The 115343-nt window shown below is 56.8% G+C and carries 105 protein-coding genes and 3 pseudogenes (2 of these 108 running past the window's edge); 73 read left to right on the top strand and 35 right to left on the bottom strand.

The window, feature by feature from the left end; all coding sequences use genetic code 11:
• Both BLM14_RS29525 and hemP read right to left on the bottom strand, forming a co-directional pair.
• Positions 1-492 carry the 5' portion of a hemin-degrading factor gene (locus BLM14_RS29525; RefSeq protein ID WP_100003601.1) on the bottom strand. 567 nt of this gene lie to the left of the window's left edge, so only the first 492 of its 1059 coding nucleotides appear in the window; the start codon lies at positions 490-492; its stop codon lies beyond the left edge, outside the window.
• Between the two features lie 21 nt (positions 493-513).
• A complete protein-coding gene (gene hemP / locus BLM14_RS29520; RefSeq protein WP_100003600.1) occupies positions 514-723 on the bottom strand; it encodes a hemin uptake protein HemP in 210 nt (69 codons plus the stop codon).
• Between the two features lie 222 nt (positions 724-945).
• On the opposite strand from hemP, the gene BLM14_RS29515 reads away from it, so the two are divergent.
• Genes BLM14_RS29515 through BLM14_RS29505 form a run of 3 tightly spaced genes read left to right on the top strand, consistent with a single transcriptional unit; the run spans position 946 to position 4852 of the window.
• Entirely contained in the window at positions 946-3090 is a 2145-nt protein-coding gene (locus BLM14_RS29515) for a TonB-dependent hemoglobin/transferrin/lactoferrin family receptor (RefSeq protein WP_207795647.1), read from the top strand.
• 2 nt (positions 3091-3092) lie between these two features.
• Positions 3093-3647 carry a hypothetical protein gene (locus tag BLM14_RS29510; protein ID WP_335672098.1) on the top strand — a complete coding sequence of 185 codons (555 nt, stop codon included), beginning with the start codon at positions 3093-3095 and terminating at the stop codon, positions 3645-3647.
• A gap of 2 nt (positions 3648-3649) precedes the next feature.
• Entirely contained in the window at positions 3650-4852 is a 1203-nt protein-coding gene (locus BLM14_RS29505) for an energy transducer TonB family protein (RefSeq protein ID WP_100003598.1), read from the top strand.
• Between the two features lie 54 nt (positions 4853-4906).
• On the opposite strand, the gene BLM14_RS29500 is transcribed toward BLM14_RS29505, so the two are convergent.
• From BLM14_RS29500 to BLM14_RS29470, 7 genes and pseudogenes are all read right to left on the bottom strand, one after another.
• Positions 4907-5851, bottom strand: a complete 945-nt coding sequence (locus BLM14_RS29500; RefSeq protein WP_100003597.1) for a substrate-binding domain-containing protein — start codon at positions 5849-5851, stop codon at positions 4907-4909.
• 220 nt (positions 5852-6071) lie between these two features.
• A complete protein-coding gene (locus tag BLM14_RS29495) occupies positions 6072-7082 on the bottom strand; it encodes an ABC transporter permease (protein WP_100003596.1) in 1011 nt (336 codons plus the stop codon).
• 105 nt (positions 7083-7187) lie between these two features.
• Positions 7188-7454: pseudogene (locus BLM14_RS29490) on the bottom strand (ABC transporter permease); the annotation flags it as partial.
• Complete coding sequence (locus BLM14_RS29485) at positions 7451-9001, bottom strand: sugar ABC transporter ATP-binding protein (protein ID WP_100003595.1); 1551 nt, start codon at positions 8999-9001, stop codon at positions 7451-7453. The pseudogene BLM14_RS29490 and the gene BLM14_RS29485, both read right to left, overlap by 4 nt.
• The gene (locus BLM14_RS29480) at positions 9001-10173 is read right to left on the bottom strand and encodes a Gfo/Idh/MocA family protein (RefSeq protein ID WP_100003594.1); all 1173 of its coding nucleotides are present in this window, start codon (positions 10171-10173) and stop codon (positions 9001-9003) included. Before BLM14_RS29480 ends, BLM14_RS29485 begins: the two co-directional genes overlap by 1 nt.
• A gap of 12 nt (positions 10174-10185) precedes the next feature.
• Positions 10186-11241, bottom strand: coding sequence for a sugar phosphate isomerase/epimerase family protein (locus BLM14_RS29475; protein WP_100003593.1), 1056 nt, complete (start codon positions 11239-11241; stop codon positions 10186-10188).
• Positions 11242-11269: 28 nt separating this feature from the next.
• Positions 11270-12286, bottom strand: coding sequence for a LacI family DNA-binding transcriptional regulator (locus BLM14_RS29470; RefSeq protein WP_100003592.1), 1017 nt, complete (start codon positions 12284-12286; stop codon positions 11270-11272).
• A gap of 243 nt (positions 12287-12529) precedes the next feature.
• On the opposite strand from BLM14_RS29470, the gene trhA reads away from it, so the two are divergent.
• Positions 12530-13186, top strand: a complete 657-nt coding sequence (gene trhA, locus BLM14_RS29465; RefSeq protein ID WP_100003676.1) for a PAQR family membrane homeostasis protein TrhA — start codon at positions 12530-12532, stop codon at positions 13184-13186.
• Between the two features lie 3 nt (positions 13187-13189).
• Here the strand turns inward: trhA and BLM14_RS29460 are convergent, their stop codons facing one another.
• Complete coding sequence (locus BLM14_RS29460; protein ID WP_100003591.1) at positions 13190-16306, bottom strand: efflux RND transporter permease subunit; 3117 nt, start codon at positions 16304-16306, stop codon at positions 13190-13192.
• The gene (locus BLM14_RS29455; protein ID WP_157929637.1) at positions 16303-17553 is read right to left on the bottom strand and encodes an efflux RND transporter periplasmic adaptor subunit; all 1251 of its coding nucleotides are present in this window, start codon (positions 17551-17553) and stop codon (positions 16303-16305) included. Before BLM14_RS29455 ends, BLM14_RS29460 begins: the two co-directional genes overlap by 4 nt.
• A gap of 237 nt (positions 17554-17790) precedes the next feature.
• On the opposite strand from BLM14_RS29455, the gene BLM14_RS29450 reads away from it, so the two are divergent.
• Positions 17791-18825 (top strand): ABC transporter ATP-binding protein, encoded by a 1035-nt coding sequence (locus BLM14_RS29450; RefSeq protein ID WP_100003589.1) that lies wholly within the window; start codon positions 17791-17793, stop codon positions 18823-18825.
• On the opposite strand, the gene BLM14_RS29445 is transcribed toward BLM14_RS29450, so the two are convergent.
• Entirely contained in the window at positions 18826-20493 is a 1668-nt protein-coding gene (locus BLM14_RS29445; RefSeq protein WP_237143737.1) for an ABC transporter permease, read from the bottom strand.
• Between the two features lie 90 nt (positions 20494-20583).
• Positions 20584-21558, bottom strand: coding sequence for an ABC transporter substrate-binding protein (locus BLM14_RS29440; RefSeq protein WP_100003588.1), 975 nt, complete (start codon positions 21556-21558; stop codon positions 20584-20586).
• Positions 21559-21801: 243 nt separating this feature from the next.
• Between BLM14_RS29440 and BLM14_RS29435 the strand changes: the two genes are divergently transcribed.
• The 6 genes from BLM14_RS29435 to BLM14_RS29410 all read left to right on the top strand — a co-directional run bounded on the left by BLM14_RS29435 (position 21802) and on the right by BLM14_RS29410 (position 27665).
• Complete coding sequence (locus BLM14_RS29435) at positions 21802-22911, top strand: ABC transporter ATP-binding protein (RefSeq protein ID WP_237143736.1); 1110 nt, start codon at positions 21802-21804, stop codon at positions 22909-22911.
• Between the two features lie 72 nt (positions 22912-22983).
• Positions 22984-24120, top strand: a complete 1137-nt coding sequence (locus BLM14_RS29430; RefSeq protein WP_100003586.1) for an ABC transporter substrate-binding protein — start codon at positions 22984-22986, stop codon at positions 24118-24120.
• Between the two features lie 66 nt (positions 24121-24186).
• Positions 24187-25008, top strand: a complete 822-nt coding sequence (locus BLM14_RS29425; RefSeq protein WP_100003585.1) for an ABC transporter permease — start codon at positions 24187-24189, stop codon at positions 25006-25008.
• Entirely contained in the window at positions 25005-25817 is an 813-nt protein-coding gene (locus BLM14_RS29420; protein WP_100003584.1) for an ABC transporter permease, read from the top strand. Before BLM14_RS29425 ends, BLM14_RS29420 begins: the two co-directional genes overlap by 4 nt.
• A gap of 4 nt (positions 25818-25821) precedes the next feature.
• Complete coding sequence (locus tag BLM14_RS29415; protein ID WP_100003583.1) at positions 25822-26868, top strand: LacI family DNA-binding transcriptional regulator; 1047 nt, start codon at positions 25822-25824, stop codon at positions 26866-26868.
• A 23-nt stretch (positions 26869-26891) separates the two neighbouring features.
• Positions 26892-27665, top strand: a complete 774-nt coding sequence (locus BLM14_RS29410; RefSeq protein WP_100003582.1) for a phosphodiesterase — start codon at positions 26892-26894, stop codon at positions 27663-27665.
• A 44-nt stretch (positions 27666-27709) separates the two neighbouring features.
• On the opposite strand, the gene BLM14_RS29405 is transcribed toward BLM14_RS29410, so the two are convergent.
• Positions 27710-28162, bottom strand: a complete 453-nt coding sequence (locus tag BLM14_RS29405; protein WP_100003581.1) for a helix-turn-helix transcriptional regulator — start codon at positions 28160-28162, stop codon at positions 27710-27712.
• A 453-nt stretch (positions 28163-28615) separates the two neighbouring features.
• Between BLM14_RS29405 and BLM14_RS29400 the strand changes: the two genes are divergently transcribed.
• The 6 genes from BLM14_RS29400 to BLM14_RS29370 all read left to right on the top strand — a co-directional run bounded on the left by BLM14_RS29400 (position 28616) and on the right by BLM14_RS29370 (position 35505).
• Complete coding sequence (locus BLM14_RS29400; protein WP_100003674.1) at positions 28616-29317, top strand: L,D-transpeptidase; 702 nt, start codon at positions 28616-28618, stop codon at positions 29315-29317.
• A gap of 130 nt (positions 29318-29447) precedes the next feature.
• Positions 29448-30668 (top strand): RHE_PE00001 family protein, encoded by a 1221-nt coding sequence (locus BLM14_RS29395; RefSeq protein WP_335672097.1) that lies wholly within the window; start codon positions 29448-29450, stop codon positions 30666-30668.
• Positions 30669-30975: 307 nt separating this feature from the next.
• Positions 30976-31860 carry a tonB-system energizer ExbB gene (exbB, locus tag BLM14_RS29390; protein WP_100003580.1) on the top strand — a complete coding sequence of 295 codons (885 nt, stop codon included), beginning with the start codon at positions 30976-30978 and terminating at the stop codon, positions 31858-31860.
• 10 nt (positions 31861-31870) lie between these two features.
• Positions 31871-32326 carry a TonB system transport protein ExbD gene (gene exbD, locus BLM14_RS29385; protein WP_100003579.1) on the top strand — a complete coding sequence of 152 codons (456 nt, stop codon included), beginning with the start codon at positions 31871-31873 and terminating at the stop codon, positions 32324-32326.
• Positions 32327-32361: 35 nt separating this feature from the next.
• Positions 32362-33228, top strand: coding sequence for a TonB family protein (locus BLM14_RS29380; RefSeq protein ID WP_100003578.1), 867 nt, complete (start codon positions 32362-32364; stop codon positions 33226-33228).
• Between the two features lie 432 nt (positions 33229-33660).
• Positions 33661-35505, top strand: coding sequence for a putative bifunctional diguanylate cyclase/phosphodiesterase (locus tag BLM14_RS29370; protein ID WP_100003576.1), 1845 nt, complete (start codon positions 33661-33663; stop codon positions 35503-35505).
• 15 nt (positions 35506-35520) lie between these two features.
• Here the strand turns inward: BLM14_RS29370 and BLM14_RS29365 are convergent, their stop codons facing one another.
• A complete protein-coding gene (locus tag BLM14_RS29365; RefSeq protein WP_237143735.1) occupies positions 35521-36279 on the bottom strand; it encodes a GntR family transcriptional regulator in 759 nt (252 codons plus the stop codon).
• Between the two features lie 155 nt (positions 36280-36434).
• On the opposite strand from BLM14_RS29365, the gene BLM14_RS29360 reads away from it, so the two are divergent.
• The 8 genes from BLM14_RS29360 to BLM14_RS29325 all read left to right on the top strand — a co-directional run bounded on the left by BLM14_RS29360 (position 36435) and on the right by BLM14_RS29325 (position 45751).
• On the top strand, positions 36435-37562 hold the full coding sequence (locus tag BLM14_RS29360; protein ID WP_100003574.1) for a sugar ABC transporter substrate-binding protein: 1128 nt from the start codon (positions 36435-36437) through the stop codon (positions 37560-37562).
• Between the two features lie 75 nt (positions 37563-37637).
• Positions 37638-39179 carry a sugar ABC transporter ATP-binding protein gene (locus BLM14_RS29355; RefSeq protein WP_100003672.1) on the top strand — a complete coding sequence of 514 codons (1542 nt, stop codon included), beginning with the start codon at positions 37638-37640 and terminating at the stop codon, positions 39177-39179.
• A gap of 50 nt (positions 39180-39229) precedes the next feature.
• A complete protein-coding gene (locus BLM14_RS29350) occupies positions 39230-41242 on the top strand; it encodes an ABC transporter permease (protein WP_237143751.1) in 2013 nt (670 codons plus the stop codon).
• A gap of 14 nt (positions 41243-41256) precedes the next feature.
• Positions 41257-42063, top strand: a complete 807-nt coding sequence (locus BLM14_RS29345) for an SDR family oxidoreductase (protein ID WP_100003671.1) — start codon at positions 41257-41259, stop codon at positions 42061-42063.
• Positions 42064-42073: 10 nt separating this feature from the next.
• A complete protein-coding gene (locus BLM14_RS29340) occupies positions 42074-43021 on the top strand; it encodes a 3-hydroxyacyl-CoA dehydrogenase (RefSeq protein WP_100003572.1) in 948 nt (315 codons plus the stop codon).
• The gene (gene kce / locus BLM14_RS29335) at positions 43018-43980 is read left to right on the top strand and encodes a 3,5-dioxohexanoate:acetyl-CoA acetone transferase (protein ID WP_100003571.1); all 963 of its coding nucleotides are present in this window, start codon (positions 43018-43020) and stop codon (positions 43978-43980) included. The genes BLM14_RS29340 and kce overlap by 4 nt, the downstream gene beginning before the upstream one ends.
• Positions 43981-43992: 12 nt before the next feature.
• A complete protein-coding gene (locus BLM14_RS29330; RefSeq protein WP_100003670.1) occupies positions 43993-44862 on the top strand; it encodes an SMP-30/gluconolactonase/LRE family protein in 870 nt (289 codons plus the stop codon).
• A gap of 10 nt (positions 44863-44872) precedes the next feature.
• Positions 44873-45751, top strand: coding sequence for an SMP-30/gluconolactonase/LRE family protein (locus tag BLM14_RS29325; RefSeq protein WP_100003570.1), 879 nt, complete (start codon positions 44873-44875; stop codon positions 45749-45751).
• Positions 45752-45813: 62 nt separating this feature from the next.
• Here BLM14_RS29325 and BLM14_RS29320 read toward each other — a convergent pair.
• A pseudogene (locus tag BLM14_RS29320) lies at positions 45814-46451 on the bottom strand (aminotransferase class I/II-fold pyridoxal phosphate-dependent enzyme); the annotation flags it as partial.
• Here BLM14_RS29320 and BLM14_RS29315 point away from each other — a divergent pair.
• The 27 genes from BLM14_RS29315 (at position 46426) to BLM14_RS29185 (ending at position 74012) form a co-directional block, all read left to right on the top strand.
• Positions 46426-47514, top strand: coding sequence for an ABC transporter ATP-binding protein (locus tag BLM14_RS29315; RefSeq protein WP_100003669.1), 1089 nt, complete (start codon positions 46426-46428; stop codon positions 47512-47514). The pseudogene BLM14_RS29320 and the gene BLM14_RS29315 overlap by 26 nt on opposite strands.
• Before the next feature lie 63 nt (positions 47515-47577).
• Positions 47578-48678, top strand: a complete 1101-nt coding sequence (locus BLM14_RS29310; RefSeq protein ID WP_237143750.1) for an ABC transporter substrate-binding protein — start codon at positions 47578-47580, stop codon at positions 48676-48678.
• A gap of 75 nt (positions 48679-48753) precedes the next feature.
• On the top strand, positions 48754-49686 hold the full coding sequence (locus BLM14_RS29305) for an ABC transporter permease (RefSeq protein ID WP_100003668.1): 933 nt from the start codon (positions 48754-48756) through the stop codon (positions 49684-49686).
• Entirely contained in the window at positions 49683-50483 is an 801-nt protein-coding gene (locus BLM14_RS29300) for an ABC transporter permease (protein WP_100003568.1), read from the top strand. Before BLM14_RS29305 ends, BLM14_RS29300 begins: the two co-directional genes overlap by 4 nt.
• Before the next feature lie 44 nt (positions 50484-50527).
• Positions 50528-51850, top strand: a complete 1323-nt coding sequence (gene hisD / locus BLM14_RS29295) for a histidinol dehydrogenase (RefSeq protein ID WP_100003567.1) — start codon at positions 50528-50530, stop codon at positions 51848-51850.
• Positions 51851-51863: 13 nt separating this feature from the next.
• A complete protein-coding gene (locus BLM14_RS29290; RefSeq protein ID WP_100003566.1) occupies positions 51864-52886 on the top strand; it encodes a zinc-dependent alcohol dehydrogenase in 1023 nt (340 codons plus the stop codon).
• A gap of 31 nt (positions 52887-52917) precedes the next feature.
• Positions 52918-53649, top strand: coding sequence for a histidine utilization repressor (hutC, locus tag BLM14_RS29285; protein WP_100003667.1), 732 nt, complete (start codon positions 52918-52920; stop codon positions 53647-53649).
• Positions 53650-53740: 91 nt separating this feature from the next.
• On the top strand, positions 53741-55033 hold the full coding sequence (locus tag BLM14_RS29280) for a hypothetical protein (RefSeq protein WP_100003666.1): 1293 nt from the start codon (positions 53741-53743) through the stop codon (positions 55031-55033).
• Positions 55034-55212: 179 nt separating this feature from the next.
• Positions 55213-56769, top strand: a complete 1557-nt coding sequence (locus BLM14_RS29275; RefSeq protein WP_133123911.1) for an HlyD family secretion protein — start codon at positions 55213-55215, stop codon at positions 56767-56769.
• A gap of 189 nt (positions 56770-56958) precedes the next feature.
• On the top strand, positions 56959-58014 hold the full coding sequence (locus BLM14_RS29270) for a hypothetical protein (protein ID WP_100003564.1): 1056 nt from the start codon (positions 56959-56961) through the stop codon (positions 58012-58014).
• A 9-nt stretch (positions 58015-58023) separates the two neighbouring features.
• Entirely contained in the window at positions 58024-59991 is a 1968-nt protein-coding gene (locus BLM14_RS29265) for a glycosyltransferase family 2 protein (protein WP_100003563.1), read from the top strand.
• A 277-nt stretch (positions 59992-60268) separates the two neighbouring features.
• Complete coding sequence (locus tag BLM14_RS29260; RefSeq protein ID WP_100003562.1) at positions 60269-61594, top strand: ABC transporter substrate-binding protein; 1326 nt, start codon at positions 60269-60271, stop codon at positions 61592-61594.
• 87 nt (positions 61595-61681) lie between these two features.
• Positions 61682-62638: a carbohydrate ABC transporter permease gene (locus BLM14_RS29255; protein WP_100003665.1), complete on the top strand. Its 957-nt coding sequence runs from the start codon at positions 61682-61684 to the stop codon at positions 62636-62638.
• Complete coding sequence (locus BLM14_RS29250; protein WP_100003561.1) at positions 62635-63588, top strand: carbohydrate ABC transporter permease; 954 nt, start codon at positions 62635-62637, stop codon at positions 63586-63588. Before BLM14_RS29255 ends, BLM14_RS29250 begins: the two co-directional genes overlap by 4 nt.
• Entirely contained in the window at positions 63585-63791 is a 207-nt protein-coding gene (locus tag BLM14_RS29245) for a hypothetical protein (protein WP_100003560.1), read from the top strand. Before BLM14_RS29250 ends, BLM14_RS29245 begins: the two co-directional genes overlap by 4 nt.
• Positions 63792-63794: 3 nt before the next feature.
• Positions 63795-64892 (top strand): ABC transporter ATP-binding protein, encoded by a 1098-nt coding sequence (locus BLM14_RS29240; RefSeq protein WP_100003559.1) that lies wholly within the window; start codon positions 63795-63797, stop codon positions 64890-64892.
• Positions 64885-65892: an ABC transporter ATP-binding protein gene (locus tag BLM14_RS29235; protein WP_100003558.1), complete on the top strand. Its 1008-nt coding sequence runs from the start codon at positions 64885-64887 to the stop codon at positions 65890-65892. Before BLM14_RS29240 ends, BLM14_RS29235 begins: the two co-directional genes overlap by 8 nt.
• Before the next feature lie 66 nt (positions 65893-65958).
• Positions 65959-67638, top strand: coding sequence for a dihydroxyacetone kinase subunit DhaK (locus BLM14_RS29230; RefSeq protein WP_100003557.1), 1680 nt, complete (start codon positions 65959-65961; stop codon positions 67636-67638).
• Positions 67601-68242 (top strand): dihydroxyacetone kinase subunit DhaL, encoded by a 642-nt coding sequence (gene dhaL, locus BLM14_RS29225; RefSeq protein WP_100003556.1) that lies wholly within the window; start codon positions 67601-67603, stop codon positions 68240-68242. Before BLM14_RS29230 ends, dhaL begins: the two co-directional genes overlap by 38 nt.
• Positions 68239-68640, top strand: a complete 402-nt coding sequence (gene dhaM / locus BLM14_RS29220) for a dihydroxyacetone kinase phosphoryl donor subunit DhaM (protein ID WP_100003555.1) — start codon at positions 68239-68241, stop codon at positions 68638-68640. Before dhaL ends, dhaM begins: the two co-directional genes overlap by 4 nt.
• Positions 68637-68981: an HPr family phosphocarrier protein gene (locus BLM14_RS29215; RefSeq protein WP_100003554.1), complete on the top strand. Its 345-nt coding sequence runs from the start codon at positions 68637-68639 to the stop codon at positions 68979-68981. Before dhaM ends, BLM14_RS29215 begins: the two co-directional genes overlap by 4 nt.
• A complete protein-coding gene (locus BLM14_RS29210) occupies positions 68965-70581 on the top strand; it encodes a putative PEP-binding protein (RefSeq protein ID WP_100003553.1) in 1617 nt (538 codons plus the stop codon). The genes BLM14_RS29215 and BLM14_RS29210 overlap by 17 nt, the downstream gene beginning before the upstream one ends.
• Position 70582: 1 nt before the next feature.
• Complete coding sequence (locus tag BLM14_RS29205) at positions 70583-70993, top strand: hypothetical protein (RefSeq protein WP_100003552.1); 411 nt, start codon at positions 70583-70585, stop codon at positions 70991-70993.
• A 151-nt stretch (positions 70994-71144) separates the two neighbouring features.
• Positions 71145-72152 (top strand): dihydroxyacetone kinase subunit DhaK, encoded by a 1008-nt coding sequence (dhaK, locus tag BLM14_RS29200; protein WP_100003551.1) that lies wholly within the window; start codon positions 71145-71147, stop codon positions 72150-72152.
• 224 nt (positions 72153-72376) lie between these two features.
• Positions 72377-73069 (top strand): RNA polymerase sigma factor, encoded by a 693-nt coding sequence (locus tag BLM14_RS29195; protein WP_237143732.1) that lies wholly within the window; start codon positions 72377-72379, stop codon positions 73067-73069.
• Between the two features lie 92 nt (positions 73070-73161).
• The gene (locus BLM14_RS29190; protein ID WP_100003663.1) at positions 73162-73686 is read left to right on the top strand and encodes a DUF4142 domain-containing protein; all 525 of its coding nucleotides are present in this window, start codon (positions 73162-73164) and stop codon (positions 73684-73686) included.
• A gap of 8 nt (positions 73687-73694) precedes the next feature.
• On the top strand, positions 73695-74012 hold the full coding sequence (locus BLM14_RS29185) for a cupredoxin domain-containing protein (RefSeq protein ID WP_100003550.1): 318 nt from the start codon (positions 73695-73697) through the stop codon (positions 74010-74012).
• A 79-nt stretch (positions 74013-74091) separates the two neighbouring features.
• Here the strand turns inward: BLM14_RS29185 and BLM14_RS29180 are convergent, their stop codons facing one another.
• From BLM14_RS29180 to BLM14_RS29160, 5 genes are all read right to left on the bottom strand, one after another.
• The gene (locus tag BLM14_RS29180; RefSeq protein ID WP_100003549.1) at positions 74092-74946 is read right to left on the bottom strand and encodes a sugar phosphate isomerase/epimerase family protein; all 855 of its coding nucleotides are present in this window, start codon (positions 74944-74946) and stop codon (positions 74092-74094) included.
• A gap of 4 nt (positions 74947-74950) precedes the next feature.
• A complete protein-coding gene (locus tag BLM14_RS29175) occupies positions 74951-75946 on the bottom strand; it encodes an ABC transporter permease (RefSeq protein WP_100003548.1) in 996 nt (331 codons plus the stop codon).
• Positions 75943-76944 carry an ABC transporter permease gene (locus tag BLM14_RS29170; protein WP_100003547.1) on the bottom strand — a complete coding sequence of 334 codons (1002 nt, stop codon included), beginning with the start codon at positions 76942-76944 and terminating at the stop codon, positions 75943-75945. Before BLM14_RS29170 ends, BLM14_RS29175 begins: the two co-directional genes overlap by 4 nt.
• Positions 76937-78448 carry a sugar ABC transporter ATP-binding protein gene (locus BLM14_RS29165; protein WP_100003662.1) on the bottom strand — a complete coding sequence of 504 codons (1512 nt, stop codon included), beginning with the start codon at positions 78446-78448 and terminating at the stop codon, positions 76937-76939. Before BLM14_RS29165 ends, BLM14_RS29170 begins: the two co-directional genes overlap by 8 nt.
• Positions 78449-78530: 82 nt before the next feature.
• Positions 78531-79517, bottom strand: a complete 987-nt coding sequence (locus BLM14_RS29160) for an autoinducer 2 ABC transporter substrate-binding protein (protein ID WP_100003546.1) — start codon at positions 79515-79517, stop codon at positions 78531-78533.
• A 229-nt stretch (positions 79518-79746) separates the two neighbouring features.
• Here BLM14_RS29160 and BLM14_RS29155 point away from each other — a divergent pair, with 229 nt between their 5' ends.
• Positions 79747-80805: a LacI family DNA-binding transcriptional regulator gene (locus tag BLM14_RS29155; protein WP_100003545.1), complete on the top strand. Its 1059-nt coding sequence runs from the start codon at positions 79747-79749 to the stop codon at positions 80803-80805.
• A gap of 175 nt (positions 80806-80980) precedes the next feature.
• Here the strand turns inward: BLM14_RS29155 and BLM14_RS29150 are convergent, their stop codons facing one another.
• On the bottom strand, positions 80981-83077 hold the full coding sequence (locus BLM14_RS29150) for a catalase (protein WP_100003544.1): 2097 nt from the start codon (positions 83075-83077) through the stop codon (positions 80981-80983).
• A gap of 236 nt (positions 83078-83313) precedes the next feature.
• Positions 83314-83739: an Lrp/AsnC family transcriptional regulator gene (locus BLM14_RS29145; RefSeq protein WP_100003661.1), complete on the bottom strand. Its 426-nt coding sequence runs from the start codon at positions 83737-83739 to the stop codon at positions 83314-83316.
• Positions 83740-83860: 121 nt separating this feature from the next.
• Here BLM14_RS29145 and BLM14_RS29140 point away from each other — a divergent pair, with 121 nt between their 5' ends.
• Together BLM14_RS29140 and ctlX are read left to right on the top strand one after the other, a co-directional pair.
• A complete protein-coding gene (locus tag BLM14_RS29140) occupies positions 83861-84907 on the top strand; it encodes an ornithine cyclodeaminase (protein ID WP_100003543.1) in 1047 nt (348 codons plus the stop codon).
• A gap of 4 nt (positions 84908-84911) precedes the next feature.
• A complete protein-coding gene (ctlX, locus tag BLM14_RS29135) occupies positions 84912-85847 on the top strand; it encodes a citrulline utilization hydrolase CtlX (protein WP_100003542.1) in 936 nt (311 codons plus the stop codon).
• A gap of 184 nt (positions 85848-86031) precedes the next feature.
• Here ctlX and BLM14_RS29130 read toward each other — a convergent pair whose 3' ends face one another.
• Complete coding sequence (locus tag BLM14_RS29130; RefSeq protein ID WP_237143731.1) at positions 86032-86382, bottom strand: CAP-Gly domain protein; 351 nt, start codon at positions 86380-86382, stop codon at positions 86032-86034.
• Positions 86383-86750: 368 nt separating this feature from the next.
• Between BLM14_RS29130 and BLM14_RS29125 the strand changes: the two genes are divergently transcribed.
• On the top strand, positions 86751-86960 hold the full coding sequence (locus BLM14_RS29125) for a cold-shock protein (protein ID WP_100003660.1): 210 nt from the start codon (positions 86751-86753) through the stop codon (positions 86958-86960).
• 266 nt (positions 86961-87226) lie between these two features.
• Here BLM14_RS29125 and BLM14_RS29120 read toward each other — a convergent pair whose 3' ends face one another.
• Positions 87227-87382, bottom strand: a complete 156-nt coding sequence (locus tag BLM14_RS29120) for a DUF3563 family protein (protein ID WP_100003540.1) — start codon at positions 87380-87382, stop codon at positions 87227-87229.
• Positions 87383-87671: 289 nt separating this feature from the next.
• On the opposite strand from BLM14_RS29120, the gene msrB reads away from it, so the two are divergent.
• On the top strand, positions 87672-88121 hold the full coding sequence (msrB, locus tag BLM14_RS29115; protein WP_100003539.1) for a peptide-methionine (R)-S-oxide reductase MsrB: 450 nt from the start codon (positions 87672-87674) through the stop codon (positions 88119-88121).
• Positions 88118-88636, top strand: coding sequence for a peptide-methionine (S)-S-oxide reductase MsrA (gene msrA / locus BLM14_RS29110; RefSeq protein ID WP_100003538.1), 519 nt, complete (start codon positions 88118-88120; stop codon positions 88634-88636). Before msrB ends, msrA begins: the two co-directional genes overlap by 4 nt.
• A gap of 123 nt (positions 88637-88759) precedes the next feature.
• On the opposite strand, the gene BLM14_RS29105 is transcribed toward msrA, so the two are convergent.
• Positions 88760-90748 carry a bifunctional 2',3'-cyclic-nucleotide 2'-phosphodiesterase/3'-nucleotidase gene (locus BLM14_RS29105; protein ID WP_100003537.1) on the bottom strand — a complete coding sequence of 663 codons (1989 nt, stop codon included), beginning with the start codon at positions 90746-90748 and terminating at the stop codon, positions 88760-88762.
• 491 nt (positions 90749-91239) lie between these two features.
• Between BLM14_RS29105 and BLM14_RS29100 the strand changes: the two genes are divergently transcribed.
• Positions 91240-93528 (top strand): NADP-dependent malic enzyme, encoded by a 2289-nt coding sequence (locus BLM14_RS29100; protein WP_100003536.1) that lies wholly within the window; start codon positions 91240-91242, stop codon positions 93526-93528.
• Positions 93529-93571: 43 nt separating this feature from the next.
• Here the strand turns inward: BLM14_RS29100 and BLM14_RS29095 are convergent, their stop codons facing one another.
• Positions 93572-94009: a hypothetical protein gene (locus BLM14_RS29095; protein ID WP_100003535.1), complete on the bottom strand. Its 438-nt coding sequence runs from the start codon at positions 94007-94009 to the stop codon at positions 93572-93574.
• Positions 94010-94320: 311 nt separating this feature from the next.
• On the opposite strand from BLM14_RS29095, the gene BLM14_RS29090 reads away from it, so the two are divergent.
• From BLM14_RS29090 to BLM14_RS29075, 4 genes and pseudogenes are all read left to right on the top strand, one after another.
• Entirely contained in the window at positions 94321-95052 is a 732-nt protein-coding gene (locus tag BLM14_RS29090; RefSeq protein WP_100003534.1) for an intradiol ring-cleavage dioxygenase, read from the top strand.
• 167 nt (positions 95053-95219) lie between these two features.
• A complete protein-coding gene (locus tag BLM14_RS29085; protein WP_157929636.1) occupies positions 95220-95861 on the top strand; it encodes an AAA family ATPase in 642 nt (213 codons plus the stop codon).
• Positions 95862-95950: 89 nt separating this feature from the next.
• Positions 95951-97582: pseudogene (locus tag BLM14_RS29080) on the top strand (UbiD family decarboxylase).
• 99 nt (positions 97583-97681) lie between these two features.
• Positions 97682-98368: a GntR family transcriptional regulator gene (locus BLM14_RS29075; RefSeq protein ID WP_100003532.1), complete on the top strand. Its 687-nt coding sequence runs from the start codon at positions 97682-97684 to the stop codon at positions 98366-98368.
• A gap of 15 nt (positions 98369-98383) precedes the next feature.
• Here BLM14_RS29075 and BLM14_RS29070 read toward each other — a convergent pair whose 3' ends face one another.
• Entirely contained in the window at positions 98384-98770 is a 387-nt protein-coding gene (locus BLM14_RS29070; RefSeq protein ID WP_100003531.1) for a TIGR02444 family protein, read from the bottom strand.
• Positions 98771-99042: 272 nt separating this feature from the next.
• Here BLM14_RS29070 and bioB point away from each other — a divergent pair, with 272 nt between their 5' ends.
• From bioB to BLM14_RS29045, 5 genes are read left to right on the top strand one after another with little or no spacing between them, the layout of a single operon-like run.
• Complete coding sequence (bioB, locus tag BLM14_RS29065) at positions 99043-100041, top strand: biotin synthase BioB (RefSeq protein WP_100003530.1); 999 nt, start codon at positions 99043-99045, stop codon at positions 100039-100041.
• Positions 100038-101183 carry an 8-amino-7-oxononanoate synthase gene (locus tag BLM14_RS29060; RefSeq protein ID WP_100003529.1) on the top strand — a complete coding sequence of 382 codons (1146 nt, stop codon included), beginning with the start codon at positions 100038-100040 and terminating at the stop codon, positions 101181-101183. The genes bioB and BLM14_RS29060 overlap by 4 nt, the downstream gene beginning before the upstream one ends.
• Positions 101180-101818 carry a dethiobiotin synthase gene (bioD, locus tag BLM14_RS29055; protein WP_100003528.1) on the top strand — a complete coding sequence of 213 codons (639 nt, stop codon included), beginning with the start codon at positions 101180-101182 and terminating at the stop codon, positions 101816-101818. Before BLM14_RS29060 ends, bioD begins: the two co-directional genes overlap by 4 nt.
• The gene (locus tag BLM14_RS29050) at positions 101815-103080 is read left to right on the top strand and encodes an adenosylmethionine--8-amino-7-oxononanoate transaminase (protein WP_100003527.1); all 1266 of its coding nucleotides are present in this window, start codon (positions 101815-101817) and stop codon (positions 103078-103080) included. Before bioD ends, BLM14_RS29050 begins: the two co-directional genes overlap by 4 nt.
• Positions 103077-104066, top strand: coding sequence for a beta-ketoacyl-ACP synthase III (locus BLM14_RS29045; protein WP_100003526.1), 990 nt, complete (start codon positions 103077-103079; stop codon positions 104064-104066). Before BLM14_RS29050 ends, BLM14_RS29045 begins: the two co-directional genes overlap by 4 nt.
• A gap of 29 nt (positions 104067-104095) precedes the next feature.
• Here the strand turns inward: BLM14_RS29045 and BLM14_RS29040 are convergent, their stop codons facing one another.
• Positions 104096-104848 carry a DeoR/GlpR family DNA-binding transcription regulator gene (locus BLM14_RS29040; RefSeq protein ID WP_100003525.1) on the bottom strand — a complete coding sequence of 251 codons (753 nt, stop codon included), beginning with the start codon at positions 104846-104848 and terminating at the stop codon, positions 104096-104098.
• A gap of 90 nt (positions 104849-104938) precedes the next feature.
• Here BLM14_RS29040 and BLM14_RS29035 point away from each other — a divergent pair, with 90 nt between their 5' ends.
• The 3 genes from BLM14_RS29035 (at position 104939) to BLM14_RS29025 (ending at position 107187) form a co-directional block, all read left to right on the top strand.
• Positions 104939-105304: a DUF4406 domain-containing protein gene (locus tag BLM14_RS29035; RefSeq protein WP_100003524.1), complete on the top strand. Its 366-nt coding sequence runs from the start codon at positions 104939-104941 to the stop codon at positions 105302-105304.
• Between the two features lie 123 nt (positions 105305-105427).
• A complete protein-coding gene (locus BLM14_RS29030; protein WP_100003523.1) occupies positions 105428-106096 on the top strand; it encodes a GntR family transcriptional regulator in 669 nt (222 codons plus the stop codon).
• A gap of 149 nt (positions 106097-106245) precedes the next feature.
• On the top strand, positions 106246-107187 hold the full coding sequence (locus tag BLM14_RS29025) for a DUF930 domain-containing protein (RefSeq protein WP_100003522.1): 942 nt from the start codon (positions 106246-106248) through the stop codon (positions 107185-107187).
• Between the two features lie 68 nt (positions 107188-107255).
• Here the strand turns inward: BLM14_RS29025 and BLM14_RS29020 are convergent, their stop codons facing one another.
• Positions 107256-108374, bottom strand: coding sequence for a Fic family protein (locus tag BLM14_RS29020; RefSeq protein WP_100003521.1), 1119 nt, complete (start codon positions 108372-108374; stop codon positions 107256-107258).
• A gap of 175 nt (positions 108375-108549) precedes the next feature.
• On the opposite strand from BLM14_RS29020, the gene BLM14_RS29015 reads away from it, so the two are divergent.
• Both BLM14_RS29015 and BLM14_RS29010 read left to right on the top strand, forming a co-directional pair.
• Positions 108550-109113, top strand: a complete 564-nt coding sequence (locus tag BLM14_RS29015; RefSeq protein ID WP_100003520.1) for a methylated-DNA--[protein]-cysteine S-methyltransferase — start codon at positions 108550-108552, stop codon at positions 109111-109113.
• Positions 109114-109262: 149 nt separating this feature from the next.
• On the top strand, positions 109263-110786 hold the full coding sequence (locus BLM14_RS29010) for an FAD-dependent oxidoreductase (RefSeq protein WP_100003519.1): 1524 nt from the start codon (positions 109263-109265) through the stop codon (positions 110784-110786).
• On the opposite strand, the gene BLM14_RS29005 is transcribed toward BLM14_RS29010, so the two are convergent.
• The 5 genes in view from BLM14_RS29005 to BLM14_RS28985 are tightly spaced (at most 5 nt apart) and all read right to left on the bottom strand, a layout consistent with a single transcriptional unit that may run on beyond the window.
• On the bottom strand, positions 110776-112365 hold the full coding sequence (locus BLM14_RS29005; RefSeq protein ID WP_100003518.1) for a GMC family oxidoreductase: 1590 nt from the start codon (positions 112363-112365) through the stop codon (positions 110776-110778). The two genes, BLM14_RS29010 and BLM14_RS29005, sit on opposite strands and share 11 nt — an antisense overlap.
• 4 nt (positions 112366-112369) lie before the next feature.
• Entirely contained in the window at positions 112370-113353 is a 984-nt protein-coding gene (locus tag BLM14_RS29000; protein WP_100003517.1) for a branched-chain amino acid ABC transporter permease, read from the bottom strand.
• Position 113354: 1 nt separating this feature from the next.
• Positions 113355-114242, bottom strand: a complete 888-nt coding sequence (locus tag BLM14_RS28995; protein WP_100003516.1) for a branched-chain amino acid ABC transporter permease — start codon at positions 114240-114242, stop codon at positions 113355-113357.
• Positions 114243-114247: 5 nt separating this feature from the next.
• Positions 114248-114958 (bottom strand): ABC transporter ATP-binding protein, encoded by a 711-nt coding sequence (locus tag BLM14_RS28990; protein ID WP_100003515.1) that lies wholly within the window; start codon positions 114956-114958, stop codon positions 114248-114250.
• Positions 114951-115343 carry the 3' end of an ABC transporter ATP-binding protein gene (locus BLM14_RS28985; RefSeq protein ID WP_237143745.1) on the bottom strand. The gene runs 429 nt beyond the window's last position, so the window shows 393 of its 822 coding nt (coding positions 430-822); its start codon lies beyond the right edge, outside the window — the gene reads right to left on this strand; the stop codon is at positions 114951-114953. The genes BLM14_RS28990 and BLM14_RS28985 overlap by 8 nt, the downstream gene beginning before the upstream one ends.

Raw genomic sequence — 115343 nt, 5'->3', positions numbered from 1 at the left:
CTGGTCGTCCAGGCGCAGCGTAGCGACGAGCGTCTCATAGGCTGCCAGATCGGATGCCGGGCGCAGGTGGATCTTGTGGATCGCTTCGCCAGCGGCGTCGAAAAACTGCAGGCTGCGGCGGACGTCCTCGCCATCGTGTTTTTCGACTGCGAAGCCGTGAGCCCAGGAATTCGGGAAGATGCGCATATCGATCTGCTCGCCGAGCAGCATCGAGGCATGCTTGCCGACGACAGGCTTGTCATAGACGCCGATCTTCTCGTGCACGGCGCTTTCATTGCGCGTCAACACCAGAACTTCGCCAAGCGATTCGATCTCGGTCAGGAACGTTTCGATGCGCGGGCTGATGCGAATGACGTTGATCCCGCAATAGGCGGCTGCCAGATCGGCCTCGGATATTCCAAATTGCTGTGCGAGGTCGCGCTCGCGCATTTTCGGATTGTCCGCCCTCGCCTGCCGGATCGCTTCGGGTGTTGGTTTTACAGTCTCAGTCATGTCTCAAGCCCACTTATTTCGTTATTTGTTCAGGATCAGTTTGCCCTGACGGGTGATTTTTAGCCGGTAAAGCGATCCGGCATGTTCGATGCCGACCTCGTTCGAGCCATCGAACAGAATGTCGCTGCCGAAAACGCGAATGTCCTGCTGCACCGGTTTGGCAAGACCGGTGCGAATTGGTGTCACATTCGGAAGACGAACCTGCAGATCGATGACTTGACGCCGGGACATGGCAATTGGCCTTTTCGGTTGATTTTGTCCGAAACAATGCCGCCCGCATTATTCCGGTGAATTAAACTTGACTCGTATTATCATATTTATTACTCAACTTAAAGAAGAGTCAATGAGTCAAGTTTACCATTGCCTTCGAAACAAGACAAAAACTGCAAGCAAGCATTGGAGCATCCCATGAAGCTCTCCCGGCCAGCCAGCGACTAACTGAACCTGGAGAGAATGAGAATTATGGGGCTGGTGGCACGCAATATCACTGCTTTGCTTGGCGGAGCGGCAATGACGATGATGATTGGAACGCATGTTGCTGGGGCGCAGCAGGCGGAACAGAAAACGGAAACAAGTGAGCCGGTTCAAGGTGAGGCGGCGAAGAAGGGCCGCGTGACCCTGTTGCAGCGCCTGGTCGTGGGTGCAGGTGTCGACAAGATTGCTATCGACACGCCGCAGGCGGTGACAGTGATCGATCAGGAACAGATCGACCAGGATCAGCCACAAACGATCGGCGACACGCTGCGCGACGTCCCCGGCGTGACCGCCATCGGCAGTGACCGCGTGTTCGGCGAGGCATTCAACATTCGCGGTATCGGTGCGGCGGCAGCGGCTGATGAATCCAAGATCATCATCAATGTCGACGGTACGCCAAAATTCTACGAGCAATACCGCATGGGATCCTTCTTCAGCGATCCCGAGCTCTACAAGCAGGTCGAAGTGCTACGCGGACCGGCGTCCTCGACGCTTTATGGTTCCGGCGCGCTCGGCGGCGTTATTAATTTGACGACGAAGGATGCCGCGGACTTTCTCGCTGATGGCCAGAACAATGCAGTTCGCGTCAAGAGCGCCTATGATTCCAATGGCACCGGCCTTCTCGGCTCGACCATTTACGCGACGCGGATCAACGAGAATTTCGAGTTCCTCGGCATGGGGAATTACCGCCAGTCCAACGATTTTACGGACGGCAATGGCGATGATATTTCCGGCTCTGAATTCGAATCCTGGTCCGGCCTCGCCAAGGGCACCTATCGATTTGGCGACGGAAATGAGCAGACGATCCGGCTTTCGTATCAGCGTTGGCAGGGCGATACGGACGATCAGGAATACTCGCAGACCGATAGCGGTTTCGGTACGGTCGACCGCAAGGTCACCGACCAGACAGTGGTGTTCGCCTATGAAAATCCGGCGAGCGACAATCCGTGGCTTGATCTGAAGTTCAACCTTTCCTACTCCGACACATCCAACAAGCAGTCCAATGCGTCCGGTCTGCCGGGAGTCCCGAGCCCGCTGTTCGACGATTCAGACTATGCCTACAAGACGTTGCAGGCGCGGCTTGAGAACACGTTCGAATACAAGGGCGATAATTTCGAAAACTTCCTGACGCTCGGCACGCAGATCAGCCATCAGGATCGTGAGGCGGAATCAATTGCTGGCCTTTCGCCCGGAGCGATCCTTTTCCATCCCGAAGGCACGGAAACAAAATACGGCCTCTATGCCCAGAACGAATTTATCTGGCGTGAAAAGCTGACATTGATCCCAGGCATTCGCTTCGATTACCGCGAAACGTCGCCTGCCGATGGTATCCGAGGTGCGGACGATGAGTCCGATGACGCCATATCGCCCAAGCTCGCGGCGCTCTACAAGTTCAACGATACGTTCTCGGTGTTTGGATCGGTCGCACACACGGAGCGTTTCCCGACCATCGACGAACTGTACTCGACCTCTGTACCGGGCCGGACCTATCCGGGCGGGCGGATTGCCAGCATCGATCTGGAAAAGGAAACGTCGAATAACTACGAGGTCGGTTTTGCCGTTTCGGGTTATGACCTTGCCCGCGCCGGCGACACGCTGCAGCTGAAGACAACCGGTTTCTATAACCAGCTGCGCAATCTGATCACGACCAATCCGGACAATCGCAACCGGCTGCCAGTCACCTATTACGTCAACATAAATGAAGCCAAGATCTACGGTATCGAGGTCGAAGGTTCCTATGATGCCGAGGTGTTCTTCGCCCGTGCCGCCTATAGCTACATCAAGGGCGAGGACGAGGAGACCGGCGAACCCCTGACGAGTATTCCGGCGCAGAATCTCGCGCTGACGCTTGGCGGACGCGTGGTTGACTACGGCGTCGAGTATGGCTGGCGTGGCAGGTTTGCCGCTTCTGCGGACACCGGTTTCACCGGCGAGCCAACGCCGGGTTATGGCGTGCACGACATCTTCGCCTCATGGAAGCCGACTGACGAAAAATATGCCGGCTTCGAGGCACGTTTCGCGGTCGAGAACCTCTTCGACAAATTCTATCGCAACAACCTAGCCGGTACGGACGCGAAGGGACGCACCTTCAAGCTCACGCTGGCGAAACAATTCGGGTGGTAATCATGAAATTTGCAGCAAGCCTTGGCCATAGCATGACACCCACGCACGATCCCGAAAAACGCTCGCTTTTTTCGAACCGGATCATGCGTAGTGTCAGAAGGCTACAGCGTCCTTTGGGGGTCCTTACGGACGCGCGGCGCTGTAGTACAGCCATATTCCTGCTTGCCGCAACAGGGGCGACGTCGGGGCAAGAGTCCTCCCCGGCGGCGCCAACCCTGACACTTGAACTTAACGCCCTGCAGGCCTCCGACAAGGGCTGCAGGCTGACGTTCATCGTCACCAACAATCTCAAAGCGCCGCTCGACAAGGCGGCGTTCGAGATTGCGTTATTCAATCAGGCCCAGGTGGTCGACCGGATCACGGTTCTGGATTTCAAGGACCTGCCTCAGGGCAAGACCAAGGTCCGGCGCTTCGATCTTGGTGATACGGATTGTTCCAAGATCGCCCGTGTCCTGGTTAACGATGCGACCGAATGTTCCGGCGCGGGTGTCGATCCAAAGGCCTGTATCCGCCAACTTAATCCAACAACGAAATCCGGCGTGCAATTCGGGAGTTAGAAATGGCCTATGCGCTGGCGTTCCGACCCGAAGTATCACCTGCTCGCAAACGCAAGGATCCACCAGCGCTTTTTGTAATCGAGAACGATGCCTTTCTCGGTGTGGCAGAAGACGAAACTGCAGTCGCCGAACTTCCCGATACAAGGGAATGTGAACTTTCCTCCGATGCTGTTGAACATGGAAGTCTTGCGGCCAAGCCGCAGATGTCTACATCGAAGTGGTACCGGAAGCTTGCCATCTCCTGCGGGTTTCATGCGGCATTTGCCCTGCTTCTTATCGGCTTCGTTGCCGATGAAGTGCTGATCGCCGGTAGTGAGGACACGATGGCGGCTCTGCTCGGCGATGGATCGGTGGACGCGAATGCCTCCGGCGCTCCCGAACCGGCAAATCCCGAGGCAATGAACGTTTCATTGGTGACCATGGCGATGCCGAAGCCGGTAAAGGAGGTCGAAACGGCAAGGCCCGTCGAAGTCGCTGAACCGGTAGAGAGAGTAACTCCTGTCGAGAGCATACCTGTAGCCGTTGATCCGGCTCCGGCGGAAGTGCTGAAAGTTGCCCCAAGCGAGGCGCCTGAAATTCTTGCCGTTACGCCGCTGCAGCCGACGCAGGATGAAAACGTGGTTCAGCAACCTTCCAGGGAAATGATCCAGCCGGTCGAGGATGAACCCGTAGTAAAGGCGGTAGAAAAGCCCGTGGTGCAGAAGCCAGCGATCGAGACACATGCGCCCGAAAAGCGCACTGTTGAAAAGCCGCAAGAGCCTGCCAAGAAAGCAGCGCCAGCGGCAAAGGCCACGAAAGCGCCGGCGAAGGCAGCATCGGGCGGTGACGGCAAAAATGAGCGGACCGCGCGCAGCGGTATTGCCGATGGAAAGAACGATGGCCAGAAGAATGCCGATGGAAATGCCAAGGGCAAAGCTTTGGCGCAGGGCAACGCTGCCGTTTCCAATTATCCCGGCACTGTGACATCAAAGCTGCGTCGGGCACTGCGGCGGCAGGGACGGCTGCGCGGTGAGGTGCTCGTCTCGTTTGTCGTTGCCAGCAATGGCAGCGTAACCGGCGTCGGCATTGGCCGCAGCTCTGGCAATGCCGCTGTCGACAAGGCGGGCATGGACACGGTGCGCCGTGCGGCACCCTTCCCGCCAATACCAGCTGACGCAGGCCGCTCCACCTGGGCTTTCAACATACCGCTGGCGTTCGGCGGTTAAAAGAAAGGCCCTTGCGGGCCTTTCCAGTTTTCAGTTGGCTAACTGACCTCAAGATTAGAAGGGTGAGTCAGGGAAATAGAACTCCTTGGCATTTTCCTTGGTGACGAGGGTTGCGTCGAGGATATACTTGCCGCGCACCGGTACCTGGTCGTAGAAATTGGCGGCGGTGAGTTCCATTGCAGTCGCGACCATTGAAGGCGGATAGAGGACGTTGATCGGTGTCATTGCATCGCCATCGGCAACGCGCTTGATCATGTCCTTCATGCCGGCGCCGCCGATAACCATCTTGATGTCGGTACGCTTGGCCTGGCTGATGGCTTCGAGCACGCCGACAGCCATGTCGTCGTCCTGGCACCATACGGCGTCGATCTTCGGAAACTTGGTCAGGTAGTCCTGCATGATCTTGAAGGCATCATCGCGGGACCAGTTACCGAACTGCTTGTCGAGGACCTTGATGCCGCTGCCGGCGATCGCATCGTCAAAACCCTTCTGGCGCTCTTCATCGATGACGATCGGCAGACCGCGGATGACCACGACGTCACCAGTTTTCAGCGTATTCTTGAGATACTCGCCCGCGACACGGCCGAGTTCCGGATTATTGCCGGCAACGTAGAGATCCTGAATGGTCGGATCGGACAACGCCCGGTCAACCACGGTAACGAAGACGCCCTTTTCCTTGACCGCGCGGATCGGATCGGTCAGCTCGTCGGAATTGTGCGGCAGGGTTACCAGTGCATCGATGCCCTGGGTCGTCAGATCTTCCAGCGCATTGGCCTGCGACGCGCCGTCCGGCGATGTCTTGATGGTGATCTTCAAGCCCGGATGATTGGCTTCGAGAATCTTGGCTGCGCGTTCGGCGTGATAGACGACGCCGCCGGTCCAGCCGTGGTCAGCCGCTGGAATGGAAACAGCGATGTTGACCTTCTTGTCCTGGGCGTTGGCGAGGGTCATCGACGAAGCGAGAACCGCCCCGACAAGACCGATCAAAAGTTTACGCATTTGTCTTCTCCCAATTTTTAGTTCGGGCCTTGATTGCGGCTCGGTGGGTGGCCCCGTTCCCCCGTCCCGTTTAGGCTATGCTGATATTCAGACCATGGCGGCCTGCAAATGGCGGTGTTCTCCGCTTCCGGTGCTCATGGACTAGAATGTCCACTGCGCTCCGGTTCTCGAAAACCACCATTTTCGTCTCGCCCTGACCTGAATCTCAACACACCCTTATTCACTTTTTCTTCTGCAGCGTACGCTGCACCAGCATAGCGATGATGATGATCGTGCCCTGGACGGCACCGATCAGATATTCGCTGACGATGTTGGAGAGCACCATGATGTTGCCGACGATCTCCAGCATGAAGGCACCGCAGATCGTGCCCCAGATACGGCCGACGCCACCGCGCAGCGCGGTGCCGCCAATGACCACGGCCGTGATCGCCTGCAACTCCCACAGCATGCCGGTGGTGGTGGTGGCTGCACCAAGACGCGGAACATAGACCACAACGGCAATCGCCACGCAGATGCCCTGAAGGATATAGGTCATGGCCCGCACGCGGTTGACGTGGATGCCGGAATAGCGCGCGACATCCTCGTTCGAACCGACGGCGATCACATGCCGTCCGAATGAGGTTTTATAGAGAATGAACGCACCGAGCAGGCCGACTGCGATGATGAGCCAGACCGGAAATGGCAGGCCAAGGAAAACGCCCGTATAGACCGGGCGGAACATGTTACGCATCGCGATTGATTTCATGGCGATCGACCCGCCATCGGCCAGCCAGACGGTGACCGAGCGGAAGATCGCCATGGTGCCGAGCGTGACGATGAAGGGCTCTATCTTGCCGATCGTGATGACGGCGCCGTTCAATAACCCCGCCAGAGCCCCGACGCCGATGGCGACAACGACGCCGGCTGCCAGCATGGCCGTATCACCGTCAATGGCTGCCGAATTCAGGAACAGGATCATGATACCCGCGACGAGCGCAGCCATCGATCCGACGGAGAGGTCGAGCCCGCCGGCGGAGATGACGAAGGTCGCACCCACTGCGATGATGGCGATGAAGGAAGAGCGGGTCAGGACGTTGAGGAGATTGTCGATGGACAGGAAATTCGGGTTGACCAGCGCGCCAAGCAGGAACAGCGCGGCAAGCGCGAGAAATGGCGCAACCGCCGTCTTGTCGAGATCCGCGAACTTGCGGCCAATACCGCGTGTGTCGGTTATTGTCTTGGTGTCGCTCATGCGTTCCCCGCACTGTAAAGCTCTGCTTCGTTGATTTTCACGCCGGTGGCGTAGACGACAATTTCATCTTCGGTCATCGCATCGCCGGTGACCTCGCCGACGATGCGCGACGAGCGCAGCCATCGATCCGACGGAGAGGTCGAGCCCGCCGGCGGAGATGACGAAGGTCGCACCCACTGCGATGATGGCGATGAAGGAAGAGCGGGTCAGGACGTTGAGGAGATTGTCGATGGACAGGAAATTCGGGTTGACCAGCGCGCCAAGCAGGAACAGCGCGGCAAGCGCGAGAAATGGCGCAACCGCCGTCTTGTCGAGATCCGCGAACTTGCGGCCAATACCGCGTGTGTCGGTTATTGTCTTGGTGTCGCTCATGCGTTCCCCGCACTGTAAAGCTCTGCTTCGTTGATTTTCACGCCGGTGGCGTAGACGACAATTTCATCTTCGGTCATCGCATCGCCGGTGACCTCGCCGACGATGCGCGACGAGCGCATGACGAGGATGCGATGGCAAATGCCGATGAGTTCCTGCATTTCCGACGAGATGACGATTACTGATTTGCCTGCCTTGGCGAGGTCGGCGATGAATTTGTAGATTTGTTCCTTGGTGCCGATGTCGATACCACGCGTCGGCTCGTCTATGATGACGATGCTCGGCTCCAGCAGCATCATCTTCGCCAGGAGAAGTTTCTGCTGGTTGCCGCCGGAAAGCTGCCCGGCCAGTAGATCGCGGCGGCGGGCGCGGATGTCGAAATCGACGATGGCCTTGTCGAGGCTTTTGTCCTCACGCTTCCGCTCGATCAACGGACCCTTGGTGAATTTCTCCAGCGTCGCCAGTGTCAGGTTGGTGCGCAGATCCTGCGCGAGCAGAAGGCCCTTGCCCTTGCGATCCTCGCTCAAGTAAACGATGCCCGCTGCCATGCTGTCGCGAACGGTATGGAACTTTACCGGCTTGCCGTTCAGCGTGACCTCACCATGGCCCGTGCGCAGCCCGACCAATCCTTCGAACAGTTCAGTGCGACCGGCGCCGATCAACCCGGCAAATCCGAGGATTTCGCCTTTGCGCAGGGTGAATGAGGCGTCGCGAGCATAGCCTGGCACGTCGAAATTCTTGACGTCGAGCACGTTTTGGCGGCTCGCCGTGTCCTCGCGCTCTGGATAGAGCTGCGACATATCCCGGCCAACCATCAGCCTTGCCATGTCGACGGGCTGCAACTCGGAGGCGTTGCGTGTTGCGATCAATTTGCCGTCGCGCAAGACCGTGATGCGATCGGCTATTGCTCCCACTTCCGGCAGGCGGTGCGAGATGTAGAGAACGGCCACGCCCTTGTCGCGCAGGTCGCGGATGACTTTCAACAACGCTTCGGTTTCGAACGGCGTCAACGAAGCCGTCGGCTCGTCGAAAATCACTACGCGGTGTGGCACCTGCAGGGCACGCGCGATCTGGACGAGCTGGCGACGGGCGATGGAGAGCCGCGAAATCTGGGTCGTCGGGTCGATGTCGGCGCCGAGACTACGCACGGCTTCGGCAGACTGGCGATTCATCTCGCGATCATTGACCATGAGGCCGCGTTTCAACTCGCGGCCCATGAAGATGTTCTGCGCAACAGTGAGGTCCGGCGCGAGCAGGATCTCCTGATGCACCAGAACCAGCCCGCGATGTTCGGCGTCGACGGGTCCAGCGAAGTGTACCGGCTCGCCGTCGATTGCCACGGTGCCGCGGGTTGGCTGGAGATGCCCGCTCATCAGCTTCATCAGCGTCGATTTGCCGGCACCATTCTCGCCGATGATCGCGTGGACCTCGCCAGGCATGACCGACAGGCTGATATCGGTCAGCACCTCGACCGGCCCGAACGCCTTGGCGATGCCCCGTGCTTCAAGGACGGGGACTGCAGCGTCGTTTGTGGTTTGGCTTGTCTCCATCACAGCTTCGTCCAGACGCCGCCCGCCTTCGAGGATTTCACGGCGGCTTCGATGAATTCCACCCCAGCAAGCCCATCCTCGACGGTTGGAAAGATCACATCCTTGGGCGCCTTCTTGCCGGTTCGGGCCGCGATGATCGCCTGTGCCGCTTCGGTGTAGATGTTGGCGAAGCCTTCGAGATAGCCTTCCGGATGACCGCCGGGAACGCGGGTAACGCGTGCAGCTTCCGGCGATGCGCCAGCCCCACCGCGCGTCAGCAATTGCTTGGGCTTGCCGAACGGCGTGTACCAGAGATAGTTGGGATCAGCCTGCGTCCACTCGATACCGCCCTTGGTACCGTAGATCCGCAGCTTCAGACCATTCTCATTGCCCGGCGCGACCTGGCTCGCCCATATCATGCCCTTGGCGCCGCCATCGAAGCGCATGAGTATCTGCACATCGTCGTCAAGCACGCGGCCTTCGCCAAAGCTGGTCAGTTCAGCGCAAAGCTGCTTGAGCTTGAGACCGGAGACGAAGCAGGCGAGATTATAGGCATGCGTGCCGATGTCACCAATGGCGCCGCCCGCGCCCGAGCGCTTCGGATCGACACGCCACTCGGCCTGCTTGGAGCCTGTAGCTTCGGTTTTTTCGGTCATCCAATCCTGCGGATATTCCGCCTGGACCAGCCGCAGTGTGCCGAGCAGGCCCTTTTCCACCATGGCCTTTGCCTGACGGATCATTGGATAGCCGGTGTAGTTATGCGTGACGACAAAGAGCTTGCCGGTCTTCTTGACCAGCGAGACGAGTTCCTTGGCTTCCTTGACGGTCGTCGTCAGCGGCTTGTCGCAGATGACGTGAATGCCTGCCCTGAGGAATGCCTTGGCGGCGGGTCCGTGCATGTGGTTCGGTGTCACGATGGAAACCGCTTCGATACCGTCCGGACGCTTGGCCTCGGCCTTGGCCATTTCCTCGAACGACGTATAGGCGCGGTCGTCGGCAATGCCGATTTCTAGTGCCGAAGCCTTGGCGCGCGCCGGATCGGAGGAAAGTGCGCCCGCCACGAGCTCATACTGATCATCGATGCGCAGGGCGATGCGATGCACCGCGCCGATGAATGCGCCCTGCCCGCCGCCGACCATGCCGATACGAATGCGCCGGGTTGCAGGTTTTTCCTTTGATGCTCCAATAGCCATCGTTCTGTCCTCTTAACTCAATCCCAGAATACGGCGATTGGCCGCGTCGTCGGTGCCGGCTCCGGCAAAATCATCGAAGGCCCGTTCGGTAACCCTGATCAGATGGGCGTTGATGAAGTCGGCGCCTTCGCGGGCACCATCCTCAGGATGCTTCAGGGCACATTCCCATTCCAGCACAGCCCAGCCATCGAAATCGTGGGCGGTCAGTTTGGAAAAGACGGCACCAAAATCCACCTGCCCGTCGCCGAGCGAGCGGAAACGGCCGGCGCGGTTGACCCAGGACTGGAAACCGCCATAGACGCCCTGCCGGCCTGTCGGATTGAACTCGGCATCCTTGACGTGGAAGGCTTTGATCCGCTCGTGATAGATGTCGATGTAATCGAGATAATCGAGCTGCTGCAGCACAAAGTGGGACGGATCGTAGAGAAGGTTGGCGCGCGGATGATTTTTCACCCGTTCGAGGAACATCTCGTAGGTGATGCCGTCATGCAGGTCTTCGCCGGGATGGATTTCATAGGCGGCATCGACACCCTGCTCGTCGAGATAATTGAGGATCGGCGTCCAGCGCTTGGCTAGTTCGTCGAAGGCTGCTTCGACCAGTCCTGCCGGACGCTGCGGGAACGGATAGAGGAACGGCCAGGCGAGCGCACCGGAGAAGGTCGGCATGACCTTGAGGCCGAGATGCTTCGAAGCGCGCGCCGCACGCTTGAGCTGGTCCACTGCCCATTCCTGCCGGGCTTTAGGATTGCCATGCACTTCCGGCGCGGCAAAGCCGTCCATCAATTCATCGTAGACCGGATGCACCGCAACGAGCTGGCCCTGAAGGTGGGTTGATAGTTCGGTGATGGTCAGGCCATGCGAAGCAGCGACCCCGGCAAGCTCGTCGCAATAGTCCTTTGAGTCGGAGGCTTTCTTCAAATCGATGAGACGGCCATCCCAGGCCGGGATCTGGATACCCTTATAGCCCAGCGATGCTGCCCATTTGCAGATAGCGTCGAAGGAATTGAACGGTGCCGCGTCGCCCGCAAACTGTGCGAGAAAAATGGCTGGCCCCTTGATCGTCTTCATAAGTTCTCCTCCTTCAATCTGCCTTGCGTCAGGGCATGTTGTCCCTGAGAAAAATATCTATGCGGATGTGTTCCTGTCCGGGGACGATCGGGCGTCCTTCGCGCAGTGCTGTCAAAATACGCGCAGTGCTGCGCGCCATATGCCCGGCGTCCTGGTTGATGAGCGCGTCGACCGTGCCTCGCACGAGGTGGCGCCGGGTCGAGGGGGTCAGTTCATGCGCGACGAAAATTACATCGGATACCCGGCCTGTTGCCTCCAGTGCGGCGATGACACCCGCCTGTCCGCCACCGGCATTGTAAATAGCCACGAGGTCCGGGTGATCCTGCAGGAGCGAGCGGCTGACCGCCTCAACCCGAGCATTCTCGTCGCGGGCCTCGCGCACGGGCAGCACTTCGAGATTGGGGTATTCGCGTGAAAGAATCTGCTCGAAGCCGAACTGGCGCTCGATGTGGTCACGCAACGCGAGCGAGCCCGCGATCATGCCGACCTTGCCCTTGCGCGGGCCTACGAAGCGGCCAATCAGCGAGGCGGCAGTGCGGCCGGCGGCAAAATTGTCGATGCCGACATAATGGGCCCGGCGCGAATTCGGCACGTCCGAGACAAGAGTGAGAACGACAACGCCTGCATCGGCCAATGCATTGATTGCTTCGGTAACGGCGGGATGATCGAGCGCAACCACGGCGACGCCGTCAATCCCCGACGGCAGTTTTTCCAGCGCGGCGGCAAGTGCAATGCCGTCGAACGTATCAACGTGCTGGATCGACAGGCGCACCCGCTCCTGCAGGTGACGTTCGCGAGTGGCGCGGAACTCGGCGGCAAGCGCCTGCATGAATTCATTTTCACCGGTCGGCAAAATGATACGGAAGTCATAATCGCGACCGCGCGCCAGACGAGACGCATGCGGATCGGGCAGAAAGCCGAGCTGTTTGATGGCCGCGTTGACACGCTCGATGGTGCGCGCATGCACACCAATCCTCCCGTTCACGACACGATCAACCGTTGCGAGACTGACACCGGCTTCTCGGGCGACGTCTTCGAGCGTCATCTTAACCACGAGAAAATTCCTCCGACCAAAGTATTAGTTCAGAGAAATGAGGTGTGCAACTCTTTTTGAGTGGTTTTGATGGGAATTTCTGTTTTGACCGAGAGAGCATTGCGGCAGAATCCTCTTCTGATACGGCAGCTTCGAAACCCGCATGCTGGACAATCGTCATTCAAAGGACAATTGTATTGGGAGAAATCGGGCAGCCGTTCGCGGAGTGAACCAATCTGGTCAAAGGCCATCAAAATGCGCAAACGAAGCACATCTGCAATATCTGCCGTAACTTACCGGAACTATTCCCTTGCCGAATTGCGGGCCGATAGCGCCATCCATATCACTGGCGTCATCCTGGCAATCGTTGGATCGATCGCGCTTCTGTCCGTCATGGTCGATCATACAGCGGTAGGCGCATATGTGGCGACGACGATCTATCTGACAACGCTCGTGCTCTCGATAACGATTTCCGCGGTCTACAATGTGTGGCCCATCTCGCCAGTGAAACGGCTGCTGCGGCGCTTCGATCACTCGGCGATCTATCTACTGATCGCCGGGACGTATACGCCGTTCATGGCCAAGAGCGGAACGTGGTGGCTTCTGGCAACCGTGTGGGCAATCGCGGCGGCTGGGGTTCTGCTGAAACTCCTGAAACCGAATCGGTTCGACAGATTGTCGATCGGCCTGTACCTGGCGCTCGGCTGGAGCGGTGTAGCGGCTTATCAGGAACTCGCCGGCGCGCTTTCCGCTTCGATCCTTTGGCTCATCTTGGCCGGCGGGCTGGTCTATTCCTTCGGCGTGATCTTCCACATCGTGGAGCGGATGCCTTTTCACAATGCGATATGGCATGGGTTGGTGTTGATCGCGGCGAGCATCCACTTCGCGGCAGTCTGTTCCACGGTGGTTTAGTACTCACTCAGCAGCAACGGTATCAGGTGCATGCTTGCCAACAAGCCTGTTCCCCAATGTGTTCAGTGCTCGCGACAGGTCTTCCATGTAGAGAAAGATGACCGGCGTGATGAACAGCGTCAGGATCTGCGAGACGACAAGCCCGCCGACAACAGCCACACCGAGCGGCTGGCGGAGCTCTGAGCTGGCGCCTGCACCGATGGCGATGGGAATGGTACCCATCAGCGCGGCGAATGTTGTCATCATGATCGGCCGGAAACGCACGAGGCAGGCCTCGCGTATGGCATCGAACGAAGTCTCACCGGCTCTTTGACGGGCAAGCGCAAAATCGATCATCATGATGGCATTCTTCTTGACGATACCGATCAGCATCAGGATGCCGATGATCGCGATGACGCTGAGGTCGTAGCCGAACACTTCCAGCGTGGCGAGCGCACCCGCGGCGGCGGCTGGCAGCCCGGTGAGGATGGTGAGCGGGTGGACAAAACTTTCGTAGAGAATTCCCAGGACGATATAGATCGTCAGGATTGCAGCACCGACGAGCAGGCCCTGATTGGCAAGCGATTGCTCGAACACCTTGGCCGTACCGGTGAAGGTGGAGGTAATGGTGCCAGGAACATTGAGTTGCGTTTTCAGCGCGTCGAGTTCCTGTACGGCCTGGCTGAGCGCCACCCCTTGCGGCAGATTGAAAGAGATCGTGACGGCGGGCAGCTGACCCAGTTGACTGACCGCAAGCAGGCCCGTCTTGCGTTCGACGTGGGCGAAGGCGGAAAGCGGTATCAGCTTGTTGGTTGTCGTTGACCTGATCTGCATCTGATCGAGCTTGTCGGTGGTCCATGGAATCGCCGGGTCGAGTTCGAGTATGACCTGGTAGCTGTCACCCGTCGAAAATATCGTCGATGCCTGATTGGTGCCGAACGCATAGTACAGCGTGTTGCGAAGCTGATCAGAATTGATGCCGAGGAGTTGCGCCTTGTCCTGATCGATGACGAGATTGGCCTGCAGCGCATTGTTCTGCAGGTTGCTCGAAACATCGATGAAGGTATTCCGCTCCTGCTGCATCGCCAGCATGATTTTCTGCGACCAGGGATAGAGATCAGCCGCGCTGACGCTTTGGAGAACATATTGGTATTGCGCATTGGACGAGACACCGCCAATCCGCAGATTTTGTACGGCAACCGGATAGCTGTTGATGCCGGGTACTTTAGCCAGCGTCCGGCGAAGATCGCTGAGTACACTCTCGAGCGGCGCACGTTCCGCTTTCGGTTTCAACTCGACAAAGAATCGTCCCTGATTGAGACTGGAGGAATTGAAGCCGCCACCAACATTGGAAACGATGTGCGCCACATAGGGCCGGCTGGATATCGCATCGGCCACCTGTTTCTGCAGCGCCACCATGGCTTCGAACGAAATATCCTGCCGCGCTTCGGTTGAAATCGACAATTGGCCGATGTCTTCCGTCGGAAGGAACCCCTTATTGATCGTGTAGAAGAGATAGACCGTCGCAACCACCGTCAGCAAAAATACGGCGAGGATCACTGGCCGGGCACGCAGGCAAAGATCGAGGACGCGTGCATAACCGGACTGTACGATGTCGAAAACGCGTTCCGTGAATGGCTTCTTCGCGTCGCCCTTGCCATGCTTTTCCCCGCGAAGGTGGCTGCACAACATGGGCGTCAACGTCAGCGATACCAGTGCCGAGGCAACGATAGCAACGGTAACGACGACCGCGAATTCATTGAAGATACGCCCAACGACGCCGCCCATGAGCAGAATGGGTATGAAAACGGCAACGAGAGACGTGGTGATCGATATGATGGTAAAACCGATCTCCGCGCTGCCCTTCAATGCTGCTTCGCGCGGGGACATGCCATCTTCGATGTGCCGCGTGATGTTCTCGAGCATGACGATTGCGTCGTCGACGACCAATCCCACCGAGAGTGTGAGGCCAAGGAGGGAAATGTTGTCGATCGAAAAGCCGAGCACGTACATTGCCCCCAGCGTGGCGATCAGCGATAGCGGCACCGCGATGATCGGGATCATGGTGGCGGACAGCCGGCGCAGGAACACGAAGATAACCATGATCACCAGGGCGATGGTGAGAATGAGCGTAAACTGCACATCGGAAACCGCCTGCCGGATCGAGGCAGAACGATCGTTCAGGGTGTGGATACTGGCTGTTGGGCCGAGATCTTGCTGGAACTGTGGAAGTATAGCCTTGACGCGATCCACGACGTCGACCGTATTGGCGCCAGGCTGGCGAAATACTGCCAGTACCAGAGATGGCTTGCCATCATATCTGCTCTCCGTTTGAGTGGTGGCGACTGAATCCACGACCCGCGCCACGTCGCCAAGGCGAACAAGCTTGCCGTTAGGAGACGCGACGATGATTTGGCGAAATGTATCGGCATTTTGGGCTTGGGTATCGGCCTCGATCGCCATCTGTTGTGTCGGGCTAGATATCGTGCCGACGGGTGCAATCGAATTGTTGGCGGCTACGGCGTTCGTCAATTCGTCCAGACCTATCCCGCGAGCCGTTACGGCATTGGGATCGACCTCAACGCGCACCGCATATTCCTTGGCGCCGAGGACCTGGACTTCACCCACGCCCGTGATCGTTGAGAAAGCCGGAGACATCACGTTTTCGGCGTAGTCATCAAGCTTTGACAGCTGCATCGTGTCGCTTTGCAAAGCGACAAGAACCACCGGCGCATCGGCCGGATTGGTTTTCCGGTAGCTCGGCGGAGTGGTCATGTTGGAGGGCAGTCGCCGCAAGGTGCTGGCGATGGCTGCTTCGACATCAGCGGCAGCCTGATCGATATTGCGGTTGAGATCGAATTCGAGGGTGATCTGCGTTGAACCGAGCGTGCTGGTCGCGCTGATCGTGGAAATGGCCTGGATTGTCGAAAACTGTTTGATGAGCGGCGTTGCGACCGCGTTGGCCATTGTATCCGGGGCAGCTCCCGGAAGTTTGGCCGAGACCGTTATAATCGGAAAATCGACTTCCGGCAGCGCGGCAACCGGCAGAAACTTGTAGGCAAAAAGGCCGGAGGCGGCGAGCGCAATTGAAAGCAGTATCGTCGCAATGGGCCGCCGGATGAAAATGGATGAAATGTTCATTTGGAGGCCTCGACTGAGGCAGCACCAACGTTCTCGGCAACCGGAGGGGTGTCAGATGTCTGCGCCTCGGTCGTCTGCACCGTCGCTCCATCCTGCAGATGGAGCTGACCATCAACGACGACCTGATCTCCAGGCTTGATGCCGGACGCTATGACAGCGATATCACCAACGGTCGTGGCAAGTGTGACCGGCTGCATTGCGACGGTCTTGTCTGCATGGACGAGGAAGACGAAGGATCCGTCGTTACCCTGCTGGACAGCGATCAACGGCACAGTTGTTGCGTCTTTGTGAACGCTCATATCAACTATTGCGGTCACATATTGACCGGGCCAAAGTGCGCCGTCAGTATTGGCCACATCGGCCTTCAGCACGATGGTGCCGGAAGCGGTGTCGACGCTGGAATCGATAAAATTCAACGTGCCGGTTGCAATCGTATCGCTGCTGCCGGGAAGTTTGATCTGAACGGCGGTGGGATGCTCAGCCACAACTTTCCTCAGGGCTGGCAGGTCGCTTTCGGCCACTGTGAACGAGACGCGAAGGGGCACCGTCCTGGTGATCGTCAAGAGGCCGCTTCCTGTGTCGGCCGTGCGAACCAGATTGCCTATTGACGTGCTGACGACACCAACGCGTCCGTCGATCGGCGCGCTGATCGTCATATAGGACAGCTGTACCTGGTCGGCTTCAATCTGTGCCTTGTCCATGGCGATGGAAGATTCCAGTACCTTTACGGCGGCCTCGGACTGGTAAACCTGCTGGTTCGTGTCGACATGCCGCTTCTCAAGATCCTGCGCACCGGCCAGATCCAGGTTGGCAGCGACCAGACTGGCCTGGTCCTTGGTGAGCTGAGCCTGGTCCCTGTCGATCATGGCCCGGATGGCCCGATCGTCGAGACGGAAGAGCACATCGCCGGCTTTCACCATCTGACCATCAGTGACGTTATCGGCAACGACAACACCATCAATCTGCGGTCGAATGGCAACTGTATCGACAGGTTCAATCGTCCCGACCACAGTCTTGGTGATCGGGACGTCCTCCGACTTCGCCTCGGCGACGGCAACAAGCGGCACAGCGGAAGCTTTCCGTCGTTTTCCTGCCGCTGCCATGGTGCTGTTACCAGCCGAGAGGAATGCTGACGGCACAGCAGCCGTATCGGGCGCCGAGGCACGCAGGGACAATTCGGGATAAGCAAGGAAATAGCCGACGCCGACGATGACAGGGACTGCAATCACAAGGCCGATGCGCTTCATGCCATTTTCTCTTCGTTGTGGAACGCCGAAGACCCCAGCACTAATCCCTCTGCGGGCCATTACAAATTATACTTTTGTAATGATTTGAGCTGCATGCCCGCACGTCCTGTGCCACCTATAGGCACCAACTGGGTTTTTCGCTGGATATCCGCAGAGGATCAACTGCTCGTCACACAATTGTTACAGCTTCGCCCCATAGGCGGTGCCATAACGCATGAAGAATTGAAAAGGTGCGGCATGACTGAAATTCTCATCCAGAACGTGACAAAACGCTTTGGTGGAACAACCGCACTCAACGATATTTCGATCGATTTCCCCTCCGGATCGTTCACCTCACTGCTTGGACCGTCGGGCTGCGGAAAGACGACGTTGTTACGGTTGCTCGCCGGATTCGAGGCCCCGGATGAAGGTCGCATATTGTTCGCAGACGAACTGATCGCGGATGCCCGGCAGCAAAAATTGCCGGAAGACCGCGGCGTCGGTGTGGTATTCCAGTCCTATGCGTTGTGGCCGCATATGGATGTGGCCGAAAATGTCGCGTACCCGCTGAAGACACGCAAAGTTGCCCGCAATGAGATCGTCGGCCGCGTCGATGCCGTGCTTGAGAGTGTGGGTCTTACCGGCTACGCCAAGAGGCGGATCGAGGAACTGTCCGGCGGTCAACGCCAGCGCGTTGCCCTTGCGCGCTGCCTGGTGGCGGATGCCAAGATCATTCTCTTCGACGAGCCGCTTGCCAATCTCGACATGCACCTGCGGGCCTCCATGGTCGAGGCATTCCGTGACATTCATCGCCGCACGCGCGCGACGATCGTTTATGTCACGCACGATCAGTCGGAGGCCCTGGCTCTCTCGGACCGCATCGCTGTAATGAATGCGGGAAATATTCTGCAGATCGCCTCCCCTGCCGAGGTCTACCATTCGCCATCCGACCAGAAAGTTGCCGGGTTCATCGGACGCGGGGCGGTTGTGTCCGGAACGGTTATGCAGCGGAATGGATCATCGACCCTTCTTGACATTGTCGGTCATCGGGTGAAAGCGCGCGGAGAAGCAGGTGGCGCTGACCAAGTGCAAGTTCTGTTAAGGCCGGAAGCGATTAGCCTAGCCGAGGAGGGACTTGTGGCCGTTGTGAAGGAAAGCACCTATCGGGGGCCTGTGCACGAAACGCAGTTGCAACTTGTGAATGGGGAACGCCTGACTCTCGATTGCCCCACTGCGGTCGCGATTGGCGAAAAGGTGCATGTTGCCGTCACTGACGCCTGGATTATTCCGTAGCTACCGCCAGGGCAAAACGCCTGCTGGCAGCTTTTTTCCAAGCCGGTCCAGAACGAAAAGAAGCAGGACCACTACAATGATTGTAGTGACGGCTATGGCTGCTGCCTGGGTGCCGAGGCCAGCTTCCTCCAGGCTGAACAGCACAACGCCCAGCGTCTCGTTGCCACTTGACCATAGCAGCGCCGAGACGGTCAGCTCATTGAATGCGCTCATGAAGACAAGCAGTGCGCCTGCAACAGCCGCCGGTGCTGCCAGGGGCGCAGTGATCGTCAGCATCCGGCGCATGGGGCGAGCGCCGGAGACAGCCGCCGCTTCATCGAGGTCACGGGAGATTTGTCCAACGGCGGTGGTAACCGGTTTCATCGCCAGCGCGAAGAAGCGCATGAGATAGGCAGCAAGGATAATCCAGGCCGTGGCGTAGAGGCCGCCGATCAGCGGCATTGGCCGCAGGAAGAGAAGAATGCAGGCGATGGCCAGGACAATGCCCGGCAATGCGTAAGGCAGTTCGATGACGCCATGCAGAATACGTTGCGACAGGCGCGAGAAACGCTCGATACCAATCGACAAAGGAATGGCGCCGAGGGCGAGGATCAGCGCTGCACTGCCAGCGAGCACAGCAGAATTACGGAATGCACGGCTCGTCGAGGCTTGGCGGAACAGGACTTCCTCGAAGTTGGAGAAGGTTACTGTTGACCAGGTAAGCGGCACGCCGAAGGACGGAATAAGCGCTGTCGTTACTAATGCCAGAGCCGGCAGGATCAGCATGAACAGGATCGCCAGCCAGCCAAGCAGTGCGAGCGGCAGCCGCCAGCGTCCGAGTGTAAAGCGCGCAGGCGTGCCTGCGGTGAAACGATGGTTTGCCCGACGCAATGCCAATGCCTGCAGTGTAACGCCAAGCAGTGCAAGCATGGCAATGAGCACGGAGAGCGCCGCGACCTGCGGCAGGACGCTGGGGCCGAAACTGGCGATACGCTGATAGATCAGGGTGGTCAGCGTCAGATAATTGACCGGCATGCCGAGAAGCGCAGGAATGCCGAAATTGCCCACGCCGGAAACAAATGCCAAGGCCGTGGCCGCCACCAGATAAGGCCGGACCATTGGCAGGACGATTGTCAGAAGCACGCGCAGTGGTGTCGAACCGGACGAGCGCGCGGCTTCGACCAAGTCCCGTGGTATGCGCGTCAGACCCGCGCGCAGGGTGATAAACACAATCGGCGCATGTTGGATCGCATAGAGCAGGATGATGCCATTGCGGCCGAGCAGTGGATTGGCTGTGCCCGGCGGTGGGGCGAGGCCAATGGCGCCGAGCAGCGTGCTCGATGGACCGAATAGATGCAGCCAGGAGAGCGCCATGACCTGCGGCGCAATCATCAGCGGCAGCAGAAGCAGAAAGCCCAGGGTCCGGCGCCCCGGCAGATCGGTCATTGCAATGCCAACGGCAAAAGGAGCCCCGATCAACAGCGCCAGCAGGGCGCCGAAAAGGGACGTGTCCAGTGTGTTCAAGGTGGCGCGCAACACTGGAGGGCTGGCGAGACGGTTTGCGAGGGCCGAAAGGTCGATTTCACCGCCGGGGGCAACAGCGGTCAGCAGCAGGCGCAAGACGGGGAGCAGGCTTAGCAGAAAAACAATGCCGAGGATGATGAGACTGGAAAGACGGGCATCGCGCAATAATTTCCGCCGGATTTTTGACAGCAGGCCCGCATCGATGGATGCGGGCCTTGCGTTATTGCTTATGGATTGGATGACAGCCAAGAGTTCTTACTGCCCCATCACTTCGCTGAATTTTTCCTTGTTGGCTGTGTCGTTGGCCAGTGCCGCAGCTGCGTCGTAGTTCAGGACCTTGATGGTCGAACGATCCGGGTAGCCTGCCGGCAGCCCGGCATCGGCGCGGGCCGGTATATAGCCCTGCTTGACAGCGACTTTCTGACCCTCCTCCGAAAGAAGGAAATTGACGAATGCCTTGGCCGCTTCAGGGTTCTTTGCCGTCGACAGAATGGCAACGGGTTCAGTGACGGCAGAGACGCCCTCCTTCGGGAAGACGAATTCGACCGGCGCGCCCTTGACCTTTTCGCGGATCGGCATGTAGTCGACGATCATGCCAAAGAGCTTGTCGCCGCCGCTGACTGCCTTGAGCACGTCGCCATTGCCACCGGCGGCCTGGGCACCATTCTTCGCGAGTTCAGCGTAATAATCCCAGCCTTGTGACAGATTGCCGGTCAGCGTCACGGTATGGATCATCGCTGCGCCGGAACTGAGCGGGCTTGGCATGCTGACAAGGTTCTTGGCTTCCGGCTTCGTCAGATCGCTCCAGCTTGCCGGAATGAACGGAGCCTTGGTGTTATAGACAATACCCGTGGTGATCAGCTTGGTGGAGAAATAGGTTCCGTCCTTGTCGATCAAAGCCGCGTCGATGCCTTTGGTGTCGGCGTCCTTGAACGGAAGCAGGCGCCCTTCCTTCTTGAGCCCTTCCATGGTGACAACATCCGAGATCAACAGGACGTCTGGCTGAGGATTGCCTGCTTCGATCTCGGCGCGCAGCTTCGCCATGATCTTTGGTGTGCCATCGCGTACCCACTCGACCTTGATGCCTGGATTTTTAGCCATGAAAGCATCGGCGGTTTGCTGTGCGTCAGTATTGGGTTGGCTCGTATAAAGCACGAGAGTGCCTTCGGCAGCAAAAGCCGGATGAAGACCGGCGGCTAGGAGGATGGTAGCAGCGAGAAGTTGGCGCATGATGACCTCTTTTTGTCGAATGAAACGAACCTCGCATCTGTTTGCACAGGTTTCCAAGGGTTGGCCAAGCTCTATACAAGCCGGATAACGGTTCGATGACACTGATACAAAAGTATTGTCCTCCTTGTTTGTACGGCCAAAGCAGGGCCGTTTTCTGTTTCAATTTTTTTAACTTGTCATGCCGCTGTTATAAACAGACAGTACAAAGAAAAAATTGCGCAGCTGTGCAATCGGGGATGAAAGATGAATATGCGAGCTTTTCTCAAGGTGGAGAAGATGAGCGTCGGCTACGGTTCGACGACGATCCTGGACAAGCTTGACCTTGGTATTGAAAAGGGAGAATTCGTCGCTCTTCTCGGCTCGTCAGGTTGTGGCAAGACGACACTGCTGCGCACGATTGCCGGATTTGCCAAACCTTTTTCAGGTTCCATTCGGGTTGCCGACCGTGATGTGACGCAAATGCCGCCTGACAAGCGTGGCATGTCCCTTGTGTTCCAGTCCTATGCGCTCTGGCCGCACATGACCGTGGCCCAGAATATCGGTTACGGCCTGAAATTGCAGAAGCGCTCCCGTGGAGACATTGACGCGCGCGTAGCCGAGATGCTGAACCTGCTCGGCCTTTCTGGCCTCGGCAACCGCAAGCCGGGTCAGCTCTCCGGTGGTCAAAGACAGCGCGTAGCGCTTGGCCGCGCGCTGGCAATCGATCCGGAAATTCTCCTGCTCGACGAGCCGCTGTCCAACCTCGACGCACGCATCAGGCTGACCGTGCGCCATGAAATCCGTTCACTGCAAAAGCGTCTTGGTATCACGGCGATCCATGTCACCCATGACCGCGAGGAAGCCATGGTGATGGCTGACCGTATCGTCATCATGAATGCGGGGCGGATCGAGCAGCAAGGGTCGCCTGAAGAGGTTTATAACAAGCCCGCCTCCCCTTTCGTTGCCGCCTTCATGGGGGCAGAGAATCTCCTATCCATGCAAGCGCAGGTCCAGGGCGAACAGGTCGAGTTGCAGGAAGGCGCTTTCAACCCTTCCACGGTGACAACCCGTGCCGGACGGAGATTGGCGACCGGGCCAGTTGAGCTGCGGTTCCGTGCGGAAGCAGCACGCCTTACAGGGAACGGCGATGGCACTGCTCTCGAACCGGGAGCGCTCGAATTGCGGGGGCAGGTGGCGAGCGTCAGCTATCCGGGCGGTCATTGGCGTCATGCTGTGCGTCTCGGGACCGATGAGATACTGGTCGACGCCAATACCCCCTTTGATCAGGGAGAGGCCGTGAAAGTGCGCATACCGGCACAGTCGCTGTTCATCTTCAACACGCTGGAGGGCCCGGCGGACGAACATAAGCATTGAGAAATTGGCAGCCACGACCCGGCTGCCATCAAAAGACTGCCACTTATCCATGTTTGCTCAAGGGAGTTCACAATGAAAACGCTTCTACAGGCTTCTCTCATCTTCGGACTGGCGGCAACGCCCGCCACCGCGGCCGATCTCACGGTTTTGACAGCTGGCGACCAGAACATGGTCGACTACATCAACGATTACCTTGCTCCAATCTTCGAGAAGGAAAATCCGGGCACGAAAGTGCGCGTGGTTGGCACGGGCCCTGGTGACGCCGGTTCGCAGAAGATTGTCGAGCGTTTCGATGCGCAGGCGAAAGCCAATGTGGACAAATGGGACGCCGATGTAGCGGTTGTCCATGAGAAATTCGCTGGGCCGATGGTCAAGGACGGCTATCTTGAGTCTTACCGTTCCAAGATCCCTTCCGGCGAGATGGTCACCAGCGAAAAAGCCAAGATGGCGCTGGGTGCCAATGTCGATGGCTATGTCATGCCAATGTTCTCGAGCCAGACCGCTATTGCCTATAATCCAGCGCTCATCCCCAATCCGCCGAAGAGCTATGAAGAACTCGTTGTCTGGGCCAAGCAGAATCCGAAGCAGTTCGGCTATAACGGTATCAAGGGTGGCGCGTCCGGCGTCAGCTTCGTCATGGGCTGGATTTACGCCTTTGGCGACGGCGATGCCAACAAGCTGATGAACGGCCCGTTCGAGGAAGCCGAGACAACGAAGTGGGACAAGGCATTTGCAGGCCTGAAGGACTTTACCACCAATGCGACCCTCACCCCTGGCAATGCCGGGACGCTCGATATGCTGAGCCGCGGCGAGATTGCCATGGGTCCGGTCTGGGTTGACATGTTCTATTCCTGGCAGGCGGACGGCAAGCTGCCACCTGAAATGAAGCTGTTCCTGCCAGCACCAGGCATGCCAGGCCAGCCAATGCACTACGTTATCCCGGCCAAGAGCCCGAACACCGAACTGGCAGAGAAGTTCGTTGCCCTCGCGACGAGCCCGAAGATACAGGCGGACGGCATCGTCAAGCGCTTCAACTGGTATCCGGGTATTGATGCAAAGTTTGTGCAGCCTGAACTCGACAAGGCAAGCTGGGACAAGCTCTTCGTCGATATCTCGCCGAACGATCTGGCCACCAAGGCCAAGCCTTTCCCGATCGCACCCTATAACTCGGCCATTCTCGAAGCTTATGAGAAGAATGTAGCCAACTAATCTTCTAATGATGGCCAGGGACCGCCGGCTGATGGCGGTCCCCTCCCTGCCCCGGATAGTCCTCAAATGCAGAAACGCCTCCTCGCCATTTTTCTCGTACTGCCGGCACTCATCATGATTGTGCTGTTTTTCATCGTGCCGCTTTTTGCCTCAGTTATCGGCGCGTTCGAAGTTGGCGAGACGCTAGGCCTTGGTAATTTCACCAAATCATTCGAGCTATATTCGAGCGACATGATTTTCACGCTGGTAATCGTCGCTGTTTCGACGGTACTCATCGGGTGCTTTTCGATTGCGATTGGCGGCTATTTGACCCTTGGCGAGAACCCGCGCGCTGTCGCGCTCCTGCGTTGGCTCTATCGCTGGCCCATGTTTATTCCGTTCATTGTGGTCGGCCAGGTCTTGCGAACGTTTCTCGCCAAGAACGGTCTGATGAACAATATCCTCGTAAGTCTCGGTATATTGACGCCACTGCAGACGGTCGGCTTCCTCGACTGGCGCGGTATTGTCATCGCATTCGTCTGGAAGCAGACACCGTTCGTCGCTCTCCTCGTTGCCGGTGCGATGGCATCGCTTGATCGCAGCACCATCGAAGCTGCGCGCAATCTCGGCGCTTCGCGCTTGCGGATACTTATCGAGATCGTGCTGCCACAGATTACCAGTACGCTGCTGGTGGGTTTGATTCTCTCATTCGTCACAATGATGTCTGTTCTTTCGGTCCCGCTGATGATCAACGCACAATCGCCGACCATGCTGACAGCCGATATCGCGTTCCGTATCAATGCTCACGGCGACTATGGCGTAGCCAATGCCTTGGGACTGATCTCTCTGCTTCTGACGGCAGGTGTTGCTCTGATATATCTGCGTCAGTCGGTGAAGGAGCGTTCATGATGGCGCGCGTCGATTTCTGGTGGCTGCCGCGCGCCCTTAGCCTCGGATTGTTGGCGTTCATCATTTTCGGTCCGCTGACCAATCTCGTCCTGTGGACTGTGGCGGAGAAATGGTATTTCCCGCATATGCTGCCGTTGGAATATGGCTTCAGCTTCTGGCAACGGGTTTTCTCGCAACGTGGTAATGCCATGGAATCTTTGCTGACAAGCATTGTTATCGCCGCGCTTACCGTCATTGCCTCGCTGGCGCTGGCGATCCCGGCTGGATATGCATTATCGCGATTAAAGCTGCCTTTCCGCGGGCTGATCCTCCTGGCGTTTCTGATCCCGCAAGCTTTTCCCAACCTTCCGGTTTATGTGAACATAGCCCGGTTCTTCTATCAGATTGGCCTTAATGGGACGATCGCGGGAGTGGTGATGGTGCACGTCACCCACGGGCTGGTTTATGCGGTGTGGATTGCGACGGCGGCGTTTTCGGCCGTCGACATCGATCTTGAGGAAGCGGCGCGCTCGATTGGTGCAGGGCCATTCCGTGCCTTTCGCGATGTGACGCTGCCCCTCGCCGCACCCGGTCTGATGGCGAGCGCAATTTTCGTGTTCCTCGAATCTCTAGATGAATTCACCGGCAGTTATTTTGTCGGTGCGCCGGACGTGAACACACTGCCACTGCTGCTCTATACGGCGGGTTCGGGCGGCAATTATCAGATCGCTTCTATCACCGCTCTGCTGTTGCTCGTTCCCTCGATAGGCTTCATGCTGGTTGTGGAGCGATTCTTGCGCGCTGACGTGCTTTCCAAGGTTGGGCATTAGACAGATGGGATCCAAGGGTAAGAAATCGTCGAAAGACGACAAGCAATATGTCAGCGCGTTGCAGGTGGCAAAACATGCCGGCGTGTCGCGTTCGGCCGTCTCACGGGCCTTTACACCGGGGGCCAGTGTCTCGGCCAAGAAGCGTGAGAAGATCATGGAAGCGGCGGAAACGCTTGGCTATCAGGTCAATGATCTGGCGCGTGGTCTGCTCGCGCGAAAGAGCCGCCTCGTCGGGCTTGTGGTTACGAATCCCGAGCTTGGTTACCGGTCGCATCTCGTTGCAGCGCTGACCAAGGCACTGATCCATCGCGGCAGTGTCCCGATCGTCATCAATACCGGGCGCACTGAAGAGGAGTTGGTCGCAGCACAGAAAACGCTATTCGGCTACCGCGCCGAGGCGACGATCATTCTGTCGGGATCACCGCCGTCTTCCTTTGTCGATCTTGCACGCCGCAATGGCCAGCCGTTGATTGTTCTGGGCCGTTCGGAAACGGGTGCGGACGACGTCAATATCGACAATGAAGGTGCAGGTCGTGAGGCCGCACGGTTTTTTCTCGCTGACGGGCCCAGGAGACTTGGTTTTGCAGGAGCACTCTCACGCACCCCGACGACGGTCGAGCGGGAGTATGGCTTCCTGCACGAAGCCAAATTGCACGGAGCTGCTGTCACGATAGGGAATGGTAGCAACTCAAACTATGCCGGCGGTCAGGAGGCCGCACAACAGCTGTTTTCGGGCAAGGACAGGCCGGATGCAGTGTTTTGCGTGAATGACTTGGTGGCATTTGGCCTCATTGACTATGTTCGGCGGCATACCGACCTTTCGGTCCCCGAAGATCTTTCCGTCATCGGGTTTGACGATATCCCTGAAGCGGCGTGGGATTCCTATAATTTGACGACATTCCGGCAGGATGCATCCGTCATGGCTGCGCATGCAGTGGCGCTCCTTGATCGTCGCGAGGCTGAACCGGACCATCCGCCGGTACACGAACGCTTGAGCACGCGTCTTGTCCAGCGCGGCAGCACGCGGGTGGCCGCAGCGTTGCGTTCCTAACCAATCCAATTCGAGACTGATCCATGAAAATCATTCAGGTGACCGATCTGCATCTTGTGACGCCGGGCGAGACATTATGCGGTCTCGACCCCTTGGCGCGACTTCAGGCCTGTATCGCCGACATCAATCAGAATCATCCCGATGCGGAGCTGGTGATATTCTCCGGTGATCTAAGTGAGACTGGCTCGGAGGTCACTTATAGGGCTTTAGCGGAGGAGTTGACCCATCTGGTTCCGCCTTTCCGCTTGATGCTCGGCAACCATGATAACCGCCTTGCCTTCCGCCATGTGTTCGAAACGGCCAACAGGGAGGATGGCTTTATTCACAGTGTGGAGGACCTCGCAGAAGGCCGGTTGATCATGCTCGATACGCTTCTCCCCGGACGTCCGGAAGGCCGTCTCGACGAAGCACGCTTGCGCTGGCTGCAGAAACGTCTTGAAGAGGCAAAGGACCGTGCTGTGTTTCTCTTCTCGCATCACCCGCCGTTTCCTATCCATATGCCGCTTCTGGACCGGATGGGTATTATCGAGGCGGATGCGCTTTACGTACTCTTGAAGCAACATGGGAATGTCCGGCATATCTTCGCCGGCCATGCCCACCGGCCAATTGCAGGCAGCTGGCGGGGTATACCGGTCAGTGTCCTGCGCGGAACCAACCATCAATCCGCGCTCGATTTCTCGCCTGACAAAATCGCGGTCACCCACGAGCCTCCTGCCTATGCGGTTATCTTTATCGACCGCGATAGCGTGATTGTGCACTTCCATGACTTTCTCGATCGTTCGGCTGCCTATCGCTAAAGGATGCGTTGGGCGCAGCGCCGGTTCGACAACAGCTTGGCAGATCATGTTTCGCCCAGGCATGCGCGAATGTCTTCCGATGGCGTTTGCGAATAGGTCGTGCGATAGAGCTTGCTGAAACGCCCAGGATTGGAAAAGTGCAGTTTTGCCGCCAGATGTCTCACGGAGGTCGCTTGTCCAGTGAGGATCAAGGCGCGCGCTTCAGCGATACGAAAACTTGCGATCACCTGAATCGGAGTGGCTTGACGATACTTCCGGAACACACGCTGCAGCGCACGAATATTGACGCCAGTGTCGGCTGCGATGTCGGTTATGTTGATTGGGTTGTAGATGTTGTGGCGAATATACGCCTCGGCGAGAAGCAGTTGCGCCTGAGCTGCGCGCGTCGGTTTGCTGGCGCTGGCGCGCTCCGGCAATGGGCGGATATCGTCGTTGTGGATAATGTCTCGATCAATATCGGAGTGGGGTTTGAAGTCACGAGCAATTTCATCTGACATTGTGAAAAGTCCTGATCAAAGGCTGTGTTGGTCCAAAACCAAACGAAGGGAATACAATCATACGTAGCAAAAACTAAAATATAAAACGCAAGATTGCATTATTGATAATACCGATTGGCATTTTTGGAAATTCAACCTTAGGCGAATTTCACATTTTATTGTGGGCTATCGACGCCAATTGCGTTGGTTGACAGCTGTCAACGTCCTTGGAGTGTTTCTTGCCGCTGACGTCGCAGACTTAAACGGGGGCGGTGGGGCAGGGCGCAGATGCGAGCGGTCACTGGGATCAGTTGACAGCTGTCAACGGGATAAGCCGCCCCAGTTGGTTAAAATCCGTCTCGTCGGATTCATGCTTTGTAAACCACAATTCCATACAGTTTGAACAATTGCCATTTTTGTAAGCGAGTACCTAAATTGTTCAAGCGTAAACAGGCAGTCTCCCAGCAATTGCAGATGCCAATGATTTCCCGCCGTCATCTCTTGTTTGGCGCTGGATCAATGGCGGTCCTCGGCGCCTCCGGCTGCACGCAAACCACTTTTGAATTGCCGGAGATGAATATCGACGCCATGCCGACCAGCGGCATTCGTCCGCAAATCAGCATCGACAAATCCGTGACCGTTCCGGATGTGATGTACGCTGCGGTGCAGGAAGGGCCCTATTCGCTGCCCGCGATTCCGTATCAAAAAATTCCGGCGCAATTCCGACGGCAAATCGTCGTTGACCCGACAGGCGAACAGCCTGGGACTATTGTCGTGCGCCTGCAGGAACGCTTCCTTTATCTGGTGCAGCCCGGCGGGGATGCCATTCGTTATGGTGTCGGGATTGGTAAGGCCGGCTTCCTTTGGAGCGGTCGTGCCAATATCCAGTACAAGAAGGAATGGCCGCGCTGGACGCCGCCACGCGAAATGATCCAACGCAAGCCCGAACTAGCCAAATATGCAAACGGCCAGGAGCCAGGGCCGCAGAATCCGCTGGGTGCACGCGCCCTATATATTTTCAAGGATGGCGTTGATACCGGTTACCGCATCCACGGCTCGCCCGAATGGTGGTCAATCGGTCAATCCATGTCGTCTGGCTGCGTTCGTTTGATCAATCAGGATATCATCGATCTCTATAGCCGTATTTCCGGAAAAGCGACGGTAGTGGTTGGCTAACAGTCTCAAAGCAGCTAAGAATAGCGACATAGCCCCAAAACTGATTCACCTGCTATCTACCTAGGCCAGATCGACTGCCCAGCTAGTGAAGTGAAATCCGTTATATCTTCCGTTTAACCAATCGTTTACCATGATATCAATGGTTTATGATTCTGGTGATTTATCCCTAAAAGATATGCTTCAGCCTGTGGTTGCGGCCGAGGATGCCTTGGCTCGACTTGATGATCGGGTGGGCCGCAAAGGCGATTTCGGCGACGTGGTTAACCACAGGTCGCGCGAGGGGCTGTTGCGCGAGAACGAGGGATGGATCGCCCGGTCGCATTTCATGGAGGCGTGCAATGCATTGTGGCTCGCTGGCGAACTTGTCCATGTCGAAGACCTGGTGCTCCATGACGCTCGTATGGATATTCGCGCGCCGACGCACGAACTGACCAGGGCCCACACTATCCTGCGCATCCGCCGCCAGATTGCGACCAACCAGTCATCCTGGGCGCTTAGCCCGAAGGGCATTGCCAGTCTTCGCGGCCGCGGCGGAATGGATGCCGTGATCATGACGGTCGAGCGTGCACCAGAAACCAAGTCCCATTCGGGCTTTGACAATGAGGAAAAATCGCAAGCCGAGAATGATTTCGAAGATGAGTTGGCGCGGCTCGATGCTCTGCTCGATCGATCCACTCGACTGCTGGAGCAACCGGCCGTGCGTGCCTCGGCGGTTAGCGAGACCAAAAAGGGAAGGGGAGGGGAGCACTCTGCCTCGGCCGAGGCGACTCCGGACGGCGACCCGCTGGTATATGACCCTGACTGGGATGAGGATGCGCGGCTGGAGCGATGGTTCGCGGTTCATGATCGGACCCGCGATTTGCCGCCGCTTCTTGCAGCGGCAGTGATCTGGGACGCATGGGAAGATATAGAGCCGCTGCAACACCAGCATTGGCTGGGTCCGATGCTGGTTTCGGCGATGCTCCGGGAACGCGGCAAGACGAAATCACACCTTGCGGCTTTCAATGCCGGGTTGCGAACGATTTCGCGTGATCGTCGCCGCGCACGCGATCGAACGACGCGGCTCATCGCTTTTCTGGAGGCGGTTCAAGTATCGAGCGCGGCTAACCTGAAGGAGGTCGAGCGGTTGAGTCTGGCGCGGATGCAAATGGAACGCAAATTGAAGGATCGGCGCTCCACATCCAGCTTGCCGGGCATGATCGAACTCATCCTGTCGCGGCCCATGGTGTCGACCGCGTTGATTTCCAAAGAACTGAAGGTGACGCAGCGCGGAGCACTCAATCTTGTCGCTGATCTTGGCGTTCGCGAGATGACGGGCAGAGGACGTTACCGCGCCTGGGGGATCGTCTGAGTCCGCTTAGACTCGTGAAAATCCCGCCTCGTATGTCAGAGTTTCCCTTTTGGGTCGTGACGGATCCTTTCGTCCGTCGGATGGGAAAGCCCGCCTGAAAAAATAGTTGATTGTTTTTGTCATAAATACTAAGCCGCTCTCAAGCGAAGACAACGCCGGGCGTGCGGAGCCTGTCCCAATCCAGGGAACCCAGGTCTTCCGCGGCGAAGTATTGAAGGATTGCGGAGCGATGCAAGCACGGCCAGCAAGGCGTTCAAGCGCCAATAATGTTACGGCGGGCCTAAGGGCAGGAACATTTGGGTGTGTAATGCTTGTCTGCGGCTTGTCCTGTTCGACAGCCTTCGCTCAGGAGATAACACCTGCCACGCAGGCGACAGCTACGCAGCCAGCGGCGCCGCAGTCCGAAATAACAACGTCTCCAGCAGCGCAACCGCCAGTATCTGCCGAGCCTGCACAACCCGGTCCGAAGGCAGCTGGAACCCTTCCACACAATCTCTCGCCCTGGGGCATGTTCATGGCGGCGGATTGGGTGGTCAAGGCGGTGATGATCGGCCTCGCCTTCGCGTCGCTCGTCACCTGGACAGTCTGGTTGGCCAAGACGCTTGAACTTGCCGGGGCGAGGCTTCGCGCCTACCGGGCACTGAACGCCATCGGCAATGCACGCACCCTACTCGACGCCGAACGGTCGCTGGAAGGTCGGGGCGGACCTGGGGCCTTGCTCGTCAACGCCGCTCGCGAAGAGGTGCGCATGTCACTCGATGCGCAGGGACACGCCAGCGCCGATGGTCTGAAGGAGCGCGTCGCATCGCGTTTGTCGCGCATCGAGGCCCAGGCGGGCCGCCGCATGAGCCGCGGCACTGGCGTGCTGGCAACCATTGGCTCAACCGCACCCTTCGTCGGCCTGTTCGGAACAGTGTGGGGCATCATGAATGCTTTCATCGGCATTTCGGAATCGCAAACGACCAATCTGGCGATCGTCGCCCCGGGCATAGCCGAGGCTTTGCTGGCAACGGCGATCGGTCTTGTCGCTGCCATTCCGGCCGTCGTCATCTACAACGTCTTCGCCCGTTCGATCACCGGTTATCGCCAGCTGCTTGCCGATGCCTCCGCCGGCGTTGAGCGGTTGGTCAGTCGTGACGTGGATTTTGCACTCGTGCCAAAGGTGCAGCAGTCCCGCGCTGCGGCAGAGTAGGGGCCCGGTCATGGCTGGTGGCATCAGGCACAACTCATCGGACGACGATCTGCAGGAAAACCACGAAATCAATGTAACGCCATTCATCGACGTCATGCTGGTTCTCCTAATCATCTTCATGGTGGCGGCGCCGCTTGCCACTGTCGACATCAATGTCGATCTGCCTGCCTCTACGGCCACACCGGCCACACGTCCAGACAAGCCGCTTTACCTGACGCTCAAGGAAGACAAGTCGATCGCCATCGGCAACGACACGGTGAACCGGGAAACGCTGGGGCTGTTCCTCGATCAGCACACGCAAGGCGACAAGGAAACCCGCGTTTTCCTGCGCGCGGACAGGGCGGTGGATTACGGGGCCTTGATGGACCTGATGAACAGTTTGCGTGATAGCGGCTATCTCAAGATCGCGCTGGTCGGTCTTGAGAGCGTACCAACGCAGGCACCTGCGGGCGGAAACGCGCAGTAATGCACGCAGGGCCAACCGCAACCCGGAGAGGATTGTTGCGCCCTGATTGGCGCGAGATTGGTTTGTGGTCGGCTGCCGGATTTGTCGTGATCGGCATTCATGCCGGTGCTGCCTGGTTTATTCAGAACAATCAGCCTGTCGAACCAGCCAGTGATATTGCCACAGCGGTCATCATTGACATGGAGCCGCTGCCAGCGCCAATCGTTGCCCAGCCCGTCAGGGAAGAAGTGCCGATCGAACCGGAGCCGATGAAGCCTGAGCCCGTCCAGCAGGAAGCGGCTGCACCCGCGCCCGTGGAGGAGGTGCAACCGGAACCGGAGCAACAGATCCAGCCCATCGAAGAAGTCACGCCAGATCAGCCTGAGCCGGACATTGCCGAAGAGGTTACGCCGGAACCGGAAGAAGCAGAACCGCTCGACGAGCAGGCGGAAGAACTGGTGGAATTGCCGAAGGTGGAAGTACCATTGCCAGTGGTGCGGCCGGTACCGGAGAAACCCGATGTTCCGAAGAAGCGCGTCGACAAGGTCGTGCGCAAGCCGGTGACGAAGCCGGCGCCCGCAACCGTTAAGGACGAGACGCCGCGAGAGGCAAAGCAACAGCCTATTGCCGCTCGTGCAGTATCGGTTGCTGCAACCCAGAAATGGAATGCAAGATTGAACGCGCATCTTGCACGCTATAAGCGCACGGTGCGGATCAGAGGTTCAGGCAAGATTCCGTTGAGTGTCCGGATATCGATAGCACGCGACGGTGCTGTGGCCTCCGCGACAATTGCAATGTCTTCTGGAAATCCCGAGTACGACAAGGCAGCCATATCCATGGTGCAACGAGCGTCACCGCTACCTGCGCCGCCTGAGGGCATGAACAAGAATGAACTGGTCAGGGTCTTGCCATTCAACTTTTAAAGCTGTGGGTGATCGAGCCACGATAATCGACATATCAGCGAGACGTCTTTGCGAGGGACGAGATGTGAAACTGCACAGCTTTGGATCGGCCTTGGGATTCAGCAAGGTGAATTGCGTCCGGGGGAGGGACTCAGCGCCGGCAAAGCCCACCAGCAGCAGTGGCATCAGAAGACCAAGGGCTACCCGCTTGAGGCAAGCCAATTTCGGTGGGCCATTTCAGTGCTGGCACGATTGATCGATCTCAAGCAATTGCATGCGGACGATGCACCGGCATGCGGCGAAATTCACCGGTTGTAAATCACGAAGAACGTACCCTTGCAACAAGATGCACCTATTTATGTTACTCTGGTGGCGAAATTCCTTAGCGAAAATTTTCGACTGCATTCAAATCTTTCAACGCAAGCGGGTGCTTCTTAGTATCGGAAAGCAAATATGAAGCCTGGTGTCAGTGATCTCCTGCTCCATATTCAGAACGAAATATTGGAAGCTGTTGCCTATAGCGACAAGCTGGACGAGATAGCGAATGTGCTGTGCCGCCGGGTGGAAAACCTGGTTCCAGGGATAATCTGTTCGATACTTACCGTAGACGCCGACGGGCGGCTTCGACCACTCGCCAGCCCCAGCTTGCCGGAAAGCTATTCGACGGCGCTTAATGGCTTGGAAATTGGACCATCCACAGGATCATGCGGGACGGCAGCCTATCGTGGCGAAGCCGTTATTGTCAGGGATATTGAATCTGACCCGCTGTGGGTGGATTTCAAGGCACTTGCGCTCCCTATCGGTCTTCGGGCTTGTTGGTCTACACCGATCAAATCCCGGGACGACCGCGTGGTTGGGACATTCGCTTTCTACTACAAATCCATCAGAGGGCCGGACGAGCTTGAAAAGCGCATTGTACAAACCTGCGTCCATCTTTGTGCAATTGCGATGGAACATGAAGAGGTACAGGCCCGCGACTACAGGCTGGCCTATTTCGATGCCTTGACCGGTATATCCAATCGCAGCCGCTTTGATGAAATGCTGCGCGAGCGCATTACCTCGAAAGTCCCATTTGGCCTTCTGCTGGTCGACATCGATCATCTAAAGGCAGTGAACGATACGATGGGGCATCTTGCCGGAGATCGCTTGATCAAAGGCGTGGCCAATCTCATCACATCGGGTGAACCGCACGAAATTGCATACAGGTTGGGAGGCGATGAGTTTGCGGTCATCGTTGACGCCTGTGGTACCACGGATGATCTGGCCGCTGCCGCATTCGGTATCCTGGGCCGAACGGACATGCTCATCGCTTCAGGAATTGAAAGCCTGGTTCCGAGCGTCACCATTGGCGGTGCATTATTTGGCGCTGATGGGATGGAAGCAGATACGTTACGGCAGAACGCGGACTTTGCTTTGTACCATGCGAAGGAAAACGATCGAGGCGGCTACGTCCACTTCCGGCCGGAATTGAGGACCTCCATAATCGAGCGCATCAATGCCGTGCGCAACGTCGATTCCGCCCTTACTGATGGTCGCATCGCTGCCTATTATCAGCCGATTGCGCGCCTGGACTCGGCGGAAATTGTCGGGTTGGAAGCGCTGGTTCGCATGACAGACGCAGAAGGCAGCGTCACTACGGCCGGCGAGTTTGCAACAGCATTCACCGATGCAAAGATCGCTTCCCGCGTCACGGAAACAATGCTGAAACAGGTGGCCGAAGACATACGCCGATGGCTTGATCTCGGGATACCAGTGCAGCATGTCGGAATTAATGTAACGACGGGCGACTTCCGCCACGGGAACTTGCAGGACAAGATCGAAGAATGCTTCGCCAAGGCGAATGTCCCTCTGAAACACATTCTCCTCGAGGTAAGCGAGTCGGTCTTCATGGGTGGTAGCGACCAGTTTGTGGCAAAAGCCGTAAGGGTTCTGCGTGACAAGGGATTGCTTGTTGCCCTCGACGACTTCGGCACTGGATTTGCGTCCCTCACCCATTTGATGAGCTTTCCCGTGGATATCATCAAGATCGATCAATCCTTTGTTGCGAGCCTAGCCCCGGCGAGCGCAAGTTCCATCATCGTCGCGGCAATAATGGATATCGCCACACGGCTCGACATGCGTGTGGTTGCTGAAGGAATCGAAACCGCAGAGCAGGTCAGGCAGCTTTGCGAGCTCGGCTGTCACCTGGGTCAAGGATATCATTTTGGCAAACCCGCCTCCGCACTCGAAACGACGCTGCTGCTCCAGGAACATGCGCGCGATCCCAATACGTCGCCCTACCACCCATTCTTAATGTAGTGATCTGCAGCTCCGCTAGGACACCAGCTCCACAAGTACATCGTAGGCGGCATCGATATCCGACTGTATGGCTATTCTGACGGCGTCGCCATCATGAGCACATAGAGCAGCAAACATCGCCCGATGATGTTCGTTGGCTTTGGTATAATTGCCGGAATCGTGCAGCATGTTGAAGTAAGGACTGACCTGCAGCCAGAGATTCTCGATGATGTTGAGAATGCTCTCCGAGCCGGCCGCCCGGTAGATGGAAAAGTGGAAAGCGTAGTTGGCTCGCAGATAGGATTTGATATCCCCTGATGCGTTCGCGTCTTCGAGCGACTCCAGCAATGAGCGAAGCGTTTCGATTTCGTCGTGCTGTATACGTTCGGCAGCCCATTTCCCCGCCAGCGATTCAATCTCGATCCGTACGTTTCTAAGATCAGTCAGTTTGGCGCGGCTCAACCGCGGAATGCCGATTGAACGTCCTGAGACGACTGTCAGCGCATTGGCAGCCGTCAGGCGCCGCAACGCTTCCCGCACCGGCATGGCGCTGACACCGAAGGCGTCGGCAAGGCTTTGCACGGGCACCATCTCACCGGGAACGATGCCGCCCTCCAGAATAAGACTGGTGATTTGGCGATAGACGCGGTCCTGCAATGTCTCCTTGGAAAGCGGGAGAATTTCAACACCTGGTCTTTTGTAACCGGCTTCAGCCATTTGCCATACCTTTTCACCCAGCAGGCGATGTCTTTCCCGCTCATTGATGGGAATGCCGCCTTCCCATCGGCTCGTCAAGTTATCTCTTAGCGTCCGAAACGCGCACTCGACTCATGCGATCTTATTTAATCATTGATCTTTGATCAAATGATGATACGGTCCGCATATCGAAACGGCAAGAAGCAAGAGGAAGCTTCTTGGGCGGCGTTTCGCACAAGGGGAGGAGTTTGAAGATGAATATCGGATCGAGTATCCGGCGCCTTGCCATATGCGCTGGCATTGCAGCGAGCACAGCCTTGGCCGGTCATGCGGACGCGGCAGAAAAACACAAGATTTTCCTGAGCATGAGTTTTATCGGCAATGATTGGCAAGCCGAGGCCGCCAACATGGTGAAAGCCATGGCCGCGCATAAGAGCCTTGCCGACAAGGTCGATTTGCAGGTGCAGGTTGCCGGTCCCAATGCGCAGCGCCAGATTCAGCAGATCAATGCCATGGTGCAGGCTGGCGCGGAAGCGATCGTCGTGTTTCCGATTTCGCCGACTGCCCTGAACCAGGTCGTCAAGAGCGCCTGTGACAAGGGCGTCAAGGTTTTCGCCTATGACGGCGAGATTACCGAGGCCTGCGCCTATAATATTGCCATCGATCAGGAAGAAGCCGGCCGCGTGACCGCCGAATGGCTGGTCAAGAAGCTGAACGGCAAGGGCAATATCATTGCAATCACCGGCGTTCCAGGCACCTCCGTCGATAACCTTCGCACCAAGGCTGCAAAGGAAGTCTTCGCCAAATATCCCGACATCAAGATCGTCGGCGAGGCGGTCGGCATGTGGAGTCAGGCGGTCGCCCGCACCGAGCTTTCGAAGATTCTGGCAACGCGCAACTGGGACGAAATCAACGGATTGTGGATGCAGGTAGGCTGTTTTACCGCCAATTCGATGCAGCTTGAAGCCGGAAAGAAGCCGGAACAGCTTCTCCCGTGCGCGGGTGAAGGCTCGAATGGCGGCCGCGTGCAGATGCTTCCCGCCGGAACCGAGGTTGAGGGTGCGACTTCGCCCTATGCTCCGTTGGGCGCGCCACGCATATCCTATGCTTCGCCTCCCTATTCAGGCGCGCTGGCTCTGAAGCTCGCCGTCGACGCGATCGAGGGCAAGGATGTGCCGAAGAAGACGGTGCTGCCGCTGCCTCTGGTGACGAATGAAACGATCAAGCTCTGCCAGGAAGGTACCTGGCAGGAGATGAAGGAAGGCTGCAATGCATTCAAGCCGGCGATCGTCTCCAATCCTGGCTGGTTTGCTTCGATCTTCTCGGAAAAGACACCCGAAATCGGTCTCAATGCTGCACTGGTAGGCCAACCCGAAAACTAGGGATAAACTTGCGTGGGGCGGTCCGTCGCTCCACGCAAGCTGGGCCAATTCGATGAATCAGGCAGGGCCGGTGGGATGAAGTCAGCATTTGAACAGTCCGCCATCGAGGTTGCAGACATTCGCAAGGCGTTTGGTGCAACAGTAGCGGTGGACGGTGTTTCTTTCAGTATCGAGCCGGGAAGCACCCATGCGCTCCTCGGAGAAAACGGTGCAGGCAAATCGACCATAGTCAAGCTTTTGTCCGGGCTTCTTCGACCCGACGAGGGACAGATTTCCGTCCTCGGCCAGAAGGCAACGCTCAGCACGCCGCGCGATGCCCATGCGCTCGGCATCCAGACCGCGTTCCAGGAAATGACGCTCGTTCGCGATCTGACCGTGCTTGACAATATGTTGATGCCTTATGCGCCGATGGGTGTCACCGGGCTGATACGGCGCTCTTCGGCTCGCCGCGCGATCGCCCAGCATTTGCAGGAGCTTGACTTCCAGGTCGATCTCGACGCCGAAGTGGGCACGCTAGACCTTGCCATCCAGCAGAAGATTGAAATCGCGCGCGCTATTTATCGCAAACCGCGGATCCTCTTGCTCGATGAACCGACCTCGACGCTTGCTGGCAGCGACGTCGAATGGCTTGGCCGGATCATTGCCAGGCTGAAGGCAGCAGGCACGACCATCGTTTTCATCACCCACCGCATGCGCGAGGTGCGAGCCTTCTGCGACACGCTGACAATCCTGCGCAACGGCCACCACATAACAAGCTGTGCGGTCGATGAGATCACCGACGCGCAGGTCATCGAGAGTATCGTAGGGCGGTCAATTGCTCAGACTTTCCCGGCGCGGCCGAAGAGCGATTCTGGCTTTGGCGCACCGGTGCTTGGAGTGCGTGATCTGCGGGCGGGCCACAAGCTGCGCGATGCTAGCTTCGACTTGCGGAAAGGCGAAATCCTCGGTGTTGCCGGCCTCCAGGGTATGGGGCAGCTCGACCTCTTCCTGGCGTGTTTCGGCATGACCGAAGTGGCGCAAGGCGACATCCTTGTCGATGGCCGCAAGGTCAGGTTTGGCTCGCCCGCCGACGCATTGAAGCCGAATATCGCGATTGGTCTTGTTCCGGAAGATCGCAAGACGGAAGGCCTGTTTCTCAAGCTCAATGGTACGCTCAACGCGTCCTTGCCGGTGATCGACCGATTCTCGCGATTTGGACTGATCCGGAATGACCTCGAACAAAAGGCGGTTCGCGCTGCCTTTGGCACTGTCGAGGTTGATGAGCGTGCTTTGTGGACAAGGGCAGGGGCTTTTTCAGGTGGCAACCAGCAAAAAATTGCAATAGCCAAATGGCTGGTCGCACAGAGCCGTATCCTGTTGCTCTTCGATCCGACGCGCGGCATCGACGTCGGCACCAAGCACGAGCTCTATGTGATGATGCGCAATTTCACCGATGCGGGTGGCGCGATCCTGCTGCATTCGACTGAGATTCCCGAACTCGTCCATTTATGCGACCGGGTTCTCGTTCTCTATGACGGGCGGATCGCAGCCTCGCTTTCGCGCGATCAGCTTACCGAAGCCTCGATCATGCGGCCGGCCCTTGGCCATGAAAGCACAACAAAAGAGGCCGCTGAATGACAACGACGACCCTGACGGCTGCCCATCTTAACAAGATCTCCCCCTTCAGCATGTCCCCCGAAAGACGCAGCGTGCTCATTGCCATCGCCGTGTTCCTGGGCTTGCTCGGCATAGTCGATATCGTCAGCACCGGCCCGCTCAGCTATTTCGATATCTCGTTTCTGTCCAGCGGCGGCGCAACATCGGCGATCGCAGCAATCGGCCAGACAATTGTTGTGCTGTCCGGCGGGTTCGACTTGTCGGCAGGAGCGGTCATCTCCCTGGTCAATGTCGTACTGGCGCAAAGCATGGACCCAATGGCGGCGCAAACCAGCGTATTCTATTGGACCTGCGTGGGGATTGGCGTCGGTATGCTGACCGGCGCGTTCAACGGTGTCTTCATCGCGTTTTTTCGGCTGCAGCCAATCGTGGTCACGCTATCCACCATGTTCATTTTACAGGGCCTGACGCTGCTGGTGATGGACAAGCCCGGCGGGTTCGTCGCGCCCGATCTTGGAACATTCTATCTCGGCGACGCCGTTCCCGGCTGGCTGCCAATGCCGCTGGTGGTGATCGGAGTTGTCCTTCTTGCCTGGCTCTGGCTGAAGAACACCCGCTTCGGAACGGCGATCTACGCAGTTGGCAGCGATCCGGATGCGGCTGCCGCTATCGGCATTCGCGTCAAGCTCACCAAATTTTTCGTCTACGTCATTGCGGGCGGCTGCTACGGCCTTGCCGGAGTGTTCATCAGTGCGCAAACGGGCAGCGCGGATCCGCTGGTTGGTAACCCCTTGCTCCTTTCGATGTTTGCAGCGGTTGTCGTCGGCGGCACACGTCTTGGAGGCGGGCGTGGCGGCCCCTTGGGCACGGTATTCGGCGCCTATATCCTGATGATGGTCGTGAACATTTTGCTCGTTCTCAATGTATCTGCCTATTATTCGACCATTGCCGAAGGAACGATCCTGATCCTCGCCGTATTGGCGGGATCGATTTCATACAGCTCGACGCTTGCCAAGCAACTGCGCAGTGCGCGCGCGCAGTTAGGGGCCTGGCGGAACGGTTTGCTGCCATCGCAGCTTGATCGGACCGACAGACGCTTGAAGGCTGCCAATACTGTCCAAACGAAACCGGTCGCGGCATCGTTCCTGTCGCGTCATCGCGAAACAATCCGCTATGCACTCCCGGCGTATATTTGCCTTCTTGCCGTCATCATTGTCACCCAGTTCTGGCTCGGCCGGGCAATCCTAAACCCGACCTACTGGAACTCGCTGGCTGTTCTATCCACTTTTCTCGCCATTCTGGCGCTCGGACAGGGGACGGTGATCCTTACCGGCGGACTGGACCTGTCTGTTCCGTGGACCATCGGGATTGCGGGTATTCTGCTTGCGGGCATCGTCAATGGTTCCGACGCGGCTTTGACCTATGCCCTGCCTGCCGTTCTTCTCATTGCCTGCCTGATCGGTTTCATCAACGGGATCGGAATTGTCGTTCTCGGCATTTCGCCGATCGTGATGACGCTGGCGATGAACGGAATCCTGCAAGGATTTGCGCTGGTCTATTCACAGGGGACACCTGCAGGATTTTCGTCTCCGATGCTCCGCTGGTTCATGACAGGAAAGATATTCGCCGTTACCCCGGTCGTTCCCTTCATGATCCTGTTCGTCATCACCTCCGTGCTCCTCCTTGGACGGACAGCGTTCGGGCGTAGGGTCTATGGCATTGGGAACGGACTGCGAGCCGCACAACTTTCGGGCATCGCAGTGGGGCGTACGCTGATCCTGGTCTATGTTCTTTCCGGCTTCTGCGCCGGGCTTGTCGGGGTTCTGCTCACCGGTTTCTCCGGCCAGGCGAGCCTCGGCATGGGCGACGATTACCTGCTGCCGTCGATTGCTGTCGTTGTTGTCGGTGGCGCGCTGATCACAGGTGGGCGTGGGCACTATCTTGGCATGCTGGGTGGCGTCCTGCTGCTCACCGCCCTGCAAATGTTCCTGGCGGGAACGACGCTACCCTATGCCACCCGGGCCATCCTGTTTGGTCTCGTGGTGCTTGGTGCGGTTATGGCGCTTCGTGAGAAGCGATCTTGATGAAAGGATGAATGATGAACAGGATTGCTCCAGCATCCGCAGACGAGTTCTTGGGCGGGTTGCGCGATCAAAGGGTGCTGGTTACCGCTGGTGCTTCCGGTATCGGCTATGCGATAGCCGCAACGCTCTCACGCCTCGGCGCCCGCGTCGCGATCTGCGATATATCGGAGGCGCTGCTTGAAGACGCGCGGAAGACTATCGCGCCCGCCCATGCAACGCTTGCAGATGTGTCGTGCGAAGATGATGTCGATCGCATGTTTACCGAAGTATCATCATCGCTGGGCGGTCTTGATGCCCTCATCAACAATGCGGGAATTGCCGGTCCGACCGGCGGCGTGGATGAAATCACGACGGAAGACTGGCGCCGCTGCATCGATATCTGTTTGACCGGGCAGTTTCTTTGTGCACGGCGGGCAGTCCCGATGTTGAAGGCGTCGGGCGGCGGTTCGATCGTCAACATGTCGTCCGCCGCCGGGAAACATGGCTACGCATTCCGCACGCCATACTCCGCGGCCAAGTTCGGCGTGATAGGATTTACGCAGAGCCTTGCCAAGGAGCTCGGCCCGCATGCAATCCGCGTCAACGCGATCCTGCCAGGTATCGTCGAAGGGCCGCGCATCGAAAACGTCATCAGCAACCGGGCCAAGCAATTGGGTATTTCGCATGAGGAAATGACGACCCGCTATCTCGAGAATGTTTCGTTGCGGCGGATGGTGAGCCCCTACGATGTCGCCACCATGGTGGCCTTCCTGCTTTCCAATGCCGGCATCAACATTTCGGGTCAGTCGCTCGGCGTCGATGGTAATGTCGAGACCCTGTGAGGAAACAGCAATGCAAAAGACGGCGATCATCGGCAGCGGTTTTATCGGCAGGGCGTGGGCCATCAGCTTTGCCCGTGCCGGTTATGAGGTGAGCCTGTGGGACCAGGCGCCGGATGCTGTTGCCAAGGCACAAGGCTACATCGCCGATGTGCTTGCCGATCTTGAGCGAAACGATCTCCTGAACGGCCATTCGCCGGACGAAGTGCTGGCTCGGATCGTTGCCGAAACGGATCTGGCAAAGGCGCTCGACGGCGCGATCCATATTCAGGAGAACACGCCAGAAAATATCGAGACCAAGATCAAGGTTTTTTCGCAGCTTGATGAGGCAGCCGATCCTTCTGCCGTCATCGCCAGTTCTACTTCGGCACTGCTTCCTTCGAGGTTCACCGAGCATCTGAAATACCGGCATCGCTGTCTCGTCGTCCATCCGATCAATCCTCCCTACCTCATCCCGGCTGCCGAAGTTGTTCCGGCACCCTGGACTTCGGCGGAGGTGGTCGAACAAACGCGCTCGTTCCTCGTGGCGGCAGGCCATGCCCCGCTGGTCATGAAACGCGAGCTTGACGGTTTCATCATGAACCGCATGCAGGGGGCGCTGCTGGAAGAGGCTTTCCGCCTTGTCGCTGATGGTTATGCAACAGTGGAGGATGTCGACATCGGCATCCGTGACGGACTGGCCTTGCGCTGGTCGTTCATGGGGCCGTTCGAGACGATCGATCTCAATGCCCCGGGCGGGGTGCGCGACTATGTGGAGCGCTACCAAGTGATCTATGAGCGCCTGTTTCCGCAGATGCAGCGGCGGGTCGATTGGGCCGGCGAGGTGCTTCGGACTGTCGAAGCAGGCCGCCGGGAGAAGTTGCCGAAGGAAAAGCTGGCCGAGCGGCAGGTGTGGCGTGATCGCCGTCTCATGGCGCTTGCAGCCCACAAGAAGAAATCAACGCAGGAGTTCGGACAATGAGCGAGACGACACGAGTGACAGGTGGATCCAAGACGAAGGGCAAGGTCATCATCACCTGCGCCATTACCGGTGCGATCCATACGCCGACCATGTCGCCGTACCTGCCGATCACGCCGGACGAGATTGCGCGGGAAGCGCTTGCCGCCGCCGAGGCAGGCGCCGCGATCCTGCACCTTCATGCGCGCGATCCCGAAACGGGCAAGCCCGATCAGACGCCAGAGGCTTTCGCCAGGTTCCTGCCGCGGATCAAGCAGAATACCAATGCCGCCATCAACATCACGACAGGTGGCAGTCCCTATATGAAGGTCGAGGAGCGGGTGAAGCCTGCGGCGACGTTCAAGCCGGAGGTTGCTTCGCTCAATATGGGTTCGATCAACTTCGGGCTCTATCACCTTGTCGACAAGTACAAGGAATTCAAATTCGACTGGGAAAAGCCGCATCTGGAGGCCACGCGCGATCTCGTATTCCGCAACAGCTTCAAGGATATCGAGTATATTCTGGCGACCTGCTACGACAATGGCACGCGTTTCGAGTTCGAATGTTACGATATCGCCCATCTCTATAATCTGGCACATTTCGCCGAACGTGGTCTGGTGAAGCCGCCATTCTTCGTGCAGTCGGTTTTCGGCTTGCTCGGTGCAATTGGCACGCATCCTGAAGATGTGGCGCATATGAAACGCACGGCGGATCGCCTCTTCGGTGACAATTACCGCTGGTCCGTTCTGGGTGCCGGCTCAAGCCAGCTGCGCATCGCGGCGCAGGCGGCGGCGCTTGGCGGCAATATCCGCGTCGGCCTTGAGGACAGTCTGTGGGCGGGCAAGGGCAAATTGGCAAAGTCTAATGCCGAGCAGGTTCTGCTGGCACGCAAGATCATCGAAGGTCTCGGCATGGAAGTGGCGACCCCAGACGATGCGCGCGAGATCCTGTCACTTAAGGGCGGCGATAAGGTCGCGTTCTAGGAGGACGATATGCTGCGTATTGAAGTGTTCAGCACAGATCGCAACCAACTCGGCGAAGGCCCGCTCTGGGATGTCGATGAGCAGCGGCTCTATTGGATCGACTCCTATGCTCCTGCGGTCTATTCCTGCGATATCAAGGGTGGCGATCGTAAAAGCTGGAACCTGCCAGAACCGGTTGGCTCGCTGGCATTGCGCGAAAAAGGCGGGGCGATTGTTGCACTGAGGAATGGCTTTCACTCGCTTGATTTCGCTACGGGTGCGGTCGAGCTTTTGCACGAGACTCATCCGGGAGAACTGCGGCCCCGCTTGAATGACGGAAAAGTCGACCGGCAGGGGCGGTTTGTCGCCGGATCGATGGATTTCGAGGAAAGCGATCCGGTTGGCACGCTCTATCGTCTCGATCCTGATCTCTCACTGCATGTACTTGATACGGGCATCATCTGCTCGAATGGCCCTTGCTTCAGTCCGGATGGATCAACGCTCTATTTCGCCGACAGCCACAGGAAAGCGATCTATGCCTACAGCTACGACACCGCTTCCGGCGCGGTCGGATCGCGGCGTGTGTTTACAAGTTTCAATAATCTGCGTGGTTACCCCGACGGCGCGACAGTCGATGCGGAAGGCTATGTCTGGAGCGTCGAGGTCTATTCCGGTCGCCTGATACGCTTCGATCCGAATGGCGTGGTCGATCGCATTGTTGGATTGCCCGTGCAATCGACCACGAGCATTACCTTCGGCGGTCCCGATCTCGACATTGCGTTCGTCACGTCGATGGCACGGCCGTTCAACAATGAATATCACCGCGAGCACGAGGCGGGCTGCATGTTTGCGATTTACGGACTTGGCGTACGCGGGCTGCCGGAACCGCGTTTCAGGGGATGAGGGAGAGAACATGAAAATAGATGTCATCGTCGATGTAAAAACCACGCTTGGCGAAGGTCCGTTGTGGGACGTTGAACAGGAGCGGCTCTACTGGATCGACAGTTTCGATGGCCGAGTGTTTCGCGCAACTGCCGATGGGCGGGAACTGCGTGCATGGGACGTCCCGATGAAGATCGGCTCCATGGCGTTGCGCAAGGATGGCAATGGGGCGATCGTCGCCCTGGCGCGGGGCTTTCATCTCCTCGATTTCAAGACAGGTGATGTGGAGCTCATTCATGATCCCGAACCGGACAAGCCAGAAAATCGTATCAATGACGGCAAGGTCGACAAGCAGGGACGGTTTGTTGCGGGTTCCATGGACACGATGGAGAGCGGCCCGAACGGCGCACTCTATCGGGTCGACGCAGATTTAAACGTGCACAAGCTCGATGACGGCATCATCGTCTCCAACGGCCCATGCTGGAGTCCCGATGGCAGCACCTTTTATTTCGCCGACTCATGGTCCGGCGAGATCTGGGCCTATGACTACGATCAGGTAACGGGAAACGTATGCAATCGCCGGACCTTCACGAAACTCGACACCTCAACTGGCGGTGCCGCCGATGGTTCTACGGTCGATGCGGAAGGCTGCCTGTGGAACGCGCAGGTCTATGACGGGAAAGTGGTCCGATATCAGCCAGACGGAACGGTGGATCGCATCATCGATATGCCTGTTAAAAAGGTGACAAGTGTCATGTTCGGCGGCCCCAATCTCGACATCCTCTACGTGACTTCCATGGCCAAGCCGCCCTTGCCGCGTTTCCCAGGAGACGGTGTGCTGCGCGGCAGTCTGTTTGCGATCACCGGGCTTGGCATCAAGGGTGTTCCAGAACCGCGGTTTGCGGGGTGAAAATGATACTATGAGCCTGTTGCCGATTTGCCTGCATCGTACAAACGTGAATTGACGCACTCTCAACCGGGAGCAACTAGCGACGACACAGCGTCCATGAATTGGTCATTCTCGTCAGGTGCGCCGACACTAACGCGTACGAATGTCTCGAATCCTGTCTGTTTCCATGGTTTCACAATGACACCCCGTCTTAACAGGCGTTCTGCGAAATCGACGGCATTCCCAGTGCAATCGAAAAATAGGAAGTTGCCTTTCGATGGTGCTACCCGCCAGCCGCGACCGAAAAGAAAGGCTTCCACGCGCTGGCGTTCGCTAACTGCCAGCGTAACCACGCGCTGCAAGTGCAGTCTGTCCGCCAGCGCTGCAACGGCTGATGCCTGCGCAATGGCGTTGACGTTGAAAGGAGTGCGCACACGATCAAGAAAGGAACGAAGCTCTGGGTCGCTAACGATGCCATATCCGATGCGCAGGCCTGCAAGGCCGTACGCTTTTGACATAGTGCGCAACACGACCCACGGGCGGTCTGAATTTTTAAGGAGGTCGATCGCGGAGATATAGTCGTCGCCAGCGGCATATTCGGCATAGGCTTCGTCAACGACGATGAGAGTATCATTGTCGGTCGCCGCAAGCACGCGTGTGAGTTCTGCCGGGGGAGCCAACAGCCAACGGGATTTATCGGATTGGAGAAAATCACCATCCGCGCAGGGGGCGACTATCGGGCGGTAGACGACGCTTCCTTCGATCTGGAAGAGGGGAAATTCCTGACTATCCTCGGACCTTCCGGCTCGGGCAAGACAACATTGCTGCGTATGATTGCCGGCTTTCAGGCCCCGACGAGCGGTGAAATCGCCATCAACAGTATTCCTGTCGGCCAAGTGCCGCCGAATAAACGTTCGATCGGGATGGTCTTCCAGAAACTCGCCTTGTTTCCCCACATGACGGCCGCGCAGAATGTTGCGTTCCCGCTGAAAATGCGCCGCTTTGATGCCCGCACCATTCCTGGCAGGGTGGCTAAATATCTCGAACTTGTGAAACTCGGCAGCTTCGCCAGCCGCCGCATCCACGAACTGTCGGGTGGGCAGCAGCAGCGTGTAGCAATCGCCCGCGCCCTTGTTTTCGAGCCGGATCTGCTGCTTCTTGATGAACCGTTAGCGGCCCTTGATCGCAAGTTGCGTGAAGAGATGCAGCTTGAATTCCGCCGCATCCAGCGCGAGCTCGGCGTGACGACGATCAATGTCACGCATGATCAGCGCGAGGCTTTGGTCGTATCGGATGAGATCATCGTCATGGACAAGGGTCGTATCCAGCAGAATGCCAAACCATCGGCCACATACAGGCAGCCGAGCAATTCTTTCGTGGCGGGTTTCATTGGCGTGACGAATTTTCTGTCCGGGTCGGTTACCGGCGTTGCGGAGTCTGAAGTCGCCTTTGTTGCAGGCACTCAGCCGCTAGTTGGTCGCTGGATCGCCACCGATGTGCAGCCCCAGGCCGGCCAGACCGTGAAGGGTGCAGTTCGTGCGGAGCAAATTCGCGTAGCGGCGACGCGCGATCGCCTCGATGCGCTCCAGACGGTTGTCTCCGGTACCGTCATGGACGTTATTTTTGAGGGCGAGCGTGTTGTCTATGAGATTAGGCTTCCGTCCCTTCAGGACGCCATTATCCGCGTCTTCGACCACGATCCTGCGCAACATGCCGAGTTTGAGGCCGGTGTTGGCGTGTTCCTTGGCTGGAATGCGCGGGACGTTCTTATTTTCGCAGAATAATCCGGAAAACCGGGAATCCAGAGGAGAATGAAAATGAAAGATCTGAAAAATCCAATATTGGAAATGACGCGTCGCCGATTTTTGAGCGCAACAGCTTCGATCGGGTCAGGGGCTGCCCTTTCAGCTGCGGGCATGTCTACGGTCGGTTTGCAGGGCGCATTCGCAGCCGAACCAGAAAAACCGAAGGAAATTATCGTCCGGGCCTGGGGCGGAAGCTGGGTCGATAGTCTCAAGGCGGGCGTCTCCGACAGTTTCACCAAGCTGACCGGCATTGCCGTGCGTCATGATTTGACAGAGGACAACGAGATTCAGCCTAAGGTCTGGGCGGCGGTTGCGCAGAAGCGGGTGCCGCCCATCCACGTTAACTGGGACACCACTACCAATGCCACCAAATCGGCGCTTCGCGGCGTAACCGAGGATCTCTCAGATCTGTCCAACCTTGCGACGGTGACGGAGCTTGCGAAGCCAGTCGGTCTCGACGGCTATCCGATCGTCAATACGTATGGCTACGTCTACGTGCTGGCCTATCGTCCGAGTGCATTCCCCGATGGCCCACCCACATCATGGAAGGCTTTGCTCGACCCGAAGTTCAAGGGCCGTATTGCGCTCTACAATGACGGGATCGGTTTCCATTTCCCGGCGCAGGTCGCTGGCGGCGGCAAGATCGAGGATATTCCGGGCAACATGCAGCCGGCCTGGGACTTCATCACCAAGGTCAAGGATCAGCGTCCGCTGCTGGGTGAAGATCCGGATTTCACCAACTGGTTCCAGAACGGTGAGATTGATCTTGCCTGCACGATCTCGACCAACGCGCGTGAGGCCAAGAAGAATGGCGTAGACATCAAATGGGTCGTACCGGAAGAGGGTGCAAAATTTGAGACGGACGGCCTCTGGATCCCCAAGGGTCTGCCGGAAAATGAACTCTACTGGGCAAAGCAGTACATCAATCACGCCCTTACCAAGGATGCTCAGCAAGTATGGCTGGACGGGCTGGGTCTTCCGGGCGTCGTATCAGGATTGACGCCGCCCGCCGACCTGGTCGGCGATCCCTCCTATCCGACAACGCCGGAAGACTTCAAGCATCTCATTCGGGTCTCGAACAAGATCCAGGTCGAGAACGAGAGTGCATGGTTCGGCAAGTTCAAGGCAATTATGCAGAGCTGAGTTTTATCCAGCATCTCTCCGGTGCCTGGTCAAGGCATCGGAGAGATGGCAGCCTCTGAAATCGGAACGGATGTAATGCGCGCATATCCTTTGACATGGCGACTGCTCGATGTCCTGGAAGCAGGAGTAGCGAAGGTTTTCCCGCGGCGGCTGGCGGGCGCAACGCCCTATCTGATGCTGGCTCCGGCAGTCCTTCTGGTCGGACTTCTGGTGCTTGGACTGTTCCAGATCGCAGATGGAAGCCTGAGAACGCTCGACACGACCACCTTTCTCATGTCCGAAAGTTATTCGCTCGATAATTTCCGACGGGCGCTTTCCGAACCTTTGTTCAGGAATGTAGCCTTGAAGAGCTTCGCGGGATCACTGATCGTAACTGCGATTACGCTTATCCTTGCTCTGCCTTATGGTTATGTGATGGTGCGAACCAAGTCCGCAGCATTGCGAAAAACACTGCTGATCGCGCTCTTTCTTCCTTTCTTCATCGGGCAGGTCGTACGCGCCTATGGCTGGCTGATCATCCTTGGCAATCAGGGCTTGGTCAACGAAGCGCTCAGCTTCCTGGGCATCGGACCATTCCGGCTCATCTACAATTATCCCGCTGTGCTTTTCGGTCTCATCCAATACATGCTGCCTTTCGCAGTCCTGATGCTCGCTCCGGCTTTAACTGCGATACCGGAGGAGACTGAGGCGGCGGCGGAATCGCTCGGTGCCAACTGGATCCAGACATTTATCCATGTGGTTCTTCCCATGGCACGTCCGGGCTTTGTCGGTGCGGGACTAGTCGTGATGACGCTGTCACTGACCGATTTCGCGATCCCCGCCATCCTTGGCGGCGGTTCGCAGGATTTCATTGCCAATGCGATCTATGACCAGTTTTTCCGCACGTCCGACCAGGGTCTCGGGGCGACGCTTGCGCTGCTTCTCGTTGCGGCGGGGTCGACCCTCGTCGCCATAGTCTTCGCACTGGTCGGGACCGGCACGCTCGGAATGGGAAGGGCAAAGCAATGACCACGGCGCGCGGCAAAACTGTTTTCCTCTGGACACTCGTCATTATTTCGATTGTGACCCTGTCGGCACCAACGCTTGTCGTGCTTGGGGCATCCTTCACCGCAGGGAACATGATCACCTTCCCACCCCAAGGATTGTCGCTGAAGTGGTACGCTTCCATTGCGCAAGCAACTGATCTTAGAGAAGCATTTCTGCGCTCGCTCTACGTCTCCGTCGTCTGCACTCTCATCGCGATACCGTTCGGCACACTGGCAGGAATAGCTCTGGCCAAATATGCTGTACGTTTCGAGAAGGCGCTGCAGATCTATTTGCTTTTGCCCTTCACAATTCCGCTGATCGGTTCCGGAATCGGCTTGATGCTGATTTTCGGCAACGCCGGTGTTCTTGGGCAGTTGTGGCCGGTGGGCATTGCGTGCTGTGTCATCAATCTACCCTTCATGATATGGGCCGTTACGGCGAGCGCCAGCAGCCTTGATCCCGATCTGGAGCTGGCGGCGGCCAATTGCGGCGCGCCCCCGCTGCAGACATTCCTGATGGTGACCCTTCCGGCGGTTACACCCGGGGTGATCACTGGTTCGCTTTTGATGTTCATTTTGGCGCTGAACGAGTTTCTGGTGAGCCTGCTTCTCGTCGATGCACGCATCGTGACGCTGCCGGTGCAGATCTACAATTCGATACGCTCCATCATCACCCCTGATCTCGCAGCCATCTCAGTCGTGTTCATTGGCTGCGCCGCTCTCGCAATCATGATCCTCGACCGCCTCGTCGGTCTGGATGTTTTTCTCAAGTCCAAGTGAGCGGAACCACGCGGTCGGCTCCAATGCAAACGAACAGGTATGCCATGTCTGACATCTGCAGTTACTACGAACTCTCTTCGCTCGATGCGACAGCCCGCGCCAATCTCCTGAAGCGGTCCGAAGCCGATCTTTCGAGCTTTACTGAAAAGGTCCGCCCGATCATTCAGGCTGTGCGCGAGGAGGGCGACGCAGCACTTGTTCGCTTTGCCCGCGACCTCGACAAGGCCGATGTTACGGCGGCTAACCTCAAAGTGAGCGAGCAAGAATTCGATGAGGCTTTCGGCAAGGTGGAGGCGGAAGTCATCGAGGCGATCAAGTTTGGTATCGGTAATATTCGCAGTTTCCACGAGGAACAGAAGCCCGAGCCGATGTGGCTCAAGGAAGTTCGCCCCGGGGCCTATGCCGGTGACCGGTGGACGCCGATTTCATCCGTCGCACTCTACGTTCCGCGCGGCAAGGGAGCGTTTCCCTCGGTAACAATGATGACGTCCGTTCCGGCGGTGGTTGCCGGCGTGCCGCACATATCCATTGTCACGCCGCCGACCCCGGATGGTTCGGTAGATGCTGCAACCCTGGTTGCCGCGCGTCTTGCAGGCGTGGACACGGTTTACAAATGTGGTGGAGCCCAGGCTGTCGCAGCGGTCGCCTACGGCACCGAAACGGTGCGTCCCGCCATCAAGATCGTCGGGCCCGGTAGTCCATGGGTCGTAGCGGCGAAAAGGCTTCTCGCTGATGTAATCGATACTGGACTGCCGGCTGGTCCGTCTGAAGCAATCATCCTTGCTGATGAGACGATTGATGGTCGTCTTGCCGCTCTGGATCTTCTAATCGAGGCGGAACACGGACCTGACTCATCCGCCTATCTCGTCACGCATAGCCGGGAGGTCGCAGAAGCAGCTCGCGCGGCACTACCGGATCATTGGTCAAGGATGACCGAACAGCGCGTCAACTTCTCGCGAACGGTGCTGACTGGAACGCGCGGCGGCATTGTGCTGACGCCATCGCTTGAAGAAAGCTACCGCTTCGTCAACGACTATGCCCCGGAGCATCTTGAGATTCTTTCGACGGAGCCGTTCCGCCATCTTGGATCGATCACAGAAGCGGCTGAAATCCTGATGGGCCAACACACGCCTGTGACTCTTGGCAATTTCGTCCTGGGACCTAACGCCGTGCTTCCAACGAGTCGCTGGGCACGAACCTACGGCCCGCTCTCCGTGACGGATTTCGTCAAGCGCTCGTCCATAGGCTACGTCACTTCCACTGCCTATCCGGAACTGGCCAAATATGCACGGCGGCTCGCCAAATATGAAGGCTTTAGCTCGCACGAAAACGCTGTTTCGGAAGTTCGAGATCCGCTCATCCGATGAAGGGGACACGACAATGAAAGCGGTAAGGCTCTATGCGGCCGGCGATCTCAGGTTCGAGGAAGTTGACGCACCAGGAAGTCCGAAGCCGGGGTGGGTGCGCATCAAGACAACGGCTGCTGGAATTTGCGGATCCGATCTCCATAACTACCGGACCGGGCAATGGATTTCCCGGACTCCCTCGACGGCCGGCCATGAACTAACGGGCGTGGTGTTAGAGGTCGGGGAGGGTGCTCAAGGCTTCGCAAATGGCGACCATGTCGTTGCCGACTCCCGTTTCTGGTGTGGCGAGTGTTTCTCTTGCCGCGCGGGACGTCAGCACCTCTGCGCTGCGCTGGGTTTTGTGGGCGAGATATGTGACGGAGGCTTTGCCGAAGAGATCGTTCTTCCAGCTCGGCTTGTACACAAGGTTGACTCAACAATCGATCCATCGATCGCGGCCATGTCCGAGCCCTTTGCGGTGGCGATGCACGCCGTCCGACGATTGTCGCCGCAGCCGGGCTCTGCCGTCCTTGTCGCGGGCTGCGGCCCCATCGGTGGACTGGTTGCTATGGTATTGTCACGCGGTCATGACGGGCCGGTGCTTGTCACTGACCGAAACGCAGACCGTGCCGAGCTTGTCGCGCGCGTCACCGGAGCCACGGTCGTCAACCTAGATGAGGACTCCATTGAATTTGCAGCCGGCGGTGCACCTCTTTTGGCCGCCGTGGACGCGACTGGCAATACTGCTGTTCTCGCGCAGTTGCTTGATCTTGTTGGTGGTGGCGGAGCGATCGCTCTGGTCGGCATATTCCACAGCAACATGGACATCGATCCCAACCTGTTCGTGGAGCGCGAAATAAGCCTCGTCGGCTGTCATGCCTTTTCGGATGAATTGCCTGCCGCCATTGGGCTGCTGGCTGAGTATGCCGACGATTTCCGACAACTTATCGATAGCGAGATTGGTCTGCGTGATGTTCCGGCGGCATATGATCGGCTGATCACCGGTCGGGCCAAAGGACTGAAGACGATTATTCGAATGGGTGGATCGCCTCAATGACACAGAACTCTCTGAAAATGCGCTCACGAAAATGATCAACTTACCCGATAATGCCAGCCCCCTTTATGAGAAAGTGAAGAACTATGTTCTGCAGAACATAGGCAGCGGTCTATGGGGCCAGGATCAGCGACTCCCTTCTGAGAACGAGCTCGTGTCGGCGCTTGGTGTTTCCCGCATGACCATCCATCGTGCCTTGAGGGAATTGACCTCTGTTGGTGTGCTTGTTCGCATACAGGGTGTAGGTACGTTCGTTGCCGCTTCGCAGGCGAAGTCCGAACTGCTCGAGATCAACAATATCGCCGCCGAAATAGAAGCCCGGGGTCACAGCCACCATTCGAAGGTCCTCCTTCTGGAAACGCTCATGACGACACCAGCACTGACGACTGCTTTCGAATTCAAGAAACGCAGGCTGGTCTATCATTCGATTGTTGTTCATTTCGAGAATGACGAACCGGTCCAACTGGAGGAGCGCTTCGTTAATCCCGATCTTGCACCGGACTACGACCAGCAGGATTTCAATAGCCAAACCACCTTCGAGTACCTCCAGCAGCAAACACCAGTTACCGAAATCGAGCATGTCATTTCTGCGATTGCGGCAGATGAGGCAATTGCCGAACACCTGCGACTAAATCCCAGCGAACCTTGTCTTCTACTCCACCGCAGAACTTGGACAGGCGATGCCGTGGTAACGGTAAACCGGTTTACCTACGCCGGAGCCCGCTATTCGTTGGGAAGCCGATATTGGCCAAGTCGCAAAAAATAGTTTGTCGGTCACACCGATAAGCATCTGACTCCAACTGAACAAATTGGAAAATGTGCCGATTTGGATCGGCTCGACGGGGATCGGTTTTGCAATGAACGAGACAACCAGCCGGACGGCTGAAATCAGGAATATAGCCAGAAAAGATCAACACCGTGCAGAACGTATGCTGGCGGACTTGCTGCTCGATCTGTTTGCCATGCGGGCGTCGGACGTTCAGATAAACCACGATCAGTATAGCCTCAATTCGTTGAATGGCTTTTTCACCTGCGACGATGAGGCCTTTTTCTTCAAGTTTCATCAGGAGGAGGGCGAGGAGGAAATGACCGGCGAGTATTATCGCGCGGACATTCTTGCCAATGCTGGCCTACCCGTCGATCAGCCCGTATACATGTCAGTTCTGCCCGGAGAACAGATTCTGATTTACCGCAGGCGGAGCGATCCACGATTCTCCGACGTGCTTCGCAAACTTGATCTCATGGACGACCCCGCCGAGCGAGCAAGAGCTATAGAAGCGGAAACGGACCTGTGCGCGAAGCTGCTTGATGTGTATCGCGAGACGCTGCATCCGATCAGCGTGGAGGAGGTCGCGGCCGAACCGATTCACCGGCTTTTTTACGAACGGCTTATCGATCCTGCCACGCGCTTGTTTCCCGGCGGACGGTTTGCTGATTTCTATGCAGGCAAGACATTCGGCTTCCCGGGGGTGGAACTGGAATGGGAGGAGTTCTCCCAGCTGAAATTTGTCATTGATGGCCGCCGTTACGCTTCAAGTGTCGGCGAGCTTTTCGATGCAGCTCATGCCCGGTTAAGTCCGAAGCGTCTCGCCGACAATGGCGGAGTTGTCGCCCATGGCGACGCTCATAACGCCAATGTCTGGTATACCGCAGAACAAGGTGGAAAAGCAGAGCTCTCCTTTTTCGATCCGGCGTTCGCGGGCTCCAATGTTCCCGCCCTCCTGGCTGAAGTAAAGGCGACTTTTCACAATATTTTCGCTCATCCCTTGTGGCTCTATGATCCGGCTATCGCGAGTCAAATGTTCAAGGCATCGGCGCGGCGGGATGCGAGAGAACTGCATGTCGAAACAGACTGGGAGCTAACGCCTGTGCGTAAAGCATTGCTTGACGTCAAGGCGACTCATCTGTGGCGTCCGCTTCTTGGTGAGTTGAAACGGCGTGCGTTGCTGCCGGATGATTGGCGGACGGTTATCCGGTTGGCACTTTTCCTCTGTCCGACGCTCGTGATGAACCTGCGAGCCGGGGTCCGAACCCACACGCCTGTCTCCTCATTGATTGCGTTCTCCGTGGCGGTGATGGCTGGCAGCCCGCCGCAAAGTGGCAGCGATGACATTACCCGGTTTCTGGATAGGATCGATCCCGAAAGGTGATGTTCAGGCGTTCGGCCAAGTCTGGCGTATAAATAGGCAGATTATTTAATCACAATTACGTATTGCGCAGAATCAGCTTATTTGGGATCGTTTCTACTATAGAGGGGGAAATAAAAAACAATACGGGAGGGGAAAAAGGAAGGAAACATAGTTTTTAATCTCTTGACGGAGTGGCAACTATGATTTCGCAGCCCCGATATACCCCAATTGCAGGCAGACCAGCTTCTGTAACAATAGCGTCTTATGGCGTTCTCGGTGTATTGGCGACGGTTTTTACGTCGTCGGTCCTACCTCCCATATTCACTTCCAGTTCGGTCAGAGCGGTTGTGAACGCCCCTGTGTCGTCATTAACGTCGCCAATCAATGGGACGGTGACAAGTATGGCTGGCAAGAAAGAAGATTTCTACGAAGGCCCCATTGTAACGGTCCAGAACGAGCGTGTCGATCGTACTACATTCATCGGGCTTCAGGTTGAGTCAACATCACTTCAGAACGAGTTGCTACTAAAGCAGGCCAATCTTGAAGATTATCTCAACAGAATCAAAGATCTCGAAACTGAATTGTCGACGCAGCAAAACGCACTGATTGCGCGTTCGAGCAATGAGTTGCGCGATGCCGAGGTGCGGTTAAACCTCGCTACATATTCGGCAGCGAATGAAAAAACCGATTCGGAGCGCAAGCTGCGCCTGGTGTCCAAAGGCGTCTTGCCCGGCACAAAAGATGAGCTTCTGAACAAGATCAGGCTGGAAGATGCCAAGGTCGAGGCGGCCAAGCTGAAAGTTGACATGTCAACGGACGATCTCGGCTTTGCGCAGCGGGGAATATATGTCGGCGACAACAACCAGTACTTGCAAAATCTTCAAAACGAGATCCGCGCCAGAAAGGCAGATGTTTCGCAAATCAGTATGCAAATCGCATCAATCACGACGCGACTTGTCCAGCTGCAAAGCCTGACCGAATCGGAAAGACAGCGCATCGACAAGATGACCAAAGCGGACGTGGCAATCACGAAATCCGAAAAAATCTACAAGACAATCGCGCAAGTCGGCAAGCAAGTGAATGCAGGCGATACGCTCGTCCAGTCCGTCGATTGCAGCGAGGCTTTTGTTGTCGCTATTTTTTCGGAGCGTCAGGCACAAGCACTCTCGGTTGGATCGAAAGTCGTTGTTGAATCGGCGGCCTGGACGTCACCTGTCCAGGGTCTGGTCAGCCGACTTCTGCCTCGTACAACCGACCGTGTCGATCTTGACTTCGCCGTTCCGTTCCCACCGACAGAAAGGCGCGAACTTTATGCCTTTGTCGTTCCTGAAAAAACAGATGCGGCAACGATCGCCAATTTTTGCTCTGTGGGCACATGGGTTGAGGTTACGCGGCAGCGGGATTGGGCGGAGAAGACGCGCAATTATGTCGACGGTGCAACGGCCGCGCTTGTGGAAGAGGTCAAACGGCTGGAGTTGGCCTTTGCAACGGGTGGCACCAAAATCGCAAGTGTTGCGGCACTTTCCTCTACGCAAGCAGGGGCCGCATCACTTCCTTCAGAACCGGGTTTGCCAACGGGAAAGAAAATCGCCGCTGTGCTACCAGCGTCGAAGAACCCGGCATGTATCGGAAACAAATGCCAAGCCTCCGATTATCTGTTTGACCGCCGGTTGAAAGCGGAGTCGCAACCATTCCGTCACGCGCGCATTATGGCCGATATTGGTTCCAAAGCGGTCTTTGACACGAGATGGAACTAGCACGTGGAAAGGCTGGCCCTCTATGCCGCCGCCAGCATTGCGTTTCTATGCGCGGCTTCGCAAGGGCACGCGGCGGATCGTGCGATTGGATTGAGCTTGTGCAGTTCAATAGACCGAGCGAGAGCCGAACAACCGTTTGGTGATTCGAACGGCTCATTTCTTCCAAGCTATCTCGCTTCAGAAAACGGAATGGAGTTGCCGAAGCCATTGCAGAACACAGCATTTGTCTATGACAATGCCTTGGCGGTAATGGCATTCCTGGCTTGTGGCCGGGTAGATCGTGCCAGATCGATCGGTGACGCGCTGATTTCGGCAGGTAAGCGAGATCGATATTACACCGACGGGCGGCTTCGCAACGCTTATCGATCAGGACCCGTGGACGAACAGATTGCGCTTCCCGGATGGTGGGATGATGCCGCAAAAAACTGGGTAGAGGACGAATATCAAGTGAGCACTGCCTCGGGAAACATAGCGTGGGCGGCGCTTGCACTTCTTCAACTCCACGACAGGACGAAAGAGCCCAAATATCTCGACGGAGCGGAGCATCTTGGATCATGGCTGGAGCAATTGGCTGGAAGAGACGACCACAATCCCGGTGTTGCTGGCGGTTACTACGGTTTCGAACCAGAGGCATCCCGCATCGCCTGGAAGTCGACAGAGCACAATATCGATATCGTCGCAGTCGCACGGTGGCTTTGGATGACAACCGAAGATCCAAGATGGGAACGTCTGGCGCAGAATACACTGCGCTTCGTATCGACAATGCACGACGACAAAGATGGCTTTTTGATCGGCACGGATCTGCAGGGGCAGAGGGTTCACAGCGCGGACCTTTGGCTCGACGTGCAAATCTGGCCACTTTTGGTCCTGCCCGAATCACAGCGGCCTACCTCATGGTACGATGCGACAAATCTCATCGATGCTCGGCTTTCCGTTCCGGGCGGCTACGATTTCAATGGTGACCGGGACGGTCTGTGGATCGAGGGAACAGCACAAGCCGCGCTGTTGTTTAGCCTGGAGGGCGAGCCGAAGCGTGCTTCAATCCTGATCGGCAGCGTACTTCAATACATCGATCCGGAATCGGGTTGGCTTTACGCGACGCCGAACGAAGAACTCTCGACGGGATTGAGCATCGACGCGATGGGGCAGGGCGGCGCGTTCATGTATCACCGTTGGCCGCATCTCGGAGCGACTGCCTGGACTGTTCTCGCCGCAATGGACTTCAATCCGTTTCAACCCAATTGAGGGCTAAGAATGTTTTTCGACGTGAACGACGATGTAGCGAGTGTGCTGGTGTTCGATGTCGGTGTTGCGCTCACGTTCATTGTCTTTTCCAGGATCGCCGACCGCGAACGTTTGGCCGACAGAATCTTGTTTGGCAGCGCTGCAATCTTGTCGCTGGTGCTCTACATTTCCTGGCGATGGCTCGATACTTTGCCCGATCTTGAAATAACCGGAAGCAGTCTCTGGGCCTATTTCTATTTCACCTTCGAAACAGTGTCGGTTGTCTACGGGCTCGGTTCCATATTCATTTTGTTCAGGATGTCTGACTGGACACGGGAAGCTGACGACGCGCAGGAGGAATTGAAGGCGCTAGGTACATATCCGTCTGTCGATGTCTTCATCTGTACCTACAACGAGCCCATAAACATTCTGGAAAAATCCGTCATTAGTGCCAGATCGATGGATTATCCCCGATTCAAGATCTATGTTTGCGATGATACGCGCCGTCCACAGATCAAGGACTATTGCGCGCGAGTTGGTGTCAACTACATTACTCGTCCTGACAACGGCCACGCAAAGGCGGGGAACCTCAATAATGCGCTAGCGCTGACCAATTCGGCTGGCAATTCATCCGATCTGATTATGGTTCTGGATGCAGATTTCGCACCGCAGGAAAATTTCCTCATGCGCGTCACCGGATTGTTCCGGAATGGTGAGATCGGGCTCGTACAGACGCCGCAGTTCTATTTCAATTCTGATCCAATCCAGCACAATCTCGGCATCAGTTCGTCATTCGTTGATGATCAGCGGGTGTTTTTTGACACCTTCCAGCCTGCCAAGGACGCCGCGGGCTGCGCGTTTTGCGTGGGAACAAGTTTTGTGGTGCGGCGGTCGCTTCTCAACGAGATGGGCGGGTTTCCACACGAAGCGCTATCAGAAGATATGCTGTTGACCTATCGCCTTATGGAACGCGGTTACGTGACGCGATGGTTGAACGAGAAACTGAGCGTAGGGCTGTCGGCCGAGGGCATACCCGAATACATAACCCAGCGGACGCGCTGGTGTCTTGGCACGATACAGATAGGACTTCTCAAAGATGGACCTTTGTGGCGGGGACGGTTTACCCTCACCCAACGCCTGCATTACATACACGGACTTCTCAGCTGGCTGTCGAAGCCATTCATTCTTTGTATGCTGTTCGCGCCGTCGATCTATTGGCTCTTCGACGTTTCGGCGATTCAAGCCGATGAGCTGGTTTTCATGAAGTATGGAATTTCAGCCCTTTTCGTCTTTTGGAGCTATTCCTCATGGATTTCCGGCCGGCGTACCTTACCGCTGTTCACGGAAGTGACGCACGCAATAACCGCGCTTCCGGTGACGATTACCCTCTGTCAGGCTATTCGCAAACCCTTCGGACGGCCATTCAAGGTAACCGAGAAGGGTGGTGACAGATCCACGATCCGAATTCACGCCCCCACGGCCATTTTCTTTGGTCTGGTCACCTTGCTGTCTGCATTTTCAGTTGTGACGACAGTATTCGCCTGGAGTTCGCCGACCGAGTTCTCCGAGCGTGACTGCATGAACCTTGTTTGGTCGGCGTTCTCCATGCTCATCGCATTCGTAAGTCTTTTGGTCTGCATCGAACTGCCGAGATTTGGACAGGAGGAGCTTATCAAGGTGCACATGCGATCATCACATCGCGCCAAGGGGACAATACGCGAGATACGGATCGATGCATTATCAACACAGAATGCCTTGATCGAAGGCTTGAATTTGTCGGGCGCGGAAGATGAGGCGGTATTCATTAGCGGGGTCGGGTGGGTAAGGATTGAAAGCGAAATGTCGATGCCTCCGAACTGGTTCAGAATAGTGCCAAATTTCCAGCAACATAACGATATTCTCCATACGCTGTTCCGGAAAGCTCCTGATAACGTTGCCAAGACCGGGATGTTGGGCAAGTCAATGATTGGCTTGTGCAGGCGAGCGCTCTTCGGTTGATCCTCAGCGACCGCGCGCTATCGTCGCTTGGGCATTGAACCTACCTGCCTGCAACAGCGCGGCAGCCCCCGCTTCCTTCCCAATATGTCCACTGCACTGTGTATCGGATTTTTCCGATGTGCAGCGCAGCAACGATTCATACTTGAAATGTTGAGTAAAATACGTATTACTAAACAACATTACTCAACACGGTGGAGAGAGATCGTGTGGAGAATCAAGGGAACGAACGATATTTTCGAGGGCGACGTGGTGTCGCTCATGTATCTGGGAGGAATGCATGAAAACGATAAAGCAAGCCCTGCTCGGGGCGACCTCGGCGCTTGTCCTGTTCACGGCAGCGCCAAATCTGGCGAAAGCCGATGAACTGACCCTATGCTGGGCGGCATGGGATCCCGCTAACGCACTGGTCGAGCTTTCCAAAGACTTCACAGCCCAAAGCGGGACGACGATGAAGTTCGAGTTCGTACCGTGGCCTAATTTCGCCGACCGTATTCTCAACGAACTTAACTCCGGCGGAAAGCTGTGCGATCTGCTGATCGGCGACAGCCAGTGGCTCGGTGGGTCGGCCGAAAACGGCTACTACGTAAAGCTCAATGATTTCTTCGACAAGGAAGGGATCAAGATGAGTGATTTCGCTGACGCCGCGGTCAACGCCTACGCGACATGGCCGAAAGGCACGCCGAATTATTGGGCGCTTCCTGCCATGGGCGACGCCAATGCCTGGTTCTACCGCAAGGACTGGTTTGCGAAGCCGGAGATACAGGCCGAGTTCAAGCAGAAATACGGACGCGACCTGGCCGCGCCAGCGACCTGGGATGAGCTGAAACAGGTCGCTGAATTCTTCAACGGCCGGAAAATGGACGGCAAAAAGGTCTACGGTGCGGCGATCTTTACCGAACGTGCTTCAGAAGGCATTACCATGGGAGCCTCGTCGGCGCTCTACCCCTATGGGTTCAAATACGAAAACACGCCGGGCAAATACGATATGGAGGGCGCGGTCAATTCACCTGACGCTGTCGCCGGACTTGAGGCTTACAAGGCGCTCTACAAATGCTGCACGCCACCCGGATACACCGATGCATATATGGGCGAAAGCCTTGATGCATTCAAATCGGGACAAGTGGCGATGGCAATGAATTGGTTCGCTTTCTTTCCTGGTCTCTACAAGGATGAGAAAGTTGGCGGCGACAAGATTGGCTTCTTCGTCAACCCCAAGGAAAAAGTAGCGGCCTCGACGCTCGGTGGACAGGGAATCTCCGTCGTTGCCAATACGGACAACATGGAGGGTGCTCTCGCCTATATCAAATGGTTTGCCCAGCCGGACGTTCAGAAAAAGTGGTGGTCACTTGGCGGTTACGCCGTACACAAGGCGGTATTGACCGATCCGTCATTCCCGGAGAGCCAGCCCTTTGCTGCAGACTTCCTTGTGGCCATGAACCAGGTGCAGGACTTCTGGCAGGAGCCATCCTATGCCATTCTCCTGCAAGCCATGCAGAAACGGCTTCATGATTATGTCGTTGCCGACAAGGGGACTGCGAAGGAGGCCCTCGACGGGCTGGTCAATGATTGGACGGAGGTCTTCAAGGACGATGGGAAACTTTAGGTAATCCTGTCCTGAAATGACTGCCCGGATGCGATACTATGCCGGGCAGTCATGCCAAAGTTCCGCAAAGAAACCCAGGTGACGTCTGTGACCGATACAAGTTCTTCTCTTCTGGGGAAGGCCGCCAAAGCTACTCCGGCGCCCATCGCTTCCCGAATTCGCGGCATATCCGATCGATCCATGGCGTGGCTGTTCATAACGCCAGCGATCGCCCTGCTACTGGCCATCAATATATTTCCGTTGATCTGGGCCATCTATCTCTCATTCACGAACTTCAGGGCAAACCGGCCGAATGCTCCTATCGAAGGTGTTGGGCTGAGCAACTATAGCCGGGTACTCAACGATCCAAATATTTGGCAGGCGATGCAGACAACGGCGCATTTCGTCTTCTGGACGATCCTGCTGCAGACGCTGATTGGGTTTTCCCTTGCCTATCTTATCGACCGGAAATTCCGCGGTCATGCCTTTTGGACGACAGTCATTCTGGTTCCAATGATGTTGTCGCCGGCTGTTGTTGGCAATTTTTGGCGGTTTCTGTACCAGCCGCAGATCGGCCTCTTCAACTACATCGTCTCCTTTATCACCGGCATTCCCCCGTCTTCGTTCGAAATGCTGGGTTCGGTTCCGCTCTCACCCTGGGCGATTATCATTGTCGATACCTGGATGTGGACGCCCTACGTGATGCTGATCTGTTTGGCTGGCCTCCGATCGATTCCCGATTACATCTATGAGGCTGCCGAAGTGGACCGCGCATCGCTCTGGCGCCAGTTCTGGTCGATTACCCTGCCGATGGCGCTTCCTTTTATCATGCTGGCGGTGCTCTTCCGCGGCATTGAAAACTTCAAGATGTTCGACATGGTGACGCTTCTTACGGGGGGAGGGCCGGGTTCCACCACCGAAGTGGCCTCCATCACGTTGAAGCGCGAGGCATTCGAAAGCTGGCGTACCGGCCGGGCGTCCGCCTTCGCCATTATTCTGTTTGTCGCGGTGTTCGGCCTTGCCAACATCTATGTGAAAGCCCTCAACAAGGTGAAACAGCGATGAGTTCTGTTAATACTGCCCATTCGGTCGTCGAACCGGGAATCGCAACGAAGCGCATCGCCGCAACGATTGTCATTGCCTATGCCTTGATCACGATGATTCCGCTCGTATGGATTGTGATGACGAGCTTCAAATCGCCGCCAGATTCGATCAGTTATCCGCCGAAAATCGTGTTCCAGCCGACACTCGAAGGTTATTGCAACCTGTTCACAACTCGCACGCGCCAGACCTCTGATTACATCGCTTCGCTGGGCGCCGCGACAAGCACCTGCGATGAAATCACACGAAGCCGCAACATGGTGATTGCAGGGTCTTCGAATTACTGGCCGCGCTTCCAGAACTCGCTGGTGATCGCTTTCGGCTCTACCTTCCTTGCAGTCTCGCTTGGAACGCTCGCAGCCTATGGTTTCTCGCGTTTCAAAGTCCCCCTCGCCGAGGATTTGCTGTTCTTCATTCTCTCGACGCGCATGATGCCGCCAATCGCCGTCGCAATCCCGATCTATCTGATGTATCGCGAGCTCGGTTTGTCAGATACCGCGCTCGGCATGATACTGCTTTATACGGCCGTTAACGTTTCACTTGCTGTCTGGCTCCTGAAGGGCTTCATCGACGAAATTCCGCGTGAGTATGAAGAAGCAGCCATGATCGACGGCTACACGCGCATGCAGGCCTTTTTCAAGGTTGTCCTGCCGCAGGCGACTACCGGAATCGCCGCTACGGCCATCTTCTGCCTGATCTTTGCCTGGAATGAATACGCCTTTGCGGTGCTCTTGACCTCCGGTGAGGCCCAGACTGCTCCACCTTTCATTCCAACAATCATTGGCGAAGGCGGGCAGGACTGGCCCGCGGTTGCTGCCGGCACCACCATTTTTGTCGTACCCATCCTGGTCTTCACTATCCTTCTGCGCAAGCAGCTGTTGCGCGGCATTACCTTTGGAGCTGTACGGAAATGACGGTGCAAACGCCTCTCCCCTTGAAGCCGAAACGGCCGTTCTTTCTCAGACGCGGTCCAATGGAAAATGTCGCAACGGCACTCATCGGCCTGGGATTTCTGATGCTGTTCCAGCCCTTCCTTCTGATTTTTTACACTTGGTCGTTGGTCACGCTCCTGACTGGTACCGTCCTTTTCATCATTGTTTCGAAATTTCCGGAGTAAGCGATGGCCGAGATCAGAATTGAAAATCTGCGCAAGGAATTCGGGGCTTTCAGCGCGGTTGAAGATTCGAGCTTCGTTGTTCGCGACGGAGAATTCCTTGCCCTTCTTGGCCCGTCCGGTTGTGGCAAGACGACGACGTTGCGAATGATCGCGGGTCTTGAGCTGCCGACCAGTGGCAAGATATTCCTTGCAGGCGAAGACGTCACGTTCAACCGAGCCAGGGAGCGGGATATCGCCTTTGTCTTTCAGCTCTTCGCACTCTATCCGCACATGAATGTGCGCAAGAACATCGGGTTTCCTCTCCTCGCCCAAGGGGTTACCAAAGCTGAAATCCGCTCTCGCGTCGAAGAGACGGCGCGGCTGCTGCAGATCGATCATATTCTTGACAGGTCGGTATCCGGCCTGGCTGGCGGAGATCGCCAGCGTGTGGCGCTGGGAAGGGCGATCGTCCGCCGTCCCAAATGCTTTCTGATGGACGAGCCTCTTGGCACACTGGATGCGGAGTTTCGCGATCTGATGGTGCGGGAACTGCGCGAACTACATAATCGAATCCATGCAACCACCGTCTATGTTACCCATGACCAGCTGGAGGCTATGGCCATGGCGGACAAGATCGCCGTGATGAATCATGGGGTTATCGAACAATTCGGCACGCCTCAGGAAATCTACAATCGCCCGGCGACCATGTATGTCGCTGACTTTATCGGTTCGCCGCCGATGAACTTTCTACGGTTTACGTCTGGTTTGCAAAAGGGCACGCGTTCCGTTTCCGTCGAGGGGGTGGATATTTCCGTCCCGGAAATCCAGCAGGACATGGCGGAGGGCGAACTCGCGCTTGGTGTACGTCCCGAGGATATACGCTTCAGCGACGCCTCGTCCCTGCGCGGTGCCGTCTACGGCAGCGAATATCACGGGACAAACCAGATCGTCGCCGTCGAGATGGCAAAAGGACTGGTCAAGGCGCGGGTTCCGGCCGACCAGAGCTTCCGCATCGGCGAAACCGTCGGACTTGAACTCAACTACGACAAACTGTCCCTCTTCGACTGCAGGTCGGGCAGGGTCGTTGCGTCATCCCGCTATGCGGAGCACCATCATGGCTGAAGTCATCCTGAAAGGCATCAACAAGAATTTCGGTGAAACCCGTGCCGTTTGCGATCTGGACCTGGTCATCGCCGATGGTGAGTGCGTCGTCCTGCTCGGCCCTACCGGTGCCGGCAAGACCACCACCTTGCGACTGATTGCCGGGCTGGAACGGCCCGATAGCGGGCGCATCATTATTGGCGGATATGATGTGGCCACGGAAGCGCCGGCTGGGCGCGACGTCGCCTTTGTTTTCCAGCAATATTCTCTCTATCCGCATTTGTCCGTGTATGAAAACCTGGCTTTTCCGCTGCGGTCGCCGGCGCGCCGTCTCGGCAAGGATGAGATCGACCGGCGCGTCCGGGAGGTGGCACGAATGGTGCGCATCGAGCACAAGCTTGAAAATCGTTCGACGCGCCTTTCGGGTGGCGAAATGCAGCGCGTCGCCATCGGAAGGGCGCTGGTGCGGCGGCCTGCGATCTTTCTCATGGATGAACCCCTTTCCTCGCTGGACGCCAAGCTGCGCGCTGATCTGCGATTGGAACTGAAGCGCATTCAAAAGGAACTCGGGTCAACGCTCCTCTACGTGACGCATGACCAGATCGAAGCCATGACGATGGCCGATCGCATCGGGATTCTGGCTGATGGACGATTGATACAGATTGGAACGCCGCGCGATATCTATAGTAACCCGGCAAACGTTCACGTTGCCGCGCGCCTTGGACAACCGCACATCAATCTTTTTCCGGCCGACCTTCTGCCCGACAGCAGGACGCCGGCTGGTACCCGGACTGTTGGAGCGCGGACAGAACATCTGGAAATATCCATGGGGGGCGACGCAAACGCGCAAGTCGAGTGGGTCGAACATTTGGGCGACCAGAATCATCTTCACATCCGCGTTGGTGACTGCAAACTCATCACCTTGGCCAATCCCTACCTTCCCGTAAGCCCGGGAGACAGGATTGGCCTGGCACTCAGAAATCCTCTTTATTTTGGAGCTGATGGAAACCGGGTGTACTGACTGAATTCAAGATTGATCGCATTGTTCAACCATACGCAAAACAGGGCAACAGACTGGAAGATGCCGATGAAACACTTCTTCAACCGCAGGGAAAACATCGTCACCGAGGCACTCGATGGTCTATTGTTGACAAGCCGCCCGGGAAAGCTTGCGCGGCTCGACAGTTATCCGGATATCAAGGTCATCCTGCGTGCGGATTGGGATAAATCCAGGGTCGCCATTATATCGGGCGGTGGTGCGGGCCACGAGCCGTCCCATGCCGGCTTTGTCGGAAGGGGCATGCTCACTGCGGCCGTTTCGGGTGAAATTTTTGCCTCCCCGAGTGTTGATGCTGTTCTTACGGCGATCCGTGCTGTCACAGGTCCAAAGGGTTGCCTGCTGATCGTCAAGAATTATACCGGGGACCGGCTGAATTTCGGGCTGGCCGCTGAACGCGCGCGCGCCGAAGGCTTCAAGGTGGAGATGGTCATTGTCGCTGATGACATCGCCCTTCCTGACCTGGCTCAGCCACGGGGCGTTGCGGGTACACTGTTCATTCACAAGATTGCCGGCTTCCTTGCCGAACGCGGTGATAGCCTTGAGGAAGTGTCGGCATTCGCGCTGTCGGCTGCGGCCGATATCATCTCGCTTGGCGTTTCGCTGTCCACCTGCTCGATTCCGGGACAGGAGCAGGAGCAGCGTCTCGGTGACGACGAGGGAGAACTCGGTCTTGGCATCCACGGCGAACCGGGCGTGGAACGTATTGCGGTCCAGGAGTCCGGGAAGATTGTCGGGATCATGGCGGAGCGGCTTGCAGCGTCGCTGCCAGATATGGGCGACTATGCGCTGTTGATCAACAATCTGGGCGCTGTGCCGCCGTTGGAAATGAGCCTCATTGCCCGCGATGTTCTTGCGTCTTCGCTTGCCGATCGGGTGAAGCTCATCATCGGTCCTGCGCCGATGATGACAGCGCTCAACATGAACGGCTTTTCGCTGTCTCTCATTCGACTCGATATGGAACGTGAGGTGGCGCTTGTCTCTGCCGTCGAACCCCACGCCTGGGTTTCCCCGGTAATGCGCCATGGCGTAAACATTGTTCCGGTACCAGGGGCACCGATCGAAGAAGCCGTTGCCGCGGCCAGTCACGATCCACTCACCGAAAAGATCGTGGTCGCCATCTGCGAGCATCTGGTTTCCCTCGAACCGGAACTCAATCGTTTGGACGCGCGTGCTGGTGATGGCGATACAGGATCGACGGTTGCTGCAGGGGCACGTGGTATCCTTGCACAAATCAGGTCATTGCCTCTCGCCGACACAGCGGGGACGCTTGCGGCGATCGGCAGAATTCTTGCAACCAGTATGGGTGGTTCAAGCGGTGTGCTGCTCTCCATATTTTTCACGGCCGCAGCAAAATCGATGGCTGGGACGGAAAAACTGCCAAGCGCGCTGCTTGCAGGTCTTGACCGCATGACGTTTTACGGCGGGGCAAAACCGGGTGACAGAACCATGGTGGACGCCCTTGATCCAGCGTTGCGATTGCTGGCGGCAGGCGGGCTTTCGGAAGCAGCCCGAGCCGCCCGCGCTGGTGCCGGCTCCACCAGCGCAATGACCAAGGCAAAAGCTGGTCGCGCGTCCTACGTCGGCGAAAGGGACCTCGTTGGTGTTCCTGATCCTGGAGCCGTGGCCGTGTCAGCGGCTTTCGAGATTGCGGCAAATGTGATTTCGGGCAATGTCGCACGCGAGGAGGCTACATTCGTTGCAGATTAATCGGGCGCTTATCCTGGGATTGATCGAGACATGCCGCGAGGTGATAGCGTCTCATGCCGATGATCTTTGTGAACTGGATCGTGCGATCGGCGATGGCGATCATGGAACCAATATGCGGCGCGGTTGCGACGCAGTGTATCTTGATAGGGAAAGACTGGGCGGACTGCCGCTTCCGCAAGCGCTCGAGACGATCGGCACGATGCTCGTCATGAGCGTCGGCGGTGCATCAGGGCCGCTGTATGGAACGCTGCTGATCGAGATCGGACGGCGGCTAGGCGCCCGGAAAAACGGTGCAGATTTCGCCAATATTCTAGGGGAGGCAATCGATGCGGTGGCGAGGCGCGGACGCGCTCAGGCAGGCGACAAAACCTTGCTTGACGTGCTTTATCCTGTTCATACCGAAATGGTAAGGCAGTCCGCACTGGTCCGTATCGCCGAAAGGGCGGAGGAGTCCGCGCAACTGACCGCTGGCATGAAGGCGATGCGCGGGCGAGCTTCTTTTCTAGGAGATCGTTCCATTGGCCATATCGATCCGGGGGCATCGAGCTGTGCCCTCCTGACAACGGCCATTTGCCGCTACCTGAAGGAGTACCGTCCGGCATGAAAGGCAAGATTGCAAATGTGGGTATTGTGATTGTCTCGCATTCACCACTCGTCGCGAAAGGCACTGCCGATATGGTTCGCCAGATGGTCGGAGATGGCGTGCCGCTTTCATGGTGTGGTGGCAATGCGGAAGGCGGTCTCGGCACGAATGCGGCCGGCATTCTTGAGGCCATCGAGGCCGCGTGGTCCGATCACGGTGTTGCAGTGTTCGTAGATCTCGGCGGTGCGGAGACAAATAGTGAAATGGCAATCGAAATGCTGGGCGAACCGCGCTCAAGTCTCGTCGCCATTTGTAATGCGCCTCTCGTCGAGGGGGCTGTCATCGCTGCCGCTGAAGCGTCGGGAGGGGCTCCACTTGCAAAGGTGGTCGCTACGGCAGAGGAACTCTCGCCCTTATGAGCAACAAGCATGACGCGAGGCTGCAGGAGACGGATCACGTGACGGCGCAGTGGCAGACGGAAATCGAAGTCGTCCATGGGATCGGGCTGCACGCCCGGCCTTCCGTGATTTTCACCCGCCTTGCAAAATCCTTTCCCTGCACGATTGAAATCGAGGTGAACGGAAGCAGCGTCTGGTTGAATGGCAAAAGCATCGTAAAAGTCATGGGCGCCAAAATCCGGAAGGGTTCCGTCCTGAAAATTCGCGCTGACGGAATCCGCGCGGCTGAAGCAATCGCGGCATTGAAAGAACTGGTCGAACACAATTTCGACGAGGGCAAAATTCATGGCCGAAATGTATAGACTGCAAGGGCAGGGAACCTCGCCAGGCACGGCATTCGGGCAGATTCACCTGGCGGTTGAGGCCGAAGAAACATTCGCGTCTCAAACCGATGCTTCAGCCGAACATGCCGTCCTCGCGGACGCGATCCGGGTTTCCATCGCCGCACTCCGTGAGCTTGTTGCACGATCTGGCCCGGAGAGTGCTGCCGTTCTCGAGTTCCAGATCGAAATGCTCCTTGATCCCGAGATAACCGAAATGGCTGCAGGGCGTATCGGTGCCGGAGATGGCGCAGCTCTTGCCTGGGTGACAGCTCTCGAAGACTACATCACCGGCTTCGAGCAATCGGACGACGAGCATGTGCGGGCACGGGCGGCCGACGTGATCGACATCAAGAACCGTGTGCTTGCCGCCATGAGAGGAAACCCGGTCGCGGATTTCCCTGGAGGGTCGGTATTCGTCGGCCAAGACATCCAGCCGAGCGTGTTCCTTGCACATGACTGGTCGTCAGGCGGTGGAATCGTTCTGTTTCACGGGAGCGCGGCAAGCCACGTTTCCATGCTTGCCCGTGCGAAGTCGGTTCCCATGGTAATTGGGACCGGCATCTTCAACATCGCCGGGGAGGGGAAGCTTTTGCTTGATGGAGGCTCGGGGAGCGTCGTTTTACATCCGTCCGATGAAGCGCTCCAGCAGGTGCTGTCAACCCGGTTCTCGCCGCGCCCGCCTGAGGACGAGGCCGAACAACGATACGCGGCGGAATTGCAAACAGCGGATGGTGCTGAGATTGGTCTCTCGATCAACGTCAATGATCTTTCTGATCTTATCAGTATTGATCGTGAGGGAATTGAGGGTATCGGATTGCTCCGCACCGAGTTCCTGATGTCGTCGGCTTCCGATATGGTCAATGAAGAGAGGCAGTACGGCATCTATCGCCAAGTACTGGAGTGGGCCGGACAAAAGCCGGTTACCATTCGCATGCTCGATCTAGGCGGTGACAAGCAGTTTCACGATTCTGGCGAACGTGAGGGCGGATCGTTTCTCGGCTTGCGTGGTATCCGCCTGTTGCTTGCCCGACCAGAGATCCTGCGCATCCAGGCGCGTGCGCTGCTGCGCTCCGCAACCCACGGCAATCTGAAGGTAATGCTTCCGATGGTGACATTGCCTTCAGAACTGGAAAAAACGGTGAGGATATTCAGGGAGGAATCCACCCTCCTCGAACGGCGGCGGGTTGACTATCGCATGCCGCCGATAGGGATCATGGTCGAGGTTCCCGCGACCGCCCTTATGCTGGATACGTTCGGTGCCGCGGATTTCTTCTCCTTCGGAACCAATGATCTCGCGCAGTATCTGACCGCAGCCGCGCGCGACAATGCTGTGGTCGCCGATATTTATGCCCATGCCGCTCCTGCTATCTTCCGACTGCTCGAACATACCGTGCATATTGCTGCAACCTTGGGGACGCCAGTCAGTATCTGCGGTGATATGGCGGGCGAACAGGAGTACATCCCTGCTTTATTGGGCTGCGGATTGCGGCATTTCTCGCTGGCACCTGCGCAACTAGCCGTAATCAGATTACGGATTATGCAATTGAATGCGGATGGAACCATGGCGGTGGAGAAATAGGATGGCACGGGAACCCATGGAAGACGCCATCATGGAATACAAGACGATCCTCGCCCAGATTATTGACAATCGCCCTTCCGGGACACGTCAGCGCCTGGCTGCGGCACTCGGCAAGCACCGGAGTTTCGTTACCCAGATTACAAGTCCGACCTACTCCACGCCGCTACCGGCGCGGCATCTCGCGACGATTTTCAGGGTTTGCCACTTTAGTCCGGTTGAACAGGATCGGTTTGTCGAAGCCTATCATGCTGCGCATCCGGGAAAATTGCCAGAATTTGGCAGTTCCGAAGGATTGCGGTCACTGTCACTGATGGTTCCGGATCTCGGAGATGACAAGAAGAATCGTCTGCTGGACGAGGCGGTTACAGATTTTGTCCAGAAAATCGCATCGCTCTTGGGAAATGCAGATTAGCACATGATCCTCGGGATGGCTTGGTGGTAAGATCGTGTATCAGACAGAGGGGTAAGGAACTCGACCAGATGGAAAGGCATTCATCTTTCCTCGTCCCACGCCGCAGCAAAACGTTGCGCTTGGATAAGGTCGCTGCCTTGGGAGGGGCGCGATGAAAAAGTTCATGAACGTTGCTGCGTCAATGGTTGCCGAAAGTCTCGAAGGCTTCGTTTCGGCCCATGACCGTGTGGTCGTGTTCGGTCCAGGCCGGAAATTTATCCGGCGCCGTCATCTCACTCCCGGAAAGGTTGCAATCATATCGGGCGGAGGGGCGGGGCATGAGCCAATGCATGTCGGCTTCGTAGGACACGGCATGCTTGATGCCGCGTGCACCGGGCACATTTTCACCTCTCCGACTCCGGATCAGATCATTGCTGCCATTGAAGAAACCGACACCGGGGCCGGGTGTCTGTTGATCGTCAAGAACTATGACGGCGATATAATGAATTTCGAGATGGCTGCGGAAGCGGTGATAGGGCGCCACCGGATCGAGACGGTTATAGCGAGCGACGATGTTGCTGCGCAGGGTGCTGCGCGAAGCTCCGGTCGTAGAGGTGTCGCTGGGACGCTCATCGTTGAGAAGATTCTTGGAGCCGCCGCCGAGGCCGGAATGAATCTCGCCGGGTTGAAGGCGCTCGGTGAGCGGCTGAGCACGCAAATACGCACAATGGGCGTGGCGCTCAGCGGCGTTACCGTTCCGGACACAGCGCGTGCTACGTTTACACTGGAACCGGATGAGATGGAGGTCGGCGTCGGGATTCATGGCGAACCCGGACTTTTCCGCCAGAAGATCACCGATGCGGACACAATTGCCAGCATGATCTGCAGCACTATCCTTGCAGATATGGAGCTGCAAAACAGCGACCGTGCATTGCTTCTGGTGAACGGCTTCGGGGGAACGCCTACCCCAGAGCTCTACCTGATCTACAATGTCGCTCGTCGCTTGTTTGAAGTCAGCGGCATCCGGATCGTAAGATCCCTGGTCGGAACCTATGTGACCTCGCTAGATATGGCCGGCCTCTCTGTCACCTTGTCGCTATTTGATGAGGAGGCATTGCGCCTTTGGGATGAGCCTGTTTTGACGGCTGCACTGCAGTGGGGCCGCCACGATCAACGTTAACGCGGTTCAGAACGTTCATTTGACTTGAGATGGACGGATTCGGGCCGATTATCTTTCCCGAGGCCCCCGCAAGTGCATCGCGACTTGTCACGGGAGTGCTGATCCCGCATTTGCACGTCCAGTCGTAGAGCAAGCGGTGGATTTGGGTAAAACGTCGCGAATGGTGATGATCTGGGAACCTTTGCGCGGAAGCATCATCTAATAGATCGACGAGGAGATTGGTGATGTCCGCAGTTTTGCCAAAAATAGGTATATCACCCGACTGGTCGGGCGATATGGATATTGTTCGCCGCGCTCTGGCACGCGACGCCGATGCATTTCGTACGATCATGGAGATCCACAACCGCAGGCTCTACCGAATTGCTCGAGGCGTCGTGCGTAATGACGGCGAAGCCGAGGATATCGTCCAGGAGGCTTATGTTCGTGCTTTCGCCCACCTCGACAGATTTCGCGGCAATTCTTCGCTCGCAACCTGGCTCTCACGCATCGTGATCAACGAAGCGCTCGGGCGTCTGCGCAAGAAGCGGCGCGCATTTGCCCTCACAACATCGATCAGTCAGAATTCAGATGCGCAGATTATACAATTTCCTCTCAAGGTAGGCGACGATCCGGAGCGGATGATGGCGCAACGGCAAATTCTCCAGATGGTCGAACGGGCGACCGATAATCTCCCCGACGTGTATCGGACTGTCTTCGTCGCCAGGGTGATCGAAGGTCTGGGCATAGAGGAGACGGCGGAACTGCTCCGGATTCGGCCGGCGACCGTCAAGACACGCTTGCATCGTGCGCGGCTTCTTATCCGCAAGCAACTTGACGACCAGATCGGTCCGGTATTGCTCGACGCGTTCCCGTTTGCGGGCAAGCGCTGCAAGCGCTTGACCACTGCCGTAATGAAACGGGTCGGCTTGCCGGATTGAATTTTTCCGGAAACCTTTTTTGCTGGAGAGCATCCAATGGCTGGCAACTGAAAACAATGCCCGGCCACCTCGCTCGGGCGACGGAGGATCTCATGCTCTCTCGAATAACCACGGCAGTGGCCGTATCATTTCTGCTCGGTAGCGTATGCTTGGTGCAAGCTGCCGACAAGCCAACCGACCCGCAGATTGCTCACATTGCTTACACTGCCGGCGCTATCGATATCGAAGCGGCACAACAGGCGATCGCAAAGTCGAAGAATAAGGATGTCGTCGCCTTTGCCAAGGACATGGTCCGCGACCATGAAGCGGTGAACAAACAAGCACTCGATCTGGTAAAGAAGCTCAAGGTCACGCCTGAAGATAACGACACTAGCCGCACCCTGACGACGGCAGCAACCGCCGAGCGAAACAAACTCGGCAAACTCGACGGCGAGGCTTTCGACAAGGCTTACGTCGAAAATGAGGTCGCCTACCACAAGCAGGTCAATGGCGCATTGGAAACGTTGCTGATCCCCTCGGCGAACAATTCAGAGCTGAAGAGCCTGCTCGAAACCGGACTGAAAATATTCCAGGGTCACCAGCAGCATGCCGAGCACGTCGCGGCCGAACTCAAGTAGGATAGAACATGCTGTCCAAACGGCATCTGTGGATCCCGATTGTGCTCGCGCTGACAGATGCGGTTTCGGCGCAGGCGGAAACCATTCAGGTTATTATCGACAAGCTTGTGTTCTCGCCGGCTATCGTTGAGGCAAAGACCGGCGATACGATCGAGTGGGTCAACAAGGACATTCTGGCCCACACCGCAACCGTGAAGGGAGGCTGGGATGTGGTGATCCCAGCGGGTAAATCGGCAAGCCTGGTGCTACAAAAGGAGCAATCGATTGAATATTATTGCCGCTTTCACCCTAACATGAAGGGCCAGATTATCGTCGCAACGCCGTGAAGGCAGCCATCCCTCGTGCAGTCCGGTGCGCCCTGGCTTCCTCCTCTCCATCGGTGAAAGAGAGGCGTTGCGAGGCGGTTCAGATGAGGCCGTATTGCTTTGCTTTATTACGCAGGAAGGGCAGGCCGTTGCCCATGACTTCTTCCTCGTCTTTGGCGACGGGGCGCCACACAGCAAGACCATAGGCGACCTCCGGAGGCATGTTGATAAAACTTTCCATCGCCAGTCCACCCTTGAAGCGAATTGCCGCGAGCGCTGCGTAGATTTCGTCCCACGGACAATTACCATAGCCCGGCGTTCCCCGGTCGCTTTCTGAAAGATGGATATATTTCAGGTGCTCCCGTGCATCGAGGATGCCGTTGGCCGCGCCCTTCTCTTCAATATTCATGTGGTACGTGTCGAGGTGCACAAAGATGTTGTCAGCGCCAACGCGCTCGATCATCTCCACCGCTTGCCGTCCAGTGTTGATCAGGTGGTTCTCGTAGCGGTTGACGGCCTCCACGCCGAGTTCGATGCCACGAGTCTTGGCATGCTTGGCAGCCGCGGTCAGCACGCGGGCGATATTGTCGTATTCGCCTTGCGTTGGTGGTACGCCGGTGCGTTCCCCGATGCCGCCAAAAATAACGCCAGAAAGCGCCACGGCCCCCATTTCGGCCGTCTTGTCGATTGCGACCCTCAGATGCTCGATCGCCGCGTCCGGGCGCACGGAGGCCCAAGCGTGTTCAGGCAATCCCAGCGAACAGACGGCTGGTAAGTTATGTTTGTCGAGAAGCGCGCGCGTATGTCCTGCATCGACAGCCGGCGCATTGAGGAGAGCGATTTCGATGAAATCCATTTTATACTTGACCGCTGCCGCTATTGCCTTTTCGGCTCCGGTACGGTCCCAGTTCATTGTCCACATGCTGGTATGGACGCCAAATCCCTGAACGGACATTGTCTTACCCTTTTCTGCGATTGAAAATCATGAGTTGAGCGGCGAGCCAGCGCAGGATCATGACCGCGATCAGGAGAATCCCCCAGACAGCGGTTGCCAGATGCTGGTTGGCTCCCATGAGGTTGAGCCCCGATGAAAGGAGCTGGAGAACGACCAGTGCGACGAACACCGGGATGACGCGCCCGAAGCCGCCGAACGGATTGACGCCTCCGAGAAAGCAGGCGAGTACGGTGATCAGCAGGTAGGACTCGCCGTGCCCGACGCGCACGGAATTGAAACGCGCAAGCATGATGATGCCGGCGACTGAGCACATCGCCCCCGAGAGCGTGTAGACCAGCACGATAACCTTGCGCGTGTTGACACCGGAATAGCGCGCCGCCTCGATATTGGAGCCGATCATGTAGGTGTTGAAACCAAGCTTCATTCGCGTCAACAGCACGTGCCAGATGAGGACGCAGGCGATGAAGATCAGGAGCGGTATGGGAATGCCGAGAATACTGCCGTGACCGATCGGTTGAAGGAAGGCCGGAAAACCAGAAACATCGCCGCCGCGGGTCAGGAACTCACCGAGGCCGCGAACAAAGATCATCATCGATAGAGAAACGAGAATCGGATGAGCGCGCGTATAGGCAATCACGAGCCCCATCACGACGCCGGTCGTGGCGCCGACTGCAATGGCGAGAATGCAGCCAAGGGCGAATGATGCCAGTCCAGCATCCACGCCGCCATTGGCCTGAAGCACCCAGGCGACGGTGAGTCCGGCGATGTTTGCTGTAAACGTGATTGCCAGATTGAGACCGCCGGTCAGTACAGGCAGAAGCATCGCAAGCGTCAGCAGGCCGAGTTCAGGAAGTTGGAACGCGACGGAGCCGAATGTCGCGGCGCTCAGGAATTGCGGCGAGGCTATACCGAAGAACAGCATCACTGCCAGAAAGGCGAAGCCGGGACCGGCGATCTCAGGCCCGAACAAGTCTTTGATGCGTGCAGCAACACTGGTCATCGACGTGTTCCCTGCGTGCGCATGAATGGTAGAAGCCTTTCCAGGCTGGTGTTAGAGAGCGTGATGGCGACCAGGATGATAGCGCCGATGATCATCTTGAAAGCGAACGGCGAGACACCCATCAAGTTCAGCCCATTCTGGGTGATGGCGATCAGAAGAACGCCGAGCACACAGCCGAGGACCGATCCCTTGCCGCCGCCAAGCCGGGCACCGCCAAGGACGACCGCGGCCAACACATCGAGCTCGCGTCCGTAAAGCGCATTCGGAACGACCTCCTGCGCATAGTGCGCCTGAATCAGGCCGGCGATTCCGGCCATCATCCCGAGCCAACCGAAGGCGATGAATTGCGTCGCACCGATATTGATGCCAAAGCGGCGCGCCCCTTCCGGATTGTCACCGAAGGCATATAGTTGGCGCCCGGTCGTCGTGCGGGTGATGAGCACCCACGTTGCAATGACACAGATCGCCATGACCAGCACGGGCAATGTTATTTCCGCCCACGTGCCATCAGGCATCTCATGTTCGAACAGGACAATCCTGTCCGTCAGCCATTCCGGCAGATCGTAAATCGATACGCCCTGTGTGAAGAACATCAGCAAGCCGAAATAGATGTTGAAGGTGGCAATGGTAGCGACAATGGAGATGATCTTGAATCGGTGGATCAGAAAGGCATTGAATGCGCCAAGCGATATGCCGAGGCTGCCGGCTATCACGAGCCCGCTTATCCATCCGCCTCCACCCATCCAGCCGAGGATCAGCGCGGTGCCGTACTGAACTACGGATGCGGCGACAGCGAAAGAGATGTCGATGCCACCAGCAATGAGCACGACCAGAAGCCCGACAGCGAAGATGATGTTGACCGAGCTGGTGTTAAGCAGGTCGAACGCATTTCCGAGCGAAAAGAAGTTGGCCGTAGCCAGTGAAAGAACAAGGCACATGGCCGCTAAGACGGCGAGCAGCGCAAACTCGGTTGCGTGGGATTGAACAAGCTTACGCATAGACGGCGGCCTCGATTTCCTGAAGGGTACAGGACCGCGGGTCGAACCATCCGGCCATCTCGCCCTGCGCCATGTGGAGCACCCGGTCTGCGTTGAAATACACTTCCGGGACCTCGTCTGAGATCAGGATGATAGCGAGGCCGCTTTCGGCGAGCTTGGCGACGATCTCAAAAATACCTGCCCGGGCCCCGACGTCGACGCCAACGGTCGGTGCGTCGAGGATGAGAAGCTTCGGATCGGTCGCTAGCCATTTGGCGATTGCAATTCGCTGCTGGTTGCCGCCGGACAGCGTCGAGACCGCGTCGCTTTGCCGACCGATCTTGACGCCGAGATCTGCAACCCAGCGCCCGACCAATCGCCGTTTGCGTTCATCGGAAAGCAGTCCGCCAGATTTGATGCGGTCGAGCGAGGCGATCGCCAGATTATCGGCAATCGATTGTGGCTGGATAAGTCCAAGCGATAGCCGGTCCTCCGAAAGGTAGGCAACGCCGGCCTTGATGGCGTCCCGGTTTGAAGAAAAACGGACCGGTTTCCCGTCAAGCAAGACAGTACCGGAGCGGGGCTTCAGCATGCCGAAGAGCGACAAGGCGAGTTCTGTTCGACCAGCACCCAAAAGCCCGGTGATCCCGAGCGTTTCGCCGCGCCGGACAGTAAACGAGATGTTTTCGAACTGGCCGGGGCGCGATAGGTTTTTGACCTCAACGATGGCCGGCTCGCCTTCCATAACCTTCGCCCGGACGTGCTGATCGAAATTCTTGCCGGTCATCAGTTCAGTAACACGCGACTGTGTCATGCCCTCGACGGGATAAACTCCTACCAGCGCACCATCGCGCAGAACCGTGAGACGATTGGAGATTTCCAAGACTTCGGCAAGGCGATGGCTAACGAAAACCACTGCGACGCCGGAGGCTGAAAGCGAACGGACGATCTCGATGAGGTGATCGGTCTCCGATTGTGTCAGCGAGGCAGTAGGCTCATCCATGAAAACAAGCTTTGCCTCACCCACGAGTGCGCGGGCGATCGCCACGATCTGACGCTGGGCAATGGAATATTCTTTCAACGGCGTGTCGACGTCCAGCGCGACACCAAGGCGGTTGAGCGCCTTGGTTGCGATTTCGCGCATGCGGCGATAGTTCACGAACCGCGGCCAGCGGCCGATCACGGTCTGAAAAGCGATATTTTCGGCGACCGTCATCTCTGGAAACAGCGCCAGGTCCTGCCAGATCACCTGAATACCGCCAGCCTGCGCGGTGACCGGAGACATGTGCGTATATGTTTGGCCGTCATATTCTATGACAGCGCCAGCTTCCGGGCGATAGACGCCGGTTATGATTTTGATGAGCGTGCTCTTGCCGGACCCGTTTTCGCCAGCAAGGCAATGAACCTCTCCCGGCAGCACTTCAAAGCTCACGTTCTTGAGCGCCTTGATCCCACCGAAGGTCATATTGATGTTGTGCAACGACAGGAGTGGCTTCACGCCGTCCATACTCATAGTCTCAGCCATTGTGATATGCCCGTCAAAACCGAAATTTGACGCTGCCGGACCAGCCATGGTTGCTCCGGCAGCAGGGAGGATCCGCGAAGGATCAGAGGCCCATTTTGGCTAGATCGCTGACGGTTTCCTTGTTGATGGGTACCAACTGGTCAACGATGATGTTGTGGTTTTCGAAATCAGGGTGGATGACACCAAGGCCTTCGATCTTATCACCGTCTTTCAGTTTTTCGCCCTTCATGAGCTTGTCAGCCAGGGTTACGAACACTTCACCCGCCTGCTTCGGGTTCCACATGAAGCCACCGGAAATGGCATCCGACTTGATGAGCTTTTGTCCCTGTCCAGGCGAGAACGGTCCAAGGACAAAGATCTGGCCGATCTTGCGGCGCTCCTCGACAGCTCGTCCAGCACCAATCGGGCCCTGGCTGCCGAAGGCCAGGAAGCCCTTGAGATCGGGATGGGCTGAAATGAGGTCAAGAGCGGTCGAGCGGCTCTTGTCGACATCCTCGGCGACGCCATAACGTTCACCGACCAGCTTCATGTCCGGATAGTTTTTCTTGATATATTCATTGGCGGCATCAGCCCAAGCGTTGTGCAGCGGAACGGTCAGTGACCCGACGAAGACGGCATACTCGCCCTTGCCTCCCATCTTTTCCGCGAGGAGCTTTGCATGCGCTTCACCAAACCCGGTGGAAGAGGCGAGCTCGAAATCCCAATCCGCGCCTTTCTGGCTCGGCGACTCGTGGGTGATGACGATAATACCCTTCTCCTTGGCCTTGCTGAGCACGGGCTCAAGCACCTTGGCATCGTTTGGAACAACGCCGATCACCTTTACACCTTGCGCAATCAAATCCTCGATCGCACGAACCTGAAGCGCAGGATCGGCACTCGTCGGGCCGACCATGAAGGCATCGACTCCGATCTTCTTACCCTGTTCCTTGATGCCGGCGTCCATGGCGTTGAACCAGGGAATGCCGCCGATCTTGACAACGACACCGACTTTTCCGCTATCGGCGGAAGCAATCATTGCAGCCGCCAAGGACAGCGCCGCGGCAACTGCGGCGATCAAAAGCTTTTTCATTTCTTTCCTCCTCCACTTGCTCCGCACGGGAGCTTATCATCCAACCGGGCAGGGGACATATGCAGAACTCGAGTGGTGTAGGTTCCACTCTCCCGATCACCGCCTCCTCACGGCGCTCATTGCACCATCGATGTTGCAAATTTGCACAATCGATGGTGCAATAAATATCAGTCAGTTTTAATCTTTCGTCAAGCGGAGTTTGGCACTAAGAAAGTGGCAGGAGAAATGGATGGAACATCAACCAAAGAAAAAGGCGACGATCTACGACCTGTCAGTTCTTTCCGGAAGCTCGCCATCGACGGTCAGTGCCGTACTCAACGGGACTTGGCGCAAGCGACGGATCAAAGAAAGTACCGCAAAACTTATCCGCGATCTGGCGGAGGAACATCAATATACCGCCAACCTCCAGGCGCGGGGTCTGCGCAGCTCCAGGTCCGGTCTTGTCGGTCTTCTGCTGCCCGTGCATGACAACCGCTATTTTTCGTCGATGGCACAAACCTTTGAGGCGCATGTCCGCAGTCGCGGACAATGCCCCATTGTTGTGAGTGCGTGTCGTGATCCGGAACAGGAACGGCAAACAGTCGAAACGCTGATTTCCTATTCTGTCGACGAACTGATCGTGGCTGGTGCCACTGATCCCGACGGGATTCATGCGCTTTGCGTTGCCTCTGGTCTCAAGCACGTCAATATCGACCTGCCGGGCACTCTGGCGCCTTCCGTGATCAGCGATAATTATCAGGGCGCGCGCATGCTGACGGAGGCGGTAATCCGTCATTTCAGTGCCAACTTGCCGCTCAAACCGGATGAACTCTATCTGTTCGGCGGGCGTGACGACCATGCCAGCCGTGAACGTATCCGCGGGTTTCGCGCCACCAAGCGCGAACTCACGGGAGACGACTCTGACAGATGCATAGAACCGACCGGCTACTCGCCGAATATGGCGCAGATTGCTTTCGAACGGTTTTATGAGCGCGAAGGGAAACTGCCGCGAGGACTGTTCATCAACTCGTCTATCAATTTCGAAGGGCTTTTGCGTTTCATGGCGCAGCACCCGAACGAGGCCTTCGCGGATATCGTCGTCGGCTGCTATGACTACGATCCTTTTGGGTCGTTCCTGCCTTTCCCCGTTATCATGATCCGGCAGGATGTCGACGGGATGATCACAAAGGCGTTTGAGATCATGTCACAGAGCCGTCCGGCGGTGCAGACCTATCTTATTCAACCGCAACTTGTGCCGCCGCGCACCGCGCTGAAGGGACCTCTCGATGCAATAAAGGATATCGAATAGATGGCTTCTTGCCGCGTGCCGGGTCTAAGCCTCGAGTAGATTCTCGACCATAATCGGCAGGTCTCGAATCCGTTTGCCGGGCAGATACGGAGTTTGGATTAGGTATTGCTGTCGCCGGTGTTCGGTGGGGCCTCGATGGGCAATCTTAACCCCGTCCGAACATTGATGCCCCAACCTAAGCCAGCGATCGCACCTTTGGTTCGCGCTCCCAGTAACGCTTTGCTGCTGCGTGAACGAAATCGTTGTCAAGCATTACGACACCTTGATCGGGTTGAATCCCGGCCTTGTCTAGCAACGGCTTGGATTCCGCCAGATATCCGATGGCTTTGAGATGCCCGAAAGCATCCATAACCCACTGGATCGCAGCTCCTTCTTCAAGCAGTATTTTTGTGGCGTCATCGGACAGAAGCACGGCGACGGCATCAAACAACTGCGACGGTGAGCCTGCCAGTTGCCCGTCCGCCTTTACCATTTTTCCATCTGAGAGTTTCGTTCCGCCGACTTTGGGAGCAATCAGCATCGTTCTGGCTCCAGCTCCTTTGATTGCCTTTGTGAGCTTCGACAAAGCGGCCGCATCTGTGCCATCGGCAATTAAGATACCGATTGTGCGGCCATCAAGTGTGGCTTTCATGTTCTTGTGAATGCTCAGGGCGGGGGAGGGATTCATGTCGATTGGCTCGCGAGCAGCGGGCGCCTTTTTCGGAAGCTCGATACCCAAGCCAACGGCGACACGTTTTGCCAGGTCTTCATCGACATTGCGCAGATTGGCGACCATTCGCAGCGGTACCTGCGACAGGCCCACCTTTGAAAGCTCGAAAACGAAGGAGGAAGCGATATGAGCCTGCTCAGAGGGTTGTTGCGAACGCCAGAACAGCCGGGCCTGACTGTAATGATCAGCGAAGAGTTCTGCGCGGACCCGCAACTTGTCGCCCACTTCCCCGTTCTCCGAACGTCCTTCGAATGTGGCGAACCCGCTTACAGGACATTCGCGAGGTCCGCCTTCTTCGCCATGGGCATTCAAGCTGTTTGGTTCATAGTTGGCGCGACCCTTGGGCACGTTCATCTGCATCTGTCCATCGCGCTGAAAGTTCATCACTGGACATTTCGGCGCATTGATTGGCAGTTGATGAAAATTCGCGGTGCCAAGGCGCGATTTTTGGGTATCGAGATAACTGAATAGTCGTCCCTGCAATAACGGATCATTGGTAAAATCAATGCCGGGAACGATATTCGCCGGGCAATAGGCGGCCTGTTCCGTTTCGGCAAAGAAATTGTCGGGGTTGCGGTCAAGGACCATGCGTCCGACTATCCGTACCGGGATCACCTCCTCAGGAATGATCTTGGTAGCATCGAGCACATCATAGGGCTGCGCATCGGCAAATTTCTGATCGAACAGCTGAAGACCGAGTTCCCATTCCGGGAAATTACCGGACTGGATGGACTCCCAGAGATCGCGCCTGTGATAGTCATTATCTGCTGCCTGGAGTTTCAGCGCTTCGTCCCAGACGGTCGATTGCAATCCCAGCTTGGGTTTCCAATGGAACTTGACGAAAGTCGACTTGCCCTTTGCATCTACGAGCCTGAAAGTGTGGATGCCAAATCCTTCCATAGTGCGGAACGAACGCGGAATGGTGCGGTCCGACATGGCCCACATCAGCATGTGTGTCGTTTCCGGCATCAAGGATGCCCAATCCCAGAATGTATCATGGGCACTCCCGGCTTGCGGAAAGGCCCGATCGGCTTCCATCTTCACAGCATGAACAAGGTCCGGAAACTTGATCGCATCTTGAATGAAGAAGACCGGGATATTGTTTCCGACCAGATCCCAATTTCCTTCCTTGGTATAAAACTTAACTGCAAATCCACGCACATCGCGGGGCGTGTCGACAGACCCTGCGCCCCCAGCCACCGTGGAAAACCGGGTAAAGACAGGCGTCTTTTCTCCGGCACGCTGGAACAGATCAGCTTTGGTAATATCGGAGAGGGATTCGAAGAGTTCAAAGTAACCGTGGGCAGCGGATCCCCGAGCATGAACAATGCGTTCCGGAATGCGCTCGTGGTCGAAATGGAAGATTTTCTCCCGCAGCACAAAGTCCTCAAGCAATGTTGGACCCCGCTCTCCTGAACGCAGACTGTTTTGGTTATCGCTGACGTGAATGCCCTGATTGGTAGTCAGGTGATTGGTGCCATCGTGTGGACCCTTTTCAGGGACATGCTGGTGCGTTTCGCCGCCGCTGCCCCGATCGGTGTCGAAAGTATCTTCGGTCGCCATCGTACCGTCCTCACTGTTGGTGGAATGCAGTGTAACGAGGGTTTATGGGTGAAGGTTCCGTAGTCGCAGCAATAACTGTATCCTTGGCCCCCCAAGGCCGTGATTTGACGGACGTCGCGACTCTGAAGCCTGCAACAGCAGCTCAATCAGGAGCGACATTGTTGATGTTTCGGCATGCTTCGAGCGATCGAAAAGGTGCCAGGCGCGGGCCATTGCAAAGTCGTTGCCTGTAAGAACTAAACCGAGCTCAGCATGATGCTGGTTTCACTATTGAGAACGCCTTCAACCATTCTCACTTCGCGAAGCACGCGATCAAAATCTGTCAAACTCGCCGCCCTTATTTCAGCGATCAGATCCCATGCACCATTCGTTGTATGCAAGGAGTGAAGTTCAGGCAGGCCGCGCAAGTATTTGATGACAGTTGTTGTGGAACGCCCGCTCACTTCGATCAGCATAACGGCGCGAATGGACCGCTCATCATAGTCTTGCCGGGCGCGAATGGTGAAGCCCAGAACAGCGCCAGAGTTGAGGAGCCTATCCAGCCGTGTTTGGACGGTGGCGCGTGTTACGCCCAGAATGGCAGCCAGTTTGGATACGGGCGCTCGTCCATCCTCACGCAGGGCGGCGATCAATGCATGGTCCAATTCATCAAATATGTGCATTAGATAAATGTACATGCTTGATATGCAAATTGCAAAATATTGAGAGGAATTTCGAACATGTTCCGTATTTAATATACAAACTGCATTGATCTAATTTGATCTCTAAACAAGGAGGTCGAGCATGGTCCAGTTCGTTGGCGTCGATAATGTGGTAAGGTTAATCCATTCTGTTGGCATGGAGCGTTTTCTGCTCGGGCTAGCCGACTATATCGAAAATGATTTCCGCCGCTGGAACGAGTTTGAGAAAGAGCCGCGGGTTGCCAGTCATTCCCGCGATGGCGTCATCGAATTGATGCCGGCCAGCGACGGCAGGCTTTATGGCTTCAAATATGTGAACGGGCATCCGAAGAACACCCGCGATGGTCTCCAGACGGTCACTGCCTTCGGCGTGCTGTCGGATGTCGGCACGGGCTATCCGACTTTTTTCTCCGAAATGACCATCATGACGGCACTGCGTACTGCGGCGACGTCGGCGCTGGCCGCGAAATATCTTGCTCGTGACGATGCCAGCACGATGGCGATTATCGGTCTCGGTGCGCAGTCGGAATTCCAGGCATTGGCCTTCAAGACGCTATTGGGGATAGACAAGCTGCGCGTCTACGACATCGACCCGGCTGCGACGGCGAAGTTTGTCCGCAACATGTCCCCATGGGGCTTTGAGATCGTCGAGGCGGACAGCACCGCCGAGGCTGTGCTTGGCGCCGACATCATCACGACCGTCACGGCCGACAAATTGAATGCTACTATTTTGTCCGATAACATGGTGGGCAACGGAGTCCATATCAATGCGGTCGGCGGCGACTGTCCCGGCAAGACGGAACTGCAGAGAGACATCCTGCTGCGCGCCGATGTGTATGTCGAATTTACCGAGCAGACCCGCATCGAAGGTGAGATCCAGCAGATGCCGAAGGGTTTTCCTGTTACCGAATTGTGGCAGGTGATCACCGGCGACGCCAATGGACGTATTTCGCACGAGCAAATTACCGTGTTCGATTCAGTGGGCTTCGCAATAGAAGATTTTTCAACGTTGCGTTACCTGCGCGACTCTGTGCAGCACACCGATTTCTATACGGAACTCGATCTCCTGGCTGATCCGGTTGACCCGCGCGATCTCTACGGCGTGCTCAGTACAACCATTGAAGATCCACGCGTTCTTCGAAGGGCATGACGTGATGAGCAGCAAGTTGCTTTCTGTCCAGGCGCCAAAGAGCGTTGTGATGATCCGCCCGCACCGTTTTTCGCCAAACCCTGCAACCGTCTCGGACAATACCTTCCAGTCGCTGGATGAGCGCAAGGCCGATGCAATTTCGAGCGCTGCCTATCGCGAGGTCACAACAGCCGCCGCACAGTTGGATGCCGCAGGAATCACTGTGCATCTTTTTGAAGACGAGGGAGTGGAAACCCCGGATTCCGTATTCCCGAACAATTGGTTCTCCACTCACGCCGGTGGTCATGTGGCCATCTATCCGATGTATTCGCCGAGCCGCCGGAGGGAACGCCGCACCGACGTCATCGAGATGCTGAAGCAGCGCTATCGCGTGCAAGACGTGATCGACTATTCCGGCCTCGAAATGGATGACGTTTTCCTTGAAGGCACCGGGGCCATGGTGCTCGATCATGTTGAACGTGTTGCCTATGCCGCGAAGTCCAACCGCACAGACGCAGTAATGTTGGAGAGATTTTGTACGCATTTCAACTTCGAGCCGGTGGTGTTTGACGCGGTCGATTACCAAGGCCGGCCGATCTACCACACCAATGTACTGATGGGGATCGGCACACAGTTCTGCATGATAGGGCTTAACACGATCAGCGATACGGCGCGGCGCATTGAAATCCAGGAGCGGCTAGAGAGTACCGGGCGGACAGTCGTCGACCTCACATACGGGCAAATTGCCAACTTCGCCGGTAACGCTATCGAGTTATTCGGCAAGAACGGTCCCGTACTGGCTCTTTCGGCACGGGCACTAAAAGCATTGCAACCGAAGCAAATCGCCGTGCTCGAGCAGTTCACCGATATGCTGCCGCTCGACGTGCCGACAATCGAACGCGCTGGCGGCTCGGTGCGCTGCATGCTGGCCGGCATTCATCTCGCGGCACGAGCCCGGTAGTCCGCCTGATTCCGAACCAGCACACGAGCATGGAAGAGACTGATAGTTTCAATCATGATTTTCGATTTTTCGATCGGAACCATCCATGCGTCGAATGCTGTCGATGCCACGCCAGTTGAGCGCGGTCTCTATCGGCAACTATTCGCTGAATGATGAAAGGGTCGGGCATTCCCATTCCTGGGGTTCACACCTTTTCCTTCTTTTTAACCGGGGTTTCCTTCTCCTGTTCGGGCGGGACATCTGGCGTGGGGGTCAATAATTTTCGCAGCGCGCCAATCTGGTCCTTCACAAGTGGGCGAAAGCGCGAAGCGCGATAAGGCATGTCGGCCGCACCATAACCCTCAGGGCCGTCATCATTGCCGCGGTGGATCTCCTCGACTTTGATGCCGACGAATTCGCCATCGACATAGTGCTGATACATGCCGATCCAGCGAATAGTGTAGATTTGGCCTTTTCGGATTATCTGATCGATGCTGACATTCTTGAATTTGTCGTCGATACAAACGACTTTTTGGCCGACATAAAAGTCATTCATTACATTATCCTTGTTGCTTAACATTGGGACTTGTTAGCCGGGGTATGCTCGAATGAGCATGCCGTCGTACGGCAAAATCAATCTTCCCTTAGATCGTTTCTTTTTCCGCCCGTCATCGCGCAGCGTGGATGGGGTCCATAGCTCGGATATAGGCACTCCAGGGCCGTATCATACAGCGCAAGGCACCGCGACACGAATGATGATAGTCATGAGTTCCTGGTGTGTTTCCGATGTCACCAAATAATACGAGTCTGGCAATTGCGAGGCCTGCTCTTTTGCGGTGCTCATGCAATTATTCTATCTTTGCTTGATCCTGGATGCATCGATCGATAACGATACAATCTGAATTGCTAATGGGAGGGTTCATCGTGGCAACAGGCACAGTTAAATGGTTCAATTCGACAAAGGGTTTTGGCTTCATCCAGCCTGATAATGGCGGACCTGATGTGTTCGTGCACATTTCTGCTGTTGAGCGCGCTGGACTGCGCGGCTTGAATGATGGCCAGAAAATCAGTTACGAGATGGTGAGTGACAAGAAGTCGGGGAAAATGTCAGCCGATCAGTTGAGCGTCGACTGATCAGCGACGATCTTGCTGGGCGGCCAAGTCGCACAGAAATGCTGGACTTGATGTCCGCCCATCTTGTCGCGTCGCAGAACGACCAGTGAGCCCGGATTCGCGCTGAAGTCCCAAAGTTTAGATAATGGTGCGGACTATCGAGAATTTTACTTCGCTGTCGGGAGTCGGGACGGCAATCAAGCTTGTTAACTTTTCACAAGGCTGCCCAGCAACACGGGCCCTTGGGAGCAGCGCGAGTGTGTGCGTCTTATATTGTGCGAAGCGCCTCAATAGCCGCTTTGACGGAACATGCCACGGTCGATCTGGCGCTGGCGATATTCGAGGTCGATGATCGAACCAGCTTCGTTGAGGTAAGCTTCTTCGCGGACCTTTGCGTGATCGTGCCTGATGAAGTTACGGATGCGGTTGAAGTAGTTCTTCATGGCAAACTCCTTTTGCTGGGACAAACGTAGGAGTCTATGCTGCGGTGCACAATGCCGGATTGACCATATCTCCTATGCACTCAGTGCAGTTCTTGATATTTGAATGCGCACATCCCAATTGAAGCCAAGGACGTAAGCTTTGGGATGATATGACCGTATATGGATCTCTCAATGCTTCGTTTTCAACTCGATCCATATCGATTAAAAAGCGATGCAACTGGCGGCATTATGATCCTCGGCTTGTCGTTTCAACGAGTGCCAGCCAGGAGCTGTCGAAAAGGAGTCTAACTTGCCGAACTACAGCAAGAGTAAAGATGCTATTGCCAGGCTAACCCCGGAACAGTATCGCGTGACCCAGCATAGCGCGACCGAGCGTCCCGGAACGGGCGAATATCTCGACAACAAGGAACCGGGCATCTACGTTGACGTTGTGTCTGGTGAACCGCTATTTGCTTCGTCTGATAAATATGAGTCGGGTTGTGGCTGGCCGAGCTTCACGAAACCGATTGAGCCTGCCAATGTGAACGAGGTGCAGGATAGTTCGTACGGCATGGTCCGCACCGAAGTGCGCTCGATCCATGGCGATAGCCATCTTGGACATGTGTTTCCTGATGGTCCGGAGGACCGCGGCGGTTTGCGATACTGCATCAACTCCGCTGCGCTGCGTTTCATCCATCGCGATGACATGGAATCGGCAGGTTACGGGGCCTATCTCAACCAAGTGGAGGACGTGCAATGATATATGAGCGCGCTGTACTCGCCGGCGGCTGTTTTTGGGGAATGCAAGACCTCATACGCCGTTACGACGGTGTGATCTCCACACGTGTCGGTTACACGGGCGGTGACGTTCCACATGCGACCTATCGCAATCACGGCACTCATGCTGAAGCGATCGAAATCACATTTGATCCTTCGAAAATCACCTATCGGCAACTCCTCGAATTTTTCTTTCAAATACATGACCCGAGCACCCGCGATCGACAGGGCAATGACGTTGGGGCGAGCTATCGGTCGGAGATCTTTTATACCAGTGACGAGCAGAGGCGCGTTGCGGAAGACACGATCGCCGACGTCGACGCGTCCGGACTTTGGCCAGGAAAAGTGGTAACCGATATCACGCCTGCAGGTGACTTTTGGCAAGCTGAACCGGAACACCAAGACTATCTCGAACGGATTCCGAATGGCTATACCTGCCACTTTATCCGGCCGAACTGGAAGCTTCCCAAGCGGGCGAAAACCGGACAGGACGCTTGATACAAGGCCAAGACGGCAGCCCTGCCTTCGATTGCAGGTGGTTGTGAGGTATCCATATCGTTCATTTGCGAAATGGATTAGTCAACTACAGGGCTGTCCCCCGCCACATTCCGACTGCGCCGTTCAAAGGATCAGCCGGAACATGGCAAAGCCTTCCGTACCTTCGCCTGCATCCTCGATCCTGACGCTCTTCACCTTGGCAACGTACTGCCTGGCCTTCGGGCCGCTTTCAAAGGTCACTGTGGTGCCTGGTAACTGTTTGAAACCCCAGTTGCCATCTGCGGATGGGTTGATGGTGCCTTCTTCAATGATATAGCGCACGATGACATCACGGTTCGTATCCGGAGCCACGAAAACTACCTTGTCCGAAGCAATCTCTGGGAACTTCCCGCCCCCGCCGGCACGATAATTATTCGTGACGACCACAAATTTTTGCGCCGGATCGATCGGTTTGCCCTCAAACCGGAGGTTCTGGATGCGGTTTGCCTCTGGATTGATCGCCTGTCCATCATTGTCGAACTTGCGTGGCTGCGACAGATCGATCTCGTAGGTCACACCATCGATAACGTCAAAATTGTAGGATGGAAAATCCGCATTGAGCAGTGCTGCATCCTTGGCTCCCGCTTCTATGTGATTGAACATACCGGCCGACATTTCCAGCCAGTTCTTCACCTGCTGGCCGGTGATAACGACAGCCTGTACCGTGTTGGGATAGAGGTAAAGATCGGCGACATTCTTGATGGCGATATCGCCGATTGGAACGTCAGTATAATAATCGGCGCCCCCGCGTCCACCGGCCTTGAAGGGCGCTGCCGCAGAAAGAACCGGCAGGTCCTTGTGCTCGGTATCCTTGAGCATTTCCTTGATGTACCAGGTTTGGGCCTGGGAAACGACTTGAACCGAAGGATCATCGGCGACGAGCGCGAAATAGGAATAGAGCGGCGCCGACGTCTTGCCGACCGGTGTGCGGACGTAGGCAAGTGTCGCCTCGTGCTCGGCCTTGGCGGCTTCGATTACAGCCGTCTTGTCGGCGACATCAGCGACAACCTTCTTCTTGTCGTCGCGGTGATAGATGGGACGGGCCTCTGCCGTGAAATCAGTAATCCTCCAGCTATTGCCGTCTTTCTCAAGCAGCAAGTCAATGAGACCGAGATGCGAACCCCAGAAACCGGCCATGACTGCCGGCTTGCCGGCAAGTGTGCCTTTGACCGGATCGGCATTGGCAATGCCATCCCAGCTCTTCGGGCCGGGGAAGACCAGATGCTGGTGGCCGGTGAAGATCGCGTCGATGCCTTCGACGCCGGCGAGATAGAGCGAAGCATTCTCCATCCGTTCCGACGGTGTGGTTCCGTCGATACCGGAATGAGACAGGGCGATGATAATATCGGCGCCTTCTTCCTTCATGGCAGGCACCCAGGCTTTGGCCGCTTCGACGATGTCGCGGGTCTGCGCCTTGCCTTCAAGATTCTTAATATCCCAAAGCATGATTTGCGGTGGTACGAAGCCAATAAACCCAATCCTGACCGGACTTTCGGCCCCGGTGCCGTCCTTGATCTTCCTTTCGATGATGACGTAGGGCTTGAAGAAGAGATCGTCCTGCCTGGGATCTGAAGAGAGCTGACCTTTCGTCAAATTGGCGCAGACATAAGGAAAGTTCGACCCGCCGACCACCTTGAACATATAGTCGAGACCGTAGTTGAATTCGTGGTTGCCGAGTGTCCCGACGTCGTAGCCCAGTACGTTCATCGCCTTGATGACTGGATGCACATCGCCGTCCTTCATGCCGTGCTGATAGGCCATGTAGTCACCCATGGGATTGCCCTGCAGGAAGTCGCCGTTGTCGATAAGGAGCGAATTAGCAGCTTCAGCGCGGATGGCATCTATGATGGTCGCCGTGCGGGCGAGTCCCATCGTGTCGGTAGGCTTGTCAGCGTAATAGTCATAGGGGAAAACATTGACGTGAATGTCTGTCGTTTCCATCAGCCGCAAATGGGCTTGATTGGCGGCTGCGCGGGCGGAAAACGGGTGCAGCAGGACAAGCGCCGATGCAGCGGCCATACCACTGAGCAAGGAGCGGCGCGAAATAGGGTGCAAATCGAAAACAGAAGACACGAAATACTCCTTTGAAAAGCAAGCAACAGCCAACCCGCGGCAGACTATGATGATTTTGGAAGGAGTGCATCCGTAAAATAGCGGGATGGGGCCTAACGCTCGAAACACGGGTTAGCAGATTGAAAATGCTGTTCTTCGCGGGCCCCAAGATGCCGATTCGACGGTGACGAAATGATCCGAACTTACGCAAGCCCCTTCGGGAAGGGTTCCTTGAACTCGATCGCGCAAGCGATGGGAAGTGCATCCCGATCGATGTTCCCATCGCCTGGGTAAGCGAATTTATCTGCAATAATACCTTCATGCGCCGCTCGGCATTATCGCTTGCTGTGGTATCGAGCGTGGCGCGGTCATGAAACAAAAATCGATGTTTGATGCCTGCATAGAATATGCGATCCTGCCCCCGCGCTGGGCTATTATCCCTATTCCTCGCCGGAAGATTGTTGGGACTTTAGCCGTTTCAGCTAAAATTGCATAACAGGAGCAAGACTGCCTTGTCACAAGACCCGAAAGCAAGTCTGCGAACCGCAGCGCTGGATTTTCATCAGTACCCCAAACCGGGCAAGCTTGAGATTACACCGAGCAAACCGTTGGCCAATGCACGCGACCTCGCGCTGGCTTATTCACCTGGGGTTGCGGCACCTTGCGAAGAAATCGCAGCTGATCCCGAGAAGGCCTACGCCTACACGTCCAAGGGCAATCTTGTTGCAGTCATTTCCAACGGCACGGCCGTGTTGGGCCTTGGCAATATCGGAGCGTTGGCCAGCAAGCCAGTTATGGAAGGCAAGGCCGTTCTTTTCAAGAAATTCGCCGGCATCGACAGCATCGATATCGAGGTGAATGAAAGCGATCCGAAGAAATTCATAGAGATTGTTGCACCGCTTGAGCCCAGTTTCGGCGGCATCAACCTCGAAGATATCAAGGCCCCGGATTGCTTCGATATTGAGGAGAGCCTCAGGGCACGGATGAACATCCCCGTGTTCCACGATGACCAGCACGGTACCGCGATCATTGTTGCTGCTGCCGTTCTCAACGCCATGAAGCTTGTCGGGAAAAATATCGCAGAAGTGAAGATCTGCACATCAGGCGCCGGTGCGGCGGCGATTGCCTGTATGAACATGCTGGTGACGGTGGGAGCGCGGCGGGAGAACATTTACTTGGCCGACCGCCAGGGCCTTGTTACCAAAAAGCGCGCAAATTCCGTTGACCGCTGGCGCGGAGCGTTTGCGCAGGACACGGATGCGACAGAGTTGGCGGACGTCATGGCTGGGGCGGATATTTATGCCGGCCTTTCCTCTGCGGGTGCCCTCAAACCGGAAATGATCCGCGATATGGCGCGTGACCCATTGATTCTCGCGCTATCGAACCCAATTCCGGAAATCATGCCGGAGCTGGCGATCGCTGAGCGGCCCGACGCGATGATTTGTACAGGAAGGTCTGACTATCCTAATCAGGTCAACAATGTCCTGTGCTTCCCATTCATCTTCCGCGGCGCACTGGACGCCGGTGCGACAACCATCAACGATGACATGAAGCGCGCAGCCGCCTACGCCATCGCGCAATTGGCACACGAACCCGTTCTGGAATCCTTGGGAACTGAGGCATCGGCCACTTTCGGCAGCGGCTATCTCATTCCGTCACCTTTTGATCAGCGTTTGATTCTGCGCATCGCTCCGGCGGTTGCGCAAGCCGCGATGGACAGCGGGGTATCTCGCCGCCCGATCCAGGACATGAGCGCTTATCAGGATAGCCTGAAACGTTTCGTCTTCCGTTCGGGATTGGTCATGAAGCCAATGATCGAGCGCGCCCAAGGACAAGGAAAACGCATTGCGTTTGCGGATGGTGAGGATGAGCGCGTGCTTCGGGCCACTCAGGTGATCCTGGAGGAAGCCATTGGCCGGCCAGTCCTTATCGGCCGGCCGTCAGTCATCGAACAACGGATAGAACGCTTTGGTCTTACAATCAAACCAGAGCGCGATTTCGAGATTATCAACCCCGAAGACGACCCACGCTACCGTGACTATGTCACGCTTTTCCATGACCTCGTCGGACGCAAGGGCGTGACGCTCGACACTGCCCGTACGATCGTCCGCACCAATACGACGGTGATCGGAGCATTGGCTGTCCATCGCGGCGAGGCCGACGCGCTGATTTGCGGGTTGCAGGGAAGTTTCATCAAGCATGCGCGCGATATTCGCTCAATCATCGGGCTAGCCGATGATTCAGCACAGCTGTCAGCGCTGTCGATGCTGATCATGTCCAAGGGCGTGTTCTTCCTTGCCGACACCTATATGAACATCGATCCAAGTGCTGAAGAGATCGTCCAGATCGCATTGCAGGCACGCGATCATCTCAAGCGGTTCAACATTGATGCCAAGGCGGCATTGCTGAGCTATTCGAATTTCGGCTCACGTGACGGCGCGTCCTCGGAAAAGATGCGCAAAGTCTATTCGATGTTGAAGCAAGCCGCGCCCGATCTGCTCGTTGAAGGCGAAATGCAGGGAGATCTCGCCATCAACGGTGCATTGCGCGAACGCCATTTGGCTCAAACCGCGTTCGAGGGCGAGGCAAATCTGTTGATCTTCCCGTCACTGGAAGCCTCGAATATGTCGATGACATTGCTCACGGAACTGAACAATGCACTGGCAGTGGGCCCCATCCTGATGGGAACCAAACGACCGGCACACATCCTTGCTCCGACGGTAACGAGCCGGGGCATTGTGAACATGTCTGCAATTGCCGCGGCCGAGGCTCTGGAGGTGATGCCCAATTCAAATAGATGAATTGGGCCGCATCCATAACGATCAAAGCGGGCTTGTGCCTACTCTATCCAACGAACATCTCGTGCAACCAGGCGAACAAGCCTCCCTGTCTCCGCGCATGTATCTTGCGGATGTGATAGGCGGCTGTCGCGGCGCTTACCGTCGAGCCGAAGTGGCAATAGCAGATGACCTTGTGCAATTGCTCGTCGGTCAGTTCGAAGAACCGCTTCGCTTCGCCGTAACTGTCGTTTTCCAATCCGGTTGCGCGGAAGACAGGATCCTCGAAAGCGACCGAGATGGGTGAACCATCGCTGCGCATCGCCGCGCGATTTACGGCCGACTGATACTCGGTCTGGTGCAGCGTTGAGAGGCGTCGGTCGGGGTTCCGTTCAAGGAGCTCCGCCCAGCGTTCAAGACGTTCGCTGCGCGACATGGTTTGGCGCGGGTAGCTCTGATCAATCTCGGCGACGTTCTGAAGTTGCTTGAGTGCATGATGCTTCATTTTTGCCTCCTATTCGAACGAGGTTGTTCCGCCCAACTCCGATGATACCCGTGGCAAGGGTGACTCTACCGGATCGCGAAGTCCAATCACGATGGTGCCTGGAGGATTTCGTTCACGAAAACGTGCAGGCATCACAATTGCGCCGGCAGCAAACTACAGCGAGAAGAAGTGGGGTGGCGTGCGTGACCATCGATGCAATGCGACTTGAGCCCCATTGCCATAGAGGACCATTCGCGCCAATGATTTCCTCGACGTGTCCGACCGGCAGTGGAAGTCGGCTTTGACACCGCCCGGCTCGCAAGGAAGCACTGATGAAGGCAGACCAATCCGGAATTCGAATAAGCCGCCGCCAGACACTGCGCCTGATTGCGGTTACTGCTGCCGGCGGCGCGTTTCTCACGCCCGAAGCCCGGGCGGCGGAGGATACACCTTTTGCCGGCGCTTCGCTGCTGATGCCCGGCGCGGGCATTTGCTCGATAACACCGGAAGTGACCGAGGGGCCGTTCTATTTTGATCCTGAACTCGAACGACAGGACATTACCGAAGGCCGCGAGGGCGTACCGCTGACCGTACGCCTTCAAGCGGTCGATAGCCAATGCCGGCCTTTGGTGAGGGCAAGGGTCGATATCTGGCATTGCGACGCAAAAGGTACTTATTCCGGCTATCCGGGGCAGGGTGACAGTCGTGACATCGACACGACGGGCCAGAAGTATCTGCGCGGCATCCAGCATGCTGATGAGCAGGGCATCGTTTCATTCAAGACAATCTATCCCGGCTGGTACCGCGGTCGCACCACGCATATCCATTTCAAGGTCTTTCCCGACGACAGTTCGGTGATGGTCGGGCAGTTGTTTTTTCCCGACGATCTGAGTGAGCATCTTTTCACGACGGTGGTGCCCTATAAGGATCGGCCGCAAAAGCGCGACATGTTCAACAAGGACGACGGGATCGCGCGGCAGGCTGGGCCGATGTCTCAGGCTGCCCTGCGCGAGACTCCGTCGGCATACGAAGCGCTGATCGTCATCGCAATGAATACCGGCTGAGGCTTATCTTCCGCCATGCCGCAAACCCGAATGCTATGTGTGGATCCCTTGTCACAGCTCAAAGAGGTGGTTTCCAGCTGATGGAACTGGAAAACAGGTGTTTCGTTATTTTAGATATTGGGCGGTAAGTAGAAAATCTCTTGGGCTTTCGACAAAGGGTAAGGTCATTGAAAAAACGGATTGACGCCACTGTTAGGGTTATTCTGATCGGAGGCTCATCAAACGTCGGGAAATCCACGGTGGCGCAGGCACTGGCAGAGAAGCTCGGCTGGCGCTGTGTTTCGACGGATAGTCTTGCCAAGCACCCAGGCAGACCATGGCGACAGACAGCCGCGAAAATACCCGATCACGTTGCGGAGCACTATCTGAGTTTAAAAGTCAACGAACTGGTGGAATCCATCATTCTGCATCACCGCAAAATGTCACCACTTGTTGCGGAACTCATCCGAGCAACGGCGAAAGATGCAGGCTTGGGAAAATTAGTGCTCGAAGGCTCGGCTCTTTGGCCGTTTATCACGACCGGGCACCGTTTGAAGGAAGTTGGGGCTGTCTGGTTAACTGCCAGCCCTGAGACCTTGCGCACGCGGATTTATGATGCAAGCGGGTTCCCGACGGCCAACGAAAAAAGCCGGGCAATGATATCGAGGTTTCTTGAACGCACGCTGTTGTTCGATCAAAGGACTGCGCAACTCGTCAGGGAACATGGCTGCAGGGTCGTGAATGTTGATGAATACAAAACGACAGAGGCACTCGTCGGCAACATAATCGATGAGGCCAATTCCGCAGCGCTAAGAGATCGGCAAAGATAGATTGTCAAGACTGTCCCGCTCCGCCGGGTCGCGGGTTGATCGAGGATCCTGCACCAAGAAGGCCCCTTGACTGTTTCGTTAATACCAACATGACGACCCAAAAGCGCAATGCCCCACTGGACCTGCAGGACCATCTGGCGCGGCTCGAGGAGCGTGGGCTTCTGACGCGCATTCAGGTTCCAATCGACAAGGACGGCGAATTGCATCCGCTCGCACGCTGGCAGTTCCAGGGTGGCTTGCATGAGTCGCAGCGTCGCGGCTTTTTGTTCACAGACGTAAGAGGAGCAAAAGGCGAGAAGTACGATATTCCGGTTGCTGTCGGCGTTCTCGCTGCCTCGCCTGAAATCTACGCCATTGGGCTTGGCGTTCCGGAAAGCGAGATTGGCGATGTCTGGGTCGGCGCCATGGAGAATCCGATTGATCCGGTCATGGTCGAGGATGCCCCCTGCCAGGAAATAGTCATCACGGGGGATGCGCTCAAGGCGGAGGGCGGGGTTGGGCAGTTTGCCTGTGCCAGTCTCTACGCCTGGCTTTGATAGTGCTCCCTATTTTACCGCGACACTCTGCGTCACGTGGGATCCAGAAAACGGAATCCGCAACATGGGCACATATCGCGCGGCGTTGAAGTCCGATGACAGGCTCGGCGTGCGAATGGCGAGCCGCCTAAGTGGTGCCGGCGGTTACCAGCATTGGCTGAAGTATCAGAAGCGGGGTGAGCCGATGCCTTGCGCCATTGTCATCGGCTGTGCGCCGGCCGTGCTTTTCACCGGACCACAGAAATTGCCGATTGACCAGAACGAACTCGGCGTCGCCGGCGGCCTGATCGGCGAGGCCATTCGCATCGTCAAATGCAAGACCATCGATCTGGAAGTTCCCGCAGACGCTGAAATCGTCATCGAAGGTCTGGTCGATACCGAACTCCTGGAGCCGGAAGGTCCGTTCGGCGAGAGCCATGGTCATGTGGCGCTCGAAGATTTCAACATGTCGACGCGCGTTACGGCGATCACCCGCAAGCGCAAACCCGTACTGGTATCGATCGTCAGCCAGGTTACGCCCAGCGAATCAAGCGTTCTGAAACGCGTTGCCTATGAACCGCTGTTCTTTAACCACCTGAAGAAAGTGCTCAACGTCAAGGGCATCAAGCGCGTCGTCATGCACGAACCGCTTACCAATATCGCAAGGTTATTTTTCTTGAATTCGACCGTAGCGCCCCGCAATCGGAAATATGGCGCGGCTTGCAGGGCGCTGCCACACTGCAGGCACAGTGCGGTAAGATCGTCATCGCCGTGTCCGATGATATCGACGCTCGCAATGCAGACGCCGTGTTCTGGTCGCTGGCTTATCGTGCAAATATGATCGATGACGTGCATGTCACGCCCTACCGCTCGGGCGGGCATGGACCAAAGTCCGGCTCCAGAAATGCCGAAGGCACATTGCTGATCGACGCTACACTGAAGGCTCCGATGCCACCTCTCGCTTTGCCTGCAGAACCCTATATGGTGCGTGCACGCGAGATCTGGGAAAACCTGCAATTGCCGCCACTCTCGCCGCAGCCGCCATGGCACGGCTATTCGCTCGGCGACTGGAGCGACGTGTGGAGTAATTTCGCCGACAAGGCCGTCGCCGGCGACTGGCGTTCCAATGGAGAAAACACCTTCGCGCGTCGCAAGGGTGGTATGAAACCGGAAACCCCGGCGCGAGATATTGAAAAGAAAGCATAATCAGGCGACTATCGCCCGATTCTGGATATGTGGGCGGTACTGGAGATCTCGTGCCGCGCCCATATCAATAACGCAGGCAGAAGCATTGCGAGGAGCAAAATGAACGATCCAGTGACTGAACCATTCGGTCCGCTTACACATGAATCTGCGCCGCTGAGGAACAAGATCATGAAGTCGCTCCGGCGGGCGATCGAGACTGGATTGCTGGAGCCCGGAACACGGCTCGTGGAAAAGGACCTGTGCCAACAGCTCAATGTCAGCCGTACCTCGCTGCGCGAAGCATTGCGCCAACTACAGTCGGAGGGCATTCTCACCGATTTCAACAATCGTGGCCTTGCTGTGGTCACCGTCACAACCGAGGACGCCGAGAATATCTATCGTATCCGCGGCGTGCTGGAGCCGCTGATTGTTGAACAGTTCATCGAGAATGCGTCCGAAGCGGAGGTTCAGGCTCTTAAGGCTCATTCTGTCCAACTACGGGAAGCCTATCTGCATGGAAATGCCGAAGAAATCGTTGCCAACAAACGGGATTTCTATGACCGCATTTGCACCGGCGCACGAAATCCCATCGCATTCGGCGTTCTGAGCAAACTGACGGTGCTGACATCGCCATTGCGCCGCCGTTCTGTCGTCCGTACGGAACGGCGAAGTCAGAGCATCGCTGAGATCGAGAAGATTGTTACCGCCATCGCCAAACGTGACAAAATTGCTGCCAAAGCTGCTGCCGAGGAGCATGTCGCCCATTCAGCCCGGTCAGCGCTTCATGCTGACGAGTCGGCCAACTAGCCATGCGCCGTATCATTATCGCGATAACGTGGCCAACGACAGCCCAGTCGTTTCGAGCACACCAAGTTCGATGCGCTCGGCGGAAAGCTCTGCGCCCTTAACGGCGTCCCGCAGAACATCGGTTTGTTTATCAGGCGCCGGTTTCGGTCCGGTTTTCAGTCGCTGACGAACAGTGCGTAATGGTGCGATGACTTCATCGCGCCATTCACTCACCAGCCCAATGATCTGCTCCGTTTTTGCCGGTGAAAGGGCAATCGATCCCTGCTTGAGCCAAGCGGCGAACAATAGGACCGGTACATCCACACTGTTCCTTTCCTGCAAGCCAAGACGTGCATCGGTAACGCCCGGAGCCTTGTAAAGGCGCAGCGCAAAATCCCACAGTCCGATATTCACGTCCTGCATGTTTCCTCCCATTCGCGTCAGGCTCTAAGTACTACCATCGCGAAACGTATTGTATGCGGAAAAGATTTGCGTGGGTTTGGCCAAGATATCCTCAAAACAGCCGCAGGGATCAAGGAGCTTGCGCTTCCACGGCGGCTCGGCATTTGACATTACCAATTCTCGACGAGGCCGAACGCGGTTGCGTTTTTGATCGTGCTGAATAAGTTATAGATAATTATTGATTCTATCTATAATTAATCGCACCAACCTGTAGAGCTGAGGAAAACCCCCGTATGTCAGAAGCGCCTGCGTTGAAATCTGTCGATACAGTACCTTCCGTTGGTGATTTGTGGAGTTTTTCAGAGGCCAGTAAAATCTATAATTTGCCATTCAACGATCTGCTGTTTCAGGCGCACGTCGTCCACAGGGAGAATTTCGACCCCAACGCAGTGCAGTTGAGCAGGCTCCTGTCGATCAAAACAGGGGGATGCCCAGAGGATTGCGGCTATTGCAGCCAATCCGCCCATTATCCCACCGGCCTCAAGGCTTCCAAATTGATGGAGGTCGAGCGCGTGCTTGCCGAGGCCCGCAAGGCGAAGGAGGGCGGGGCAACGCGGTACTGCATGGGGGCTGCCTGGCGCAGTCCGAAGGATCGCGACATGGACATGATCATCGCCATGGTCGAGGGTGTCCGGGAGCTTGGAATGGAAACCTGTATGACGCTCGGCATGCTATCGCCGGCACAGGCAGCGAGGCTCGGCGATGCGGGTCTCGATTACTACAATCACAACATCGACACGTCGGAACGCTTCTACAGCGAAATCATCACAACGCGCAGCTTTGCGGATCGTCTGGAGACACTCGCGAATGTGCGGGAGGCGGGGATCAAGGTCTGTGCGGGCGGCATCCTCGGCATGGGCGAGATGACGGATGACCATATCGCGATGCTGGTAACGCTCGCCAATCTGCCGGTTCAACCGGAGAGCGTACCGATAAATATGCTAATACCGATACCCGGATCAAAACTTGAGAATTCTACGCCGGTCGATCCCATTGATTTTGTCCGCGCAATAGCACTCGCCCGCATTCTTATGCCGAAAACACATGTCCGTCTCTCGGCGGGGCGCACGGAGATGAGCGACGAGATGCAGGCGCTGTGTTTCTTCGCCGGGGCAAACTCCATTTTTGTCGGCGATACGCTACTGACAGCAGATAACCCCGGCGAAGATCATGACGCCGGGCTGTTTCGCAGTCTCGGTCTGAAGCCGATGGCGCTGGGTGCTGCTGAATGACGGCCGAACGCCTTGCCCGCTACGCAAAGACGCTGAGCGGCTTGGAGCGGAAGGGGCGGCGGCGTGCGCTCGTATCGCAGGATGGCATCGATTTCACCTCGAATGACTATCTTGGCATGGCCAACTCGCCGCGCATCCGGTCGGCCATTGCCGCAGCAATGGCCCGGGGTGTTGCCGTCGGTTCAGGCGGGTCACGTCTGCTGCGCGGCAATCATCTCGAGCATGAGGCGCTCGAAGTGGAGGCGGCAGCCTTTTTCGGTACGGAACGGGCGCTGTATTTTTCCAGCGGCTATGCGGCCAATGCCGCGCTCTTTTCAACGCTGCTGCAACGCGGCGACCTCATTGTCCATGATGCCCTCATCCATGCAAGTGCGCGTGAGGGCATTGCAGCCAGCCGGGCCCAGGCGGCACTTGCACAACACAACGATGTTGCTGATTTCGAGGACGTGATCGTTAGGTGGCGCAAAGACGGTGGGATGGGGCATCCTTGGATCGCGGTCGAGAGCCTCTATTCGATGGATGGTGACCGCGCCCCGCTGGCGGAGCTTCTCAGTGTGGCAGAAAGGCATGACGGCATTCTGGTGATCGACGAGGCGCACGCGACCGGCGTCTTTGGGCCGGATGGCCGCGGTCTTGCCTCCGGGATGGAGGGCCGGGATAATGTCATCCTGCTGCACACATGTGGAAAAGCACTTGGCGTTGCGGGGGCGCTTGTCGGTGCGAACAGCTTGATTTGCGATTATCTTGTGAATCGGGCGCGCGCGTTCATCTATTCTACCGCGCCTTCGCCATTGATGGCCGAAGGTGTTCGTGAGGCCCTGAAAATTCTGGTGGATGAGCCGCAGCGCCGCGCGGATTTTGAGCGGCTTTGGACCTTCGCCAATGCACAACTGACTACCGTGCTCGGATTGGAAGGCAGCGGATCGCAAATATTGCCGGTGATGATCGGCGACAATGGTCGCGCGATGCGCATTGCGGAACGCATGCGGGCGGAAGGTTTCGATATCCGTGCCATCCGCCCGCCAACGATTCCGGAAGGAACAGCGCGCTTAAGAATTGCCATCACGCTCAATGTCGACCGGTCCGCAATTGTTCGAATGTTTGACGCCTTGGCGAATGCATTCGCCGAAGAAGCCGCATGACATCCCGCTTTGTCATTACAGGTACCGACACCAACATCGGCAAGACCGTGTTCTCGGCAGCATTGGCCGACGCGCTTGGTGCCTGCTACTGGAAACCCGTCCAGTCTGGGCTCGAAGGCGAAACGGATAGTGAGACAGTCCAGCGTCTTGGCCGGATCCCATCGTCGCGTATCTACCCGGAAGCTTGGCGGCTCAAAACGCCGGCTTCCCCGAATCTTGCTGCCAGAATCGACAACGTCCGGATCGTTCCTGAGGCGTTATCACCTCCGTCAACACAGTCGCTGCTTGTCATCGAGGGGGCGGGCGGCGTGCTGGTACCCTTAACGGAAAGCGAGGTGTTTGCCGATGTCTTTGCCCGTTGGCAGATACCGGTCATCCTCTGCGCCCGTACCGGGCTGGGAACGATCAATCACACGCTGCTGTCACTCGAAGCCTTGCGCCACCGTTCCATGCCGGTCTTTGGTGTGGTTTTCATCGGCGATGAACAGGCGGACACGCAATCGATCATTGCGAAACTCGGCAATGTGGATTGTCTCGGCCGGTTACCGCTGCTTGACCCGCTGACGCCTGACACCCTCGCCCAAGCCTTCAAAGATCATTTCGATATTTCCTGCTTTCAGAAAGGTATTCTGTGACCCGATCTCCCGTCTGGCACCCGTTTACCCAGCATGCACTCGAGCCGGCAATGAAGCGCATTGCCAGAACGGAAGGAGCCTATCTCTATGATGAGCAGGGACGCGCTATCCTGGATGCGATCTCTTCCTGGTGGGTGATCACGCATGGCCATCGGCATCCGTTGATTATGGATGCGATCCGCCGTGCGCCCGGGCTCTATGACCAGATCATCTTTGCCGAGTACACCCACGAACCGGCCGAGGAACTGGCGAGAGGGTTGGTCGCCATCGCCCCAGCCGGTCTCGACCATGTATTCTACTCCGACAGCGGATCGACCTGTGTCGAGGTAGCGCTGAAGATGGCGTTTGGTTTCTTCCATAATTCCGGCGCGCCGCGCTCCCGCATCGTTGTCATGGAGCATGGCTACCACGGCGACACGATCGGTACGATGTCGGCGGGCGAGAGGGGTGTGTTCAACGCCGCCTATGAGCCGATGCTTTATGGTGTGGACCAGCTGCCGTTTCCTTCACCCGGACACGAGCAGGACACGCTTGACGCCTTCGAGACATATTGCCGGAGCGGCCAAGTTGCGGCACTGCTGATTGAGCCGCTTGTGCTCGGGGCAGGGGGCATGCGGATGTATCCGGCATCGCTTCTGACTGAATTGAAGCGTCTCGCAGAGAGGCATGGCAGCCTGATGATCGCGGACGAGGTCATGACGGGCTGGGGTCGTACAGGCACTCTGTTTGCCTGTGAACAGGCGAATATCACACCGGATATCCTGTGCACATCCAAGGGGCTGACAGGCGGGTCGCTGCCGCTGGCGGCAACCTTGTGTTCGGCGAAAATTTTCGATGCACATCTTTCCAGTGATCGAAGCCGGACATTCTTTCATTCGAGCTCCTACACCGCCAACCCGATTGCCTGCGCTGCTGCCTTGGCCAATCTTGAAGTATGGAAGACGGAGCCGGTGGCGGCACGGATCCATTCGCTCGAATCCATGCACCGGACAAGGCTGGAGCGCTTCAAGGAGGACCCGCGTTTCGGCAATGTGCGCCAGACCGGGACGATCGTTGCGCTTGACGTCAATGTTCCCACTTCCGGTTACCTTTCAGACGCAGGGCCGAAGCTCAGATCGTTCTTTCGCGCAAGGAATCTGCTTATCCGGCCACTTGGCAATGTGATCTACCTGATGACGCCCTATTGCGTGACAGCAGACGATCTCGACCGGACCTATGATGCGATCGATGAGGCAGCGGACCTCTTTGCAGGTGCTCGATGAGCCGGGTCGAGGCAAGCCGCATCGCAGGGTTTGGCCACTACGCGCCGGAGCGCCGTGTTGACAATGCGGAGATAGAAAACCAGCTTGGTCTCGATCCTGGCTGGATCGAGCGCCGGACCGGTATCCGTTCGCGGCGTTGGGCCCTCGACGGAGAACTGCTCACCGATCTTGCGGCAAAGGCCGGTGCAGCTGCCCTGCGTGATGCAAAGGTGGGTTTTGGCGAAATTGCTTTGACTATCCTCGCCACATCGACGCCGGATCATCTGTTGCCGCCCTCGGCCCCATTGCTTGCCCATCGTCTTGGCTTGGAGAATTCTGGCGCGATTGATCTCGCCGGCGCCTGCTCAGGATTTATCTACGCGCTGACGCTTGCTGACGGTTTCGTCCGCACTCAAGGACGGCCGGTTCTCGTGGTGGCAGCCAATATTCTGAGCCGGCGCATCAATCCCGCCGAACGCGCCAGCGCCGTGCTTTTTGCCGATGCGGCGGGCGCCGTCGTTCTGGTCCCGACAGACAATGCGAAACAGGGACTCCTCGGTGTGGATATGGCGTCTGACGGAAGTCGCTATGACCTGATCTCCATCCCGGCTGGAGGCTCCAAACAACCATTTGCTGCGGGCATGGCGGTGGAAGAATGCCTGATGACAATGCGCGACGGCAGGGAGATGTTTGCGCAAGCCGTGCAAATGATGACCCTTTGCGCCAGACGGGCGCTGGCAAGCGCGGAGCTTCAGCCTGCAGACGTCGGCCGTTTTGTACCACATCAGGCCAATGCCCGTATCTTCGACGTTGTCGGCGAGAATATTGGTATTGCGCCTGACAGGATCGTGCGCACGATCGCTGAATACGGCAACTCCTCGGCTGCCACCATACCGCTCTCGCTGTCGCTTGCCCATCGCGAACGACCGTTCGTTCCGGGAGAGAAGTTGCTGCTGACAGCAGCCGGTGCTGGCCTCACGGGCGGGGCGGTCGTCTGGGGTATGTAGCGGTGCTTCCGATAAACAGTTACGTCGATTCAAGCGGGTAGGATTTCAACTCCCAATTCGCGATAAGCAGCTAATGGTTCAGGCATCATGTCCCCGTCCACAACGACACCGGCGAGGCTCTCAACACCCGTGATCCTAAAGGGAGAAGCAGCGCCGAATTTTTCTGGGGTAGAAAGCACATATGTCTCGGCTGCCTGCTGCACGATGGCCTGTTTGATCGCTGCTTCTTCGTAATTGCCGGTTGAAAGACCATAGACTGGATGGATGGCTGTGACACCAAGGAAGAAAATATCCAACCGGATCTGATTGATGGCGGAGAGGGTTGACGCGCCAACCGCCACCATGGAATGCTTATAGAGCTTGCCACCAATCAGAATGACCTCTGCCTCATGATGCTCGAGCTCGCTGGCGATCGTCGGGCTGTGCGTGACCACTGTGATGCGCATTTCGCGAGGCAGCGCTCGCGCGAGATGCGTATTTGTCGTTCCGCCATCGAGAAAAATGGTTTGTCCATTCGATACGAGGCTTGCCGCTTTGTGGCCAAGACGCTGTTTCATATCTCCCGAGATTTCCTGACGTGCGGCGAAGTCCGGTAGTGGCGGCGTCAGTGGCATCGCTCCGCCGTGAACGCGTTTAAGCAGTCCCTCAGCCGCCATTTCCCTTAGATCACGCCGGATAGTGTCTTCGGAAAGATTCAGTTCGTCCGCCAGAAGCTTGGCGACGAGCTGTCCGTCGCGATTTAATCGAGCCGAGATAAGGGCTCGCCTTTGGATGGTTAGCATCAGATTCTCCTTGACTCTTCACGAAGTTACATGAATTTTAGATAAATTCCAGAAAATTCAGGAATAATCGTGTATAATGGAGAAAAATTCATGCTCATTCTCATTGCAGGCCCGTATCGTTCTGGTACCGGCGACGATGTGTTGAAGATGCAGGAAAATTTGAAGCGGCTCGAGCATCCGTCTTATGCGCTCTTTAAAGCTGGGCATTTGCCGATGATCGGCGAGTGGGTAGCACTCCCTGTGTGGGGCGCGGCCGGGGGACGCAAAGTTGGCGATGATCTCTATGAAGAGATTTTTCACCCGGTTGCCGGCAGGCTTTTGCAGCTCTGTGATGCCGTGCTGCGGCTTCCAGGTGCGTCAAAAGGTGCAGACAATGACGTCCGTATTGCCGAGGAACGCGGTATTCCGGTTTACTACCGATTGGAAGATGTGCCCGGTTGTTCGGAATACCCGTAACCCGAATGGACAGCCTCTGCTCCGGTCGGGTGATATCGTTTCTTATACGAGCCCCACAGCGTTAGATGCGGAAAAGATTTGTGCGGGCTCGACAGGCCTTCGCAAGCAAAATATCTATAAAACATGACCGCAACGAATGAAGATACAATCGCCAACCGCATCAGCCGTATCCTTGCCGACAGGATCGTAACCGGCCAGTTGGAACCGGGGGCGAAACTGCGGCAGGATCACATTGCTGAGGAATTCGGCGCGAGCCATGTGCCGGTTCGGGAAGCCTTCCGCAAACTGGAGGCGCAGGGACTGGCGGTCAGCGAACCCCGCCGGGGTGTACGGGTTGCTTCCTTCGATCTGAAGGAGGTGCGGGAAGTGGCGCTGATGCGCGCTGAGCTCGAGGGACTTGCGCTTCGGCAGGCGGCTCCGCATTTGACATCGTCAATTCTCGAACAGGCCGAAGAGGCAACCGTTGCCGGGGACAATTCCCGCGATGTGCGCTCCTGGGAGGAGGCAAACCGGCGGTTTCACCGGTTGATCCTCGTTCCATGTGCAATGCCGCGCTTGTTGGCCGCGATTGATGATCTTCATTCTGTGAGCGCACGGTTTTTGTTTTCCGCCTGGCGGTCCGATTGGGAAGTGCGGACCGATCATGATCATCGGGCGATCCTGGGTTTTTTGCGGCAGGGCAATATCGACAATGCCGTTGCCGTGCTTGAGCGGCATGTTCAGTGGATCGGGCAAAAGCCAGTCAAAAGCTCCACAGGTTCGACGCGAGATGCATTTGCCATCGTCGGTTAGCGGAGAAGCGGAACTGCGGCACCAATGGCCATGAGGCTCCAATCAAAATGCGCTCATCAGTCATGCTAGGGCTGCAGTTTGTTCGCTTACTTGTTGAGAGCCGCTCAGGCGCCTAAGTTGCGCATATGCGGTCCATTATCGTTTGAGCAATGCAACAGTCTGCCAACAAGTTGTGGGAAGGAATCGGATGGGGCGCGGTGGCGTCAGTTGCCTTGCATCTATCGGTGGCGGTTTTGCTGCTGGTTCACCTGCGTTTTGAGCCTTCGCCACCACCCAAAGAGCAGGATGTCAAGGTTGAGCTTGTTTCGCCGCCGTCGCCCAAGCCCGAAGAAAAGCCGCAGACAGAGCCCGCCAAGAACCATGCGAAACCGCTGCGCCCGCTGGCGTTCGAGTCGGCCGCCGCGCAGACTGAACAGAAAACAACTGAACCAACATTGCCTGCGGCGGGCCAGAGCGAGACGCAAGGCGATTTGCCTGCCTCCGAGAATGCCTCATCAGCAGAATCAAAAACAGAGATCACTACGCGTGAAGTGCTGCCTAAAACCAAGCCAGCACCTGCAGAAGTTAATGCCGCTACTGAACCCAGGGAGGCGAAAGAGCCGCCGACCCAACAAACGTCGGACAACATCCGAAGCGTACCAGCCCCCAAACAAAAGAATGATGAGACAAGTCAGACTTCGAAACCGTCGGAAACCAAGCCCAAACAGCGCAGTAACCAACAGGTTGACGCACGAGATATCTTTTCACCAAAGGGATTATTTGATCCCAGGATCATGCAGACAATCGGCAAACTACCACGAAAAGGGCGTATCCGGCAGCTTTGCTATACCGAGGCACTGGACCAGATTCGGCGACAAGCTCTCGGTTCCTATGCCGACATTCTTGTGCCCTATGGACCCGCTGGCGGAGTCATTACAAATGACGTCCTGATTGCCAAGGGTGGAGCCTTCCGCAGCAGAACGAACTGGTACAATGTCGAATTCAAGTGCCAAGTCGATGCTGATACAACGAAAGTGATTTCCTTCAGTTTTGCCATTGGAGGCGCGGTTCCAAAAAGCCAATGGAATGCACGCCAGCTGCCGATGGACTAGCCACGGTCGGGTGCCTGAAGCGATCGTAATCGAAATTGCTCCACTTGGGCTTCCGGAACGAACGCTACTCATCCGGGGTTAGTGTTCTCGGAAATCTTCAAATGATACCGCGTGTGCCGAAGCTCGCCAGTGCGGTCCAACGCGCCTTTTGCAACAAGATCCTGCAGGTCTCTCGTCGTGGTCGCGCGCGATGCTTTTGTGATGCTGATATAATTCTCTGCGCTAAGGCCTCCCTTGAAGCCATCAATGCCTTCCCGGAACAAGCGGGCAATCACCTTATCCTGGCGCGGATTCAGTTGGCCGCGCAGCTGATCATATATTCGGGCTTTAGCAATATAGAATTCCACGCGTCTAAGCGTGTTACGCTGTGCTTCAAGGATAGTTTCGCCGAAATAGATCAGCCAGTCCGTGACCTCGTTGTCCTTATTGCTCCGTTCCAGCATCTCGTAATAGGCCCTGCGGCCGCGTTCGATCGTGTAGGCCAGCGCGATCAAGCTCGGCTGGCCGAGGTTTTGCGCAAGAGACTTTTCCGCCAGAGCGCGGCCGATACGGCCATTGCCGTCCTCAAAGGGATGAATGCTCTCGAAATAAAGGTGCACGATTCCGGCGCGCGTCAGTGCAGGCAACGTTCTCATTGCGCCCGGCGCCGTATCGTTGAACCATCCGATAAATGCATTCATTTCGTGCGGCACCTGTTCTGACGGGGGGGCTTCAAAGTGAATTTTCGGATTACCAAGAGTGCCCGAAACGACCTGCATAGGGTCAGCGTGTTCACGATAAGTGCCGATTTGGATACCGCGCTGCCCAGCCATGACCATCTTATGCCAGGCTGACAGCGTTTGATGCGTGAGTGGAGCGGCGAAGCTTTGATAGAGATCGACCATCATCTCGGCGATTCCCCGCTCTGCCGGAGACACGCGCTTTGTGTCTGTATCCATGCCGAACTGGCCCCGCAACGATGATTGCAGACTGTCACGATCGAGGATTTCGCCTTCGATCTCTGATGTTTTTAATGCCTCGTCGCTGATTAGCTCAATTTTGAGCATCTCCCGGTCGTCGAGGCTGACATGGCGGAACGCGCCGATGAACTCGCCCGCACGCAGCAGGAATCGCCTTTCCAAGGGCTCCATTGCCGCGGTATCGTAGGTGAAATCCGGCCAGTCTGCCTGCTGCCAATTCCAACGCATGAGTTATAGAGATCCCTTCTATAACTCAATATGGAATAGATCGTGAGTTATAGCAAGGGCTTCCATGCCTCATGAAGATGCAGTGACACCGGTTGCCTGCATATGCAGGAATCGGGTTGAACTTCGGCTCCTATTGCACGATTTTCATGGCAGATCGAAACGCGAGGGCCATACGATGGGCCAGACAGTGCATTATTATCTTATCTTCGAAACGGCGGGCGGTTTCTGCGGTATCGCCTGGAACAATATTGGCATTACGCGCTTCCAGTTGCCGACAAGAAGTGCTGATGCGACGGAGCGCAATTTATTGCGCCGGTTGCCTGGTGCTGAACCAGGGACACCCGCACCGGAGGTGGTCGAAGCAGTCGCCGCCGCAAGGCGTTATTTTGCGGGTGAGGAAATCGATTTTTCCGGCTTTACGCTGGACATCGGCGAGCAGGAGCCATTCTTCGAGCGAATCTATGCCGCGACGCGGCGGCTTGGCTGGGGCCACACGACAACCTATGGTGCGATGGCCAAGGAACTCGGCGCCGGACCGGAAGCCGCGCGCGATGTCGGCCAGGCGATGGCCAGGAATCCGGTGCCGCTGATTATTCCCTGCCATCGGGTATTGGCAGCTGGGGGCAAAGTTGGTGGTTTTTCTGCGCCAGGCGGTTCCGTCGCTAAGGCCCGCATGCTCGAACTGGAAGGCGTCCATATCGGGCCAGTGCAACCGGCACAGCAGTCGTTCGGGTTCTAAGCTTTGCGGTCCTTTGCAGGACAGGCCGGTTATTATTGCCGCTTTTCTCCCAGTGTGGCGGGTCGTATTATGGTCGGGCGATAGGGGACCTCTAGTCTTCTGTTGCTCGCTTCAAGCCTGCAATCTGTTCGCTATCGAGGGAGATGAAAATGACTGAAGATCAGTCCTCCAGCGGCCCCGATCTGACAAGGGGCATTCCGGTCACCGCCCTTAATGGAGGCAAGTGCCTCGGTCATGTCGGCAAACAGGACGTTCTCCTGCTGCAGGTTGCGGATGAGATATTCGCGATCGATGCTCGCTGCAGCCATTATCACGGTCCGCTCATTGATGGGCTGGTGGTAGGAAACACCGTTCGCTGTCCCTGGCACCATGCCTGCTTCGATCTGCGCAGCGGGGAAGCCATCCGGGCACCTGCGATCAGCCCTTTGTCATGCTGGCGCGTCGAGAAGCGCGACGGGCATATCTTCGTTGAGAACAAACGCGATGAACCAAGAGAGATACCGCCAGTATCGCGATCGGCCGCGCCTGAGAGGATCGTCATCATCGGTGGCGGCGCGGCGGGGTTCGCTGCGGCGGAAATGCTTCGACGCCACGATTTCCAGGGCAGTATTGTCATGCTGAGCGCGGACACTGCCGGACCGGTCGACCGGCCGAACCTTTCGAAGGATTATCTGGCCGGCAGCGCGCCGGAAGAATGGATGCCGCTGCGCTCGGACAAGTACTACAGCAAGAAGAATATCGACCTCCGCCTTCGGACAGAGGTCGTCTCGATAGATGTCACGGGGCGACATGCCGTCACTGCGGGGGGAGACAAGATCGCCTATGATCGGCTCCTGTTGGCAACCGGCGCAGAACCGGTACGTCTGACTATACCCGGGGGAGATCAGCCGATCGTCCATACGCTGCGCAGCCTCGATGATTGCCGCGCCATCATTGCCGCCGCACAGGCCGGTCGACGGGCTGTCGTGATCGGGGCCAGCTTCATCGGGCTCGAAGTCGCTGCCGCCCTGCGCGCACGCGACGTCAAGGTTCGTGTCGTTGCTCCCGGCAAATACCCAATGGAGCGCATTCTTGGACCGGAGATGGGTGATTTCGTTCGAGTGCTCCATGAAGAGCATGGTGTCATTTTTCATCTCGAAGATACGGTCGTTGCAATTGAAGGCTCGAAAGTTCAGCTGAAGAGCGGCGCCGTGCATGAGGCCGATTTCGTCGTTGCCGGCATCGGGGTGCGACCGCGCCTTGCTCTTGCCGAGCAGGCTGGCCTCGCTATCGACGATGGTATCGTAGTCAACGCCTATCTCGAAACAAGTGTGCCGGGAATCTATGCCGCAGGTGATATCGCGCGCTGGCCAGACCCGCATTCCGGTCGGAACATTCGCGTCGAGCATTGGGTGGTCGCGGAACGCCAAGGGCAGGTCGCTGCACTCAATATGCTTGGGCGGCAGGAAAAGTTCGAGGCCGTACCATTCTTCTGGAGCCAGCACTATGACGTCCCGATCAATTATGTCGGGCGCGCCGAGAAGTGGGATGAGGTTGTCATCGACGGAAATATCAAGGGGAAGGACTGCACGGTGCAATACAAAGCAGACGGACGGGTTCTCGCCACGGCCTCCATTTATCGGGATCTGCAAAGCCTGGAGGCGGAGCTGCGGATGGAGCGCGCTACCCTCTAGCGATCATTTCAGCGGCCTTCTCAGCGATCATGATTGTCGGCGAATTGGTGTTGCCGGAGGTGATCGACGGCATGATTGAGGCGTCAGCCACGCGCAGACCCTGAATGCCGCGCACGCGCAATTGCGGGTCAACGACAGATTCCGGATCGGCGCCCATGCGGCAGGTGCCGACAGGATGGAAGATGGTCGTGCCGATCGCACCGGCGGCCTCGATCAGCTCTTCTTCGGTCTGATAGCCGGGACCCGGTTTGAATTCTTCGGGCTTGAAGCGCTGCAACGGTTTTTGCGCAACGATGTTGCGTGTGATGCGGATGGAATCCGCCGCCACGTGACGATCGTTCGCGGTGGTCAGGTAGTTTGGCTGGATTGCTGGTCCCGTGCGGTGATCTGGTGATTTGACATGCACTGTCCCGCGGCTGTCTGGCCGCAGATTGCAGACACTTGCAGTGAATGCCGGGAAGGAATGAACGCTCTCGCCAAACTTCTCCAGCGACAGCGGCTGCACGTGATACTGCAGGTTGGCTGTGTCGAAAGATGGGTCGGAACGGGTGAACACACCGAGTTGGCTCGGTGCCATGGACATAGGACCGGACTGGTTGACGAGATATTCGAGCGCAATCGAGGCCTTGCCGAGAAGCCGGTTGGCCTTCTCGTTGAGGGTCGGAATGCCGGTGACCTTGTAGGCACAGCGCAGTTGCAGGTGATCCTGCAGGTTCTCGCCAACGCTGCGCCGTTCAAGCACCGGTTCGATGCCTGCGGCCTGCAAGACATCGCCGCGTCCGATGCCCGAGAGTTCGAGAATATGCGGCGAACCGATGGCACCCGCCGCAAGGACGACTTCGCGCCGGCACTGGACCGAACGGATCGTCCCGGCCTGTTCAAGCTCGACACCCCTGACAGCCAGCCCATCGAGGATCAGCTTGCGCACATGTGCACCGGTTTCGACGGTCAGATTGGGCCGTTTGCGAGCGGGGCGAAGAAAGGCTTTTGCCGTATTCCAGCGAATGCCCCGCTTCTGGTTCACCTTGAAATAGGATGAGCCCTCATTGTCGCCGCGATTGAAATCGTCGGTACGCGGAATACCGGCGGCTTCGGCCGCATCACGAAAGGCATCGAGAATGTCCCAATGCAGACGTGCTTCCTCGACACGCCATTCACCACCCGAGCCGTGGAAGCTGTCGGCGCCAAGATAATAGTCTTCCGATTTCTTGAAATAGGGCAGGACATCGTCCCAGCCCCAGCCGGTACAACCGGCTTGACGCCATAGATCATAGTCGCGTGCCTGGCCGCGCATATAGATCATGCCGTTGATTGACGAGCAGCCGCCCAGCACCTTGCCGCGCGGATAGCTCAACGTGCGCCCGTTCAAGCCTGGTTCCGCCTCGGTGGAAAAACACCAGTCGGTGCGGGGGTTGGAAATGCAATAGAGATAGCCGACCGGAATATGGATCCAGTGATAATTGTCCTTGCCGCCGGCCTCGAGCAGCAGAACGGAGACATCCCTGTTTTCAGAAAGACGGTTGGCGAGCGCACAGCCCGCCGTGCCTGCTCCGACGATGATGTAGTCGTATGCGGTCATTTGGTCAGTTCTCGGGTTTGCCTTCGAGCTTCTTGCCAAGGCGCGAGGCATAGAGCTCGCCAATAATGCCGCGGCGGAAAACAAGCACGCAAACCATGAAGATGACACCGGTAATGACTGTCACCGGGAATTCGGAGGTAGCGAGATAATTTTCCAGCGCAGCAACGAGCGCGGCTCCGAAGATCGGGCCGACCAGGGTTCCTATGCCGCCCAACAAAGTCATCAGCACCACCTCACCGGACATCTGCCAGCTGACATCGGTCAGCGTGGCGAACTGGAAGACGATTGCCTTCAATCCGCCTGCCAGCCCGGTGAGCGCAGCGGACATGACAAAGGCGGCGAGCTTGTAGCGGGCGACCGAATAGCCGAGCGAGATGGCACGGGGTTCGTTCTCCCGCACGGATTTGAGGATCATGCCGAAGGGCGAATTGATGATGCGCCAGATGATGAATATGCCGATGAGGAAGACGGCTAGGACGAAGAAATACATGTTGAGCGGCTGTTCGAGATCAATAAAGCCGAACAGATGGCCGCGCGGGATGCCTTGGATGCCGTCTTCTCCGTGGGTGAAGGAAGCCTGCAGGCAGAAAAAGGCAAACATCTGCGCCAATGCGAGCGTGATCATCGTCGAATAAATGCCCTGCCGGCGTATGGCGAAAAAGCCGATGATAAGGCCGAGGACCGTCGCCCCGGCCACACCGACGAGAATGCCGAGTTCCGGTGAAAAGCCCCATTCCTTGACCGCGTGGGCAGTGAAATAGGCCGCCCCGCCAAAGAAGGCCGCATGGCCGAAAGAAAGAATACCCGTATAGCCGAGGAGAAGATTGAATGCACAGGCAAAGAGCCCGAAACAGAGCACCTTCATCAGGAAGACCGGGTAGAAGTAAAACGGCGCGAGCACCAGCAGGGCAATGCCGACGAGGATAAGCGCCATTTCAAGGCTCAGAAAGCGTTCCTTGGGAGCCGAAGCGACGGTGACCTGTGTCATATCACGTATCCTTTCCGAACAAGCCTGCCGGGCGGACGAGAAGCACGATCGCCATGATGACGAAGACGACGATACTGGATGCCTCCGGATAGAACACCTTGGTCAGTCCCTCGAAAATGCCAAGCATGTAGCCGGTAATAATGGCGCCAAGAATGGACCCCATGCCGCCGACAACGACGACGGCAAAAACGACGATGATCATGTTCGAACCCATCAGCGGACTGACCTGGTAGATCGGCGCTGCCATTATCCCTGCGAGGCCCGCAAGGCCGGCGCCAAGACCGTAAGTGAAGGTAAGCAAGAGTGGGACATTGATTCCGAAGGCCCGCACCAGCGTCGGGTTTTCGGTCGCAGCCCGCAGGTAGGAACCGAGCCGGGTTTTCTCGATCAGCAGCCATGTGCCGAGGCAGACGACAAGCGAGGCGAAAATTACCCACGCTCGGTATTTCGGCAGGAACATGAAGCCGAGATTGTAACCGCCCGCCAAGGCGCTGGGCACAGCATAAGGCTGCCCCGCTGATCCGTAATAATAACGGAATGTGCCTTCGATCACGAGGGCAAGCCCGAAGGTGAAAAGCAGGCCGTAGAGGTGGTCGAGGTTATAAAGGCGCGACAGGGCAACCCGTTCAATGAAGGCACCCGCAAGACCCACAACCAATGGGGCAATGATGAGTGCTGGCCAGTAACCTATGCCGAGTTCCGCCAGCAACAGATAACCGACGAATGCACCGAGCATATATTGGGCACCGTGCGCGAAATTGATGACGCGCAGAAGACCGAAAATAATGGCAAGGCCGAGGCTGAGCATTGCATAGAATGAGCCATTGATCAGGCCGATCAGTAATTGTCCGAGAAAAGCTTGGAGGGGAACGCCGAAGATCATGGTCATGGTCCTCAGACTCCCAATGCTTCGTTGAGCATGGTCATGCGGTCGGGCAGCTCCTTGACATGAAAATTGTCGATGATCCTGCCATGGTCGACCACATAGAAGCGATCGGCAACCTTGCTGGCGAACCGGAAATTCTGTTCAACGAGCAGGATTGTCATGCCGCGCTGCTTCAGCGTCACCAGTACCTCGCCGATACGCTGGACGATGACTGGAGCGAGTCCTTCTGTCGGTTCATCGAGAAGCAGGAGCTTGACGCCCGTACGCAGGATGCGGGCAATTGCCAGCATCTGCTGTTCGCCGCCGGAAAGCTTCGTCCCGGGGCTGTTGCGACGTTCCTTGAGGTTGGGAAACAGGTCGTAGATCTCGGCGATCGACATGCCGCCCTTGGCGACGATGGGCGGAAGATTGAGGTTTTCATCGACCGAGAGGGTGGCGAAGATGCCGCGTTCTTCTGGCACAAAACCGATACCGGCATGGGCGGTGCGATGCAGCGGCACGCGCATCATGTCCTTGCCGTGGAAATTTATGGTGCCGGTGCGTTTGCGGATGATCCCCATGATGGAGCGCAGTGTTGTCGTCTTGCCGACACCATTGCGGCCAAGCAGGGTGACCGTTTCGCCTTGATGAATATCGAGATTGACGCCGTGCAATGCATGGCCTTCGCCATACCAGGCGTGGAGATCTCGCACGGAGAGGAGGGGCTGCATCTCACTCATGTTCGGTCCCCATATAGGCGACGCGCACGCGTTCATCCTGGCTGACCGTTCGGTAGTCGCCTGAGGTGAGTATTTCGCCGCGCTGGAGAACGGTCACCTTATCGCAGAGATCGGCGACCACTTTCAGATTGTGTTCAACCATCAGAATGGCGCGGTCCCTTGCTACTTCACGAATGATATCGGAGACGATGTGCACGTCCTCATGACCCATGCCGGCCATCGGCTCATCGAGAAGCAGCACTTTAGGGTCGAGCGCGAGAGTGGTCGCAATCTCCAGCACACGCTTGCGGCCATAGGAAAGGTCCGCGGCGAGGTTGTTGCGCGCATCCTGCAGCCCTACGGCCTCGATCAGTTCCATTGCTCGTTCATTCAGCCGGTTCAGCGC

The organism is Phyllobacterium zundukense, assembly GCF_002764115.1.
In the GTDB taxonomy this organism is placed as follows: Bacteria; Pseudomonadota; Alphaproteobacteria; order Rhizobiales; family Rhizobiaceae; genus Phyllobacterium; species Phyllobacterium zundukense.
Note: the sequence above shows the minus strand (reverse complement) of the source record. Positions and strands in the feature narration are given on the sequence as shown.

What these genes read in the sequence shown, in the direction of transcription:
- hemP (WP_100003600.1), bottom strand. Translation starts at nt 723, where the DNA reads ATGTCCCGGCGTCAAGTCATCGATCTGCAGGTTCGTCTTCCGAATGTG.
- BLM14_RS29515 (WP_207795647.1), top strand. Translation starts at nt 946, where the DNA reads ATGAGAATTATGGGGCTGGTGGCACGCAATATCACTGCTTTGCTTGGC.
- BLM14_RS29510 (WP_335672098.1), top strand. Translation starts at nt 3,093, where the DNA reads ATGAAATTTGCAGCAAGCCTTGGCCATAGCATGACACCCACGCACGAT.
- BLM14_RS29505 (WP_100003598.1), top strand. Translation starts at nt 3,650, where the DNA reads ATGGCCTATGCGCTGGCGTTCCGACCCGAAGTATCACCTGCTCGCAAA.
- BLM14_RS29500 (WP_100003597.1), bottom strand. Translation starts at nt 5,851, where the DNA reads ATGCGTAAACTTTTGATCGGTCTTGTCGGGGCGGTTCTCGCTTCGTCG.
- BLM14_RS29495 (WP_100003596.1), bottom strand. Translation starts at nt 7,082, where the DNA reads ATGAGCGACACCAAGACAATAACCGACACACGCGGTATTGGCCGCAAG.
- BLM14_RS29485 (WP_100003595.1), bottom strand. Translation starts at nt 9,001, where the DNA reads ATGGAGACAAGCCAAACCACAAACGACGCTGCAGTCCCCGTCCTTGAA.
- BLM14_RS29480 (WP_100003594.1), bottom strand. Translation starts at nt 10,173, where the DNA reads ATGGCTATTGGAGCATCAAAGGAAAAACCTGCAACCCGGCGCATTCGT.
- BLM14_RS29475 (WP_100003593.1), bottom strand. Translation starts at nt 11,241, where the DNA reads ATGAAGACGATCAAGGGGCCAGCCATTTTTCTCGCACAGTTTGCGGGC.
- BLM14_RS29470 (WP_100003592.1), bottom strand. Translation starts at nt 12,286, where the DNA reads ATGACGCTCGAAGACGTCGCCCGAGAAGCCGGTGTCAGTCTCGCAACG.
- trhA (WP_100003676.1), top strand. Translation starts at nt 12,530, where the DNA reads ATGCGCAAACGAAGCACATCTGCAATATCTGCCGTAACTTACCGGAAC.
- BLM14_RS29460 (WP_100003591.1), bottom strand. Translation starts at nt 16,306, where the DNA reads ATGAACATTTCATCCATTTTCATCCGGCGGCCCATTGCGACGATACTG.
- BLM14_RS29455 (WP_157929637.1), bottom strand. Translation starts at nt 17,553, where the DNA reads ATGAAGCGCATCGGCCTTGTGATTGCAGTCCCTGTCATCGTCGGCGTC.
- BLM14_RS29450 (WP_100003589.1), top strand. Translation starts at nt 17,791, where the DNA reads ATGACTGAAATTCTCATCCAGAACGTGACAAAACGCTTTGGTGGAACA.
- BLM14_RS29440 (WP_100003588.1), bottom strand. Translation starts at nt 21,558, where the DNA reads ATGCGCCAACTTCTCGCTGCTACCATCCTCCTAGCCGCCGGTCTTCAT.
- BLM14_RS29435 (WP_237143736.1), top strand. Translation starts at nt 21,802, where the DNA reads ATGAATATGCGAGCTTTTCTCAAGGTGGAGAAGATGAGCGTCGGCTAC.
- BLM14_RS29430 (WP_100003586.1), top strand. Translation starts at nt 22,984, where the DNA reads ATGAAAACGCTTCTACAGGCTTCTCTCATCTTCGGACTGGCGGCAACG.
- BLM14_RS29425 (WP_100003585.1), top strand. Translation starts at nt 24,187, where the DNA reads ATGCAGAAACGCCTCCTCGCCATTTTTCTCGTACTGCCGGCACTCATC.
- BLM14_RS29420 (WP_100003584.1), top strand. Translation starts at nt 25,005, where the DNA reads ATGATGGCGCGCGTCGATTTCTGGTGGCTGCCGCGCGCCCTTAGCCTC.
- BLM14_RS29415 (WP_100003583.1), top strand. Translation starts at nt 25,822, where the DNA reads ATGGGATCCAAGGGTAAGAAATCGTCGAAAGACGACAAGCAATATGTC.
- BLM14_RS29410 (WP_100003582.1), top strand. Translation starts at nt 26,892, where the DNA reads ATGAAAATCATTCAGGTGACCGATCTGCATCTTGTGACGCCGGGCGAG.
- BLM14_RS29405 (WP_100003581.1), bottom strand. Translation starts at nt 28,162, where the DNA reads ATGTCAGATGAAATTGCTCGTGACTTCAAACCCCACTCCGATATTGAT.
- BLM14_RS29400 (WP_100003674.1), top strand. Translation starts at nt 28,616, where the DNA reads ATGCCAATGATTTCCCGCCGTCATCTCTTGTTTGGCGCTGGATCAATG.
- BLM14_RS29395 (WP_335672097.1), top strand. Translation starts at nt 29,448, where the DNA reads ATGATATCAATGGTTTATGATTCTGGTGATTTATCCCTAAAAGATATG.
- exbB (WP_100003580.1), top strand. Translation starts at nt 30,976, where the DNA reads ATGCTTGTCTGCGGCTTGTCCTGTTCGACAGCCTTCGCTCAGGAGATA.
- exbD (WP_100003579.1), top strand. Translation starts at nt 31,871, where the DNA reads ATGGCTGGTGGCATCAGGCACAACTCATCGGACGACGATCTGCAGGAA.
- BLM14_RS29370 (WP_100003576.1), top strand. Translation starts at nt 33,661, where the DNA reads ATGAAGCCTGGTGTCAGTGATCTCCTGCTCCATATTCAGAACGAAATA.
- BLM14_RS29360 (WP_100003574.1), top strand. Translation starts at nt 36,435, where the DNA reads ATGAATATCGGATCGAGTATCCGGCGCCTTGCCATATGCGCTGGCATT.
- BLM14_RS29355 (WP_100003672.1), top strand. Translation starts at nt 37,638, where the DNA reads ATGAAGTCAGCATTTGAACAGTCCGCCATCGAGGTTGCAGACATTCGC.
- BLM14_RS29350 (WP_237143751.1), top strand. Translation starts at nt 39,230, where the DNA reads ATGTCCCCCGAAAGACGCAGCGTGCTCATTGCCATCGCCGTGTTCCTG.
- BLM14_RS29345 (WP_100003671.1), top strand. Translation starts at nt 41,257, where the DNA reads ATGAACAGGATTGCTCCAGCATCCGCAGACGAGTTCTTGGGCGGGTTG.
- BLM14_RS29340 (WP_100003572.1), top strand. Translation starts at nt 42,074, where the DNA reads ATGCAAAAGACGGCGATCATCGGCAGCGGTTTTATCGGCAGGGCGTGG.
- kce (WP_100003571.1), top strand. Translation starts at nt 43,018, where the DNA reads ATGAGCGAGACGACACGAGTGACAGGTGGATCCAAGACGAAGGGCAAG.
- BLM14_RS29325 (WP_100003570.1), top strand. Translation starts at nt 44,873, where the DNA reads ATGAAAATAGATGTCATCGTCGATGTAAAAACCACGCTTGGCGAAGGT.
- BLM14_RS29310 (WP_237143750.1), top strand. Translation starts at nt 47,578, where the DNA reads ATGACGCGTCGCCGATTTTTGAGCGCAACAGCTTCGATCGGGTCAGGG.
- BLM14_RS29305 (WP_100003668.1), top strand. Translation starts at nt 48,754, where the DNA reads ATGCGCGCATATCCTTTGACATGGCGACTGCTCGATGTCCTGGAAGCA.
- BLM14_RS29300 (WP_100003568.1), top strand. Translation starts at nt 49,683, where the DNA reads ATGACCACGGCGCGCGGCAAAACTGTTTTCCTCTGGACACTCGTCATT.
- hisD (WP_100003567.1), top strand. Translation starts at nt 50,528, where the DNA reads ATGTCTGACATCTGCAGTTACTACGAACTCTCTTCGCTCGATGCGACA.
- BLM14_RS29290 (WP_100003566.1), top strand. Translation starts at nt 51,864, where the DNA reads ATGAAAGCGGTAAGGCTCTATGCGGCCGGCGATCTCAGGTTCGAGGAA.
- hutC (WP_100003667.1), top strand. Translation starts at nt 52,918, where the DNA reads ATGATCAACTTACCCGATAATGCCAGCCCCCTTTATGAGAAAGTGAAG.
- BLM14_RS29280 (WP_100003666.1), top strand. Translation starts at nt 53,741, where the DNA reads ATGAACGAGACAACCAGCCGGACGGCTGAAATCAGGAATATAGCCAGA.
- BLM14_RS29275 (WP_133123911.1), top strand. Translation starts at nt 55,213, where the DNA reads ATGATTTCGCAGCCCCGATATACCCCAATTGCAGGCAGACCAGCTTCT.
- BLM14_RS29270 (WP_100003564.1), top strand. Translation starts at nt 56,959, where the DNA reads ATGGAGTTGCCGAAGCCATTGCAGAACACAGCATTTGTCTATGACAAT.
- BLM14_RS29265 (WP_100003563.1), top strand. Translation starts at nt 58,024, where the DNA reads ATGTTTTTCGACGTGAACGACGATGTAGCGAGTGTGCTGGTGTTCGAT.
- BLM14_RS29260 (WP_100003562.1), top strand. Translation starts at nt 60,269, where the DNA reads ATGAAAACGATAAAGCAAGCCCTGCTCGGGGCGACCTCGGCGCTTGTC.
- BLM14_RS29250 (WP_100003561.1), top strand. Translation starts at nt 62,635, where the DNA reads ATGAGTTCTGTTAATACTGCCCATTCGGTCGTCGAACCGGGAATCGCA.
- BLM14_RS29245 (WP_100003560.1), top strand. Translation starts at nt 63,585, where the DNA reads ATGACGGTGCAAACGCCTCTCCCCTTGAAGCCGAAACGGCCGTTCTTT.
- BLM14_RS29240 (WP_100003559.1), top strand. Translation starts at nt 63,795, where the DNA reads ATGGCCGAGATCAGAATTGAAAATCTGCGCAAGGAATTCGGGGCTTTC.
- BLM14_RS29235 (WP_100003558.1), top strand. Translation starts at nt 64,885, where the DNA reads ATGGCTGAAGTCATCCTGAAAGGCATCAACAAGAATTTCGGTGAAACC.
- BLM14_RS29230 (WP_100003557.1), top strand. Translation starts at nt 65,959, where the DNA reads ATGAAACACTTCTTCAACCGCAGGGAAAACATCGTCACCGAGGCACTC.
- dhaL (WP_100003556.1), top strand. Translation starts at nt 67,601, where the DNA reads ATGTCGCACGCGAGGAGGCTACATTCGTTGCAGATTAATCGGGCGCTT.
- dhaM (WP_100003555.1), top strand. Translation starts at nt 68,239, where the DNA reads ATGAAAGGCAAGATTGCAAATGTGGGTATTGTGATTGTCTCGCATTCA.
- BLM14_RS29215 (WP_100003554.1), top strand. Translation starts at nt 68,637, where the DNA reads ATGAGCAACAAGCATGACGCGAGGCTGCAGGAGACGGATCACGTGACG.
- BLM14_RS29210 (WP_100003553.1), top strand. Translation starts at nt 68,965, where the DNA reads ATGGCCGAAATGTATAGACTGCAAGGGCAGGGAACCTCGCCAGGCACG.
- BLM14_RS29205 (WP_100003552.1), top strand. Translation starts at nt 70,583, where the DNA reads ATGGCACGGGAACCCATGGAAGACGCCATCATGGAATACAAGACGATC.
- dhaK (WP_100003551.1), top strand. Translation starts at nt 71,145, where the DNA reads ATGAAAAAGTTCATGAACGTTGCTGCGTCAATGGTTGCCGAAAGTCTC.
- BLM14_RS29195 (WP_237143732.1), top strand. Translation starts at nt 72,377, where the DNA reads ATGTCCGCAGTTTTGCCAAAAATAGGTATATCACCCGACTGGTCGGGC.
- BLM14_RS29190 (WP_100003663.1), top strand. Translation starts at nt 73,162, where the DNA reads ATGCTCTCTCGAATAACCACGGCAGTGGCCGTATCATTTCTGCTCGGT.
- BLM14_RS29185 (WP_100003550.1), top strand. Translation starts at nt 73,695, where the DNA reads ATGCTGTCCAAACGGCATCTGTGGATCCCGATTGTGCTCGCGCTGACA.
- BLM14_RS29180 (WP_100003549.1), bottom strand. Translation starts at nt 74,946, where the DNA reads ATGTCCGTTCAGGGATTTGGCGTCCATACCAGCATGTGGACAATGAAC.
- BLM14_RS29175 (WP_100003548.1), bottom strand. Translation starts at nt 75,946, where the DNA reads ATGACCAGTGTTGCTGCACGCATCAAAGACTTGTTCGGGCCTGAGATC.
- BLM14_RS29170 (WP_100003547.1), bottom strand. Translation starts at nt 76,944, where the DNA reads ATGCGTAAGCTTGTTCAATCCCACGCAACCGAGTTTGCGCTGCTCGCC.
- BLM14_RS29165 (WP_100003662.1), bottom strand. Translation starts at nt 78,448, where the DNA reads ATGGCTGAGACTATGAGTATGGACGGCGTGAAGCCACTCCTGTCGTTG.
- BLM14_RS29160 (WP_100003546.1), bottom strand. Translation starts at nt 79,517, where the DNA reads ATGAAAAAGCTTTTGATCGCCGCAGTTGCCGCGGCGCTGTCCTTGGCG.
- BLM14_RS29155 (WP_100003545.1), top strand. Translation starts at nt 79,747, where the DNA reads ATGGAACATCAACCAAAGAAAAAGGCGACGATCTACGACCTGTCAGTT.
- BLM14_RS29150 (WP_100003544.1), bottom strand. Translation starts at nt 83,077, where the DNA reads ATGGCGACCGAAGATACTTTCGACACCGATCGGGGCAGCGGCGGCGAA.
- BLM14_RS29145 (WP_100003661.1), bottom strand. Translation starts at nt 83,739, where the DNA reads ATGCACATATTTGATGAATTGGACCATGCATTGATCGCCGCCCTGCGT.
- BLM14_RS29140 (WP_100003543.1), top strand. Translation starts at nt 83,861, where the DNA reads ATGGTCCAGTTCGTTGGCGTCGATAATGTGGTAAGGTTAATCCATTCT.
- ctlX (WP_100003542.1), top strand. Translation starts at nt 84,912, where the DNA reads ATGAGCAGCAAGTTGCTTTCTGTCCAGGCGCCAAAGAGCGTTGTGATG.
- BLM14_RS29130 (WP_237143731.1), bottom strand. Translation starts at nt 86,382, where the DNA reads ATGAATGACTTTTATGTCGGCCAAAAAGTCGTTTGTATCGACGACAAA.
- BLM14_RS29120 (WP_100003540.1), bottom strand. Translation starts at nt 87,382, where the DNA reads ATGAAGAACTACTTCAACCGCATCCGTAACTTCATCAGGCACGATCAC.
- msrA (WP_100003538.1), top strand. Translation starts at nt 88,118, where the DNA reads ATGATATATGAGCGCGCTGTACTCGCCGGCGGCTGTTTTTGGGGAATG.
- BLM14_RS29095 (WP_100003535.1), bottom strand. Translation starts at nt 94,009, where the DNA reads ATGAAGCATCATGCACTCAAGCAACTTCAGAACGTCGCCGAGATTGAT.
- BLM14_RS29090 (WP_100003534.1), top strand. Translation starts at nt 94,321, where the DNA reads ATGAAGGCAGACCAATCCGGAATTCGAATAAGCCGCCGCCAGACACTG.
- BLM14_RS29075 (WP_100003532.1), top strand. Translation starts at nt 97,682, where the DNA reads ATGAACGATCCAGTGACTGAACCATTCGGTCCGCTTACACATGAATCT.
- BLM14_RS29070 (WP_100003531.1), bottom strand. Translation starts at nt 98,770, where the DNA reads ATGCAGGACGTGAATATCGGACTGTGGGATTTTGCGCTGCGCCTTTAC.
- bioB (WP_100003530.1), top strand. Translation starts at nt 99,043, where the DNA reads ATGTCAGAAGCGCCTGCGTTGAAATCTGTCGATACAGTACCTTCCGTT.
- BLM14_RS29060 (WP_100003529.1), top strand. Translation starts at nt 100,038, where the DNA reads ATGACGGCCGAACGCCTTGCCCGCTACGCAAAGACGCTGAGCGGCTTG.
- bioD (WP_100003528.1), top strand. Translation starts at nt 101,180, where the DNA reads ATGACATCCCGCTTTGTCATTACAGGTACCGACACCAACATCGGCAAG.
- BLM14_RS29045 (WP_100003526.1), top strand. Translation starts at nt 103,077, where the DNA reads ATGAGCCGGGTCGAGGCAAGCCGCATCGCAGGGTTTGGCCACTACGCG.
- BLM14_RS29040 (WP_100003525.1), bottom strand. Translation starts at nt 104,848, where the DNA reads ATGCTAACCATCCAAAGGCGAGCCCTTATCTCGGCTCGATTAAATCGC.
- BLM14_RS29035 (WP_100003524.1), top strand. Translation starts at nt 104,939, where the DNA reads ATGCTCATTCTCATTGCAGGCCCGTATCGTTCTGGTACCGGCGACGAT.
- BLM14_RS29030 (WP_100003523.1), top strand. Translation starts at nt 105,428, where the DNA reads ATGACCGCAACGAATGAAGATACAATCGCCAACCGCATCAGCCGTATC.
- BLM14_RS29025 (WP_100003522.1), top strand. Translation starts at nt 106,246, where the DNA reads ATGCAACAGTCTGCCAACAAGTTGTGGGAAGGAATCGGATGGGGCGCG.
- BLM14_RS29020 (WP_100003521.1), bottom strand. Translation starts at nt 108,374, where the DNA reads ATGCGTTGGAATTGGCAGCAGGCAGACTGGCCGGATTTCACCTACGAT.
- BLM14_RS29015 (WP_100003520.1), top strand. Translation starts at nt 108,550, where the DNA reads ATGGGCCAGACAGTGCATTATTATCTTATCTTCGAAACGGCGGGCGGT.
- BLM14_RS29010 (WP_100003519.1), top strand. Translation starts at nt 109,263, where the DNA reads ATGACTGAAGATCAGTCCTCCAGCGGCCCCGATCTGACAAGGGGCATT.
- BLM14_RS29005 (WP_100003518.1), bottom strand. Translation starts at nt 112,365, where the DNA reads ATGACCGCATACGACTACATCATCGTCGGAGCAGGCACGGCGGGCTGT.
- BLM14_RS29000 (WP_100003517.1), bottom strand. Translation starts at nt 113,353, where the DNA reads ATGACACAGGTCACCGTCGCTTCGGCTCCCAAGGAACGCTTTCTGAGC.
- BLM14_RS28995 (WP_100003516.1), bottom strand. Translation starts at nt 114,242, where the DNA reads ATGACCATGATCTTCGGCGTTCCCCTCCAAGCTTTTCTCGGACAATTA.
- BLM14_RS28990 (WP_100003515.1), bottom strand. Translation starts at nt 114,958, where the DNA reads ATGAGTGAGATGCAGCCCCTCCTCTCCGTGCGAGATCTCCACGCCTGG.